The organism is Flintibacter hominis (assembly GCF_014287965.1).
Classification (GTDB): domain Bacteria; phylum Bacillota; class Clostridia; order Oscillospirales; family Oscillospiraceae; genus Lawsonibacter; species Lawsonibacter aceti.
In genome coordinates this window covers 55,815-169,589 of the sequence record NZ_JACOPO010000003.1, presented here as the reverse complement: position 1 = coordinate 169,589, position 113,775 = coordinate 55,815, and the positions used below count along the sequence as shown (strand labels likewise).

General features: G+C 56.6%; 114 protein-coding genes, 2 tRNA genes and 2 pseudogenes (2 of these 118 running past the window's edge). 14 read left to right on the top strand and 104 right to left on the bottom strand.

Features of this window, described 5'->3' with window-relative positions:
- Window positions 1-38 carry the final stretch of a MurR/RpiR family transcriptional regulator gene (locus H8S11_RS06045; RefSeq protein ID WP_147571714.1) on the top strand. 826 nt of this gene lie to the left of the window's left edge, so the window shows 38 of its 864 coding nt (coding positions 827-864); its start codon lies beyond the left edge, outside the window; its stop codon occupies window positions 36-38.
- An 87-nt stretch (window positions 39-125) separates the two neighbouring features.
- On the opposite strand, the gene H8S11_RS06040 is transcribed toward H8S11_RS06045, so the two are convergent.
- From H8S11_RS06040 to cmk, 35 genes are all read right to left on the bottom strand, one after another.
- Window positions 126-1,148, bottom strand: coding sequence for a zinc-dependent alcohol dehydrogenase (locus H8S11_RS06040; RefSeq protein WP_147572283.1), 1,023 nt, complete (start codon window positions 1,146-1,148; stop codon window positions 126-128).
- A gap of 18 nt (window positions 1,149-1,166) precedes the next feature.
- Window positions 1,167-2,096, bottom strand: coding sequence for a transketolase family protein (locus H8S11_RS06035; RefSeq protein ID WP_186852524.1), 930 nt, complete (start codon window positions 2,094-2,096; stop codon window positions 1,167-1,169).
- 1 nt (window position 2,097) lies between these two features.
- Window positions 2,098-2,928: a transketolase gene (locus H8S11_RS06030; RefSeq protein ID WP_186852523.1), complete on the bottom strand. Its 831-nt coding sequence runs from the start codon at window positions 2,926-2,928 to the stop codon at window positions 2,098-2,100.
- Window positions 2,929-3,086: 158 nt separating this feature from the next.
- Window positions 3,087-4,364, bottom strand: coding sequence for a TRAP transporter large permease (locus H8S11_RS06025; RefSeq protein WP_147572281.1), 1,278 nt, complete (start codon window positions 4,362-4,364; stop codon window positions 3,087-3,089).
- Between the two features lie 3 nt (window positions 4,365-4,367).
- Complete coding sequence (locus H8S11_RS06020) at window positions 4,368-4,838, bottom strand: TRAP transporter small permease (RefSeq protein WP_147572280.1); 471 nt, start codon at window positions 4,836-4,838, stop codon at window positions 4,368-4,370.
- Window positions 4,839-4,879: 41 nt separating this feature from the next.
- Window positions 4,880-5,935 (bottom strand): DctP family TRAP transporter solute-binding subunit, encoded by a 1,056-nt coding sequence (locus H8S11_RS06015; RefSeq protein WP_186852522.1) that lies wholly within the window; start codon window positions 5,933-5,935, stop codon window positions 4,880-4,882.
- 345 nt (window positions 5,936-6,280) lie between these two features.
- Window positions 6,281-7,015, bottom strand: coding sequence for a FadR/GntR family transcriptional regulator (locus H8S11_RS06010; protein WP_243200953.1), 735 nt, complete (start codon window positions 7,013-7,015; stop codon window positions 6,281-6,283).
- A gap of 264 nt (window positions 7,016-7,279) precedes the next feature.
- Window positions 7,280-8,758 carry a stage IV sporulation protein A gene (gene spoIVA, locus H8S11_RS06005; RefSeq protein ID WP_186852521.1) on the bottom strand — a complete coding sequence of 493 codons (1,479 nt, stop codon included), beginning with the start codon at window positions 8,756-8,758 and terminating at the stop codon, window positions 7,280-7,282.
- Window positions 8,759-8,928: 170 nt separating this feature from the next.
- On the bottom strand, window positions 8,929-10,458 hold the full coding sequence (locus H8S11_RS06000; RefSeq protein ID WP_147572278.1) for a DUF3794 and LysM peptidoglycan-binding domain-containing protein: 1,530 nt from the start codon (window positions 10,456-10,458) through the stop codon (window positions 8,929-8,931).
- Between the two features lie 342 nt (window positions 10,459-10,800).
- Window positions 10,801-11,685 carry a ribosome small subunit-dependent GTPase A gene (gene rsgA, locus H8S11_RS05995; protein ID WP_186852653.1) on the bottom strand — a complete coding sequence of 295 codons (885 nt, stop codon included), beginning with the start codon at window positions 11,683-11,685 and terminating at the stop codon, window positions 10,801-10,803.
- The gene (pknB, locus tag H8S11_RS05990) at window positions 11,685-13,691 is read right to left on the bottom strand and encodes a Stk1 family PASTA domain-containing Ser/Thr kinase (protein ID WP_147572276.1); all 2,007 of its coding nucleotides are present in this window, start codon (window positions 13,689-13,691) and stop codon (window positions 11,685-11,687) included. Before pknB ends, rsgA begins: the two co-directional genes overlap by 1 nt.
- A gap of 40 nt (window positions 13,692-13,731) precedes the next feature.
- Complete coding sequence (locus H8S11_RS05985; RefSeq protein WP_147572275.1) at window positions 13,732-14,445, bottom strand: Stp1/IreP family PP2C-type Ser/Thr phosphatase; 714 nt, start codon at window positions 14,443-14,445, stop codon at window positions 13,732-13,734.
- 46 nt (window positions 14,446-14,491) lie between these two features.
- Window positions 14,492-15,517 carry a dual-specificity RNA methyltransferase RlmN gene (gene rlmN, locus H8S11_RS05980; RefSeq protein WP_147572274.1) on the bottom strand — a complete coding sequence of 342 codons (1,026 nt, stop codon included), beginning with the start codon at window positions 15,515-15,517 and terminating at the stop codon, window positions 14,492-14,494.
- Entirely contained in the window at window positions 15,514-16,851 is a 1,338-nt protein-coding gene (gene rsmB / locus H8S11_RS05975) for a 16S rRNA (cytosine(967)-C(5))-methyltransferase RsmB (RefSeq protein WP_186852520.1), read from the bottom strand. Before rsmB ends, rlmN begins: the two co-directional genes overlap by 4 nt.
- Before the next feature lie 232 nt (window positions 16,852-17,083).
- On the bottom strand, window positions 17,084-18,007 hold the full coding sequence (gene fmt, locus H8S11_RS05970; protein ID WP_186852519.1) for a methionyl-tRNA formyltransferase: 924 nt from the start codon (window positions 18,005-18,007) through the stop codon (window positions 17,084-17,086).
- Window positions 18,004-18,507, bottom strand: coding sequence for a peptide deformylase (gene def / locus H8S11_RS05965; RefSeq protein ID WP_147572271.1), 504 nt, complete (start codon window positions 18,505-18,507; stop codon window positions 18,004-18,006). The genes fmt and def overlap by 4 nt, the downstream gene beginning before the upstream one ends.
- A 46-nt stretch (window positions 18,508-18,553) precedes the next feature.
- A complete protein-coding gene (gene priA, locus H8S11_RS05960) occupies window positions 18,554-21,019 on the bottom strand; it encodes a replication restart helicase PriA (RefSeq protein WP_186852518.1) in 2,466 nt (821 codons plus the stop codon).
- Between the two features lie 66 nt (window positions 21,020-21,085).
- Window positions 21,086-21,274: a DNA-directed RNA polymerase subunit omega gene (rpoZ, locus tag H8S11_RS05955; RefSeq protein ID WP_147572269.1), complete on the bottom strand. Its 189-nt coding sequence runs from the start codon at window positions 21,272-21,274 to the stop codon at window positions 21,086-21,088.
- Window positions 21,275-21,317: 43 nt separating this feature from the next.
- The gene (gmk, locus tag H8S11_RS05950) at window positions 21,318-21,923 is read right to left on the bottom strand and encodes a guanylate kinase (RefSeq protein WP_186852651.1); all 606 of its coding nucleotides are present in this window, start codon (window positions 21,921-21,923) and stop codon (window positions 21,318-21,320) included.
- Complete coding sequence (locus H8S11_RS05945; protein ID WP_147572267.1) at window positions 21,920-22,195, bottom strand: DUF370 domain-containing protein; 276 nt, start codon at window positions 22,193-22,195, stop codon at window positions 21,920-21,922. The genes gmk and H8S11_RS05945 overlap by 4 nt, the downstream gene beginning before the upstream one ends.
- 14 nt (window positions 22,196-22,209) lie before the next feature.
- Window positions 22,210-23,091, bottom strand: coding sequence for a YicC/YloC family endoribonuclease (locus H8S11_RS05940; protein ID WP_147572266.1), 882 nt, complete (start codon window positions 23,089-23,091; stop codon window positions 22,210-22,212).
- 32 nt (window positions 23,092-23,123) lie between these two features.
- The gene (locus H8S11_RS05935; protein WP_147572265.1) at window positions 23,124-23,654 is read right to left on the bottom strand and encodes a hypothetical protein; all 531 of its coding nucleotides are present in this window, start codon (window positions 23,652-23,654) and stop codon (window positions 23,124-23,126) included.
- Window positions 23,655-24,245: a J domain-containing protein gene (locus tag H8S11_RS14065; RefSeq protein ID WP_186852517.1), complete on the bottom strand. Its 591-nt coding sequence runs from the start codon at window positions 24,243-24,245 to the stop codon at window positions 23,655-23,657.
- On the bottom strand, window positions 24,245-25,108 hold the full coding sequence (locus H8S11_RS05925) for a DUF5685 family protein (protein WP_147572263.1): 864 nt from the start codon (window positions 25,106-25,108) through the stop codon (window positions 24,245-24,247). The genes H8S11_RS14065 and H8S11_RS05925 overlap by 1 nt, the downstream gene beginning before the upstream one ends.
- 15 nt (window positions 25,109-25,123) lie before the next feature.
- Window positions 25,124-25,546, bottom strand: coding sequence for a SoxR reducing system RseC family protein (locus tag H8S11_RS05920; RefSeq protein WP_147572262.1), 423 nt, complete (start codon window positions 25,544-25,546; stop codon window positions 25,124-25,126).
- A gap of 17 nt (window positions 25,547-25,563) precedes the next feature.
- Window positions 25,564-26,799, bottom strand: a complete 1,236-nt coding sequence (locus tag H8S11_RS05915; protein WP_147572261.1) for a CdaR family protein — start codon at window positions 26,797-26,799, stop codon at window positions 25,564-25,566.
- On the bottom strand, window positions 26,796-27,713 hold the full coding sequence (cdaA, locus tag H8S11_RS05910; RefSeq protein ID WP_147572260.1) for a diadenylate cyclase CdaA: 918 nt from the start codon (window positions 27,711-27,713) through the stop codon (window positions 26,796-26,798). Before cdaA ends, H8S11_RS05915 begins: the two co-directional genes overlap by 4 nt.
- 202 nt (window positions 27,714-27,915) lie before the next feature.
- Window positions 27,916-29,040, bottom strand: coding sequence for an aminotransferase class V-fold PLP-dependent enzyme (locus tag H8S11_RS05905; protein WP_147572259.1), 1,125 nt, complete (start codon window positions 29,038-29,040; stop codon window positions 27,916-27,918).
- Window positions 29,037-29,291, bottom strand: a complete 255-nt coding sequence (locus H8S11_RS05900) for a putative Se/S carrier protein (RefSeq protein ID WP_147572258.1) — start codon at window positions 29,289-29,291, stop codon at window positions 29,037-29,039. Before H8S11_RS05900 ends, H8S11_RS05905 begins: the two co-directional genes overlap by 4 nt.
- A 239-nt stretch (window positions 29,292-29,530) precedes the next feature.
- A complete protein-coding gene (gene ispF / locus H8S11_RS05895) occupies window positions 29,531-30,004 on the bottom strand; it encodes a 2-C-methyl-D-erythritol 2,4-cyclodiphosphate synthase (protein ID WP_147572307.1) in 474 nt (157 codons plus the stop codon).
- Window positions 30,005-30,006: 2 nt separating this feature from the next.
- A complete protein-coding gene (gene ispD, locus H8S11_RS05890) occupies window positions 30,007-30,744 on the bottom strand; it encodes a 2-C-methyl-D-erythritol 4-phosphate cytidylyltransferase (RefSeq protein ID WP_147572257.1) in 738 nt (245 codons plus the stop codon).
- Window positions 30,745-30,829: 85 nt separating this feature from the next.
- Window positions 30,830-31,306, bottom strand: a complete 477-nt coding sequence (locus tag H8S11_RS05885) for a CarD family transcriptional regulator (protein ID WP_147572256.1) — start codon at window positions 31,304-31,306, stop codon at window positions 30,830-30,832.
- A 178-nt stretch (window positions 31,307-31,484) separates the two neighbouring features.
- Window positions 31,485-33,446 carry a bifunctional 4-hydroxy-3-methylbut-2-enyl diphosphate reductase/30S ribosomal protein S1 gene (locus H8S11_RS05880; protein ID WP_186852516.1) on the bottom strand — a complete coding sequence of 654 codons (1,962 nt, stop codon included), beginning with the start codon at window positions 33,444-33,446 and terminating at the stop codon, window positions 31,485-31,487.
- Window positions 33,443-34,093, bottom strand: a complete 651-nt coding sequence (locus tag H8S11_RS05875) for a lysophospholipid acyltransferase family protein (RefSeq protein WP_240287764.1) — start codon at window positions 34,091-34,093, stop codon at window positions 33,443-33,445. The genes H8S11_RS05880 and H8S11_RS05875 overlap by 4 nt, the downstream gene beginning before the upstream one ends.
- Window positions 34,090-34,767 carry a (d)CMP kinase gene (gene cmk, locus H8S11_RS05870; RefSeq protein WP_186852515.1) on the bottom strand — a complete coding sequence of 226 codons (678 nt, stop codon included), beginning with the start codon at window positions 34,765-34,767 and terminating at the stop codon, window positions 34,090-34,092. Before cmk ends, H8S11_RS05875 begins: the two co-directional genes overlap by 4 nt.
- Before the next feature lie 119 nt (window positions 34,768-34,886).
- On the opposite strand from cmk, the gene H8S11_RS05865 reads away from it, so the two are divergent.
- Window positions 34,887-35,330 carry a GyrI-like domain-containing protein gene (locus H8S11_RS05865; RefSeq protein WP_186852514.1) on the top strand — a complete coding sequence of 148 codons (444 nt, stop codon included), beginning with the start codon at window positions 34,887-34,889 and terminating at the stop codon, window positions 35,328-35,330.
- Here the strand turns inward: H8S11_RS05865 and H8S11_RS05860 are convergent.
- The 18 genes from H8S11_RS05860 to ylqF all read right to left on the bottom strand — a co-directional run bounded on the left by H8S11_RS05860 (window position 35,314) and on the right by ylqF (window position 53,161).
- Window positions 35,314-36,579, bottom strand: a complete 1,266-nt coding sequence (locus H8S11_RS05860) for a BaiN/RdsA family NAD(P)/FAD-dependent oxidoreductase (RefSeq protein WP_186852513.1) — start codon at window positions 36,577-36,579, stop codon at window positions 35,314-35,316. The two genes, H8S11_RS05865 and H8S11_RS05860, sit on opposite strands and share 17 nt — an antisense overlap.
- Window positions 36,576-37,439, bottom strand: a complete 864-nt coding sequence (locus H8S11_RS05855) for a MurR/RpiR family transcriptional regulator (protein WP_147572251.1) — start codon at window positions 37,437-37,439, stop codon at window positions 36,576-36,578. Before H8S11_RS05855 ends, H8S11_RS05860 begins: the two co-directional genes overlap by 4 nt.
- 160 nt (window positions 37,440-37,599) lie before the next feature.
- Entirely contained in the window at window positions 37,600-38,325 is a 726-nt protein-coding gene (locus H8S11_RS05850; RefSeq protein ID WP_147572250.1) for a pseudouridine synthase, read from the bottom strand.
- 19 nt (window positions 38,326-38,344) lie between these two features.
- Window positions 38,345-39,469 (bottom strand): D-alanyl-D-alanine carboxypeptidase family protein, encoded by a 1,125-nt coding sequence (locus H8S11_RS05845; protein WP_147572249.1) that lies wholly within the window; start codon window positions 39,467-39,469, stop codon window positions 38,345-38,347.
- Window positions 39,470-39,555: 86 nt separating this feature from the next.
- On the bottom strand, window positions 39,556-39,978 hold the full coding sequence (locus H8S11_RS05840; RefSeq protein ID WP_147572248.1) for a GerW family sporulation protein: 423 nt from the start codon (window positions 39,976-39,978) through the stop codon (window positions 39,556-39,558).
- A 4-nt stretch (window positions 39,979-39,982) separates the two neighbouring features.
- The gene (locus H8S11_RS05835) at window positions 39,983-40,603 is read right to left on the bottom strand and encodes a DUF2953 domain-containing protein (protein WP_147572247.1); all 621 of its coding nucleotides are present in this window, start codon (window positions 40,601-40,603) and stop codon (window positions 39,983-39,985) included.
- The gene (gene scpB, locus H8S11_RS05830) at window positions 40,600-41,214 is read right to left on the bottom strand and encodes an SMC-Scp complex subunit ScpB (RefSeq protein WP_147572246.1); all 615 of its coding nucleotides are present in this window, start codon (window positions 41,212-41,214) and stop codon (window positions 40,600-40,602) included. Before scpB ends, H8S11_RS05835 begins: the two co-directional genes overlap by 4 nt.
- A gap of 15 nt (window positions 41,215-41,229) precedes the next feature.
- Window positions 41,230-42,030, bottom strand: a complete 801-nt coding sequence (locus H8S11_RS05825; RefSeq protein WP_147572245.1) for a segregation and condensation protein A — start codon at window positions 42,028-42,030, stop codon at window positions 41,230-41,232.
- 150 nt (window positions 42,031-42,180) lie between these two features.
- Window positions 42,181-42,777, bottom strand: coding sequence for a ribosome biogenesis GTP-binding protein YihA/YsxC (gene yihA, locus H8S11_RS05820; protein WP_186852512.1), 597 nt, complete (start codon window positions 42,775-42,777; stop codon window positions 42,181-42,183).
- Window positions 42,778-42,789: 12 nt separating this feature from the next.
- Window positions 42,790-45,210 (bottom strand): endopeptidase La, encoded by a 2,421-nt coding sequence (gene lon / locus H8S11_RS05815; protein ID WP_147572243.1) that lies wholly within the window; start codon window positions 45,208-45,210, stop codon window positions 42,790-42,792.
- 86 nt (window positions 45,211-45,296) lie between these two features.
- A complete protein-coding gene (clpX, locus tag H8S11_RS05810; protein WP_147572242.1) occupies window positions 45,297-46,610 on the bottom strand; it encodes an ATP-dependent Clp protease ATP-binding subunit ClpX in 1,314 nt (437 codons plus the stop codon).
- Window positions 46,611-46,669: 59 nt separating this feature from the next.
- Window positions 46,670-47,251: an ATP-dependent Clp endopeptidase proteolytic subunit ClpP gene (gene clpP, locus H8S11_RS05805; RefSeq protein WP_147572241.1), complete on the bottom strand. Its 582-nt coding sequence runs from the start codon at window positions 47,249-47,251 to the stop codon at window positions 46,670-46,672.
- Between the two features lie 209 nt (window positions 47,252-47,460).
- Window positions 47,461-48,855 (bottom strand): trigger factor, encoded by a 1,395-nt coding sequence (tig, locus tag H8S11_RS05800; protein WP_147572240.1) that lies wholly within the window; start codon window positions 48,853-48,855, stop codon window positions 47,461-47,463.
- Between the two features lie 134 nt (window positions 48,856-48,989).
- Complete coding sequence (locus tag H8S11_RS05795) at window positions 48,990-49,679, bottom strand: metallophosphoesterase (protein WP_186852511.1); 690 nt, start codon at window positions 49,677-49,679, stop codon at window positions 48,990-48,992.
- Window positions 49,680-49,683: 4 nt separating this feature from the next.
- Window positions 49,684-51,168, bottom strand: a complete 1,485-nt coding sequence (thrC, locus tag H8S11_RS05790) for a threonine synthase (RefSeq protein ID WP_186852649.1) — start codon at window positions 51,166-51,168, stop codon at window positions 49,684-49,686.
- Between the two features lie 140 nt (window positions 51,169-51,308).
- Window positions 51,309-51,656 (bottom strand): YraN family protein, encoded by a 348-nt coding sequence (locus H8S11_RS05785; protein WP_243200952.1) that lies wholly within the window; start codon window positions 51,654-51,656, stop codon window positions 51,309-51,311.
- 17 nt (window positions 51,657-51,673) lie between these two features.
- On the bottom strand, window positions 51,674-52,279 hold the full coding sequence (rnhB, locus tag H8S11_RS05780) for a ribonuclease HII (protein WP_186852509.1): 606 nt from the start codon (window positions 52,277-52,279) through the stop codon (window positions 51,674-51,676).
- Window positions 52,280-53,161, bottom strand: a complete 882-nt coding sequence (gene ylqF / locus H8S11_RS05775) for a ribosome biogenesis GTPase YlqF (protein ID WP_186852508.1) — start codon at window positions 53,159-53,161, stop codon at window positions 52,280-52,282. It abuts the gene before it with no gap.
- Between the two features lie 106 nt (window positions 53,162-53,267).
- Between ylqF and H8S11_RS05770 the strand changes: the two genes are divergently transcribed.
- Window positions 53,268-54,032, top strand: coding sequence for a TraX family protein (locus H8S11_RS05770; protein ID WP_186852507.1), 765 nt, complete (start codon window positions 53,268-53,270; stop codon window positions 54,030-54,032).
- A 37-nt stretch (window positions 54,033-54,069) separates the two neighbouring features.
- Here H8S11_RS05770 and rplS read toward each other — a convergent pair whose 3' ends face one another.
- The 6 genes from rplS to H8S11_RS05740 all read right to left on the bottom strand — a co-directional run bounded on the left by rplS (window position 54,070) and on the right by H8S11_RS05740 (window position 58,558).
- Window positions 54,070-54,411: a 50S ribosomal protein L19 gene (rplS, locus tag H8S11_RS05765; RefSeq protein WP_147572234.1), complete on the bottom strand. Its 342-nt coding sequence runs from the start codon at window positions 54,409-54,411 to the stop codon at window positions 54,070-54,072.
- Between the two features lie 153 nt (window positions 54,412-54,564).
- Complete coding sequence (locus H8S11_RS05760; RefSeq protein ID WP_186852506.1) at window positions 54,565-56,217, bottom strand: glucosyltransferase domain-containing protein; 1,653 nt, start codon at window positions 56,215-56,217, stop codon at window positions 54,565-54,567.
- Window positions 56,210-57,016 carry a Nif3-like dinuclear metal center hexameric protein gene (locus H8S11_RS05755; protein ID WP_340405676.1) on the bottom strand — a complete coding sequence of 269 codons (807 nt, stop codon included), beginning with the start codon at window positions 57,014-57,016 and terminating at the stop codon, window positions 56,210-56,212. Before H8S11_RS05755 ends, H8S11_RS05760 begins: the two co-directional genes overlap by 8 nt.
- Window positions 56,995-57,702, bottom strand: a complete 708-nt coding sequence (locus H8S11_RS05750; protein ID WP_147572232.1) for a tRNA (adenine(22)-N(1))-methyltransferase — start codon at window positions 57,700-57,702, stop codon at window positions 56,995-56,997. Before H8S11_RS05750 ends, H8S11_RS05755 begins: the two co-directional genes overlap by 22 nt.
- On the bottom strand, window positions 57,699-58,292 hold the full coding sequence (locus tag H8S11_RS05745; protein ID WP_186852505.1) for a flavodoxin family protein: 594 nt from the start codon (window positions 58,290-58,292) through the stop codon (window positions 57,699-57,701). Before H8S11_RS05745 ends, H8S11_RS05750 begins: the two co-directional genes overlap by 4 nt.
- A gap of 62 nt (window positions 58,293-58,354) precedes the next feature.
- Complete coding sequence (locus H8S11_RS05740) at window positions 58,355-58,558, bottom strand: DUF1858 domain-containing protein (protein ID WP_147572230.1); 204 nt, start codon at window positions 58,556-58,558, stop codon at window positions 58,355-58,357.
- A 300-nt stretch (window positions 58,559-58,858) separates the two neighbouring features.
- On the opposite strand from H8S11_RS05740, the gene H8S11_RS05735 reads away from it, so the two are divergent.
- Entirely contained in the window at window positions 58,859-59,602 is a 744-nt protein-coding gene (locus H8S11_RS05735) for a tRNA threonylcarbamoyladenosine dehydratase (protein ID WP_147572229.1), read from the top strand.
- 54 nt (window positions 59,603-59,656) lie between these two features.
- On the opposite strand, the gene H8S11_RS05730 is transcribed toward H8S11_RS05735, so the two are convergent.
- The 7 genes from H8S11_RS05730 to H8S11_RS05700 form a co-directional block, all read right to left on the bottom strand.
- A complete protein-coding gene (locus tag H8S11_RS05730) occupies window positions 59,657-60,079 on the bottom strand; it encodes a DUF3830 family protein (protein WP_147572228.1) in 423 nt (140 codons plus the stop codon).
- A gap of 66 nt (window positions 60,080-60,145) precedes the next feature.
- Complete coding sequence (tyrS, locus tag H8S11_RS05725) at window positions 60,146-61,366, bottom strand: tyrosine--tRNA ligase (RefSeq protein WP_147572227.1); 1,221 nt, start codon at window positions 61,364-61,366, stop codon at window positions 60,146-60,148.
- A 42-nt stretch (window positions 61,367-61,408) separates the two neighbouring features.
- Window positions 61,409-62,275 carry a DMT family transporter gene (locus H8S11_RS05720; RefSeq protein WP_186852504.1) on the bottom strand — a complete coding sequence of 289 codons (867 nt, stop codon included), beginning with the start codon at window positions 62,273-62,275 and terminating at the stop codon, window positions 61,409-61,411.
- A 306-nt stretch (window positions 62,276-62,581) separates the two neighbouring features.
- Entirely contained in the window at window positions 62,582-63,922 is a 1,341-nt protein-coding gene (locus H8S11_RS05715) for a hypothetical protein (protein WP_186852503.1), read from the bottom strand.
- Entirely contained in the window at window positions 63,915-65,195 is a 1,281-nt protein-coding gene (locus tag H8S11_RS05710) for a DUF58 domain-containing protein (RefSeq protein ID WP_186852502.1), read from the bottom strand. The genes H8S11_RS05715 and H8S11_RS05710 overlap by 8 nt, the downstream gene beginning before the upstream one ends.
- Window positions 65,185-66,144 (bottom strand): AAA family ATPase, encoded by a 960-nt coding sequence (locus H8S11_RS05705; protein WP_186852501.1) that lies wholly within the window; start codon window positions 66,142-66,144, stop codon window positions 65,185-65,187. The genes H8S11_RS05710 and H8S11_RS05705 overlap by 11 nt, the downstream gene beginning before the upstream one ends.
- Window positions 66,145-66,354: 210 nt before the next feature.
- On the bottom strand, window positions 66,355-67,527 hold the full coding sequence (locus H8S11_RS05700) for an NAD(P)-dependent malic enzyme (RefSeq protein WP_147572222.1): 1,173 nt from the start codon (window positions 67,525-67,527) through the stop codon (window positions 66,355-66,357).
- A gap of 243 nt (window positions 67,528-67,770) precedes the next feature.
- Here H8S11_RS05700 and H8S11_RS05695 point away from each other — a divergent pair, with 243 nt between their 5' ends.
- Window positions 67,771-69,198, top strand: coding sequence for a sodium-dependent transporter (locus H8S11_RS05695; protein ID WP_207721923.1), 1,428 nt, complete (start codon window positions 67,771-67,773; stop codon window positions 69,196-69,198).
- Between the two features lie 54 nt (window positions 69,199-69,252).
- Here the strand turns inward: H8S11_RS05695 and H8S11_RS05690 are convergent, their stop codons facing one another.
- From H8S11_RS05690 to H8S11_RS05555, 28 genes and pseudogenes are all read right to left on the bottom strand, one after another.
- Window positions 69,253-71,280 carry a complex I subunit 5 family protein gene (locus H8S11_RS05690; protein WP_186852500.1) on the bottom strand — a complete coding sequence of 676 codons (2,028 nt, stop codon included), beginning with the start codon at window positions 71,278-71,280 and terminating at the stop codon, window positions 69,253-69,255.
- A 50-nt stretch (window positions 71,281-71,330) separates the two neighbouring features.
- The gene (locus H8S11_RS05685) at window positions 71,331-72,794 is read right to left on the bottom strand and encodes a complex I subunit 5 family protein (protein ID WP_186852499.1); all 1,464 of its coding nucleotides are present in this window, start codon (window positions 72,792-72,794) and stop codon (window positions 71,331-71,333) included.
- Between the two features lie 36 nt (window positions 72,795-72,830).
- Window positions 72,831-74,309, bottom strand: coding sequence for a complex I subunit 5 family protein (locus H8S11_RS05680; RefSeq protein WP_243200951.1), 1,479 nt, complete (start codon window positions 74,307-74,309; stop codon window positions 72,831-72,833).
- 31 nt (window positions 74,310-74,340) lie between these two features.
- The gene (locus H8S11_RS05675) at window positions 74,341-75,840 is read right to left on the bottom strand and encodes a complex I subunit 5 family protein (RefSeq protein ID WP_436233172.1); all 1,500 of its coding nucleotides are present in this window, start codon (window positions 75,838-75,840) and stop codon (window positions 74,341-74,343) included.
- Window positions 75,841-75,868: 28 nt separating this feature from the next.
- The gene (locus tag H8S11_RS05670; protein ID WP_147572217.1) at window positions 75,869-76,243 is read right to left on the bottom strand and encodes a sodium:proton antiporter; all 375 of its coding nucleotides are present in this window, start codon (window positions 76,241-76,243) and stop codon (window positions 75,869-75,871) included.
- 3 nt (window positions 76,244-76,246) lie between these two features.
- On the bottom strand, window positions 76,247-77,269 hold the full coding sequence (gene mbhE / locus H8S11_RS05665) for a hydrogen gas-evolving membrane-bound hydrogenase subunit E (RefSeq protein ID WP_186852497.1): 1,023 nt from the start codon (window positions 77,267-77,269) through the stop codon (window positions 76,247-76,249).
- Window positions 77,259-77,516: a hydrogenase subunit MbhD domain-containing protein gene (locus H8S11_RS05660; protein ID WP_147572215.1), complete on the bottom strand. Its 258-nt coding sequence runs from the start codon at window positions 77,514-77,516 to the stop codon at window positions 77,259-77,261. The genes mbhE and H8S11_RS05660 overlap by 11 nt, the downstream gene beginning before the upstream one ends.
- On the bottom strand, window positions 77,513-77,842 hold the full coding sequence (locus tag H8S11_RS05655) for a cation:proton antiporter (protein WP_186852496.1): 330 nt from the start codon (window positions 77,840-77,842) through the stop codon (window positions 77,513-77,515). Before H8S11_RS05655 ends, H8S11_RS05660 begins: the two co-directional genes overlap by 4 nt.
- Window positions 77,839-78,141, bottom strand: a complete 303-nt coding sequence (locus tag H8S11_RS05650) for an MrpF/PhaF family protein (protein WP_147572213.1) — start codon at window positions 78,139-78,141, stop codon at window positions 77,839-77,841. The genes H8S11_RS05655 and H8S11_RS05650 overlap by 4 nt, the downstream gene beginning before the upstream one ends.
- On the bottom strand, window positions 78,134-78,631 hold the full coding sequence (locus H8S11_RS05645; protein WP_186852495.1) for a Na+/H+ antiporter subunit E: 498 nt from the start codon (window positions 78,629-78,631) through the stop codon (window positions 78,134-78,136). Before H8S11_RS05645 ends, H8S11_RS05650 begins: the two co-directional genes overlap by 8 nt.
- 180 nt (window positions 78,632-78,811) lie before the next feature.
- Window positions 78,812-80,251, bottom strand: a complete 1,440-nt coding sequence (locus H8S11_RS05640) for a four-carbon acid sugar kinase family protein (RefSeq protein WP_186852494.1) — start codon at window positions 80,249-80,251, stop codon at window positions 78,812-78,814.
- 65 nt (window positions 80,252-80,316) lie between these two features.
- Window positions 80,317-82,017, bottom strand: a complete 1,701-nt coding sequence (recN, locus tag H8S11_RS05635; RefSeq protein ID WP_186852493.1) for a DNA repair protein RecN — start codon at window positions 82,015-82,017, stop codon at window positions 80,317-80,319.
- A 30-nt stretch (window positions 82,018-82,047) separates the two neighbouring features.
- Window positions 82,048-82,500 carry an arginine repressor gene (locus H8S11_RS05630; protein ID WP_147572209.1) on the bottom strand — a complete coding sequence of 151 codons (453 nt, stop codon included), beginning with the start codon at window positions 82,498-82,500 and terminating at the stop codon, window positions 82,048-82,050.
- Window positions 82,497-83,369 (bottom strand): NAD(+)/NADH kinase, encoded by an 873-nt coding sequence (locus H8S11_RS05625; RefSeq protein WP_147572208.1) that lies wholly within the window; start codon window positions 83,367-83,369, stop codon window positions 82,497-82,499. The genes H8S11_RS05630 and H8S11_RS05625 overlap by 4 nt, the downstream gene beginning before the upstream one ends.
- The gene (locus tag H8S11_RS05620; protein WP_340405665.1) at window positions 83,366-84,178 is read right to left on the bottom strand and encodes a TlyA family RNA methyltransferase; all 813 of its coding nucleotides are present in this window, start codon (window positions 84,176-84,178) and stop codon (window positions 83,366-83,368) included. The genes H8S11_RS05625 and H8S11_RS05620 overlap by 4 nt, the downstream gene beginning before the upstream one ends.
- Window positions 84,168-86,024, bottom strand: a complete 1,857-nt coding sequence (gene dxs / locus H8S11_RS05615; RefSeq protein ID WP_186852492.1) for a 1-deoxy-D-xylulose-5-phosphate synthase — start codon at window positions 86,022-86,024, stop codon at window positions 84,168-84,170. Before dxs ends, H8S11_RS05620 begins: the two co-directional genes overlap by 11 nt.
- A 54-nt stretch (window positions 86,025-86,078) precedes the next feature.
- Entirely contained in the window at window positions 86,079-86,537 is a 459-nt protein-coding gene (locus tag H8S11_RS05610) for a divergent PAP2 family protein (RefSeq protein WP_186852491.1), read from the bottom strand.
- Window positions 86,538-86,565: 28 nt separating this feature from the next.
- A complete protein-coding gene (locus H8S11_RS05605; RefSeq protein ID WP_186852490.1) occupies window positions 86,566-87,462 on the bottom strand; it encodes a polyprenyl synthetase family protein in 897 nt (298 codons plus the stop codon).
- Between the two features lie 6 nt (window positions 87,463-87,468).
- A complete protein-coding gene (xseB, locus tag H8S11_RS05600; protein ID WP_340405663.1) occupies window positions 87,469-87,687 on the bottom strand; it encodes an exodeoxyribonuclease VII small subunit in 219 nt (72 codons plus the stop codon).
- Between the two features lie 4 nt (window positions 87,688-87,691).
- On the bottom strand, window positions 87,692-88,918 hold the full coding sequence (xseA, locus tag H8S11_RS05595) for an exodeoxyribonuclease VII large subunit (protein ID WP_186852489.1): 1,227 nt from the start codon (window positions 88,916-88,918) through the stop codon (window positions 87,692-87,694).
- Window positions 88,915-89,853 (bottom strand): Kae1-like domain-containing protein, encoded by a 939-nt coding sequence (locus H8S11_RS05590; protein ID WP_186852488.1) that lies wholly within the window; start codon window positions 89,851-89,853, stop codon window positions 88,915-88,917. The genes xseA and H8S11_RS05590 overlap by 4 nt, the downstream gene beginning before the upstream one ends.
- Window position 89,854: 1 nt before the next feature.
- Window positions 89,855-90,355, bottom strand: coding sequence for a transcription antitermination factor NusB (gene nusB / locus H8S11_RS05585; RefSeq protein WP_147572201.1), 501 nt, complete (start codon window positions 90,353-90,355; stop codon window positions 89,855-89,857).
- Window positions 90,356-90,520: 165 nt separating this feature from the next.
- Window positions 90,521-91,474 (bottom strand): cell wall hydrolase, encoded by a 954-nt coding sequence (locus H8S11_RS05580; protein ID WP_186852487.1) that lies wholly within the window; start codon window positions 91,472-91,474, stop codon window positions 90,521-90,523.
- A 368-nt stretch (window positions 91,475-91,842) separates the two neighbouring features.
- On the bottom strand, window positions 91,843-92,592 hold the full coding sequence (gene nagB / locus H8S11_RS05575) for a glucosamine-6-phosphate deaminase (protein ID WP_186852486.1): 750 nt from the start codon (window positions 92,590-92,592) through the stop codon (window positions 91,843-91,845).
- Window positions 92,593-92,962: 370 nt separating this feature from the next.
- A pseudogene (locus tag H8S11_RS05570) lies at window positions 92,963-93,193 on the bottom strand (transposase); the annotation flags it as partial.
- Between the two features lie 461 nt (window positions 93,194-93,654).
- Window positions 93,655-93,963: pseudogene (locus H8S11_RS05565) on the bottom strand (DNA cytosine methyltransferase); the annotation flags it as partial.
- A gap of 37 nt (window positions 93,964-94,000) precedes the next feature.
- A complete protein-coding gene (locus H8S11_RS05560; RefSeq protein ID WP_186852484.1) occupies window positions 94,001-94,936 on the bottom strand; it encodes a recombinase family protein in 936 nt (311 codons plus the stop codon).
- Between the two features lie 107 nt (window positions 94,937-95,043).
- Window positions 95,044-95,134, bottom strand: a tRNA-Ser gene (locus H8S11_RS05555).
- Window positions 95,135-95,376: 242 nt separating this feature from the next.
- On the opposite strand from H8S11_RS05555, the gene rsmA reads away from it, so the two are divergent.
- The 3 genes from rsmA to H8S11_RS05540 all read left to right on the top strand — a co-directional run bounded on the left by rsmA (window position 95,377) and on the right by H8S11_RS05540 (window position 98,752).
- Window positions 95,377-96,243: a 16S rRNA (adenine(1518)-N(6)/adenine(1519)-N(6))-dimethyltransferase RsmA gene (rsmA, locus tag H8S11_RS05550; RefSeq protein ID WP_186852483.1), complete on the top strand. Its 867-nt coding sequence runs from the start codon at window positions 95,377-95,379 to the stop codon at window positions 96,241-96,243.
- A 167-nt stretch (window positions 96,244-96,410) separates the two neighbouring features.
- Window positions 96,411-98,018, top strand: coding sequence for a phosphoenolpyruvate carboxykinase (ATP) (gene pckA, locus H8S11_RS05545; RefSeq protein WP_147571183.1), 1,608 nt, complete (start codon window positions 96,411-96,413; stop codon window positions 98,016-98,018).
- Between the two features lie 71 nt (window positions 98,019-98,089).
- Window positions 98,090-98,752, top strand: a complete 663-nt coding sequence (locus tag H8S11_RS05540) for a YoaK family protein (RefSeq protein ID WP_186852482.1) — start codon at window positions 98,090-98,092, stop codon at window positions 98,750-98,752.
- A 49-nt stretch (window positions 98,753-98,801) separates the two neighbouring features.
- Here the strand turns inward: H8S11_RS05540 and H8S11_RS05535 are convergent, their stop codons facing one another.
- Both H8S11_RS05535 and H8S11_RS05530 read right to left on the bottom strand, forming a co-directional pair.
- Window positions 98,802-100,061 carry an MATE family efflux transporter gene (locus H8S11_RS05535; RefSeq protein WP_366460774.1) on the bottom strand — a complete coding sequence of 420 codons (1,260 nt, stop codon included), beginning with the start codon at window positions 100,059-100,061 and terminating at the stop codon, window positions 98,802-98,804.
- A 65-nt stretch (window positions 100,062-100,126) separates the two neighbouring features.
- Window positions 100,127-100,609 (bottom strand): MarR family winged helix-turn-helix transcriptional regulator, encoded by a 483-nt coding sequence (locus tag H8S11_RS05530; RefSeq protein ID WP_186852480.1) that lies wholly within the window; start codon window positions 100,607-100,609, stop codon window positions 100,127-100,129.
- Window positions 100,610-100,767: 158 nt separating this feature from the next.
- Between H8S11_RS05530 and H8S11_RS05525 the strand changes: the two genes are divergently transcribed.
- From H8S11_RS05525 to H8S11_RS05500, 6 genes are all read left to right on the top strand, one after another.
- The gene (locus tag H8S11_RS05525; protein WP_186852479.1) at window positions 100,768-101,184 is read left to right on the top strand and encodes a cupin domain-containing protein; all 417 of its coding nucleotides are present in this window, start codon (window positions 100,768-100,770) and stop codon (window positions 101,182-101,184) included.
- Between the two features lie 39 nt (window positions 101,185-101,223).
- A complete protein-coding gene (locus tag H8S11_RS05520) occupies window positions 101,224-101,961 on the top strand; it encodes a carboxymuconolactone decarboxylase family protein (protein ID WP_186852478.1) in 738 nt (245 codons plus the stop codon).
- 35 nt (window positions 101,962-101,996) lie between these two features.
- Window positions 101,997-103,142 (top strand): aldo/keto reductase, encoded by a 1,146-nt coding sequence (locus tag H8S11_RS05515; RefSeq protein ID WP_147571189.1) that lies wholly within the window; start codon window positions 101,997-101,999, stop codon window positions 103,140-103,142.
- 13 nt (window positions 103,143-103,155) lie between these two features.
- Window positions 103,156-103,554, top strand: a complete 399-nt coding sequence (locus H8S11_RS05510; protein WP_147571190.1) for a MerR family transcriptional regulator — start codon at window positions 103,156-103,158, stop codon at window positions 103,552-103,554.
- A gap of 171 nt (window positions 103,555-103,725) precedes the next feature.
- Complete coding sequence (locus H8S11_RS05505; protein ID WP_147571191.1) at window positions 103,726-104,517, top strand: sulfite exporter TauE/SafE family protein; 792 nt, start codon at window positions 103,726-103,728, stop codon at window positions 104,515-104,517.
- A gap of 2 nt (window positions 104,518-104,519) precedes the next feature.
- Window positions 104,520-105,638 (top strand): radical SAM/SPASM domain-containing protein, encoded by a 1,119-nt coding sequence (locus tag H8S11_RS05500; protein ID WP_147571192.1) that lies wholly within the window; start codon window positions 104,520-104,522, stop codon window positions 105,636-105,638.
- A gap of 50 nt (window positions 105,639-105,688) precedes the next feature.
- On the opposite strand, the gene H8S11_RS05495 is transcribed toward H8S11_RS05500, so the two are convergent.
- From H8S11_RS05495 to H8S11_RS14340, 8 genes are all read right to left on the bottom strand, one after another.
- Window positions 105,689-106,792, bottom strand: coding sequence for a GntR family transcriptional regulator (locus H8S11_RS05495; protein ID WP_147571193.1), 1,104 nt, complete (start codon window positions 106,790-106,792; stop codon window positions 105,689-105,691).
- 13 nt (window positions 106,793-106,805) lie between these two features.
- Window positions 106,806-108,158: a sulfatase family protein gene (locus tag H8S11_RS05490; RefSeq protein WP_147571194.1), complete on the bottom strand. Its 1,353-nt coding sequence runs from the start codon at window positions 108,156-108,158 to the stop codon at window positions 106,806-106,808.
- A 1-nt stretch (window position 108,159) separates the two neighbouring features.
- Window positions 108,160-109,674, bottom strand: coding sequence for a tripartite tricarboxylate transporter permease (locus H8S11_RS05485; RefSeq protein ID WP_147571195.1), 1,515 nt, complete (start codon window positions 109,672-109,674; stop codon window positions 108,160-108,162).
- Window positions 109,675-109,693: 19 nt separating this feature from the next.
- Window positions 109,694-110,209, bottom strand: a complete 516-nt coding sequence (locus tag H8S11_RS05480; protein WP_186852477.1) for a tripartite tricarboxylate transporter TctB family protein — start codon at window positions 110,207-110,209, stop codon at window positions 109,694-109,696.
- Between the two features lie 96 nt (window positions 110,210-110,305).
- Window positions 110,306-111,346 (bottom strand): tripartite tricarboxylate transporter substrate-binding protein, encoded by a 1,041-nt coding sequence (locus H8S11_RS05475; protein WP_147571197.1) that lies wholly within the window; start codon window positions 111,344-111,346, stop codon window positions 110,306-110,308.
- A 719-nt stretch (window positions 111,347-112,065) separates the two neighbouring features.
- Window positions 112,066-112,142, bottom strand: a tRNA-Arg gene (locus H8S11_RS05470).
- Between the two features lie 214 nt (window positions 112,143-112,356).
- The gene (locus tag H8S11_RS05465; protein ID WP_147571198.1) at window positions 112,357-113,538 is read right to left on the bottom strand and encodes a sodium ion-translocating decarboxylase subunit beta; all 1,182 of its coding nucleotides are present in this window, start codon (window positions 113,536-113,538) and stop codon (window positions 112,357-112,359) included.
- Between the two features lie 15 nt (window positions 113,539-113,553).
- Window positions 113,554-113,775 carry the final stretch of an OadG family transporter subunit gene (locus H8S11_RS14340; RefSeq protein WP_147571199.1) on the bottom strand. Its footprint extends 438 nt past the window's final position, so 222 of the gene's 660 nt are visible here — the last part of the coding sequence; its start codon lies off the right edge, out of view; it ends in the stop codon at window positions 113,554-113,556.

The window sequence follows — 113,775 nt, the reverse complement described above, 5'->3', positions numbered from 1 at the left end:
CCGCTTTCATGGAGAAAAAAAGACTGCCAAATAGCTGACCCACCGCAGGATGCTACAAATATAATAAGGCGGCCGCCCCTGTGGGGCGGCCGCCTTATTATATTTGAATATTGACACGTTATTGCTCAGAAGTCTACAACAACCTTGACCACAGGTTCCGGTCGCTTATCGGCCCACTCCATGGCATCGTGGAACTCCTCGACAGGGAACCGCTTGGTGATAAAGCCATCTAACTTGATATCACCCTCATTGATTCCGTCAATAACTTCCTTAAAGTCATCAGCGGTGTACATATTGGAACCGCACAGCTTCAGCTCCTTGATCTGGATCAAGTCAAAGGGAGCCTGTACATTGGCCATAATGGCAATTTCAGAAATGATGCCACCGCGCTTCGTGATCTCAGCGGCCTGCTGCACACAGGGCGCATTTCCGAAGGCCAAGAAGGTCATGTCCACGCCATAGCCATCCGTTTCTTCCAAAACACGGTCCAAAACCGGGTCCTTCATCGAATTCAGCACCAAATCGGCGCCCATTTCCTTGGCCTTCTCCAGATTGAAGTCCACCACATCAATGGCGATGATCTTCTTCGGATTGAATCTCTTTGCACTGAGCAGAACACCCAGCCCAATGGTGCCACAACCAATGATGGCGATAACGCTATCCTCATTGACCTTATGCTCTCGGACTGCGTGCATACCAACAGCCAAAGGCTCAATCAGCGCGCCCTGGTCAAAGCTGACGTTCTCCCCCAGGGGGATCACGCATCCCTCAGGAGCTACAATATACTCACCGAAGGAGCCGCTCCAGTAATAAGCGCCCAATATTTTCTTATCCTGGCACAGATTATATTTACCGGCCTTACAGAGCTCACAGTGACCGCAACCGTACTGGGGCTCTGCGGTAACACGGTCGCCAACCTTAAACTTCGTGACGGCGCTGCCAACTTCACAGACCTCACCCGCAAACTCATGTCCGGAAACCAGGGGGGGAACACGCCAAGCGTGTTTTCCATGGTAAGCATGGACCTCGGACCCACAGATACCAGTCACCTTGACCTTAATTTTTACATCAGTAGGGTTGTTGATCTGCGGTTCTTCAGTCTCTTTAAAATAGGCGACTTCCGGCTTTTCGATAAAACCAGCTCTCATGACCACGCTACCCCTCTCTTACCAATTCTCAGCCTGGGCGACAATGTTCTCAACAGTGATGCCGTTGATTGCCAGCAGGCGCTCATAGGGGGCAGACTGGCCGAACTGATCCTGGATGCCGACGCGCTTGACCTGGCCCTTGCCCATCTCGGCCACGACCTCGCAGACAGCGCCGCCCAGGCCGTTGATGATGTTGTGGTCCTCCACGGTGATAATCTTACCGATGTCGTTGACACAAGCCTTGACCGCCTCTACGTCCAGAGGCTTGATGGTGTGCATATCCAGCACTCGGGCGGAGATTCCCTTGCCAGCCAGCACCTCGGCGGCCTCCAGAGCCAGACGGACGGTGTCGCCGTTGGCGATGATGGCCACATCCTTGCCGTCCTTCAGCAGGTTGGCCTTGCCAATCTCAAAGGTGGTGTTCTCGTCATAGATGACGGGGATCGCGTCACGGGTAAAGCGCAGGTAGCAGGGGCCATTCATCTCCGCCGCCGCGGCCACCAGCTTGCGGGCGGACCAGTAGTCAGCCGGCATAATGACCGTCATGTTGGGCAGGGTGCGCAGAACACCCATATCCTCGATACACTGATGGGAAGCGCCGTCATTGGCGGGGGTAACGCCGCCGTGAGAGCAGGCGATCTTCACATTCAGGTTGGGATAGCAGATCTCCTGACGGATCTGCTCGCACATACGCAGGGAGCCGAACACAGCATAGGTAACCACGAAGGGGATCTTGCCGCAGGTAGCCAAGCCGGCTGCCAGACCGGCTCCGTTCTGCTCCGCGATGCCCACGTTCACATGCTGCTCCGGATAGGCCTTAGCAAAAGCGGTGGTTTTGCAAGACTTTCCGATGTCTACGTCTACTACATAGATGTCCTTATTGTTCTTTCCGAGCTCAACCAGCTCGTCCCCCAGGCCATCGCGGGTAGCGATCAACTTTTTATCCATCTCAGATACCCTCCTCAAGCTCACGCATAGCCTGCTGATACTGCTCATCGTTGGGAGCCATACCGTGCCAAGCCAGTTGATTCTCCATGTAAGACACACCCTTGCCCTTTACGGTGTGGGCATTGATGAACTTAGGTCTTCCATCCTTGGCAGCATGGATCTTATCAAAGGTCTCCATGATTTGCTCCATATTGTGGCCATCGATTTCATAGGTGTCATAGCCGAAGGCGTCAAACTTCTTAGTCAGATCCAGCTGAGGCATAATTTCATCTGTGGTGCCATCGATCTGCAGGCCATTGTTGTCGATGATGACCACCAGATTGTCCAGATGATACCGGTAGGCAGCCATCACTGCCTCCCAAATCTGGCCCTCATCAGCCTCGCCGTCGCCTACGACAGCGTAGACCATGTAGTCTTTATGATCGCGCTTCCCAGCCAGAGCCATACCCACGGCGCAGGACAACCCCTGTCCAAGAGAGCCGGTAGAGATGTCGATGCCAGGACACTTGTTCATAGAGGGATGGCCCTGGAGCTTGGAACCCTCCTTCCGCAAGGTGTGCAGGTCTTCCTCTGGGAAGAAACCCAGCAGACCCAGCGCGGAATACTGGATGGGGCATACATGGCCCTTTGACAGCACAAAGCGGTCACGGTCTGCCCACCTTGGATTCTTGGGGTCCACATTCATTTCACGGAAGTAGAGACAGGCCACGATATCAGCGATGGACAGAGACCCTCCTGGATGACCAGACTGTGCCTCGTAGATCATGGTCACAGCAGTTTTCCGGAGCTGCTTGGCGTACTCTTTTAGCTCCTTTGCACTAATGTTTTTCATGACTTCACCTCATAAAATTATTTCATTTGAGCAGAACACCCAATGTCCTAACATGGGATGTTTTTTGGAAAAAAAATTTGTTTCTTCCCTGCCTCTCTCCCCTGCCGGCACACCCAATCGTGTACCGGCAGAGAAGCTTGGCAGATCAGAACAACGGTTTAACCCAACAAGTTGGGAAGCGTCATAGGAATGAAGGGCAGGTAAGTCGTCAGCAACAAGGCTATGATGGATGCCACCACAAAGGGCAACACCGACTTTGACATTCTCTTCAAGCTGATATCAGCGATACCGCAACCCACATACAAATTGACGCCCACAGGAGGAGTAACCAGGCCAATCGCCAGGTTCATGACCATGATACAGCCCAGGTGTACGCCGTCGATACCCAGAGCCTCAGCAACAGGGTACAGGATGGGGACGATAATATACATGGCGGAGTTTGCGTCGATGAAGCAGCCGGCAATCAGCAGGATGATGTTGACGATCAACAGGAAGATGTACTTATTGCCCGCGGAAACCTGGATCAGCAGGTTGCTCGCATCAGCAGCCACACCAGTCACGGTCAGCACCCAAGCGAAGAGGCTGGCTGTACCGACGATAAACATGACCACGGCGGTCTGAGATACAGAATCACGCAAGATGGGCATGATGTCCTTCAGGGAAAGAGTACGGTAGATAAATAGACCGACAATCAGGCCATACAGAGCGGAAACAGCAGCAGCCTCAGTAGGGGTGAAGATACCACCATAGATACCGCCCAAGATGATGACAGGCATCAACAGACCCCAGAAAGCCTCCTTAAAGGCTGCCCAGCGTTCTTTCCCATTGGCCTTCGGCAACAGGACCAACTCACGGCCCCGGCTGACAAACTGCATGGCGAACACAAGGAAAATACCCATCAGGATACCGGGGACGATACCGGAGGCGAACAGAGAGCCCACAGACTTGCCGGTAACGGAGCCGTAGATGACGAAGGTGATAGACGGCGGGATGATGATGCCGATGGCACCGGCGGTAGACATCAAGGCGGCAGAATCGCCCTTATCATAGCCAGCCTTCACCATAGCGGGAATCAGGATCATGCCCAGAGCAGCCACTGTGGCGGGGCCGGAGCCGGAGATGGCAGCAAAGAAGCAAGCCACGATGACGCAGACCAGAGCCATACCGCTCTTTCGATGGCCCACCAGGGTCCGGCAAAAATCGATCAGCCGGGCGGAGATCCCGCTCTTTTCCATGACGTTGCCGCCCAAGATAAAGAAGGGAATGGCCAGCAGTACAAACTTACCCGTAGAAGAGTAGAGGTTGCTGGGGATCATAGAGAAGGGCAGATTCTCAGCAATCAGAGCGGCCACGCTGGAGATTCCCAGTGAAAGTCCAATCGGCACATTGAGGAGCAGAAGGACAAAGAAGGAGCCGAACAGAATCAGTGAAACCATAGCTTACTTCTCCTCCTTCTTCACCAAATGGGTAATGAACAGCTGAATATAACGGATGACCAGCACGCCACCACTGATGGGTACAAACATGCCAAACATCCACTCAGGCCACTGCATACCAGCGGTAAGCTGACCCAAAACGTACTCCTGCTTGGCCATGAAGAAACCAAACCAGAGAATGAGGACACCAAAGATAATCCCCATCAAGTCGCCCAGCAGAGTGCAAAACTTCTGCCCTTTCGCTGGGAAAAAATCGGTCAGAACAGTCAAGCCAAGGTGCGCGCCACGCTTGGCGGCCACAGCGGCGCCGGTCAGGCTTAGGATGATAAGACCCAGACAGGTCAGCTCCTCAACAAAGGGCATAGAAGCCTTCAGCACATACCGGGCAACTACGTTGACACAGGTCAACAGCATCATGACGAGCAGGATGATCGCACAGATGTTGTCTTCCAACAGTGAGAAAAACTTTTTCATTTGTGGTCCCTGCCTCCTTAATTACTTAGAAAACTCTGGAATCACTCGATGCCAAAGGCAGCGCAAGCATCCGCACCGTAGATCTCCTTGTACTCGTCAATGACAGGCTGAACAACAGCGGTAAACTCAGCCACATCTTCGTCGGTGAACTCGTAGATCTCACAGCCGTTCTCCTCGGCAAACTTAGTCTTCAGGTCCGCCTCCTCGGCGATGAGGGTCTGGTTCATTTCCTTGCAGGCCTCCTCCACACACTCGCGGATCAAAGCCTGGGTATCAGCGTTCAGCTTGTTGAAATTGTTGGAATTGGCCATCCAAGTAAACGCCTCGTACACATGGTTGGAAATGGAGATGTACTTCTGGACCTCCTGGACGTTGCCGGAGTTGATGGTACCAAGGCTATTATCATGGCCGTCGATGGTGCCCTGCTGCAGAGCAGTAAAGACCTCACTCCAGCTCATGGCCTGGGGGCTAGCGCCAAAGGCGGTATAGAAAGCGGAGAAGAAGTCACCGCCGGGCACACGGATCTTCAGTCCCTTCAGGTCATCGGGATCCTGGATGGGATGCTTGCTATTGGTCATAGCTTTAAAGCCGTTGTGGACAGCGCCCAGATAAGTGATGCCTTTCTCAGCCAGAACAGAGCTCAGGAACTCACCGCCCTCGCCAAAGAAAGCGTCCTCCGCCTCCTGATAGTCGGCAAAAATCCAGGGCAGAGTGCTTACCATCATTCGGTTATCCAGGTTGGCGATGATGGAGGTGGAATGGATGTCGATATCCACAGTACCGTCGGCCAGCAGTTCCAGGCCCTTGCTCATATTGCCGCTGGCCAGCTGGTCATTGGGGAATACATCAACAGTGACCAGTCCGCCGGACTTCTCCTCAATCTTCTCGGCAAACAGCTTGGCAGTACGGGTGTCGTTGCCCAGGTCCGTACCGTTACAGCTCAAACGCAGGGTCACTTTATCATACTGAGCTCCAGAAGCGGTACCCCCATTGCTGCCAGTGCTATTTGTGTTTGTGTCATTGCCACTGCCGCATCCAGCCAGCAGGGACAGCGCCATGGCAGAAGCCATAGCCAAAGCTAAAATTTTCTTCTTCATGTGTTTCCCTCCAAAAAATGTGTTTCCCTTTCCTCATTCTTCCATCCGCTGAAGCGACCGCTTTTAGTAGATTTGACAGCAAACTTCCGAACATAGGATGTTACGACCATCATAATAGACTATCTTTTAGGGAAAGTCAATGTCCTTTTTTTCAACTCGGGCAACTTCGTTGAACTAACTAATTTTTAAATCTAAAGCTGTATAATTTCACCAAAGCAGGCTTTCTGAGTTAATTTCTGGACATTTTCGCTTTTTATTTCAATCTTTTCGGAATGTCAGACAAAAAAAGAGGCCCAGGCCAAAAGCCGGACCTCTTTCCTTTGGTACGAATCGAAACACTGTACCCTATTGATCCTTATAAACTCCACGCCAATAGAAGTAGCTGTCATTGATTGCCTGATACAATTCTTCCATATTTGTACCAGCCAACTTATCCAGCAGATTTTTGTGCGTATCGATCAGGTACTGCCTGTCCCCTTTCTGAATGACTGTTTCAATAGTCTTTAGTCGAGATGCCTTGGTCAGCTCCACGATATTACTATGTACAATCATGATGGCAGCGTTCTCGGTGGACCGGGCCAGCTCATCATGAAACTCGATATCGGCGTCGGCAATCTTCTGAAAATCCGGGGGATCCTCCATCAAATAGCCTCTTAGTTTCTCATACTTCTGGTAAAGCACCTTCCATTGTTCCTCTGAAATGCGCTTTTCCAGCAGCATCTGCATAATACCGTTCTCCACCACTTCACGCAGACCAATCAACTCATTAAAAGAGCTCCCACTGCGCAGAATGATGCTGTATACCATTGGATTGAGTACCTTGGGAGAAAACCCGTCACATACATAGGTCCCTTCGGCCCGTCGAATCGTCAATACGCCATAGGCGACTAAAATACGAACCGCTTCACGCACTGTATTTCGCCCGACGCCAAATTTCCGGACCAGTTCCGACTCCACTGGGATCTGGTCGCCAGGTTTTAACTCTCCACTGATAATCGCTTCGGTCAGTCTGGACACCACAATATCCACCATCGATTTACTTGCAATCGGCGCAAGATAGTTTTTGTCCAGCTCCTTCATATAATCACCCGCGTCTGCTTTAATAATTATATCCTTACGATACCCCATTCTATGATATAATTTCTTTTACATTATACCTTCAAATTTTTTATAATACAAGAGCTAATTCCGAAAGGATTTCGCTCAATCTATTTTGTGCTAAAAATTTTCTTTTCTGTTGTTTTAACTTGAAACACCCAGAAGCGGGTCTTTTGTCTCTTTTAGAAAAATCGCGCCTCTCCGGCAGATCTGCCGGGGAGGCGCGGGCTATATCCTTCATTCTCACTACAGGATGATGCAGATCAACCCTCCAGATCCCTCGTTGATGATACGCTGGAGGGTCTCCCTTAACTTGGTCCGGGCATCCTCAGGCATCCGTTTGATCTTGGAATTTAGATCCTCATTGACCAGCTCATGGAGAGACTTTCCAAAAATATTGGCCTCCCAGATCTTGCTGGAATCACCCTCATATTCCTGAAGGAGATAGTTAATCATATCCTCGCTCTGCTTCTCTCCCCCTACGATGGGCGAGACCTCTGTTTCAATATCTGCTCGGATCATATGAATGGAGGGGGCGCTGGCTTTTAGACGTACCCCGTATCGTCCTCCCTGCTTGACGATTTCAGGCTCCTCCAGCACGAGGGAGTCAATAGAGGGCACCACAATTCCGTATCCCGTCTGCTCCACCTGCTCTAAGGCGTCCGATACTTTGTCGTAGGCGCATTTCACCTTGGCCAGTTCTGTCAGCAGGGCCATCAAATCTCCGTCATCCCCTACCTGGAAGCCAGACTGCTGGGACAGTGTAGCGTAGAATAGGCTACGGGGCAAGTCCAGTGTGGCCGCGGACAGCCCTGTGCCCAAATCGATTGAGGTGATCCGCGCTCCACTTACCACTTCGCAGTTCTGGAATGAGGAGACGGCCTGCTCCACGTCCCGTATCCGGCGCAGTTCACTGGTCCCCTCCCGGATGGCGCTGTATAGCTCCGCTTTGATGGGATGCTCCTGGGGCAGGGCATCCACCCAAGGCGGAAGAAACAGGTCCAGCTCCTTAATGGGGAACTCATAGAGGACGCCCTTGAGTAGATCGTTGATCTCCTCTTGGCTCAGTTCCAGGCAGTTGACCGCTACACAGGTAACGTCGTACCGTTGCGCGATATCCGCCCGGATGGCCTGGGCGCGGTCAGATTCCGGATAGGCGGAGTTGAGCAGTACAACAAAGGGCTTGCCCAGCTCCTTCAGTTCGGAGATGACCCGTTCCTCAGGCTCTAAATAATCCTCCCGCTGGATGTCGGTGATCGTCCCATCTGTTGTGATTACGATGCCAATCGTGGAGTGCTCTGAAATCACTTTTCGGGTACCGATCTCCGCGGCCTCAGCCATAGGGATCTCATGGTCAAACCAAGGAGTGGTGACCATGCGCTCATTCTCCCCCTCTAGCTGGCCCACGGCCCCACTGACCATATAGCCTACGCAGTCGATCAGCCGGACCTGAAAGGCAGCTCCCCCCTCTACCTGGACAGAGACGGCCTCCTCGGGGACGAACTTTGGCTCGGCGGTCATGATGGTGCGGCCGGAGCCGCTCTGAGGCAACTCATCCCGTGCCCGTTCCCTCCGGTATACATTCTCGATATTGGGAATCACCAGAGTCTCCATGAACCGCTTGATAAAGGTGGATTTTCCTGTACGAACCGGCCCCACGACGCCGATGTAGATATCCCCTTCGGTCCGCAGGGCAATATCCTCGTAGATTTTGCGATCTTCCACTGCAATTCCTCCTTCGGCTCTTTGGTCAGCCGGTAGTTTCCATACAATCTATGAGGATAAGCTGTATAATATAACAGCAGGAAACCTCTTTTCCATAAAAACATAGAGAGGATGGCCGCAGAGCGCATCCATCCTCCCTATTCTCTATGTCCGGAGCACAAGCACTCCTTTCACCGGGTACTGGGAATCAACAGCATGATACCAGTGGGCAGTGTGCCCTCTTCCAACTCATTGGCCTGCAGTATCTCTTGGGTAGTTGTGCCGTAGGCCTTGGCAATATCCCAGATATCCTCTCCGGGGGCAGCCAGCCTCAGCACCACAGAGGGTCTAACGCCGCTGCTGCACCGTGCCTCCCCAAGTCTGGCGCCACGAACCACAGGCACAGAGATGCACTCCGTAGTCAGGCAGTGGAATTCGACGGTAAACCGTACCTCCACGCCGCCGGCGGAGGGGGTGGCAAATACTTCGCCTGAGGTGGAACAGCGGCAGCTGCACCGACTGCCCTCGGAACAGTTCAGGCGGCACTGGACTGGAATAGTCCGGCGGACACACTGGACCATCTCATTTTCATCCAGGTACATGACAGTGATCCAAGCCTCGGCGGTCAGGACTAACTCTTTCCCCTCCCTGCTCTGGATCACCTGGCCCAGAGCCAGGCGGCTGTCTACCACGCTTCGTACCATCTCACCTGTCTCCAGCAGCTCCCGGACGGCCTGGGGACGGATCGACTGCTCCCCCAGCTGGAACAGCTGCTGATTGTCCCGGTCCGCCTCCAACTGCCAGCTGGTGCTGTATAGGTCTTGGAGCAAGGTTACCGGACGGTGGCAGCGCACCTCAGCCTGGGCCAGCAGCTCCAGCGTCACCTCCAAGCTGCGGCTGTCCTCACTGCTGGGACCGCACCGGAAGTCTGTAATCTCCACCAGGACCTGGCAATCTCCCTCTTCTCCAGCACCTGTTACCTCCAAAATCTGAGAGAAAGGCATGGACTCGTGGTTAGTGGTCAATCCGCCGCCCGCCTCCAGAAGGAGCAGCTCCAGCTCAACCACCCCTTTCAGAATCAGTTTGGTTCCTATGAGCTTGTTTTCTGAGCATACAGCACTGGCCCGGCTGGCCAGAAGTTGAGGGATCTCTCCTTGGTTTCCCTGAAGTCTGATCTGTTCAGTAAATGTAAAGGGTTTTTCCTGGACAGATGAAATCTGATAATTTTCTCCCTGATACTGGCGCTGGCACAGTGTATTGTCTTCAGTATCAGACGCGCCGCTACAGATAGGGATTTCTGTTGGCTGGAGTGCTGTCACATCTACCGCTAGATCCACCCGGAGCAGCACCTTCCTGGGGTTTAGTGCTCTCGCTTCAGCGCAGCGCAGGCGAGGACTGGCCTCTACATATCCCTGGTCCGTGAGCCCTGGGGCCTCGGCCTGACAGGTAAATGGAAGTCCCACCTCCATACGGCGCAGCCCGGCAGAACCCTCAGGCTGGTACAGAATGACAGCCCGGACCATGCCGGTTACTACCGCCATACCCTCTTTGGCTGCCTTAGAGCTGAGTGTAGCCTGACCGCACACATCCACGATCCGCAGAATATCCGGACAGGCGTCCGGAACAATGGACTCCAGCGTTTCCTCCTGGCAGAGCGTCACCTCAGTCAGTGTTTCATAACATACGATCGTATCCCGTTCAAATTCCAGTTCCATGGTCATTGTCCTCTCCTTATCATGGTGTCAGGCCGGCGGAACGCGGCCCCGGCTTTGTGACACCATATGAGAGAACGGCAGAATGTATGACTGCTTTTTCCCCTCTCAGGACTTATCGCACCCCGAAGATCCTGCGCAGCAGTCCCCGCAGGCATTTGGGGGAACGCACCACTACGATACCCATGAACACGCCTCCCCTCCCCTAAATTGACCGTCTCCGGCTGTTACCATTATATGGCGGAAGGGCTGGTCCGTGTCACTGATCCTCCTCTTTTCTCTCCATCTCCTCCACTTTGGGATTTAGAAATAGGAAAGGAGCGGATGACGAAATCGTCATCCGCTCCTTTCCTATCCGCGCTCCCAATCTGGAATCGCTTTGGCCTGTTCATACAGGCGTACATAGCTCTGATGCCGAGTTGGTTCAATCTCTCCCTCTTTCAGAGCCGCCAAAACGGCGCAGCCCTTCTCCTTCACATGAGCGCAGTCTTGAAACCGGCATCGTCCCAGGTAGGGCGCAAAGTCTGGAAAGGCATACTGCAACTCCTCTTTGCGGGCCAGCTCCATGCGGTCCACATCGAAGGAAGAGAACCCCGGCGTATCCGCTGCCAAGGCGCTACACGACAGGCGGTACAGCTCCACATGGCGGGTGGTATGCCGGCCCCGGCCCAGCTTTTGGCTCACATCCCCGGTGGAAAGGGCAATTCCAGGGTCCAGCGCGTTCAATACGCTTGATTTCCCTACCCCCGAATTTCCTGTAAAGGCAGATACCTTTCCGGTGATTAGACTGCGAAGCTCCTCCAGTCCCTCCCCGGTTTCCGCGCTGATGCGAAGGGTTGGAAAGCCAGCCCTGTGATAGATTCCAGCCAGTTTCTGGCCATCTGCAAGGTCGCATTTATTGATGCAGATGATACACTGGCAGTTCCTGCTCTGGGCGATGGCGGCCACCCGGTCGATAAGGAAAGGGTCTGTAACCGGTACAGCTTCCGAAGCGATGATAACCAGTTGGTCGATGTTGGCTACCGCAGGACGGAAAAACTCATTTCTCCTAGGCAGGATCTCATCCAGCGTGCCCGGGCTGCCATCTAAGGATGGGGTAAACCGTACCCGGTCCCCCACCAGAGGCGTCATCTTAATATGGCGAAGCCTGCCCCGTCCCCGACAGGTATAGACGCTCGCTCCGTCATCCACATAATAGAAGCCGCTGAGGGCCTTCATGATCGTACCTTCCGCCATCATCCTTCAAAACTTTCTGTCCAGCTGTTCTGTAGGACGCCATCTACATAGAGGGACATATTCTTGCTTTCTCCCGCTTTGGCCGTCACCGATACTTCAACCAGCATTTCCATTGTGGTGTCTATATCGTCGGAAAAAACGACCTCTCCGTCCGCCAGGATCTGAATAAACGCTACTCCACCAGTTTCCGGCAGAGGGACGCTCAACGTCTTGGTGACATCCTTAGCCTGGGTGCTGGGGTCCGGTCCCTGGCTGACCTGAAGACTGACAACGCTTCCAGCCTCGACCTCTTTATACGCCTCAGGATACTGCCACACTACCTGCCCCGCCTGAGCGGTATCGCTGTACACAGGGGTGACAGTCCCCACCTTCAGCCCAAGGGCGGTAATATCTTCTTCCGCCTTTTCCTGGGTTAAGCCTACCAGGCTGGGCATGGAAAAGGTCTCCGTAGCTGGCCCCAGGCTGACTACCATATGGACCTCCGTTCCCAGGGGAACCGGATTATTTTCCAGCGGCGTGAATGATATGACATGGTTGTAGGCAATCGTATCGTCATGCTCATAGGTGGGGGTGGCCACCTTCAGCCCCATCTCTGTGACCGCTAGATAGGCTTTGGAATACTCCATATTTTTTAGGTCAAGCATATTCACTGTTTCCGGTCCGCCACTGACAGTCACGGTGATAGGTGTCACCTCATCCTGGACCTTGGAGTCCGCTGCCGGGTCCTGGTGGAGGATTACACCTGCGTCGGTGTCCTCGTCGGTCTTTGTTTCTCCCAGGACCACCGTAAAATGCTCACCCAGTATGGACGGGTCCGTCATCACTTCCTCATAACTCTTACCAATCAAATTTGGTACATCATAGCTGATCTGCGGTGTAAACAGGCCGGACAGGAAGGTGTTGTAGAGGAAATAGACAACCACGCCGATAAAAGCCAGTATAGCTACCACAGCCCCCACCACCGGCCAAGGGAAGCCTCCCTGCGGCCCATCCTCGTCCTCCTCCTGGCGGCGAGGGTGGTGGTCCTCTCTGTGGCCGCCGGAATGGCGCCGCTCTGGTCTTGCCTCCCGGCTCCGATGTGAGGCCGATACCGCATGGATCTGAGTCTTGTCTCTGTCTTCCTCTTCAGGGGATGCGACGGAAAATTCGTTGAGATTATACTCAAAATTAATGGTAGGATTCTTCCGAAACTCCTCCAGATCCGCCAGCATTTCATCCGCATTGAGGTATCGGTTGTCTGGATTGGGGGCCATCGCTTTCATAGTGATGGCCTCCAGTGCCTCAGGGATTGATGGATCGATCTCTCTGGGAGACAGAGGGATCGAGTTGATATGCTGAATGGCCACCGAAACCGGGGTATCCCCTTCAAATGGAAGCCGTCCGGTAATCATTTCATAGAGCACCACACCGGCGGAGTACAGATCGGAGCGTGCGTCAATAAAGCTACCCCTGGCCTGCTCCGGAGAGATATAGTGGACAGAGCCCAGCGCCTCCTGGGTCAAAGTGCTGTGGCCCCCGGAGGCCACCCGCGCGATGCCGAAGTCGGCCACCTTTACGCTCCCGTCCCGGAGCACCATCACATTGTGGGGCTTGATGTCCCGATGGATAATGCCCCGGCTGTGGGCGTGGCCCAGCGCCTTGGTAATTTGTGTGATGAAGTGGAGGGCCTCACGCCAGTTCAGCTTGTTCCCCTTCTTCTGCATATATTGCTTCAGGGTAATCCCGTCGATCAGTTCCATGACGATATACTCCAGCTGGGAGGAGCGGCTCACGTCATAGACAGCCACGATATTTGGGTGGGACAGCATGGCTACAGCCTGGGACTCGTCGTGGAAGCGGCGGCGGAACTCGGCGTCCTGGGCCAGATCCTCCCGCAAAATCTTGATAGCCACCAGCCGGTTCAGGCGGTGGCACCGTGCCTTATACACCCTGGCCATGCCGCCGGAGCCGATAAGCTCCAGTATCTCATATCGGTTGTCGAGTAATTTACCTATGTATTGATCCATGGTAACATCCTCCCTATCTTCTTGTTCATAACCGGGGCCGTCAGCAGCGGATCAGGACCGCTGTCACGTTGTCCGGCGCGCCCCGGTGAAGGGCGATGTCCAGCAGACGCTGGGGACAGCTTTCGCTGTCACCGCCGTGGATCACCTCGTAGAGCATCTCCTGCTCTGTGACCAGATTGCTCAACCCATCGCTGCACAGCAGGAGAAAATCACCCTGGGCCAGCGGCTGGCGAAAGCAGTCCGCCAACAGCACAGGCTCGGCGCCCAGGGCCCGGGTAATCAAATTTTTATGCGGATGAGTCCTGGCCTGTTCTCTCGTCAGCTCTCCCCGCTCCACCAGGTCCTCGACCAGAGAGTGGTCCCTGGTGATCAGCACGATGCCGTCCCCATTGATATGATAGGCCCGGCTGTCCCCCTCGTTAAGGATGACCGCCTCCCCCGCTCCGGCCAGAGCAGCCACCAGTGTGGTGCCCATCCCAGTGCAATCCTCATCTGTGGCTGCCTTTTGGAATATCTCTTGGTTGGCCTGGGAGGCCGCCCGCTGCATCCGCTCCTGGTCATCGCCACTCTCCCGTAGAAAGCGGTCCATAAACAGGTCCACAGCCATAGCGCTGGCCACATTGCCTGCTCTGGCGCCTCCCATTCCATCACAGACCAGAGCGATCACCCGTCCGTCATCCATTGTCCGGGCAGAAAACGCATCTTGATTTTGTTGCCGAACCACACCCCGATGGGTGATCCCCCATACTTCCATGGAATGTAACCTCACTTCTTAGCGGTACACCACCGGCACCGCTTCGTCAATTTTCCTCTCTCATGGCCTTTCTCCGCAGTTGGCCGCAGGAGGCGTCGATATCTCCCCCCAGCTTGCGCCGGACGGTGACGGTAACCCCCTGGCTCTCCAGCCGCTTCTGGAAAGCCGCCACTCGCCTGCTTGGTTTCAGAGGACTCTCCTCCACGTCGTTGAGAGGAATTAGATTCACATGACCGGGTGTTCCCTTCAGCAGGCTGGCCAGCCGGTCGGCCTGTTGGTCAGAGTCGTTAACTCCGTCGATCATGGCGTACTCATAGGAGATCCGCCGTCCGGTGGTCTGGAAATACCGGCGACAGCAATCCATCAGCCTTTCCACCCCTATGCCCCGATTTACTGGCATGATTTTCGACCGCGTCTCGTCATCGGGCGCGTGGAGGGAAACGGATAGTGTTAATTGTAACCCACGCTGGGCCAATTTGTCAATTTTGTCTACCAAGCCGCAGGTGGACAGAGAGATATGCCGCATCCCAATGTTCAATCCGTCGGGATGGTTGACCAGGGTGAGGAACTTCATCACCGTGTCATAGTTATCCAATGGCTCCCCGATGCCCATCAGAACGATGTTGGAGATTGGCTCACCGCTGTCTATCTGGGTAAACAGGACCTGGTCCACCATCTCCGCCGGAGTCAGATCCCGGACCTTTCCAGCCAGGGTAGAGGCACAAAAGGCACACCCCATGCGGCAGCCCACCTGACAGGAGATACATACCGTATTCCCATGCTTGTACCGCATCAAAACTGTTTCAATACAGTTGCCATCGGCCAGCTCCCAGAGGTATTTGATCGTCCCATCCAGGGCGGAAACCTGCTTCCGGGCCACCTTGGGCTTGGACAGAAAGCACTGCTCCTCCAGCTTTTGACGAAGGGGCTTGGACAGGTCGCTCATCTCCCCAAAGGAGGTGGCCCCCCGGTAGAACCAACGAAAGACCTGCTTTCCCCGAAAGGCGGGCTCTCCCTGCTCTTGGAGCCAAGCGGTCAGCTCCTCCAGTGTCATGGATTTTAGGTCGATCAAAGGGAATCCTCCCCCTTCCGAAGCTTGCAAATAAAGAATCCGTCGGTGTCGTGGCGATGTGGCCACAGGGTTATCATCCCCTCCGGGGCCGCTCCTACTGGGTCAGGCAGTACAAAGGGCTCCTTTTGGAAGGAGCTGTCCCTTGTTAAAAAGGTCCCAATGACCTCCTCGTTCTCCCGACGGAGAAGCGTGCAGGTAGAGTAGAGCAGCGTCCCGCCGGGCCGTACATACCGGGCCGCATTGGACAGGATGGCCAGCTGGATCTCTGGAAGTCCCTCCAAAGGCGCCGGGTCCTTGTAGCGGATATCCGGCTTTTTACGGATGACACCCAGCCCGGAGCAGGGGGCGTCTACCAGTACCAGGTCAAAGGCACGCTCCCACTCCGGGTGAAATACTTTGCCGTCGGCGGTCTGTGGAGTAATGATGTCCAGACCCAACCGGTCCGCGCCGGCCTGGATGAGTTTCTTTTTATGGGGATGAAGGTCGCAGGAAATGACCTGGCCACAATTTTCCATCGCAATCGCCGCAGCGAAGGACTTTCCTCCGGGGGCGGCACAGCAGTCCAGCACCCTCATGCCGGAGATGGGGCCTGCGGCGAGGACGGCCAGCCGGGACGCTGGGTCCTGCACATAGAACAGACCCTTTTGAAAGGCATCAAGCTCCTCCAGATTACCCGTCCGGGCCAAAAGCAGACAGTCGTTCAGCCATAGGTGGAGTCGTGCCTCCACCCCCGCCTCCTCCAGCTTATCCTGCAGCTCCTGGGCCGTAATCTTTGTTGTGTTCACCATAACGGACATAGGTGGCTGGCTATTATTTGCTGCAAGCAGCTTGGATGTTTCCCCTGTCCCGATGGCCAAGAGAAATTCCTTTACCATCCACTCCGGATGGGAATACAAAATAGACAGATAAGAGGTGGGGTCCCGCTGAGGTACCGTGGGAAGATCGTCCAGACTTCGGACCAACGCCCTCAAAATACCATTTACCATCCCCGCCGCCCTTGGGTTTTTACAGTGCCGTTTGGCCAGCTCCACCGAGCTGTTTACCGCCGCGCTCTGGGGAATCTTATCCAGAAAGAGAAGCTGGTATGCCCCCAAGCGCAGGGCCTGTACCACCTTTTCCTCCATCCTCTTCAGGGGAATATTGGAAAACCGGGACAGATAAAAGTCCAGCAGCATCTGATTTTGAAGCACGCCAAAGCACAGTTGGGTGGCAAGGGCCGCATCCCGTCTGTCCGCTCCGTGTTGAGCTAGTTGTTTCTTCAACACACCATCCGACCAGCCCCCTTGCTTGTAGCAGGCATACAGCGCCTGCAACGATACCTCGCGTGCGTCCATGCTTCTCACCGGCCTTTCTTCTTTTTTTCTTGAAAGAAAAAGGAGGGGAAAACTTGAGAAAAACTTCGTTTTCTCTCACTTTCTTACCATTTCTCTCAGCGTTAACAACAGAATGCCAATCAGGTCCTCCTATCATAGCAGCCGGGATGACTATAAAATACAGGCAAGTCTCCCTATAAATTGGCAAATGCCATGATAAATGACCGCTCCCATGGCGTTTCTCCTTTTTCGATCACAGGTGAATGGGATGGCCAGCCAAATAGGAGGCGGCGGACATACGCTTGCCGCCAGGAGCCTGCAGCTCCAGGATACGGAGGAGCCTTCCGTCCCCACAGGCCACATCGATGCCTTCCTTCCCCGCGGCGACCACTGTACCAGGCTGTTTGTCCGTCCCCTGGTCCAGAAGGGTGGACTTGAACACTTTGACTGGCTCCGCAGAAAAGATGTCCGTGGAGGTGGCGGGCCATGGCACCAGCCCTCTGATCTGGTTATGGATGTCCCACCCGCTCCTGCTCCAGTCGATGGGAGAGAACTCTCGGGACAGCATAGGAGCCAGCGTAGCCTGGCTGTGGTCCTGAGGGATCCGCCGGGCGGTCCCGGCAGCCAGCTCCGCCACAGTTTGGACCAGCAGCCGCCCACCCAGGTCAGCCAGCCGGTCGTGGACGTTCTCCACCGTTTCCTCCGGGTCGATATGGGTTGTCTCCTGGGCGATGATATCCCCGGCGTCCAGCTCCTCGGCCATATACATAATGGTCACACCTGTCTCCTTTTCCCCACGGATCACTGCCCAGTTGATGGGGGCAGCCCCCCGGTATTTGGGCAGCAGAGAGGAATGGACATTGATGCAGCCCATTGGAGGCAGAGCCAGGATATCGTCAGGTAGGATACGGCCATAGGCGGCCACCACCACCAGCTCCGGTGCCAGCTCCCTGAGCTGGGCTAATACTGTGCCATCCCGAAGCTTGGTAGGCTGGTAGACCGGGATCCCATGAGCTGCGGCGCAGGACTTGACCGGTGTAGGCTGAAGCTTGTTCTGGTGCCGCCCAACCGGCTTGTCCGGCTGGCTGAACACCCCGCACACCTCATGTCCCGCGGAGATCAGCCCCTCTAGGGAGGGAACAGCAAAGTCTGGAGTGCCCATAAACACGATCCTCATCCCCGCTCCTCCTGCTCCTCTTCCGACATCATCTGGTCCAGATCCTCGTTAGTATAGAGCTTGTCCGTCAGTTCCGTGTACAGATGGCCGTCCAGATGGCTCAACTCGTGACAGAAACAGCGGGCGGTGAGTTCCTGTCCCTCCACCTCAAACCAGTTTCCATCCCGGTCCTGGGCCTTTACTTTAACCCAAGCCGGCCGCTTCACATAGCCCCACAGTCCAGGGACAGACAGGCAGCCCTCCAGTCCGTCCTGTTCGCCCTTCTGGTCAACGATTTCAGGGTTGACCAGCTCCAGCATCTCTCCATCATCATTCACCACGATGACCGCACGGCGCAGGATGCCCACCTGAGGAGCGGCCAGCCCAAGGCCGTTGGCCTTTGCCAGCGTCTCCTTCAAGTCGTCCAGCAGCTCCCACAGCTTCTGGTCAAATTTGGTGACGGGATGGCACATCTTATTCAGGGCCGGATCGCCCTTGGTTAGGATCGTACGAATCGCCATGTTATTTTCTCCTTTTATTCTTCTGTCGGGGCCTCAAAGCCCAAGTCTAACTCTGATAGGGATCCCAATCTCCATACACGGACACCCCCCGGTTGTCCTTATCCTGATGGACGGACCGGATGAGATGAGCAATCAATCTACGGACTTCTCTGGTACAGGGGCCAGTCAAAGTCAGGCGATAACGGTAGCGGTTATTCACCTTCGCCACCGCAGCCGGAGCCGGACCCAGCACCTGCCAACCGCCCGGAGCGTATCGCTTCAGCTCCTGGTCAAGCGCCTGCCGCAGTCGGTCGCAGCACCGCAGGACAGCCATCTCATCCACACTGGAGGCGGTGAGTACGATGATATCCTGAAAAGGCGGGTAGCCCCGCAGCCGACGCAGCAGGATCTCGGACTGGTAGAAACTGTCATAATCCTGGCTTGCGGCACATCGGATCACATCGTTTTCCGGGGTAAAGGTCTGGATGACCGCTCGCCCCTGTTTGTCCCCCCGCCCTGCGCGGCCTACGACCTGGGTCAGCAGGGAGAAGGTGCGTTCCCCAGCCCGGAAGTCGTCCACATACAGGGACAAATCGGGAGCGATGACCCCAACCAAAGTCACATTTTCAAAGTCCAGACCTTTGGCTACCATCTGAGTCCCCACTAAAATGGGAATCCGTTCCTTCTGAAAGCGGTCCAGCAGCTCCTCATGGGGGTGGGCCGCTGAAACTGTATCCGTATCCATCCGCAGGACCTGCGTGCCTGGAAACAGCGTCTCCAGCTCCTCCTGGACTCGCTGGGTCCCCACCCCGATAAAGTTCAGCAGTCCTCCGCAGGAGGGACACACCGGGGGCAGGGGCTGGGACCAGCCGCAGTGATGGCACATGAGCCGGCCGTTGGCCGAGTGATAGGTCAGCTTCACTGAGCACCGGGGGCACTCAGGCACCTGCCCGCACTCTCCGCAGGAGACCATTCGGCTGGCTCCCCGGCGGTTGAGGAACAAAATCGACTGCTCGCCCCGCGCTAGATTTTCTTCCAGCTCCCGCCGGAGCACGGAGCTGATGGCGGAGGCGTTGCCTTGACGCAGCTCCTGCTTCATATCGGCCAGGATAACCTGTGGAAGCGGGTGCTGGTTATAGCGGTTCTTCAGCTGGAACAGGTGGTATGTCCCCTCCTGCCCATGGTACATGCTCTCCACAGAAGGAGTAGCGGAGCCCAGCACCAGCAGAGCCCCATGCTGGACACAGCGGTATTTCGCAATATCTCGGGCGTGGTACCGTGGAACATTTTCTGATTTATAGCTGGCCTCCTGCTCCTCATCCAGGATGATGACGCCGATGTTGTCCAGAGGGGCAAAGACAGCGGACCGGGTGCCAATGACCACGGTAGCTGTTCCTTCACGTACCCGCTTCCACTCGTCATACCGCTCCCCCGCCCGAAGTGAGCTGTGAAGGACGGCTATCTGATCCCCAAAGTGAGAAGTGAATATTCTTAGCAGCTGCGGTGTCAGAACGATCTCCGGCACCAGGACTAGCGCTGTTTTCCCCTGCTTTCTGGTTTCCTGGATCAGTCGGATATAGATCTGTGTCTTGCCGCTGCCTGTCACACCATAGAGCAGCGCGGCAGCCGGCTGACCGCTCCGGCGCAGCTGGTCAAGCCCCTCAAACGCCTCCTGCTGTTCCCGGTTGAGCACCAGGGGCTGGGCCGGCTCCACCTGGATGGCAGGCAGGCGGCGGAACACCTCCCGCTCCTCCAAGGTCAATATTCCACTTTTTTCTAGGGATTTTATGGTAGGCATAGAAGCCCCGGTGAAATAACACAACTCTTTGACCGAAGCCGCACCCAGTGTACACAGCAGTTCGGTTACGGAGTATCGAAGGGGAGCCGTCTTTCGCTTGGGCGTGACCATCGCCATAGCGTCCTCCGTGGGGACCGCCAACACCGCCAGCTTCTCCCGCTTATCCCCTACGCCCCGGCGTGTACTTGTTTCCAGCCGCGCCGCGCCTCTCTCCACCAAAAGATGGATCGCCGGATTGGGATCCTTGGGGCCGAAGGCCATACGGATCTGTTCCATATCTCCCCTTCCGCCCCAGTCATACAGCAGGTCCAAGAGCTGTACCGCCAGGGCCGCCCCCTCCGCCGTCTGATAGGCCGCTTCCTTGTCTCCCTGGACCACTACCTGATCCCGGAGTGAGAAATAGAGCCCTGCCGGCAGCATGGCTTTGACGCAGTCATACATCGTACAGAAACAGCGTTCCCGCATCCAAAGGGCCAGTTGGATCCCTTTATGGTCCAGCACCGGCGCATCATCTAACTTAGATTGGATGGCTTTTAGAGAGGGGCCACCCTCCCCCTCCTCACGGATGGAGAGGACAATGCCGTCCGTCCCCCGGTTTCCGCTTCCAAAAGGGACGAGCACCCGCATACCAGGCACCAGTTCCTTCTCCAACTCCTTGGGGATCCAGTAGTCATAGGGCTTATCAATAGCGTAGACGGCCCTGGAAACAGCGACTTTTGCGATTTTCCGTCCCACGGTCCGACCACCCCCTATCACAAGGAAAGCAAGCGCAAGGTTCCCCTTCGCCTGCTTTCTCTCCCTTTACTCCTGGTCCAATTTTCCTTCCGCCACCTCCCGGATGGCAATGCTGACCGGCTTGTCGTCCAGCGGCACACCAGCCGTCTCCGCCTCGCTGGCGATCTTGCGGGCCCGGCAGGCCACAACGTTTACCAGCTCATAGCGGCTGGGCACCTTCTTCAGTAAATCCTTCATAGCGGGATAGAGCATCATGATAAAAACCCCTTTTCAACCATAATCGTTAAAACTTTTTCGCTCAGATAAACTGGGAGAGCATACCGCTCCGGTTCTCCACCCGGCATTGGGCGGCGGTCAGGATGGACTCGATTTCATAAACCGCATTTGACACCTTGTCGTTGATCACCAGGTAGTCATAATTCGGTATCTCCCGAAATTCGATCCGAGCCTTTTCCAGGCGCCCGGAGATAACCTCCTCACTGTCGGTATTCCGGCCGTGGAGACGTCGGGAAAGCTCCTCAAAGGAGGGCGGAATGATAAAGATGGACAGTGCGTCTGGGCACTGGTCCTTTACCTTGGCCGCTCCCTGAACCTCGATATCTAGCAGCACATCAATACCGGCCGCCAGCTTCTCCCGTATTACCTTGAGTGAGGTCCCATAGTAGTTATTCACATACTCGGCATATTCCAGCAGCTCCTGGGCGGCGATCATCCGCTCAAACTCAGCCCGGTCTACAAAGTTATAATTGACCCCATCTTGCTCCCCCACACGGGGTTGACGGGTGGTGTAGGACACAGAGAAATAGATGTCAGGGCGCTGTCCCAATAGTTCAGCGATCACCGTGCTCTTACCCACACCAGAGGGCCCGGAGAGGACGATCAGTTGCCCCTTTTCTTTCTTTATGGCCATGTGGCCCCCTCCTCTTCCTGTCTGTCCGCCTTTTCTCCGTCCAGCCGGCTGGCCACAACATCGGGCGAAAGAGCGGACAAAATCAGATGGTCATTGTCCATTACCAGCACGGAGCAGGTCTTACGCCCATAGGTGGCGTCAATGAGTACGCCCCGCTCTCTGGCCTCCTGGATCATGCGTTTGATTGGGGCTGATTCCGGCGCGATGACCGCCAGCAGCCGCTGGGCGGAAATCAGGCTGCCAAATCCGATATTGATCAGCTTCACAGCGCCGTTCCTCCTTATTCGATATTCTGGACCTGCTCCCGAATCTTTTCAATCTCCGCCTTGATATCGACCACCTGACGGGCGATGTCAATATCGCTGCATTTAGATCCGATGGTATTGGCCTCCCGGTTGAACTCCTGAATCAAGAAATCCAGCTTCCGTCCAATCGCTCCACCCTTGTCCAGCATCTCCCGGAGCTGTTCGATGTGGCTGCGCAGCCGCACAGTTTCTTCGTCCACGGCCACCTTGTCCGCAAAGATCGCGGCTTCTGTCAGGATGCGCGCCGGATCGAGCTGGGTGTTGGACAGCACCTCGTTCATCCTACTCTCCAGCCTGGTCCGATACTCGGAAACGGTCTGAGGGGAACGCGCCTCCACCACCCCCACCTTCTCCTCGATCAAGGCGGCACGGGCCAGAATATCCTCCCTAAGCCGTCCCCCCTCTCGGGTGCGCATCTGGTCAAAATCAGCCAAGGCCCGGTCCAGGACCGCGCATATGTCTTTTGCCATCTGCTCTACATCCTCTTCCGCCTTTTGGGCCAACAGCACCTCAGGAAAACGCGAGAGTGTCTCAGGGGTAATATGATAGGAGCCCGCACCGCAAAACTCTGCCAGCTCTCTCAGAGCAGCGGCGTATTGGGCGGCCAGGGGCCTGTTTACCGACACCTGTATATCGTCGGCGCCCGTGCTGTCCATCGTGACAAATACGTCTACCTTTCCCCGCGAAATGGCGCTCTGCACCCGTGTCTTGATGGCATCCTCAGAAAACAGATACAGCCTTGGAATGCGGACATTACAGTCCAGATAGCGGTTATTGACGGAGCGCAGCTCCACTGTGATTGTGCAGCCGTTGACCGTCTCCTCCGCCCGGCCGTAACCGGTCATGCTCTTGACCAAATCAGGTCACTCTCCTTGATATGGATTATAGCTCAACGCCTGCCTCCCCGACTCAGACGATGTCCCAGCAAACCGATGAGCCTGGATAGGCCGATGTCGTAACAGATAAATACCAGGTTTCCCCCAGCAAAAAAGATAGCGATTCCCTCCTCCAGCCACTGGGGCGGGTCAGGGAGAAGCAATCCCTGAAATAAAAACCAGCACAGGATCAAAGCAGCATTAAAGAAAATCAGCTTCAGGAGCCACTCTACCGCTCCACGGCGCAATCCCTCGATGCGGCTCTTTACCACCGGATAGAGGCCCAGAAACACCAGATAGAGCAAAGGTATCCCCTTATTTGGCAGCAGGACCAGTCCCAGCAAGGAACCTGCTGCCCAGCACATATAGCCAGCCGCGCGGCCAGCATACAATGTCGCAGTCACTGGAAACAGGCCAGCCACAGCTGTAAGACCCAGCCAGCCCGAAGGTACGATACAGGCCAGCCATAAAATGACCAGGCTCCCCGCCCCCAGCATACCGCCCAGAGCAATTCTGACGCTCTGTTCACGATCCCGACGTGACATTTAGCAGTGTCCTCCCCCACACAGACAGTTCAGACACAGCATTGAGGTACAACAGTCCATCCCGTCTACTGTATTGGTATAGCCATAGGGGCGATAACCCACATTGCCACGTTGCATGATAGACAGAGCCTGGCGGTATTCCATATTGTTGGGCTCCATCTGGACCGCCATGGAATAGTTCTGCATGGCCTCATCCAGCCATCCCTTGCGGTAGGCGATGCTGCCGGAGAGGAAATACCACTCCCCGTTTTTCTGGGGCACCTCCAATAAAAGGCGTTCCGCGGTCTGGAGATCACCGGCGTTAATCAGATTGCGGATCTGGGCAAAGGTGGGGTTTGCGGAGCCGCCATAAGACCTCTGCTGGCTATAACTCCCGGAGGACTGCTGATAGCCGCCACCACCGGCACGGCTCTTGGTGATGGCGTCATAGGCCTCGTTGATCTCCTTCATCTTCTCTTCCGCCAGATCTGCCAGAGGGTTGTTTTGATAGTTGTCGGGGTGGTATTTTCGTGCCAGCTCACGGTAAGCTTTCTTAATCTCCTCATCGCTGGCATTCTGGTCCACACCTAAGACGCTATACGGATCTCTCATCAGTTGTTACTCCAAATCTTTTGTTTTTTTATCTCTCGCCAGCTGCCATCAAAGACAGCCCGCTGCACCATAGGCAGCCCCAGGTACAGGATATTCTCTAAAATCGGGGTTCGGCAGCCAAACTCCCCTAATTGGAGAGCAGCGCCCATCAGCCCCAGGGAATGGTCCAAGGTACGCCTTAAGTTTTCATCATCCCCCTGGGGACCAAATCGGGCTATCACCGGGTTATACCGCCCGGCTGCCCGGTCCTCCTCCATGTCGTCCCTCGCGTCCACCAAATAGATCCATCGCCCAAGCTGATAGAGCAGTTGGGATAACACCCGGTCCTGTTTTCCCTCTTTCGCTGCCGCTCCCTGGAGCAGCCGGGCAAAGGTATCGGCCGCCTGGTCCATCGAAGGACAACTCGCCCGCTCCAGCTGTTCCAATTCCACCAGGCTGTCCTGGACTTGCTGGTCAAAGGCAGGACAGCGAACCGCAGCCTTCCGGTAAGATGGACGCAGCAGAAGGGAAAGTCCTCTCGCGGGCATGGCTTTCCAAAAGCCCTCGTCCTTGATCGAATCCCGCAGCTTCCACCATGCCAGGATGACACTCTCATCCGCCGCCAACTCCAGCGCCTCGCTGTCAGGACACATGGGCTTTTTGACCAGAGGATTGGCGTGGCACCGCCCCTGACAGGGAGTAAAACGCTCCTCCGGCTCCCACAGCAGAAGAGCCAGAAAGGTGAAATCAAAGTTCAGGAACATAGGGGCCAGCAGCCCATAGCGCCGGCGCAAGCAACGGCACAAGCCGCAGTAGGTTGCCCGGTACAGGTCAAACTCCCTGCATTTCATCTCCGGGCGGCAGGGCCTTACATATCCAAACACTGCACGTTTCCGTCTTTAATGGAGCAGCTTCAAAACAGCAAATTCAGGGGCCTTGCTGCGGAGGATCGCCCGGTTAATCAGCCACGCGGGAACAAAGCCGAGTACCAGTCCCAGCAACGCGGTCCCCAGAGCGGCAATATCGCCCAGATGCAGAAGGGATTGGCCCAGCATATAACCCGCACCTAACCCAACGCAGGGCAGCAGGAACACCACCACGGAGGTGCTGATGTTGTGCCCAGACGTGGGTTCAACCTCCACCACATCGCCGGGCTTGGTCCCAATGGGATCGCTGGCCAACGCCAGGATCTCCTGCGTGGGTTTTTGGGTACAGCCAGCACAGGCTCCATCGCAGTGAAGTCCGCACTCCATCTGCCGCAGGAGGGAGACCTGGACCACTCCCTCACCTATCCGCTGTTTTACGATTGCGTTCTGAACCATGGTATTTTGCCTCCAAATTAGCTCCGACTCACATTGACTACAATGGAATAATCCCCGATGACCCCTACGCTCCCGCCGGCATCCAGATAGACTCGGGCGGTGACCGGGATCAGCCCAGTGGTGGTCACCTCCGACACGTCCGCTACGATCCGGATCTGGCTGGCATCGATCTTTTCCAGATCCTCCGTTCTACCCCGGATAGTCACTGTACGGTTTTGCGTGACCGCCTCGGCCGTATATCCATCCGGCGGCTGGCTTACCGTAATGTTGCCCACCTCGAAGGTAGCAGTTGACAAGCCATCTACCTTAACAGTCACTTTAGCCGAGGTAATCCCACTGACATTCTCTAATCCAGGGTCCAGTGTGATGGGGAAGGTATACTCTTTCGTCCCCACGACCTTGGATAGATCGACACTGCCCAGAGATATCTCCTCCAGACCCTCTATATCTGTTTCAGGTCCGGTCACGGTAATGATATCCGGCTCGATTTCGATAACCGCGTCATCCGCTGTGGCTCCGCCGCCAGGAATCACATTGACCGTCAGGCCCACATCCTTCTGCACCACCACAGGAACCACCACATAGGCGGAGTCCGCGCTGAGGGTGACATCCAGATCAGTCAGCGGATTCCCTTCCCGGTCCAGCAGGGTGAGAGGAAGATCTCCGGCAAAGCGCTCGTCCAAATTTTCATCCTCAAGGATGGCAACCACCTTGGCGACCTGGCTGACCTGCTCTACCGAGCCGCTGACGGTCACACTTTCCGGACTCACAGCTGCGGTGCCCATCTGATAGTTCTCCGCCACCTGCCCTTTCAGTTGAAACTCTACGTCAAAAGAGCTTGTATAGAGTTTATCCACTGTTACGATAATGGTCGCCGGGTCCTGCTCCTGCAAGGTCACATCAGACACATTGACATTGGCGGGATAGCTGGGCTTGTAGCTTAACTCATTCTCCCCCTCCACACAGCGGGAAACATCCAGAGGGATATAGAGATTTGAACGGTTCTTCAGCAGGTTGGCCGCCACGCTGGTGGGCGCCTCAATCCGTAAGTTCACAGTTTCAGTGGACAGACCAGCCACGGTCAGCCCCTGGCTGGTCAATACATTGGTCCCAGTCAGCTCTACCCGCACATTATGGATGGTATAAGGCTGAGTGGGGTCCACCTCCGCCCGCACATAAAACCAAAAGAGCACCGCCAGCAGGACGGACAGCAGGACATATACCCATTTGCTCTCTCTCAGTCGTCCCATCATGAGCGGTCACCCTCTTTCCTGTTTCCGCCAAAGAGCTGGCTCAACAGAGGGAACTGGCTGCTCTTCTCCTCCTCCTTGCTCTCGCTCAACAGCTCGTTCCGCAGCAGCCGCTCTAAGGTCTCCGGCGCCAGATGCCGCTTGAGCATGCCTCCCACGGCCGCGGAGATGGAGCCCGTTTCCTCCGACACGATAACTACCACCGCATCCGAATGCTCGCTCATCCCGATCCCTGCCCGGTGGCGCATCCCCAGGTCGCGGCTCAGGTTCACATTGCCGGACAGGGGCAGCATACAGCCAGCGCCCACGATACGGCCCTCCCGAACAATGACAGCACCGTCATGCAGAGGCGCTTTATTCCAAAAGATGTTCTTCAGCAGTTCGCTGGATACACCGCAGTCCAGAGCCGTCCCTGTCTTAATGACATCGTCCAGGAGATTCTTGCGCTCAAAGACCATCAGAGCCCCAACCTTATCTCTGGAAAGGTCGGCATAGGCCTCGGTTGTCTGGGTAATAGCGGTTTCGATCTCCATAGGCGTGGCCCTGCTGCTGGAAAAATTCAGTCCCAGGCGGCTGCTCCCCATCCGCTCCAAAAAGCGGCGTATCTCGGGCTGGAAAAGGACAACTAGGACCAGAACGCCCCACTCTACTACCTTGTTCAGCATGAAACTGGTGGCCGTCAGTGGGAGCTCCGAGGAGATCCACATGGCTACCAGCAGGATCAGGATTCCTCGTAAGACCCGTCCGGAGCTGCTTTTCCGGAGCATCCAGAGCAGTTTGTATATGATCAGAGAGAGGATGGCAATATCCAGCAGATCAAAAAGACGTATGGTGCTGATAATCGGAAGCTCATTTTGGAGCAGACTCGTGATATCCTGAAACACATGGATCACCTCTCTCAACGGCTGTCTTCGCATACCCGGCCGCAATTTTCCTATTTTGTTATTATACGATATTCCCGCCCGGTTGGCAACACGAAAGGGGGCGTTCCCGGAGAAAAATTCATGAATTTTCTTTTAATTTTCTTTGTTACTTTTTTACCCGTTTTTCCGGCGAAAAAAACGCTTCAAAACGGAGCTCATTCGCCTGAGTCCCACTTCAAAGCGTTTTTTTCATGATTCAACGTCTGACCATATCTCCAATTGCCCGCAGAAAGCGGTCAATTTCCATCTCGGTGTTAAAGGCAGATACACTGGCACGGACGGTCCCTGTTTCCAGAGTGCCAGCGGTGCGGTGTGCCTCCGGGGCACAGTGCAGGCCGGCTCTGAGCGCAAATCCTCGGTCCCCCAGTGCCTCACCTACGTCCTCACAGTCCCTTCCCTTAATTCGAAAGGAGAGCACACCGGACTGCGCCTTGGGCATAGACGCCTGGAACACCTCCACACCCGGCAATCTGGACAGCCCGTTACCCATCCGCTGGATCAGCCGGCTCTCATGTCCCGCAATCCACCGTATGTCCCGGCGGCGCAAAAAACGCAGGCCCTCCAGCAGGCCGGCCACACCGGCAATGTTGTGGGTCCCCGCCTCCAGGCGGTCAGGCAGGAACTGGGGCATGGACTGCTTCAAGGATTCACTTCCTGTCCCGCCCTCTAGAATCGGAGTCGGGTCACGGTTGCAGAGCAGCAGGCCGGTGCCCTGTGGGCCGTAGAGCCCCTTATGGCCCGGCATCGCTACAAAGGCGGCGCCCAGTTCCTGGATATCCAGCGGCAGGACGCCTGCGGACTGTGAGGCGTCAACAATCAGAGGCACTTCCCGCTGCCGGCACAGCTCCGCGATCTCCTGGATTGGGAGGATAAAACCGAATACATTGGATACATGGGTACATATAGCCGCGTCCGCCCCCTGGTCCAGACACCGGCGGAAGGAGTCTATCATTCCCTGCCTGTCAAAGAGAGGCGATCGGGCCACCAAAATTTCCACCTCCGGAATCGCGTGGAGCGGCCGGGTGACCGCGTTGTGCTCATAGCCGGAAATCACCACTCTGTCCCCAGGATGGACCAGGGTTTTTATGGCGATATTGAGTCCATGGGTAGCGTTAAACGTAAAAACCACCTGATCGACGCTGGTCACATGAAAGAGGGCAGCCGCCTCCTCCCGACAGGCGAAGGCAGTATCGGCGGCAGCCATAGCCGGCCGATGTCCTCCCCGTCCAGGGCTGGCCAAGTGGTCAATGGCGTGTGCGGTGGCGCGAGCCACAGAGGGCGGCTTCTGCAGGGTGGTGGCCGCGCTGTCCAGATAGATCACAGCTCCACCTCCTGATAGCTGCCGTCCCCGGCGGTGATATAGATACGCTTTGGCTCAAGATTCGTCCGCTGGAGGACCCGGAGGGCGTCAGGCAGACTGCGTTGGGATATCTTGACCGAGTGGCTGCACCCCTCCCCCGCCACGCTCTTTGGCGAGCGGAGAATCCGCGCCGTGATGCCCGCCCGCTCCAGGGCGGCGGCTGTCCGCTGTGCGTAGGTCAGAGAGCGGCATACAATGAGATAATAGAGCATGACTTGGTTCCTTTCTCGGGACAGTCTGTCGGCCGCCCCTCGGAAATAGCTGGGAGGGGAGCCTGCGTTCCCCTCTCATCTCCATTGTATGCTCTTTTTCAGGCGGTGACACCGCAGACTTGCTTTCTCTTTACAATGGTCAAACAGCCCATATCTCCATTTTCGCCATTCGCCAGGCGAAAATGGCCCCCCCTGATACTTGCCGGAGTCGAACTATTTGCAGCGTTCATGCTTGCCGTTCAACCTTTCCAAATCAGCACTACTGCGTGCGCCGCCATCCCCTCACCGGAGCCAGTAAAGCCGAGACCTTCTTCCGTGGTAGCCTTTAGATTGACCTGCTCCGGGGACACTCCCATAGCTCTGGCCAGCCGCTCCCGCATCTGCGGAATATGGGGCGCCAGCTTAGGCCGTTGAGCCAGGATGGTGGCGTCTATATTCCCCACCTTCCAGCCCCGGTGATCCAGCAGGGCGGTCACTCTCTCCAGCAGTTTTATGCTGTCCGCCCCGGCGTAGGCGGAGTCTGTATCGGGAAAATGTGTGCCGATGTCCCCAAGTCCTGCCGCTCCCAGAAGCGCGTCCATCACCGCGTGGGTCAGTACGTCCGCGTCTGAGTGCCCCAGCAATCCCTTTTCCCAGGATATCTCTACCCCGCCCAGGATGAGCCTGCGCCCCTCTACCAGCCGGTGGACATCGTATCCGTGCCCGACCCGCATCTTCATAGCTCTCCCCTCACTCTCGCTTCCAGGATAGCCTCCCCCAATATTAGGTCAAAGGGGGTGGTGATCTTAATATTTTCCTTGCTTCCAGTGGTCAGGGACACCTTCATCCCCAGCCGCTCTACCGCCCCACATTCGTCTGTCAGGCTTTCCCCGTCAACCGCCGCCTTCTCCACCGCGGCCCGGATCAGCCCGGCTTCAAAGACTTGGGGCGTCTGAACCGTCCAAAGCTCTGAGCGGTCTACGGTTTCCTCTATCAGTCCCTCTCTAGCTCTCTTTACTGTATCTGTGACCGGTATAGCGGGGGCGGCTGCTCCCGTTTCCGCCGCCCGCTCCACCACCTCCTCCAGCACCTGCTGGGGGGCCAGTGGGCGGGCGCCGTCGTGGATTGCGATAAGGTCCGCATCCGGACGCACCTCCCTGAGCCCAGCCAGCACGGAGTCGGTCCTCTCTCTGCCCCCTACCACCACTTTGGACACTTTATCCAGTTGGAAGTCTTTGCAGATCCGGCTGACTTCGACCAGCAGGTCCTCTCTCGTGACCACCACGATCTCATCAAACCGGGGACAGTCCTGAAAGGAATAGATCGTGTGCACCAGGACGGGCAGTTCCCCCAAAGGAGCCAATACCTTGTCTATCCCCTCCATCCTACGGGCGGAGCCCGCCGCCACAATCACAGCGGAACAGATCGGGGGATGAGCCTTCTTCTTCGCTAATTTTCGCAATACTTCCAGCATCTTAGGGACCTCCTACACAAAAAAGGAGCCGGTGGGCTCCTTTTCAGGTCAGCTTTTATCAATCACTATGTCTGGGCAGGACAAACTATGCCAGCGCCGTATCCAACTGCTCCTCCACTGTCTCGTAGCTTAGACTCTTGGAGAGCACGATCTCGGAGATCAGCATCTGCCGAGCCGAGTGAAGCATTTTCCGCTCCCCAGTGGACAGCCCCCTCGAGTGGTCCCTGGCCGTGAGCCCCTTGATGACCCAAGCGACCTGAAAGAGATCACCGCTTTTCAGGCGCTCCATATTCTCTCGGTAACGGCGGTTCCAATTTGAGGTCATCTCCGCCTGGATGGAAGGAATCGCCGCCATAACCTGATCGGCCTGATTCGCGTCTACTACTGGTCGGACGCCGATATCCTCGCTATGTTCTGTGGGGATCATAACCACCATGGACCGATTGGGGAGCTTCATCATGTAATAATCTCGCTCTACACCGTCAATTTTTCTCTGGACGATACTCTCTAAAACGCCTGCTCCGTACATTGGGTGGACGACTTTATCCCCAATCTGGTACAACTTTTACACCTCCATACCGATCATGACCCCGTCCTTGCCTCTATTTTCACACTAATTATAGCAATTTAAACGGCTTTACGCAAGCAAAACCCCTAATGATTTTAAAATTTTGTCATTTTTTACATCATATAGGAAACGGCCCTTGGTCAAAAAGACCAGGGCCGTTTTTAAATCAAAATTACTCCTCGGTTTCGGCAGGAGCTTCTTCGGCGCTATCTTCCTCCACAGCGGGCTCCAGCAGGGCACGGATGGAGAGGGAGATCTTCTTGTTCTCCATGTCCACATCGGTGATCTTCACGTCCACCTTATCGCCCTCAGCCAGTACGTCGCCGGGCTTCTCGATGCGGTGGTCTGCGATCTGGGAGATGTGGATCAGTCCGTCCACACCGGGAACTACCTCGGCAAAGGCACCGAAGGTCATCAGCTTGACGATGCGCACATTAGCGGTGTCCCCCACCTGGTAGGTAGAAGTAAATACGGTCCAGGGATCCTGGCTGTGGTCCTTCATGCCCAAGGAGATCTTCTTCTTCTCCTTGTCGGCGGAGATGACGTACACCTCTACAGTATCGCCCACCTTTACTACCTCAGAGGGGTGCTTAATGCGGCTCCAAGACAGCTCGGAGATGTGGACCATGCCGTCCACGCCGCCAATATCTACAAAGGCGCCGTAGGAAGTCAGGGACTTCACCGTGCCGGTATAGCGCTTGCCGTCCTCGATCTCGGCCCACACCTTCTCCGCGGCGGCAGCCCGCTCGGCGCGCTGCACCTTGCTGATGGAGCCCACTACACGGCGGCGGGCCCGGTTGACCTCTGTAATGACCAGACGGACCTTGTGCTTCAGCAGTTCAGCCATGGGAGTCTCCCGCGGCAGGCCCGTCTGGGAGGCGGGCACAAAGACGCGGATGCCCTTGACGGAAACAACCACACCGCCCTTGTTGTCCTCAGTCACAAAGCCCTCAACCACTGTCTCGTTCTCGCTGGCGGCCTCGATCTCCTCCCAGCCCTTGACCATATCCAGGCGCTTCTTGGACAGCTTGACCTGGCAGTCCCGGTCGCTGACCTGCATCACATAGGCTTCGATTTCGTCGCCTACCTTCACCAGGTCCTCAGGCTTGACGGTGGGGTCGTCGCTCAACTCAGCCAAGGGGATATAGCCGGGATACTTAAAGCCCAAGTCGACTTGGATCTCAGTGGGGGTAATAGAATCCACTATGCCCGTGACCTTATCTCCATTATTTATAGGCTTGATCGACTCCTCCAGCATCTCCGCAAAGGATTGCTCGATCTCCATGATTTCTTCGCTCATTTTGTCATAGACCTCCTTTATTATCCACGCGGGCGTGGACGCGCCCGCCGTGATGCCGACCATATCCGCCTGGGGCAGCCCGGTAAGATCCAGCTCCTCCGCGCTCTCAATCAGCTGAACGCGGGGACAAACCTCCCGGCAAAGCTCCGCAAGCCGCTTCGTATTGGAGCTTTGACTGTCGCCTATGACCACCATCATGCTGCATTTTTCAGCCAGCTGACGGGCCTCTTCCTGGCGTTTGGACGTCGCTCCACATATTGTATCAAAAAATTCTGCGTTTGTACACTCTTTTTTTGCTTTTTTCACGCAGTCGTCCCAAATTTTCCTGGTAGATGTGGTTTGCGATACCAAAGTGATAGGCAGGTTTCGCCGGTCCGGAGCCTCTAACAGCCATTTTTCCAATGCCTCTGCCCCCGATACCACAACTGGTTCCCGACACCAGCCAGCGATAGCCGTCACTTCCGGATGGTCAGGAGTCCCTACGATTACGGGCCTTCTCCCTTGCTCCTCCGCCTGGCGCACGATCTCATGGATTCGGGTCACATTGGGGCAGGTGGCATCCAAGATCTGGGCGCCCCGACTCTCCAGCGTTTTGTAAACCGCGCGGCTCTCGCCGTGGGAGCGGATAATGACCGACGCGCCATCCGGCACCTCCTCCGGTGTTTTCACCGAACGAAGGCCCTGCTCCGCCAACCGGCCGATCACCGCCTGGTTATGGATAATGGAGCCCAGCATAACGCAGGGCGTGCCCTGTGCGGCAGCCTGCTCCGCAAGCTCCACGGCCCGCCGTACACCATAGCAGAAGCCAGCACTCCTGGCCAATTCCAGCTTCATCCGATCCCCTCCCCCAGGGCCTGCACCCGGTTCATCACTTCCTGGGCAATCGACTGGAGCTCCTCCGCCGTAGGTTTACGGCCCTCATACTTGGGATAATAGGGCTGTCCGATGACCACAGTATTCGGTCGGAACAGCCGCTTCTTCCGCTGTATGTACACCGGCAGCAGGGGGACACCGGCTCGGGTTGCGAAGAGGGCGGCACCCGTCTTGACCGACACGTTTTCCCCTTCGTGAACTCTGGTCCCTTCCGGGAACATCAGCAGCTTATCCCCGCCCTTTAAGAATTTCAAGGCTGTCTTCACTGCCTTCATATCATTGTTTCCCCGGTCCACCCCAAAGACGCCGGCCTTGGACAATATCCAGCCGACAAATGGGACACGCATGATCTGTATCTTGGCCATGGCCCGCATGGGACATTTATGTCCAAAAGCAAAGACGACATAAAAAGGGTCCCCCGCGGTGGTATGATTGGGACAGATGACTGCCGGGCCCTTCGGAATATTCTCCCGTCCAACCGCCCGGATTGGGCGGAAGAGGTTAAAGAAGGGCCAGATGACAGCGTATAAAAAGGAAAAGTATCTGTCTAGGCTTTTGCGCTGGAGCTCATTCTTTTCCTGGGGTTCTTTCACCGATTCTTCGCTCACAGATGAATCTTCTCCTTTATCAAGGAAAGCATGGCCGCCAAACTCTCCTCTAAATTCAGCCGGGTGGTGTCCAGAAGGACTGCGTCCTCCGCCTGGCGCAACGGTGCAATCGGGCGATTCCGGTCCTGTTCATCCCGCTGGACAATATCTCGCAGGACAGTTTCAAAATCAGTCTTTTGCCCCCGCCCTTCCAGCTCCAAGAGACGGCGGCGGGCACGGGACTCCGGTGCCGCAGTGAGAAATATTTTCACATCTGCCTGAGGCAGCACGACGGTTCCGATATCCCGGCCGTCCATGACCACATTGTGCTCACGGGCCTGAGTGCGCTGAAATTCCAACAGGAAGTCCCGCACTGCCGGGATAGCGGATACCTTAGAAGCCAGTCCGGAGATCTGATGTTCCCGGATCGCTTTGGACACATCCTCGCCCTCCAGAAACATCTGCTGCTCCCCGTCTGGGCCATAGTCCATAGAAATATCCAGCCCCTTCAGCAGAGGAATCACCTGGCTCTCTTCGGTCGGGTCCGCCCCCGCCCGGAGGACCTTCAGGGCCACCGTGCGGTAGATGGCCCCGGTATCTACATATAAAAAGCCCAGCTCCCTGGCCGTCTTTCGGGCCAGGGTGCTCTTACCGGCCCCGGCAGGGCCGTCGATAGCAATGCTGACACACTTCATACAACCGCTCCAAACACTTTTTGGTTTCCATAGAACAAATTAAAAAAGTTCTTGAAATTCCTTTTAATTCGGGATACTATACCTAAATCACCGTAATCTTATTGCAATATGGAGGTCCTATGATACAGGAGAGATTTGAGAACATTACCCTGGCATATCAAAGGAGCATCGGCCCATACGGCCAGCACAACAGGCATTTTATGGAGAACTTTAAGCAAACCTTAGACCGGGAGCAGCTATTGGACGACCAGTCTGTCATTTTTGGCATCGCCCTGGACGATCCCACCCGTGTGGCGGCAGAAAAGCTCCGATATGATCTGGGTCTGGTCCTCCGCCGGGGACAGTCCACCAGTCTGGAAACAAGGACCTTGGAGGACGGCCTCTATGCCGTCTTTGAAGTGCCCCACACAGAGGCCGACATTCTCTCCTTCTGGAAAGACCTGCCTGTCCTGACCCAGGGCCTACCGGCCGACTGGAGGCGCCCCATCATCGAGCGGTACGCCGCCCCCATGATCGCCCGACACCTGTGCGAGATGTGCGTCCCCCTTATCCGGCCCCTATAAACTCCACTGCCCCTTTCCCCGCCGCTCGGCCGGTAGCCCATGCGATCTGGAGGTTGAAGCCGCCGGTATAGGCGTCCACATCCAGCAGCTCCCCGGCAAAAAACAGGCCAGGCACCTTTTTGGACTGCATGGTCTTTGGGTCTACTTCGCCCACCTTGATACCGCCGGAGGTGATGATGGCCTCCTCAATAGGCCGTGGTCCGGACACGGGTACTGTAAAATGTTTCAGCGCTTCCAACAGGCGGCGGCGCTCCTCACGGGTCACATTGTGGGCCTTTTTGTCCCCTGGGATGCCGGCACGCGCCAGCAGGACAGGAATCATCGCCTTTGGGACCAGGCTACCTAATAAATTGCCCATATCTCTGTTGGCGTTTTCCCCCAGCTCCCGCAGCAGGCGGGCATCCAAAACGGACTCATCCAGTGCTGGCTTTAAGTCGATGGAGCAGACATACTTAACTCTCTCAAAATCCCGCATATGAGCACTGGCTGACAGCACCAGCGGACCGGACAGGCCAAAGTGGGTGAACAAAAGCTCACCCTGCTCACGGTATACTATCTTACCCTTTTGTCCCCGGACCGTCAACTGAACATTTTTTAGAGTCAGTCCCTGCATCTGCCCACAGCAGGAGTCTGGGGACACCAGCGGAACCAGCGAGGGACACGGCTCCACAATGGTGTGGCCCAATGCCTCCGCCATCCGATACCCGTCCCCAGTGGAGCCAGTGGCGGGATAGGAAACGCCTCCCGTAGCAAGGATGACCGCTTTACAGCCAAACCCAGTCCTGCCCTTATCTTTTCTCACTTCCACGGCGCGCACCGAGCCATCCTGAATACTGATTTCAGAAGCTCGCTCATGGATCACCGGAACCTTCAGCCGTTTTAACTCCTGGAATAAGGCGTCGATGATATCCGAAGCCCTATCCGACCGCGGGAATACCCGATTCCCACGCTCCACCTTCAGCTCCACGCCCAGTCCGGTAAAAAATTCCTCTACATTGGCGGGTGTGGTGCGGCTTATAGAGCTGTATAGAAAACGTCCATTCCTGGTCGTGGCGGCTAGTGCCTCCTCCGGCGTACAGTGATTGGTCACATTACACCGGCCCTTGCCAGTGATATACAGTTTCCGGCCCACTTTGGGGTTGCGCTCCAACAGGCAGACCTCTGCCCCCAGACGGGCGGCGGTGATGGCCGCCATCATACCCGCGGCCCCACCGCCCACCACAATCAGATCATAATGGGTACCGCTCACTCCTGCACCTTCTCATAGACGCCGTACTCCTCCCAGATTTTCTCCAGGTCCTCAAAGGTATTGGCCAGGTCGTCATTTTTCTTCCGGCTCACCGCCACCAGCAGGGCGTTAATCAGTGAGAGGGGCGCCACCAGAGAATCGACAAAGGAGGCCATATCACTACGCGCCTTCAGTGTGTAGGTGGAGATGGGCGACAGGGGGGATACCTCGCTGTCTGTAATGGCGATGGTAGTTGCCCCCCGGCTCCGTGCAAAGTTCATCGCCTGAACCGTGCGGCTGGAATACCGGGGAAAGCTGACGCCGATAACCACATCCCCCTCCCCCACTCGTAGGAGGCTCTCAAAGACCTCGCTGGCTGTAGTGGCGGATACCTTGACTACATTATCGAAAATCAAATTGAAATAGAAGGACATGAAGGTTGCCATGGCCGCGCAGGACCGGACACCGATGATGTAGAGCTTCCGGGCAGACACGATGGCGTCAACAGCCTTCTCAAAGCTGTCCCTGTCCAGCTCCTCCAGGGTAAGACGTATCTTCTCGATGTCAGATTGCAGAACCATAGACAGCAAATCCTGGTCGCCCAGCCGATCATTGGTCACCTCAATCCGCTGAACGGATGTCAGCCGGTTACGGATCATCTTTTGCAGCGACCGCTGCATATCCGGGTATCCATCATAGCCCAACTCAGCAGCAAACCGGACCACGGTAGACTCACTCACATTCACCTTCTTGCCCAGCTTGCTGGCTGTCATAAAGGCAGCCTTATCATAGGACTCCAGGATAAAGCTAGCGATCCGCTTCTGTCCCTTGGAAAAGGTATGCATATTCTCCTGTATCAGGGCCAAAATGTCACGATTCATATGGTTCTCATCTCCCGTTTATGTAGAAACCCCTCTGATACTATACGTCAGTCAAAGCGTACACGCCTTTCATGGATTATCATACCCGTTTTCCTGCAAAAATGCAAGCGCTTTTTGCAAGAAATTCATTTTTTCTTGCAAAAAGCGCCGAGCAGCTTGTTCAATTATCTGTAGTTTCTTCTCCCGTCAGCAGGAGCACCTCCTGCTCCGTCAGCCTACGCCATGTTCCGGGGGCCAGTGTCCTGTCCAGGTGCAGCGCCCCCTCCCGAATCCGCTTCAGCCGCAGCACATTGAGTCCTGCCTGGGCACACATCCGGCGCACCTGCCGGTTTTTCCCCTGGTGGATGACGACAGACATCTGGGACACCCCTCCGCTGGTCCGCCCCCGCCGAACTTGGGCGGGAGCCAGCTTCTCCCCGTCCAACACCATTGGGCCGGACAGAATGGGCAGGGCTTTCTCTACATTTCCAGTCACCCAGACCAGATATTCTTTTTCCACCTCGTGGCTGGGATGGAGGAGCCTGTGGGTGATCTCCCCGTTATCGGTCAGAAGGAGCAGCCCTTCCGAATCCAGGTCTAGCCGGCCGATGGGCCACACTCGTGCGCCGCAACCGGACACCAGATCCGCCACGGTCTTTCTCCCCTGCTCGTCAGAGAGGGTGGACACATAGCCGCGGGGCTTATTGAGCATCAGGTAGGTCCGTGCTCCCCCGGGGCGCAGCCTTTTGCCATCCACCAGCACCTGATCCCGGTCCAGGTCCGCTCGATCCCCCAGATGGGCTTTCTCTCCATTCACTGTGACCCGTCCAGAGGAAATCCACTCCTCCGCCGTTCTCCGGGAAGCCAGTCCGCAGGAGGATATCAGCTTTTGCAGTCGTTCTTCCATGGTCCGCCTTTCTCTTTCTCTATCTCTCCGAAAGCTGGGCCAACCGGTCCGACAGCCTGTCCCACAGCCCGCGGACCGATACGCTGTCCCGCGGGATATCGGCGCCGGCTACCAGGGGGATATCCGCCACTTCTTCCCCCTTCAAGCGGAACACCACCCTGCCCAAAGGGGCCCCCCTCTCCACCGGAGCGGTCAGAAGTTCCTGGTCCAGCAGAATATCATACTGGAGCTTCTCCCCCTCTGCCAAGGCCACAGAACAATCCTCGGCCGCTGATATGGGACACACTGGGATCAGACTGTCCGCCACCGGGAGCTGACAGACCTGTTCCCCCGCACGTGTCAGTTCCTTCGCACGATAGTGAGAGAAACCCCAGTCAAAGAGACGGGTGTGGTCCGCCCAGTCGTTGGGGTCACTGAGAGTGACGCAGATCAGCGCAGTCCCTTCCCTTCTGGCCGCTGACACCAATGTGCGCCCTGCCTTCTCGGTATATCCTGTCTTCAGTCCAATACAGCCCTCATACTGCCACAACAGCTTATTGTGGTTAGTAAATGTTCTGGTCCCTATGGTGATGGATTTGGTGGACACTATCTGCGCCAAGGTATCATTCTTCAGGCAGGCTTGGGCCAGCAGCGCCATATCATAGGCAGAGGAGTAATGCCCCTCCGCGTTGAGCCCATTGGGATTGGCGAAATGGGTATCTGCCATCCCCAGCTCCTGAGCCTTCTGATTCATCCGGTCCACAAACCGCTCCACCGTACCGCCGCAGTATCCGGCTACCGCCAGAGCGGCATCGTTTCCAGAGCGTAGGAGCATCCCGTAGAGCAGCGCCTCCAGACTTACCCGCTCCCCCGCCCGCAGGTAGATGGAGGAGCCCTCAGCCCCGGCCCACTCCCCGGAGATGGTCACTTCTTCTTCCAGCACATGGCCTGATTCCAGGGCCACCAGGGCGGTCATCAGCTTGGTGATGCTGGCGATAAGACGCGGCTCATGGGCGTTCTGCTCATATAGCACCCGCCCGCTCTCTCCATCCATCAGGACTACCGAGGCGGCGGAGGTACCAGGCGCTCCGGAGGCCGCCGCGGCCGCGGCAGGTGCAACAGCCGCTGTCAGCACCGCCAGACACAAACTCATGATCCGTTTCATATCGGTCACCTTCTTCAAAAACATAGGTGACCATAGTATGGCAGTCTAACTTTTTTCGTTGCCCGGAAATTTTTGCGAATTTGGCTTTATTCGGCAAAATCCGCCCGCTCCGTCTCCTGTGCCTTTTTTTCCTGCTGCTTTTCAATAAAGTCCGTTACCTTGTCCACTACCTCGGGCACCGCTTCAATGACCCGGTCCACCGTAGTGGCGGGAGGAGGTGCCACAGGCAGCAGCTTCACGGAGCCTCCCCGGAGGATCAGAAAGGCCACCGGCTCCAGTTTAGCACTGGCTCCGCTGCCCCCACCGAAGGCCGGATCGCTGGCTGGCTGCTTTTTGGTAGAAAACTCGGTCCCGCCGCCCGCTATCCCAAAGGACAGCCTAGACACGGGGATCAGGGTAACTCCATCTGCTTGAATAGGGGTGCCAATGATTGTGTTGGCGTCCGCCATGGCCCTCACGTGCTCCATGGTGACGCTCATCAGTTCACTTAGATGGTCCTTTTTTTCCATACCCTCAGGCCGCCTTTCTCACATTCTGCTCTTTTTGTTCCCCACGCGCCGCCATGACAGCCCGCAGAGCTTTTATCCCAAAATACACCGCCAGCCGGCATATCTGCCCCAGCTTCAGGGACAAGGAGGCCCTTCCCCGCAGACTGACGGCAGGAGCCTCCAGATCCAGCCTGACCCTAGCCCGGCCATCTACTATATGGAACCCCTCTACCAGGGGATACCACAGGGCGCCCAGGGCCCCGTTTGCCCATCCATAGGCCATTGCCGCGTCCGCAGGGTCCTGACCGCCTATGGTCAATTCCAAATCCAGGATATCTATTTTCAGCTTCTTCTGAAACTGTCCCGCCGCCTCCAGTGCGATGGGGAGCAGCCTTTTGGCATACTCCAGCCCCCCGCCCTTCACGCGGACAGGTTTTTCTTCTGTCAGGTCCGTTCCCATCTTTTTTCCCCGGACAGGCTTTTCCTTCTTTTTCCGCTTCCAAGGGAGCACTCTGATTCGGACAACCCCTGTTCGCAGCCAGAGGAACAGCCCCTCCTGCTGATAGGACACGACACAGCCCACCCGGACCTGTCCCAGCAGGAGCAGGGCCAGCAGGACGGCGGCCACCGTGAACAGGAGCTTCATGGCCCGTCCTCCGCCGGCAGCCCGGCCCCCTGCTCCTCCTCCGCCCTAAGCCTGGCTACCGCCGCCTCCAGCTCCAGGGTCATCTGACTCCCCTCCTGGGAGGAGTCGGGGAGCTCAGGCAGCTCCTCCAGGCTGGACAACCCAAAGGAACGCAGGAAGTTCTTGGTGGTCCGAAACAGGAGCGGCCGTCCGGGGACAGCCAGGCGGCCCGCCTCCTCAATCAGCTCCCGCTCCAGCAGCAGCCCCACCGTATAGGAGCTGTCTACCCCCCTCACCTGATCTACATAAGCACGGGTCACCGGCTGATAATAGGCGATGATCGCCAGTACCTCCAGGGCGGGCTGCGACAGGCGGGCCGGCTTGCGGCTCTCCAGCGTCTTTCTGATATAGGGGGCGAACTCCGGCGCGGAGCACAGCTGATAGCTGGTATCCAGCTTGATCAGCCGTATTCCCCGCCGCTCATAGCTGTACTGGTCCATCAGCCGCTGGGCCACAGCGTCCAGGGTGGGCCTGTCCACCTCAAGCCCCAGGCACAGCCGCTCCACAGCCACCGGCTCTCCTGAGGCAAAGAGGACACCCTCCAGAGCGGATTCCAATTCCTTCAGTTCCACAGAGCTATCCTCCTCTTAGTAGCTGTCGGCGGTAAACTCCGCCGGCGTCTCCCCCTCCGCCTGGGTGCAGGTGACAGTACAGTCCGACTCGGTACCCGCCAACCTGACCCGGCGCGCTTTGCACAGTTCCAGCACTGCCAGGAAAGTAGCCACCACTTCGGAGCGGCTCCGGTTCCCCTTGAACAGGGCCCGAAAGCGGGTAACGCCGAACTGGAGCAACCGCCGGACGATCTCTCCCGCTTTGTCTGTCACGGGGTAGGGCTCCCGGCCCACGATGCCTTGGAAGGCGGAAACAGGAGGCGGGAGTTTGTTGTCTGTCCGGGACAATACAGCGGTCATAGCCTTCCAAATATCCTCCCTGTCATGGACATAGCGATAGGTCCTGTCCGGCTGGACCGGCTCCGGCACTTTGGTCAGATAGTCCCGCCCATAGTGGAACCTGGTATCCAGCACAGGGATGACTTCCTTAATCTTCAAAAAATTTTCATTTCTCTGATGGGCCTCTAGTGTAGCGATGAGCTGCTCCACCTCGCTGAGTGCCTCTTCATCGTGGATGGACAGGAGCATCCGAGTCTTGATATAGATCAGATGAGAGGCCATTGTGATAAACTCACTGGCCACCTCCAGGTCCAATTCTTTCCGCTTGTTCATCCATTCCAGATACTGGTCCAGGATCAGCGATATCTGAATGTCCTTGATCTCCATCTTATTCTTGCTCAAAAGATGGAGAATCAGGTCCAGCGGGCCCACGAAGTCCTCCATATTTTCTTCCTTGGCCTTCACCACCCCTTCCAGGTGGTAGATGGGTGCTTCCATGGGCTCACCTCTTTTGGGAAAATTGTGTCAGAATATTATACCAGCTATGGAGCCAAAACACAAGGCGTGAACAGCGGTTTCCCAATATAGAGAATAAAGTCTCTCCTGTACAAAGATCCCCGGTATGCCGCAGGGCATACCGGGGATCCTTCAGTTCACTCCGGCGCCGGACAGGATAGCCGACAGCAGTTCCTCCCTGCCGGTCCCCTTCTCAGCCGAAAAGGGGATAACGATGGTCTCCTCGTCCAGCTCCAGGGTTTCCCGGATCCTCTGGAGGTTGGGACCGATCTCGCTCTTTTTCAGCTTATCCAGTTTGTTGGCCACCACTACCATGGGCCGGCCTGTGTCACGGAACCATTGGGCCATGGTACAGTCATCGGCGGTGGGGTTATGCCGGGAGTCTACAATCATCACCCCCAGGGTCATCAGCTCCGGATGGGCGAAGTAGGACTCCATCAGCCGCGCCCACCGGTCTCGTTCACTCTTGGACACCTTGGCGTAGCCATATCCTGGCAGGTCCACCAGGTAGAAGCCCCCATCAATCAAAAAGTAATTAATGTGGATGGTCTTGCCCGGGGCGGCACCCACCCGTGCAAAATTCTTTCGGCCCAACAGCCGGTTGATGACCGAGGACTTACCCACATTAGAACGGCCGGCGAAGGCCACCTGAGGCAGCCCGTCGGTCCGGAAGTCCCTTGCGGAAGCGGCGGACAGGATAAATTCCGCCTTTTGCAGGTTGACAGGCATCCTATCCCCTCCTCACTGGCGCAGCCGGGGACCAGGGGCTCTCTTTGCAGTCCCCAGGACTGGAGCGGACGGCTCCCTCTGCTCCTCCGCGGAGGGCAGCGGGTGTGAGAGGGCTGCCGACAGCACCTGGTCTGCCCGCTCTACCAGGATAAACTGGAGAGCCTTCCGTACCGTCTGGTCGATCTCCTCTAAGTCCTTGCCGTTGTCCGCCGGCAGGATGACCGTTTTGATGCCGTTTCGGAAGGCGGCCATCGTTTTCTCCTTCAAACCTCCGATGGGCAGGACACGGCCGCGGAGGGTGACCTCTCCGGTCATGGCGATGCCACGGCGCACCGGGCAGCCAGTCAGGGCGGACACCATGGCGGTAGTGATGGCGATGCCGGCAGAGGGCCCGTCCTTGGGGACGGCTCCCTCCGGGAAGTGGACGTGGATATCCTTCTCCTTATAAAAATCGGCGGGGATCCCCAGCCGGTCTGACTGGCTGCGGATAAAGCTGAGTGCGGCGTAAGCACTCTCCTTCATCACATCTCCCAGATTTCCGGTGAGCTCTACCTTTCCGGCCCCTGGGACCACATTCACCTCCACCTCCAGCAGCTCGCCGCCCACAGAGGTCCAGGCCAGGCCATTGACCACGCCTATCCGCTCTTCCAGGGCCTGCCGCTCGGGGTAGTAGCGGGGTACTCCCAGATACTCCTTGAGATCTTTTTCTGTAATGTGAATCGACTTTACGCCATCTGAAACCACTCTCATTGCGGTTTTGCGGCAGATGGCAGCCAGCATTCGCTCCAGCACCCGAACTCCCGATTCCCGGGTATAGGCTGAGATGATCTCCCGCAGGGCGCTGTCGGATACCTTCAGCTGGCTCTTTTCCAGGCCGTGGCGCTTCATCTCCTTCGGAAGCAGATACTTTTTCCCGATCTGAACCTTCTCCTCGTCGGTGTAGCTGGACAGCTCGATGACCTCCATCCGGTCCAGCAGAGGTCGGGGAATGGTATCCAGAGTATTCGCGGTGGTAATAAACAGGACTTGAGACAGGTCAAAGGGGACCTCCAGGAAGTTATCTCGGAAGGTGGCATTCTGTTCTCCGTCCAACACCTCCAGAAGTGCGGAGGAGGGGTCACCCCGGTGGTCCCGGCCCAGCTTGTCGATCTCGTCCAACAGGATCAGCGGATTGCAGCTGCCCGCCTGCTGGATTGCGGTGATGATGCGGCCCGGCATGGCTCCCACATAGGTCTTGCGGTGCCCCCGAATCTCCGCCTCATCGCTGACGCCGCCCAGGGAGAGACGGGCCAGCTTCCGGTTCATAGCCTTTGCCATAGACATGGCGATGGAGGTCTTGCCCACTCCGGGCGGGCCCACCAGGCAGAGTACCTGTCCTTTCAACGCCGGGGCCAGCTGCTTGACTGCCACAAATTCCAGGATGCGCTCCTTCACCTTATCCAGGCCGTAGTGCTCCTGGTCCAGCACCCGGCGGACAGCCGGGACGCTGATCTTCTCCTTGGTGTATTTTCCCCAAGGCAGCTCCAAACATACGTCCAGATAGCTGCGCAGAACGGTGGCCTCCGAGGATCCGAAGGGCTGCTTGGTCAGCCGGTTCAACTCCTTGGTCAACTTCTCCCGCACCTCATCAGGCAGGGCGGCCTTGGCGATCTTCTGACGGTACTCCTCGAACTCGTCGGCCCCATCACCCTCTCCAAGCTCGTTCTGGATGGCCTTCATCTGCTCCCTGAGGTAGTAATCCCGCTGCTGGTCGGACATCTGCTCTCTGGCTTTGCTCTGTATCTCGTTGTCCAGAGCCAGTATCTCCACCTCCCGGTCCAGCAGCCGATGCAGCTTCTCCAGGCGGCGCAGGGGCCGCCGCTCCTCCAGGATGGTCTGCTTGTCGCTGTTTCGCATGGGGATGTTTTGGGCGATATAGTCAGAGATATAGCCTGGATCCTGGCTGGCCAATACATGGATCAGCAGGTCTGGAGATACCTTAGGGGCCAGCTCCGTATACCGCTGAAAGAGCTCGTAGGTGGAGCGCATTAGGGCTTCGGTCCGGGCGCTTGTTCCAGTCCGCTCCTCCTCTGGCAGTTCCAGTATCTCCCCCTCCAGATAGGGCTCGGTCCGCAGGAGGCGGAGCAGCTTGCCTCTGGCCTGCCCCTCTACCATAACCCGGACATTGTCTCCTGGCATACGGAGGATCTGGCGTACATTGGAGATGGTTCCTACCACGTACAGGTCGCGCTGGTCCGGCACCTCCACGGAGATATCCTTTTGGGCCACCAGAAACACAGGGCTGCCGGTCGTCATAGCAGTTTCCAAGGATTTGATGGAGATATCCCTGGCCACATCAAAATGGATCAGCACGTTGGGGAAAATGGTCAGCCCCCGCAGAGCGATAACCGGCATAGTGCTGGTGTGGAGGATATCCTTCTGTGTGGTCGTCATGTGGTCACTTCCTCTCTGGTCGATATAGCGAAATGCCCCGGGGCCCGCCGATCCGGGGGCTCCGCGGGGCATTCAAGATTTCTCTTTTATCCGGCGTTGGTGCCGGGGACACCGCCGCGCTCGGCCTTAAGCGCCGCTTTCCCCAGACGGGGACGGCGGCAGCGTTCCGGGTCATAGGTCAATTCAGCCGGAGCACCATCCTGCACGGTAGCGGCGGTAATGGTTACCTTCACGATAGTGGGGTCAGAGGGCACATCGTACATAACCTTGGTCATGATCTCCTCCAGCACCGCGCGGAGGCCGCGAGCACCGATGCCCCGCTTTACTGCCACGTCGGCCACCGCCTCCAGGGCCTCCCGGCTGAAGTCCAGCTCCACCTGGTCGTATTCCAATAGCTTCTGGTACTGCTTGACCAGGGCATTTTTGGGCTCCGTCAAGATTTGGACCATCTGGTCCCGGTCCAGAGACTGAAGGGTAGTGATGACAGGCAGGCGGCCTACCAACTCCGGGATGATTCCGAATTTCAGCAGGTCGTGGGGCTGGACCTCGGCCATCAACTGGCCCACGTTGCGCTCCTTCCTGCTCTGGATCTCCGCCCCAAAGCCAAGGGTTCGCTTATCCAGGCGGTTCTCAATGATCTTGTCGATGCCGTCAAAGGCGCCACCGCAGATAAAGAGAATGTTCTTGGTATCAATCTGGATAAACTCCTGGTGGGGATGTTTCCGTCCGCCTTGTGGGGGGACATTAGCCACGGTACCCTCCAGAATCTTCAGCAGGGCCTGCTGCACCCCTTCGCCGGACACGTCCCTGGTAATAGACGTATTCTCGCTTTTGCGGGCGATCTTATCCATCTCGTCGATGTAGATGATGCCCCGCTCCGCCAGCTCGATGTCGTAGTCGGCCGCCTGGACCAGACGCAGCAGGATGTTCTCCACATCGTCACCCACATAGCCCGCCTCAGTCAGTGTGGTGGCGTCAGCGATGGCAAATGGGACCTTCAGCACTCGAGCCAGTGTCTGGGCAAACAGAGTCTTCCCGCAGCCGGTGGGACCCATGAGCAGAATATTGCTCTTTTGAAGCTCCACATCCTCCGCCCCGCCGAAGTAGATGCGTTTATAATGGTTATACACGGCCACAGAGAGGGCCACTTTGGCCTTCTCCTGTCCAATAATATACTGGTCCAGAACAGCGTGTATTTCCTTTGGGGTGGGGATTACATCGGGGATATCGCTGTCTAAGGCATCCTGGATGGGGTCGTTGTCCTCGTCCAGAATCCCCATACACAGTTGGACACACTCGTTGCAGATATAGGCCCCAGGCCCGGCGATGATCCGGCGGACCTGGTCCTGATGCTTTCCGCAGAAGGAACAGCGGATGCTTTTTTCATCATTTCGCGCCATTGGTACACCTCATAAACTCTATGGTGGGAAATCGGGGCTGACCCTGAGCGTTCTCCAGGTCAGCGCTTATCGATGACCTTATCGATCAGGCCATACTCCATGGCCTCCTGAGCGGTCATAAAGTTGTCCCGCTCACAGTCCGCGGTGACCACTTCAATGGGTTTGCCGGTATTCTCCGCCAGAATGCGGTTCATCCGGCTCTTGACTACCTCCAGCCGCTTCAGGTGGATGGCCATATCGGTGATCTGGCCTTGGGTCCCGGCGGAGGGCTGGTGGATCATGATCTCAGCGTTAGGCAGAGCCAGCCGCTTACCCTTGGCTCCAGCAGCCAGCAGGAAGGCGCCCATAGAGGCTGCCAGCCCCACGCAGATGGTGGACACATCGCACTTGATATACTGCATGGTGTCATAGATGGCCATTCCGGCGGTAACAGAGCCACCGGGGCTGTTGATATAGAACTGGATATCCTTATCCGGATCCTGGGCCTCCAGATACAGCAGTTGAGCCACCACCAGGGAGGCTGTGGTGTCATTGACCTCCTCTGACAGCATGATAATACGGTCGTTGAGCAGGCGGGAGAAGATGTCATAGGACCGCTCGCCGCGGTTGGTCTGCTCTACTACATAAGGAACTAAACTCATAATAACATACTCCTTCTTTTGGGACGGTGATACCAGAGTATACCCGTCCAGCCGGAAAATGATTCCTCCGGCCCACCAGAGAAAAAGGGACGATCTCAGGAGCGGGCGGTGTGCCGCCCTGCTCCATGGCCTCACCGGCGCCTTGTTACTCCACGTCTGCAAAAATATGGACACGCCCGGAGCGGTTCCCCACCCCGGACGTGACAGCATCACTCAGCCTTGGGCTCCTCGGTCTTCTTTTTGCGGGCGCGCTTAGGCTTCTCCTCGGCAGGGGCTTCCTCAGCAGCTGCCTCGGCGGCCTCCGTCTTCTTGGCAGCAGCCTTCTTCTTGGCCTTTCCAGCCTTGGCCTCAGCAATGACCAGACTGCTGGCCTTCTTCAGCCGCAGGTCCTTTTTCAGGTCCTCGGCGGGAACCGCTGCCTTCACCTGCTCAACCTTCAGGCCGTACTGTTCAGCCAGACGGCTGAACTCAGCCTCCAGCTCCTCCTCAGTGACCTCCAGCTTCTCGGCGTCGGCCACGGCGGTAAGGGCCAGCTCAGTCTGCACCTGCTTCAGGGCGGCGGGACGTGCGGAGGTGCGCAGCATCTCCGGGCTCATCCCCATCATCTTCATATAATCGTCCATGGAGATGCCCTGACCCTGGAGGCGCATGGCGTAGTCGTCCATCAGGCGGTCCACCTGGACCTCCACCATGCCGTCCGGGATCTCGCACTCCATATCCTCCACCAGCTGATCCATCACGGCGTTCTCAAAGTCAGCCTGAGCCTGCTGCTGGCGGCGCTGGGTGACCTTCTCCTTCAGGTCGGCCCGGAAGGCCTCCAGCGTTTCAAACTCGGACACATCCTTGGCAAACTCATCATCAACGGCGGGGGCCTGGGACTCCTTGACCTCGTTGACCTTCACATGGAATACCACAGCCTTGCCGGCCAGATCCGCGTGGTAGTCCTCCGGGAAGGTGATATCCAGGTCCTTCTCCTCGCCGGCCTTCATGCCGATAATCTGCTCCTCAAAGCCGGGAACAAAGGCGCCGGAGCCCAGCTTCAGGTCGTAGTTCTCGCCCTTGCCTCCCTCAAAGGGGGTGCCGTTGTCAAAGCCCTCAAAGTCGATGACGGCAGTGTCGCCCTTCTTGGCCTTGCGCTTGACGCTGACCAGGCGGGTCGCCCGCTCGACAAAGGGCTTCATCTCCTCGTCGACGTCCTTCTCGGTAATCTTGGGCTCCTCCTTAGGGGCAGTGATGCCCTTGTAAGTACCCAGCTTGACCTCGGGTCGGACAGAAACCAGAGCCTTGAAGGTAAAGCCCTCCTTACCCACCTCAACGATCTCCATCTTTGGATAGCCTACATCGTCCAGCCCCTGTTCCTTGACAGCCTCCTCATAAGCGGAGGGGTAGACGTCGTTGATAGCATCCTCATAGAATACGCCAGCGCCGTACATCCCCTCGATGATCTTGCGGGGGGCCTTGCCCTTGCGGAAGCCGGGGACGGAGATAGAGCCGCGGCTCTTTAAATAGGCCTTCTGAACGGCGGCCTCGAACTGGGCGGCGTCGATCTGGATGGTCAGCTCGACGGTGCTTTTCTCTTTCTTCTCAACACTGGTGACCTTCATTTGTTTACTTCCTCCTGTGGGCGCATCTCCATCCCAAAGGGGGAAAGAACAGCGCCTTTTTACTTTCGCCACGATATTTTACCAGATATCTCTCTGTTTGACCAGAGGATTTTTAAGAATTTTCCATGAATTTTTCAATCTTCCACCAACTTTTCCGGTCGAAACCCCAAATAATCCGCCGAAACCAGGTGGTACTCAATGCCGCCATGCTTTCCAGAGGCCGCCAGACGGTGGCTTCCGCCGTGGAGGTGGCCATAGTAGCAGCGGGTAACGCCATACCGCTCCATCAGGTCGATGATCTCCTGGCAGCGATAACCCTGATAGAGAGGGGGGTAGTGGAGAAAGCAGAATTTTTCCTTCTCCCCCCCGGCCTTCAGGGACGCCTCCAGCCGAATCAGCTCCCGGTTGAAAATCTTGGTGCCGTGCCCCTCCCTGTCCTCCTCATAAAACCATCCCCTGGTCCCGCACAGGGCGATGTCCCCATAGAAATGGCAGTTATTGTGGAGCAGATGGAAGGTGGTAAATCCATTTTCCTGGAAGAACCGCTCCATTTTGGCGGCGGTATTCCACCAGTAGTCGTGATTGCCCTTCATCAGCAGTTTCTTCCCAGGCAGGGCGTTTAGAAAAGCGAAGTCCTCCCTCGCCTCCTCCAATCCCATGGCCCAGGATAGGTCGCCGCACAAGACCACCGTGTCCTCCGGGCGGATCTGGGAGAAGCCCTCTTTCAACTTATCCACATACCCCGTCCAGCCCCCGCCAAAAACATCCATAGGCTTTCCGCTGGAGAGGGATAAATGGGTATCTCCAATGGCATACAGGGCCATGGGCTCACACCAGCATGGACAGCACCGCGTCCACCATATTCTCTTTCTCCACCGTCCTCGTAAAGCGAATTTCCTTGTTACGCAGAGAGGACAACGGAGCGGGAGCGGGCAGTCCGGTCTTGGCGGACAACTGGTCCAGAGCGTCCAGCCCCTGTGCCACTTCCGTCACCCCCAGGGCTCCCAGCACATTGTCGCAGAACTTGAAGGGACTGGCGGTGGACACCACCACACAGGGGGTATCATCTCCGCTCTCCTTCCGATACTGGTCCAGGGCAGAGAAGGCCACGGCGGTGTGTGGATCGATGAGATAATCGTGCTGACGGTACACCTCACCAATGACACGCTGCGTTTCCCGGTCATCACAGCAGTAACCTTGGAAGAGCTTCTGCAGCCGCTCCAGAATGGGCTTGCGAACCTCATACCGGCCGCTGGCGTTCAACTGCTCCATATATTGCTTGACCTCCTGGGTGTCCTGGGTCAGAGCAAACAGGAGACGCTCCAGGTTACTGGAAATCAGGATGTCCATGGAGGGGGACATAGTATTGTGGAATGGGCGCTTGCGGTCGTACACGCCGGTACGGATGAAGTCAGTCAGGACGTTGTTGCTGTTGGAGGCGCAAATCAGTTTGCCGATGGGCACTCCCATCTCTCTGGCATAGTAGGCGGCCAAGATATTGCCAAAATTGCCGGTAGGCACGCAGACATTGATGGTCTGGCCCGGAGCAATCTTCTCATCCCGCAGCAGGTCGCAGTAGGCGGAGATGTAGTAGACGATCTGGGGCAGAACACGGCCCCAGTTGATGGAGTTGGCGGAGGAGAAGAAAAATCCCCGGTCCGCTAGAGTTCTGCGCAGTTCCCCATCGGAAAACAGCCGCTTGACGCCGCTCTGAGCGTCATCAAAGTTGCCTCGCACCGCGGTCACCCCCACGTTATTCCCCTCCTGGGTGACCATCTGGAGTTCCTGTACCTGGGACACGCCGTCCCTTGGATAGAACACCATGATGCGGGTATGGGGTACATCCTTAAAGCCCTCCAGGGCTCCCTTGCCTGTATCGCCGGAGGTGGCCACCAGGATGCAGACAGTCTTTTCCTCCTCCCTCTTGGTCAAAGAGGCAGTGAGCAGGTGGGGCAGCATCTGGAGCGCCATATCTTTGAAGGCACAGGTAGGGCCATGCCACAGCTCCAGGCAGTGGGTATTCCCATCCAGAGAGCGCACAGGGGCGACTGCCGGGGTGTCAAACTTCTCCGGGCCATAGGCGGCCGCCGCGAAGTCGGTCAGCTCCTTAACGGAGAACTCCTCCAGAAACTGCTTCATGATGTAAACCGCCCGGTGCTGGTAGGACATGGACTTTAAGTCCTCCAGGGCTTTACCGGGCAGCTTGGGGATGTAGAAGGGGGTCATCAGGCCCCCGTCTGGAGCCAACCCCTGGATAATGGCCTGGGAGGCCATATAAGAGGTACTTACATCTCTTGTGCTGACATATTGCATCTTGATCATTCCCATCTTGATTCACAAAGTCAAAAACGGTATTACCTGCCATCCGACAGGACCACTGTGCTCTATTATGACAGTTTCCCGGTCCCAGGTCAAGTTCTGAGGAAAGAAAAACCGAGAGAAATGTGGATGGCCTAAAAGGCGTTTTCCACTCTAGAAATCTGGGGGCGGCACGTTTCCGTCCCCCGAGGGGCATAGATCTCCACCACATCAAAACGGGGCTGCAGCTGTGTGGGGTTTTCGGCTAGGTAGAGCTGGGCGGCCAGACGCAGCTTCTCCTGCTTCCGGCTATCCACAAAGGCACCGGCACGAGCAAAGCTGCCACTCTTGCGCAGCTTTACCTCCACAAAACACAGGAAGTTCCCCTCCCGCGCGATCAGGTCTATCTCCCCTTGGCGGCATCTCCAGCCAGCGGCCAGGATCCGGCAGCCACGTTCCCGCAGCCATTGAGCCGCCAAGGCCTCCCCCCATCGGCCCAGCAATCTGCTCTCCTGTCCGCTCATAGGCTTTTCAAAAATGTGCGGCGGTGGATCGGACTGGGGCCATACCGCCGCAGCAGCTCATAGTGCAGCTTAGTACCATAGCCCTTGTGCTGGTCAAATCTGTATTGGGGATACCGCTCCGCCATCTCCAGCATGAAGCGGTCCCGGCTCACCTTGGCCAGCACAGAGGCGGCGGCGACAGAGGCCGACAGGCTGTCCCCCTTCACGATACAGCGGTGGGGCACGGTGATGGAGGAGGTCCGCCCCCTGTCCCGGTTGCCGTCGATCAATGCAAAGTCAGGGTGGACAGGCAGTCCATCGATGGCAAGCTGCATAGCCCTCATTCGGGCGCTTAGGATATCCGTAGCGTCGATCTCGGCGGCATCCACCCAGGCGACCGCGCAGGCCAGAGCCTGCTCCTGAATAAAGGGAAACAGGGACTCCCGCTTCTTTGCCGTCAATTTTTTTGAGTCGTCTAGCCCAGGGACATCCAGACCCAAAGGCAGGATAACGGCGGCGGCGTACACCGGCCCGGCCAGCGGTCCGGCCCCCGCCTCATCGCAGCCACAAACCAGCCCGTATCCAGCCGCCAGCGCCTCTCTCTCATAGGTATAGCGGTCCATTCACATTTCCCTTTCCGGCGCTTCCAGTGTGAAGCGTCCCAGCTTGCCAGCCCTGTATTCATCCAGAAGGACACGAGCCATCCGCTCGGTATCCAGTTCCCCCCCGGAAATCCGCATCCCCCGCTTCTGTGCGCAGGTCTCCAGCAGTCGGTAGCCATAGGCCACGTCATTTTCCTCCCCATCCCGCGGGGGCAGAGCGGCCAGCTTATAGCCGGCCATCAGGGCGTCGGGATAGCGGTGAGCCAGCAGGGTCATCAGATGACAGCCCAGGGTCTCCACATCCATGATATCGTCCTTCACCGCTCCAGTAAAGGCCAGATGGAGCCCGGTCTGTTCGTCGTCAAATTTGGGCCATAGGATCCCCGGAGTATCCAGAAGGTCCAGGGACTGATCCACATTAACCCACTGCTTGCCTCGGGTGACTCCAGGCCGATCACCCGCCTTGGCTGACTTTTTTTTCGCTACCTTGTTGATAAAGGTAGACTTGCCCACGTTGGGTACTCCGACCACCATAGCCCGGACTGGGCGACCCACTTGGCCCTTCTCCCGCCACTTGGCGATCTGCTCCTTCAGCGCCCCTTGCACGACCGCAGAAAACTGGTTGACGCCCCGGCCGGACTTGGCGTCTGTTTCCAGTACGCTGTGCCCCTCTCCTTTGAAGCAAGCGGTCCACAGCCCAGTCATGGACGGGTCAGCCTGGTCCGCCCGGTTCAGGACAATCAGCCTGGGCTTCCCGGCGCAGATGGCGTCAATGTCCGGGTTTCGGCTGGACACCGGGATGCGGGCGTCGGTTATCTCTACCACAATATCAACATACTTCAGGTCAGCCTCGATCTGCCGACGGGTCTTGGTCATGTGACCAGGATACCATTGAATATTCATATGGGACACCTCCCAAAATTTCAGAAATTTGAAAGAAAGACAACCAAAAATTTGTAAGATTTCCATGTTATTCTCTTCCTCGAAACATATTCTGGAGGAAGATAATATGAGCTTTTTTACTCTTAAACTCGTGGCCCTGCTGTCTATGCTGTTCGACCATGTAACCAGTGTCTGGCCAGTATCCTGGTTTGTCTGGGACCTCTTTTTTCCCCACGCCACAGAAACGCCCCATATCGCGCTGGCTATACAGTCCCTTACGGATTATATCGGCCGCATCGCAGCCCCAGTGTTTCTGTTTTTTATTGCCAATGGCTACCGATACACCCATAGCGTCAAGCAGTATGCTCTGCGGCTGTTGGTCTTTGCCTGTTTGTCCGAGTGGCCTTATTACCTCTTATTTGGGATGCATGGGAACATCATATTCACACTTTTTTGGGGCCTAATCACCCTGTGGCTCTTTGAGCATGGTAATCGACTGCATCCTTGGCTGGGATGGACCTTGGCGGCGGCCGTCATTCTGATAGCGGAGGTCCTGGCGCTGGCGGAGGGAAAGGGCCGGTACCTCATCTTGATCCTTGCCTTTTATCTGACTGACCACTGGAGCGTAAGTCGAAAATTCCTGCTGTTCCTCTTTCTTCTGCCCGTGACCCGTTACGCTCTGACTTGGGATCTCCTCTCCCAAGCCGCCGCCGGTACATTGACCTGGCGCTGGATACACCTATGGGCGGTCAACACCATCGGTCCTCTCCTTGGAGTAGCTCTCACCTTCCGCTACAATGGCAAAAAAGGCCTCACCTTTCCGGTGGGTAAATATCTGTGGTATTTCTTCTACCCCGCCCACCTGCTAATTTTAGCGCTGATGGCCGGATAGAAAAAAGGAGCGGCACAAACCGCTCCTTTTTTGTGGATCACAGGGCCTCTTTGATCTTCGCAGCCTTGCCCACGCGGTTGCGCAGGTAGTACAGCTTGGCGCGGCGGACCTTACCGTGGCGGACCACCTCAATCTTCTCGACAGAGGGGGCGTGGACAGGAAATACCTTCTCCACGCCGACGCCATAAGAGATACGGCGGACGGTAAAGCTCTCCTCGATGCCGCCGTGCTTCTTGGCGATGACGGTACCCTCGAACACCTGGATACGCTCACGGTTGCCCTCCTTGACCTTCAGGTGGACACGGACAGTGTCGCCGATGGCCACGACGGGGGGTTCAGCCTTCTTGTACTTCTCGGTAAAAGCCTGCATTAGATCCATATTACATTTCCTCCTGTTATATAGGCGTTCATGCCGGCTTTTCTGGCGCACACACGATTAGAGCACCGCCGCAGAGGACCACCCGTTTTCAGACTAAGGAATCATATCACAATTTTCAGTGGATTGCAAGGACTTTTTCCCCTTTTTTACAAATCAGGACAGCTGTTCCGGCCGGAAAAAGTATCCGACACCGTCCTCCTCCCGCACCACACCCAGAAGCCGCCCCTCCTGGTCATAGATTGAGCACTCCGTCTCTCCCTCTTTCTCCAGCACCGCCGGTATCAGCTCCGCCCCGTCAAAGTAATAGAGGTGGTCAAAGGTATCCGGCCGGTTGGAGGCCGCGTTCCACTGGCGGTACATGGGATCGGTGGGCAGAGGTGTGACATTCCAGGAGCGCGAACCGTCCAGACTGGTCATCAGGCCCTGAAAGGCCCAGGCGCTCTCGGTGCAGCCATGGATGTGCTCATGATAATAATAGGTCTGGTTTGACAGATATGTAGGCTCTACCGCCAAGATGCCGACCCGGCCGTTGTCCTCCGGCTCCAGATCCTGTTGCAGGGCCTGGACGGTCATCTGGCCAATATACTGGTCTGTTTCCCAGGTCTGGCGATAATCGTGGATATCAGCGGCCCCAGCCCAGCAGAATATCAGCGCGGCCAGGGTAGCCAGCACCGCCGGCCCCTGCTTGCGGCCGGGGAGCCTGAACCAGAGGGCCATTACCGCGGTATCGCACACCAGAGCCAGCCCAGCAAAGGAGGTGACGGCTCCACGGAATGAGAACCAGGGATTTGCCAGCACAAAAAAGATACTGATGGGCGCCAGGAAGAGAAGTACCCCTGCCACAATCGCAAGCCAGGGGGACAGTGTTCCCCGCCCCGCCTCCTTCTTTGGAAAGAGGCGCCAGCACAGCACAGCTAACGCCGCCGTGAGGAACGCCCAGAACAGCAGCTGTCCGGAGAGGATCCACTGGAAAACGCGGGCCAGTCCCTGAAACAGCGTGGCCCCCATCCCTTCCACAAAGACAGACCGCATCTGGTCCAACACCTCTGGCAAAAAGGTATCCCACCAGTAAGGGGTGTTGACCGTGACCATTTCCGTCCGTCCGCTGTACACCCCATCGGAGGCCAGCAGCGCAGTCATCTCCAGGTAAAGCTTCATGGCGGGCAGGCCCCACAGGGACAGGAGCGCCCGCTTCCACCTCCTCCAGTCCCGGATTATCTCTAAAATAGCCATGCCTACGATAAGAGCTACGGAAAAAACACCGGATTGCTCGTAAAACCCATAGGGCAGTAACTGGAGGAAAAGGAAAGGCAACGCCCAATACCAACGTCCCGTGTCCATCCACCGCAAAAAGGCCTCCGCCGCCAGTACCGCCATCAGCAGGCCGCACACCACCCGAGTGGACGCGGACATCCAATAGGTCCCCTCCACACCCAAGGGCAGAAGGGTCATTACCACCAGAAAAAGAGGACCAATAGAAAAGTACCGGCTCAACTGCCGTTTGAGCAGTACGGCGCTCACAGCCAGCGCAAGGGAGATCATCGCTACACCCAGGATCATATAGTCGTACATAGAGCCCCAGATAAAGTAGTCCGCCAACCCCGCCAGCGGTCGTGAGGCCAGGAGCCCCATCGATGTCTGGAGCTCCCAAAAGCTTTCAGACAGAGCGTAGTTGTGGTACTGGATGTAGTCGTCCAGCTGGGGCCAGTACTGGACGCCAAAAGCACAGGCCCTGGCCATCAGGAGAAGGAAGATCGCCAGCACTTCTTTCCCCATCTCATGGCGAGCGGACCGCATGTCAGACATTCCCATAGACCTCCCTGTGTCCGCTGGACAGCCGGACCTCCATGTGTGGGAACCGCTTCTCTAGGAACTGGACCAGTTGGGGACAGACCACCTGCTCCGTGGCGTAGTGGCCCGCGTCCATCAGATTGATCCCCAGAGCCTTCGCCTCTAAAAACACATCATATTTTACATCGGCGGTCACAAAAGTGTCGCACCCCGCAGCTAGGACTTCTGACAGCATGGACCCGCAGGAGCCTCCGCCCACCGCCACCTTATTCACCGGCACTCCACCATCCACATAGCGGACTGACGCGGCACCCAGTCGTTCCTTTACAAAAGCGGCGTACTGGCACGCATCCAGCCCCTCCTGATGGGCCCGGCCCACCCTGCCGATCCCGTAAGGACGACCCTGACAGTCTGTTCCGTCCTGGTGGAGCATCGCTGTGTCCACCAACGCCAGCCTGTGGGCCAGCACGTCGTTGACTCCCCCCTGGGCCGCGTCCAAATTGGTGTGGGCGCAGATGGCGGCGATACCTAGCTCTGCCAGCCGAAGCAGGGTCCGTCCCAACGGTGAGGCGTCCGTAATCGTTTTTACCGGATGGAAGATGACTGGATGGTGGGACACGACCAACTGTGCGCCCCATAGCCCGGACTCCTCCACCACTTGTTCCGTGATGTCCAGCGCTACAAGGACACGGCTCACTGGCCGCTCCCCCCTGCCCACCAAAAAGCCGGCGTTGTCAAAGTCCATCTGTGTTTCAAAGGGCGCCCAGCTGTCCAGGGCCCGGTAGACCTCCATCACATCTGCCACTCTTGCCACTCCCTTTTCATCTCCAGCAGTCCCGTCCGGACCCGCTCCAGTTCTACACGCCGGTGGGCCGCCCGGTCCTCCCTGGCCTGTCCCATCCCAGACAGGGCCCTCTCTACCCGCTTCAGCCACTGGTCCAGCCACTTCCCCCGCAAGGGATGGGGGCTGTTCCTCCCCACCCAGCGTTCAGCGTCAGTCATGGGACCCATCTCGCCCGCCCTGACTGCCATAGCTGTATAAAGTGTATCTCCTTCACAGGAAAGCTCCTCCGCCTCAATCCGGTAGCCGTGGGTCCCCAGCCACCCCCTCAGGTCCGCCATAGACGACATGGGCTGAAGGACCAATAGGGTCCCCATGTCCCGTGTCCAGGGAGCAGCGGCCAGGATGGCGGCAATCGTTTCTCCCCCCATCCCCGCGATGGCTACGGCGTCCGCCTCTCTCGGCGAGATTTCCGCCAGACCGTCACACAGGCAGAACTTGACTTTTCCCTCCAAGCCGAATTCCTCTACGGTAGCTCTGGCCCGATTCAAGGGACCGGGTCGCAGGTCAGCGGCGATGGCCCCTCTGATCTTTCCCTCCAGCAGAAGAACGGCGGGCAGGTAGGCGTGGTCTGTGCCCACGTCAACCAGAACGACATCTCTGGGGAGCAAATCAGCCACCATCCGCAGCCGCGGTGTCAATTGAATCGTTCTGCTCATACTTCCTCCATCCGGATGGATAAGTAGATGGCCTGGGCAAAGTCTCGGACTCCAGACTCCTTTTCCTCATCCATGAAAGGCACAGATTTCCCCAGGTCCCGGCGGCAGAACATCCCCAGATACTCCGCCTTCCCGTGCTTGCACCAGCGGCGCAGGCCCTCCTCCCAGAGGTCGGCCCCCCGATCCGGCCGGTATCCGCAGGTAACGATGGAGGCCACCCGTTTGCCGTTCAGCAGGGCTGCCCCTTTCGTCCTACCATAGTTCTTATTGCCCGCGTAGATGGCCCGGTCCAACAGAGCCTTCATAGGCGCGGTGCAGAAAAAGGCATAGACAGGGGTCGCCAGCACGATCACGTCGCAGTCCTCCATCTCCTGAAATATCTGGGCAAAATCGTCCTTCTGAACACAGCCCAGACTGTCAGGTACATCCTGGCAGGCCATACAGCCCAGGCAGGGCCCTACCTTTTTATCATACAGGTGGATACACTGGGTCTGTATGCCCAGGAAACGGCACTCCTCCAGAAAGGGCGCCAGCAAAGCAGCGGTGTTGCCCTGGGACCTGGGGCTACCCATCAATATGGTAAATTTCATCTCTGTTCCCCCTGACCAGAAAAAAACGGGGACGGAATCGCTCCGCCCCCGCTTTTCAAACTTTACTCACCGGCGGCGATCATCTCGTTGACCTTCGCCAGCAGAGCATCACAGTCCACCCCGTGGACCATGCAGGCCTGCTCCACGGTCTCTCCACGGGAGGAGGGGCAGCCCAGACAGTGCATTCCAATGCCCAGGAACAGGGGGGCGGTCTGGGGGGCGATGGTCAAAATATCACCGATGATGGTGTCTTTTGTAATGGTCATAGCAGGATTCCTCCATTTTCTGAGATAGGAGTATTATACCCCATCTTCTCCCCTTTTTCAATGGAAAATCGGAAAAAAGTCCTTTCCTTTGATGGTATGGCAGATACCCCTTCCTTGCCTGTCTATCCTATCTTTCCATACTGTTCGAGAATCCTGTTTAGCGCCGCTGTTTTCTCGCCAATCCTATTTTGTAAAATTACCAGTGTCTTCTCCCTTTCCATGACCCAATGGATATGGTAAAATAAAAATAAAATATCCGCGCCTCTCCATATGGAGGAGCGCGGGGCAAGGAGCGACACCATGTCCGATCCATTTATCCGTACCCGCCTACTCATCGGCGAGGAACCGCTCGACCGGCTGGCCGCCGCCCGGGTCGCCGTCTTTGGCGTGGGCGGCGTGGGCGGTTTCTGTGTAGAGGCGCTTGCACGGGCAGGCGTTGGAGCTTTACACCTATATGATGACGATACCGTGTCGGAGAGCAATCTCAACCGGCAGATCGCCGCCCTTCGGTCCACCATTGGTCAGCCAAAGGTGGAGGTCATGGCCCGGCGGGTACTGGACATCAACCCCGGCTGCCAGGTCAAGGCCGTCCCTATGTTCTATCTGCCTCAGAACGCCCATCAGGTAGACCTGTCCCAGTACGACTATGTGGCCGACTGTATCGATACTGTGGCCGCCAAGCTGGAACTGATTGCACGGTGTACGGCGCTAGGCATCCCCATCATCAGCGCCATGGGTTCGGGAAATAAACTGGACCCCACCGCCTTTGAAGTGACGGATATCTCCAAAACCCAGGGCTGTCCCCTGGCCCGCGTCATGCGTAAAGAGCTCCGTCGGCGGGGTATCCTCCATCTGAAGGTGGTCTACTCCAGAGAGGAGCCCCTCTCCCCCGCCCAGCTTATCGAGGCAGAGGCTCCCGCCGGTGAGGGTACCCGCCCCGGCTCCTCCGCTCGACGGGCCACCCCCGGCTCCATCTCCTTTGTTCCCGCCGCCGCTGGGCTGGTATTGGCCGGGGCGGTTATACGGGATCTTGGCGGCTTCTAAGCATAAAAACGGCGTGGGAAATATCCCCACGCCGCTTTTCGTTTCTGCTGTCAATCAGTCCTCGGCCAGCTCGATACGGATGTTCTGCGCTCCCTCGTACAGGGTCTTCCTCCCCAGTTCATAAAGCTGGTCCAGCCCTTCGGTAATCGTTAGAACATGGTTCCCCGCCAACTGTCCCACCTTGCTGGCAAAGGACACGCCGCCATAGGCCAGGATCATCTCCATCTCGCTGATGCCCCCTGGATAGATGAGCAATTCCCCCTTGCTGGGGTAGCTGGTGTGGTTCTCAAAGTCCAGCCCCTCCCACCGGGTGTCGCCCATGGGAATCCACATCCCCTCTCCACTCCAGCGGACATGGATCAGCCTGTCCTCGATGGGAAGCATCTTCTTAAAAATGGCACAGGTCCTGGGGGCCTTTTCTTCTTCCAACCGCGCGAAAAATTGATAGTCACCGCAGGTCAACATTACCTTGGTCATATCCGCCGCTCCTTTTCTGGCCTTTTCCCAAAAACGTCTGTCGAGCCCCTGTCCGGCCGTGCAACTTTACAGAGACACCTTGTGGAACACTTTTTTCCCCTTGCGGACCATTAGGCCGTCGGAGAGCTGCTGGGCGGTATAAGCCGTATTGACATCCGCCACCTTTTCGTCATTGACAGTGACGCCGCCCTGCTCCACCAGGCGGCGGGCCTCCTTCTTGGAGGGGGCCAGCTTACACCTGACCATCAGGTCTAAAATCCCGATAGAACCGTCGGTCAAGTCAGCCTCGGTTAGTGCGGTGGAGGGCACATTACTCATATCTCCCCCGCCTACGAACAGGGCCTTGGCGGCCTCCTGGGCCTTTTGGGCCTCCTCCTCTCCGTGGACCAGCTTGGTCAGCTCGAAGGCGAGGATCTCCTTGGCGGTATTCAGCTGGCTTCCCTCCCACTTGTCCATCTCATCGATCTGCTCTATGGGCAGGAAGGTGAGCATACGAAGGCACTTGAGCACATCCCCGTCGCCCACGTTGCGCCAGTACTGGTAGAACTCGTACGGGCTGGTCTTGTTGGGGTCCAGCCACACGGCGCCCTTGGCGGTCTTGCCCATCTTCTTGCCCTCAGAATTGAGCAGCAGAGTGATGGTCATGGCGTGGGCGTCCTTCCCCAGCTTGCGGCGGATCAACTCGGTGCCGCCCAGCATGTTGGACCACTGGTCGTCGCCGCCGAACTGCATATTACAGCCATAGTTCTGGAACAGGTAATAGAAGTCATAGGACTGCATAATCATGTAGTTAAATTCCAGGAAGCTCAGTCCCTTCTCCATCCGCTGCTCGTAGCACTTGGCCCGAAGCATATTGTTGACGGAGAAGCAGGCACCCACATCCCGCAGCAGGTCGATATAATTCAGCTTCAGCAGCCAGTCGGCGTTGTTCACCATCTGGGCTTTGCCCTCGCCGAACTCGATGAACCGCTCCATCTGCTTCTTGAAGCAGTCGCAGTTGTGCTGGATGGTCTCAGGGGTCATCATGTTCCGCATATCCGTGCGTCCGGAGGGATCCCCGATATATCCGGTACCGCCGCCGATGAGGGCAATCGGCCGGTTCCCTGCCATTTGGAGGCGCTTCATCAGGCACAGGGCCATGAAGTGGCCCACATGGAGGGAGTCCGCGGTGGGGTCAAAGCCGATATAAAAGACAGCCTTCCCCTCGTCGATCATTTTGGAGATCTCCTCCTCATTAGTCACCTGGGCGATGAGGCCTCTGGCCTTCAGTTCTTCATAACAGGTCATATCTATACTTCCTTTCCTTTCTTTTCTCCATGGCTGTTATCTTCATTTTGTTGGGATATTGGAATGCTGTGCTTTCGCGCCCAGCTTGAGCTTGAGTACATTATAGGCCACCACCCCGCCGATGACGATGGCCGCTCCCACCATGGCATAGGCTCCGATGGCCTCTTTATAAAAAATCGCCACCAAAATAGGGTTGAGCACCGGCTCGATGCCGGAGATCAGGCTGGCCGTCACCGGCGGGGTGGTCTTCAGGCCAATGCACAGGAGCACATAGGCGACCCCTACCTGGAAGGCCCCCAGAATGACCAGGCTGAAAACCGCTGTGGCAGTAAATTCCGTTTCATGCGCCAAAAAGGGAAGCCCTGTCACGGCGGACAGCACATCTCCCCAGAATACGGAGGAGATGGCGTCGCTGTCCGGCATATCGTTCATCAGAAACACTCCGGCGTAGCTCACGCCGGACAGCAGGGCCAGAACATTGCCCAGCCCTCCCCCCATCTCCAGGCTGTCCAGAAAGAAAAAGAGGATGCCACCCAGCACCACCGCACAGGCTGCCAGGTCCAGCTTTTGGGGCTTTTTCCGAAAAAAAAGGGCGGAGAACAAGATGACGAAAATGGGCACTGTGAATTGAAGCACAATGGCGTTGGCGGCGGTTGTCAGCTTGTTGGCCAGAGAAAACAGGGCGTTGGTCCCAAACACGGACAGGGCCCCCAGTGCCACCCATCGGTTCAGGCGCAGAGGGTGCTTGGTCCACAGCAGATAGGCCCCGATGACTACCAGGGCGATTGCGGTCCGTCCGCCATTGATAGACATTCCGTTCCAGGGGATGACCTTGATGCAAAGCCCGCCAATGCTGTAAAGGGCGGCTGAGATGGCTACGAACAGTGTTCCCCTTTGGCTGGCTGTCATGCGTAGGCTCCTCTCTGCTCTGATATGAGGAAAGCCCTCTGTCCAAATTGGACAGAGGGCATGAAAATGCGGTACCACCTCTGGTATGCTTTCACCTCGCGGCGGAAGCCTCTCGGAGTACATGACTCCAGCGCTGTAACGGGCGCTCTCCGGCCTGTCCCCTACTAGGCCGTTCTCGGCGGTTCAGGCGGCTGCTCCGAGGGGTATTCACAAAAGCTTCCTCTCCCCCGTTGCACCGATCCGGGGGCTCTCTGGGCAGGAATTGCCTCTGCTACTCTTCCTCATCTCCGCAGTGTGCCAAATGTATCACAGTTTTGTCCCTTTGTCAACACCGGGTTTTCTCAGCCTTCGGACAGAAGACCAGCTATCCCGCAGGAACTGTCCCCGTACAGCCCGCCCGATCCGGCGGCGGATCAGCCCAGCCTGGGCCACAGTGTCGCTCCGGCCGGCAGGGCTGTAAAGGGCTGTCTCTACCGCAGGAATCAGTCCATCCAGGGCCGCGGCCAACTCCAGGTCCTCCCCTGCGCTTCGGCGCAGACGGAGCAAGAATTCCCGTGGCGTTTCCCCAGTCCGCTTACGCCAGGGGCTGAGTCGGCAGCGGCGGACCAGGCCGTAAAACATCCCCACAGGGGTGTCCCGGTGACGTGTCAGGAACAGATGCAGACGAATCCGGGTTCTCCAGCTCTCTAGCAGCCGCTTCAGCCCACTCCACAGGGAGATACGGCGGCGCTGAGGCGCCTTTGCAGCCTTCGGCACCTTCCTCCCACCAATTTTCAGCCGTCCCATCAGCCTTAACAGCCACGCCAGGAAAAGGAGGAGCGCCACCGCCGCCAGCACCAGAAGGATGATGGTCAACACAGGGTTGGCTTCCGCCTGAACAAGCTCCTCCTCCGGCAACTGGATCTGTGCATAGGGCTCCTCCAAATCCCCGGCGGCCATCTCCGGCAGCAGAGAAGACAAAAACAGAAGCAGCCGCCACAGCAGAGCCAATACTCCCTTTGCCATGGTAACCAGCCCATTCCACAGCATCACGATCCCCTCTCCGGCCGGGGCTGCCGCCACTCCTACCAGCAAAACCATCAGTCCAAAAATGCCCACAAAGGCAATCCCCAAGAGAGCCCAGCCCTTGATTATGATTGGGCCATACATCCGCCTGGCCGCTACGCCCAAGCAGGCGGCGGCAAAGCCGGCCGCTCCAGGCAGTACCCATAGGATACCGCTCCCCATGATCGAGGTGTAACCCATCAGGAGGACCAGCATTACGGCGCTTGTATCCAGACTCAGTATCATTTCGTGGAGTGTAGGTGCGTGGAGACTTCGGTATCCCCCCTTCATGGTTATCCAGAGACAGAATCCCGCGGCAAATACCAGCAGCAGCATCTCCTTCTGCTCTCCCAGCAGAAGAATAGACAGGAAAAAAAGGGCTCCCACCGCTGTATTCAGCAACACCAGTCTCCTCATAGTCTGTGGCCTGCTCAAAAACAGCTTGTTCAACAGATAAACAGCAGGAGAGTAGACCAGCATCGACAGCGGATAGTATCCATTAGGTGTTCTGGTGGACAGGGTCATCAAATAGAAAAAGGTGCACAGGTTGGCCGCCAGAGTGAACTGGAGCACCAGCGATGAGAAGGTCCGCCGCTCATCCATGGACAGGTCCCTCCCTCAGGCTGGACAGACAGACCAGCTCAAATTCTCCAAACGGCTCCGGCTCCCGGTAGGTCAGCACCGAGGTACATTCCTCTCCCAGCCGGCGCAGCAGTCCCCGGTCCCCCAGGCATGCCGTATCATAGGCGATGTAATAGAAGCGGCCCACCTTCTGGGCGCTCTCGTAGATGGGGCCCTGGTCAAAGACCGGCTGCTGGAGGATAAACTCCCCCCCGTCCTCTTTGCGCACCCGCGCACAGGGCTCGTAGGCGGCCAGGGCGCAGAGCAGCTCCTCCACATGGCTGACAGCAAACAGATTGACCGCCCTGCCGCTGAGACCCCGGCAGAGGCTCAGGCCGCATTGAACCTGGTAGTCAGCCAGCAGGACGAATTCAGAGGCCAGGATACTCAAAGTTTCCTCCAACTCTTCCCAATGGGGGACGTTCCCTCCAAAGCTCTCCCCGTCCAGGAGGAAGTGGACATTTTTGGGCAAAATATCCTCATACACATTGACGGACAAAGGCAGCCCCCGTGCGGCCAGACGCCAGTTGATATGCTTCAGGGAGTCGGTGGTCATGTAGTTCCGGGTGGAGCGGATCACCGTCAGGTCCTCCACGACGCCCCTGGTCCCGGTATCCGCGTTCCACAAGTTGCGCAGGAACAGGTCCGGGACCACCCGGACCAGCCTTGGGTAGACAAAAAACTGCCGTGCGTCCTCTTTGGGAATGAGGCACTCTACCTGACTTAGTCCAAAACCGTCCCCCGTCCTCAGTCGCCACCCTTGTGTGGAATAGACGCCCCGGCGCTCCGCCGTCCACCTGGAGGAGAAGCGCAGCCGCTCATACCAGAGAAACATGGTCAGCCGCTTCTCTCCCACCAGTTGGGTGGAAGCCCCCTCTTCCTCCAGGGCGGTCATCTCCCAATCGTCGGGCTTGCGGCTGTTCTCCGGCTTTAGGCAGAGGTTTCTGGACAGAGGAAAAAATACCTCCAGCCATACCACAGGCAGAAACTTGTTGTTGCATACCTCGATATCAAAGGTCGTCTCTTCCCCAGGGAACAAGCCGCCGCTCCGATTGGTCACCTGGATGGACACCTTTCGTGCGGAGGCGAAAGCCCATATCCGGGAAACTGCCGCAAGAAGGAACAGGAACATGAGGACACTGGCCAGGGCACTCTGTCCAAAAAAGGCGGCCAGCACACACAGCAGAGCCGATGTCGCTATAACCGGGATAGACACCAGAAGGCTAGAGCGGCTGAATACCAGCTTATTTTTCATGGGCGACTGCTTCCAGCTCTGGCGCTCCCTGGAGCCGTTCCAGCACATCGTCCAAGATGGCGGACACAGATACGCCGGAGAATCGGGCCCCGCTGTCCAGGATCAGGCGGTGCTCCAGCACTGGGGCGGCCAGTGTCTTTACGTCGTCCGGCGTCACGAAATCCCGGCCCTCCATGGCGGCCCAGACCTTTGCCGCCCGGTAGAGCCCCCGGGTGGCCCTGGGGCTTGCCCCCATCTTCAGTTGGGGATGGCTTCGGGTGGCGGCGGCCAGCGCCACGATGTAATCGGCCACCGCGTCGGACAGGTGTACCTGGCTGATCTGCCGCTGGGCCTCCACCAGCTCCTGGGCATTGGTGACCGGCCGCACCTGGTCAAAGGGAATCTCGTCCCCCAAATTACGGAGCATCCGCCGTTCCTCCTTCGGAGTTGGGTAACCCATGCTGATGCGGATAAGGAAGCGGTCCATCTGGGCCGCAGGGAGCCGGAAGGTACTCTCCGACTCCACCGGGTTCTGAGTAGCCAGCACCAGGAAAGGGGCGGGCAGAGGGAACTGCTCGCCGTCGATGGAGATCTGCCGCTCCTCCATGGCTTCCAGCAGGGCGGACTGAGTGCGGGGAATGGCACGGTTGATCTCGTCTGCCAGCAGGAGATTGGTCATTACCGGCCCCTGGCGCAGCTCAAAATCCCCGGTTTTTTGATTGTATATCCGCATACCGATGATATCGCTGGGCAGCAGATCCGGGACAAACTGGATTCGTCCAGACTGACAGCCCAAGGCGATGGAGATGGTCTTAACCAGGGTGGTCTTTCCCACGCCGGGCAGATCATCCAGCAGGATATGTCCATTGGCCAGAATCGACATCACGATCAGTCTGATCCGGTCCGATTTTCCTACGATGATCTTTTCTGTTTCTTCCTGGATGTTCTGTGACAGCTTGCGGATATCCATAGCTCTGCTCCTTTTATATCAATACGCCTCTTCGGGGTGCTCCGGGCACCTGCCTCGCGCAGCAGGTCAATAGTATGTATTATAATAGTATTATTATATCGACTGCCTCCCGCAAAATCAAGGCCCAGCGGCCCCTCCGTCCATTCACCTTTGGATATGGAAAAGGAGAGCGGCCCGCCATTTTCAGCGGACCGCCCTCCCTATTCTGGTTCAGATGCGGGCTACCCCGGTGCGGCGGGCCGCCTCCGCTACCGCCTCTGCCACCGCCGGCACCACTCTGGGGTCAAAGGGTTTCGGGATGATATAGTCCTCCGAGAGCTCTTCCTCGGAAATCAAGCCGGCCAGGGCCTGGGCCGCAGCCATCTTCATCTCCTCATTGATATCTCTGGCCCGCACGTCAAAGGCACCCCGGAACACACCGGGGAAGGCCAGTACATTGTTGATCTGGTTTGGAAAATCGCTTCGTCCGGTAGACACCACACGGGCGCCTCCCAACCGTGCGTCATCCGGGAATATCTCCGGTGTAGGGTTGGCACAGGCAAAGACGATGGCGTCCCGCTCCATCGTCCGAACCATGTCCGGAGTTACAAGGCCGGGGGCAGATACGCCGATAAACACATCAGCGCCCACCAGCAGGTCCGCCAAATTCCCCCGTCGTCCCTCAAGATTGGTCACCTTGGCAATCTCCTGCTGGGCCCAGTTCAGCTGAGGGCAGCCCTGGTAGATGGCCCCGAATTTGTCGCACAGCGTGATATCCCGGTAGCCGGCCAGAAGGAGCAGCCTCGTAATGGAGATGGCCGCCGAGCCGGCGCCGGAAAAGACGACGCGCACCTCCTCCTTGTTCTTCCCCACTACCTTCAGGGCGTTGGTCAGTCCGGCCAAGGCGATGATGGCGGTGCCGTGCTGGTCGTCGTGAAAGACCGGGATATCACACTTCTCCTTCAGCTTCCGTTCGATCTCAAAGCATCGGGGCGCGGCAATGTCTTCCAGATTGATGCCCCCAAAGGAGCCGGAGATGTTATACACCGTCTGGACAAATTCATCTACGTCCTGAGTCTTGACACATAGGGGAAAGGCGTCTATCCCGCCAAAGGTCTTGAACAGGACACATTTGCCCTCCATGACGGGCATTCCGGCCTCCGGACCAATATCTCCTAACCCCAGAACCGCCGAACCATCGGTGATGACGGCGCACAGGTTGTGACGCCTGGTCAATTCATAGCTCCTGTCAATATTGTCACGGATGGCTAGGCACGGTTGAGCCACACCGGGCGTATAGGCCAGGGACAGAGACTCCTGGTCATTAGCGGGTACAGTAGCCACTACCTCTATTTTTCCCCCCCACTGCTGGTGGAGGCGGAGGCTCTCCTTCGCGTAGTCCATAGTGTTCTCTCTCCTTCTCTCATGCGGCTGGAATGTGGACAGCCGTCTCTGTTTTTATTATATATCAGCTATCAAAAAAGGCAACAGGGAACAGTCGATTTTTCCGTCTCCTTCTAACGCTTCCCATCCCTATAAAAATGCAATTCTACATTGACACGTCTTTCATATTCTGTTACAATGTTTTTTAACATTCTATTTCAGGATGTGTTGTAAGGGATATTTATAGAGAATGGGAGGATCATTATGGAACATCACAGAGGACAATGGGGCAGTAACATCGGGTTTTTGATGGCTACGGTAGGCGCTGCTGTCGGACTGGGCAACATCTGGGGGTTTCCCTATAAGATGGGTGCCAGCGGCGGCTTTCCCTTCCTGATCATCTACATCGCCCTTGCTGTCCTGGTAGGCTTTCCCATCATGCTAACCGAGCTGGCAATCGGCCGGAAGAGCGGCAAAAGCGTCCTGGTAAGTTATCAAAATGTAGCTGGAGGCATGGGCACCTTCTTGGGGTTCCTAGCCATCATCTCTCCCCTGCTGATCCTAAGCTTCTACACCGTTCTAGGCGCCTATTGTATCCAATATGTGTGCCTCAACTTTGCCGAGTTGATTGGGGTATTTTCCCTGTCCAGCATCTCCGGCGCACAGTCTTTTACCGATATGCTCAGTAACCAGCCCTTGGCCATCGGTTCTACTGTGTTCTTCATCGCTATCTGTTACCTCATCATCCGCGGCGGCATTAAAGATGGTATTGAAAAGTTCAACAAAATCGGTATGCCTGCCTTGGCGATTATGCTGCTCATCGTCATCATTCGGGCTGTAACACTTCCCGGAGCTTTCGAGGGATTGAAGTTCATGTTTTCCCCCAACTGGGAGCCCTTCTCCTCTGTTCAGGGCTTCCTGAAGGTACTTTCCACCGCTGGCGGCCAGATGTTCTTCTCCTTATCCCTAGCTATGGGTATCACCGTCACTTACGGTTCTTACCTGAGCAAAAAGGAGAGCCTTGTAAAAAACTCCCTTATTATTATCATCTCTGATACCTGTGTGGCCATTATGGCTGGTCTTGCGGTTCTCCCCGCCGCTTTCGCTCTGGGCGGTGAGGGTGCTGAACTGAGCGGTCCCAAACTGCTGTTCATCACCATGCAGGACGTCTTTAACTCTATGGGCGCCTTTGGCCCCATCTTTGGTATTCTCTTCTTCCTGTTTGTCACCCTGGCGGCTATCACCTCCGCCATCGCCCTAGTCGAGGTGCTGGTCACCTTCGTCATTGACCATCAGGTAGCCAAGGGTAGGTCGCCCAAGCGCAGCAGAATCGTAGCGATCGCCTGTCTCATCGTGCTAGCGGAGGCTGTTCTGGTAGCCGCCGATGGGCTTGGCTCCAATGGACTCTGGATTCCCTTCCAGGATACTGGTATGACCCTGGGCGGCACCTGGCTCGACTTTATGGACTTTATTTCTGAGGGCGTGGCCATGCCTCTGGGGGCCTTGGTCATGTCTATCTTGGTGGGCTGGGTCATTGGCCCCAAGGTCATCCGCAACGAGGTCAGTTTAGAAGGAAATACCATGGGGGACGGTCTGTATTCCTTCTTCAGCATCTGTATCCGCTTTGTGGCCCCTGTGGCTATGGCCTTCATCCTGTATGGCCAGGTCACCACCTTTATTTCTCCCGCATGATTTCAGTCAAATAAAGATAGCGTCCTGTATCCAGATTGGGTACAGGACGCTTTTTTATCTGTGCAAGAAAATGAATAGAATCGAGAACACCAGGCCAAGTCCGGTCAGGATCAGGCCAAAGGCCAGCGAACGCATGACTCCATTCCCCCGCTGGGGCTGGTCGTCGTACAGGCCGAAGCTAGAGTCATCCACTACCTGTTCCAGGCTGGGCCGTGGTGTATATTCCTGCCCCGTAAGGGCGCTCACCAGCCGGCTCCGTCGGTCGATCAGCCATCGGCTCCATCTTAGGAACAAGGCAGGCAGTCCCCGGAACAAAAGCCGGAAGCCCACCCGGTCCACAAAGGCAGCCGCCAGCAGCAGTACCTGGGTGGAAAATTTCAGGAGCGGTCGGTACAGCCCGTACTCCAGATTGAGCCATCCTGGAATAGGGTCTCGGTAGTACCTTCTCCCGCTCTCTCCTTTGGGCATCAGCAGGGTACGCACCACCAGGAGGTAGACCACCAGGCCGATGGTCAGTGAGATCGCCGCCCCCTTCAGATTGACCACAGAGAAGTAATCTACCGCGTGAGACGGCACCGCTCCCTGGAAAAAGGAGCGGCCAAAGGCAGCGATCCTATCCATAAAACGGCCGGGAAGGAGGCCCAGGAGGAGCATCACCCCCACATATGTCAGCAGAACAGCCGCGGAGGCCGGAGCGATATAGCCGCCATGGCGGCGCCATTTTTTATCCAGTACCTCCTGGGGCAGCCGGTTTCTCTCCACAAAGATGCAGAGAAACAGCTTCAGCATATAGGCCAAGGTCAGCCCACCCGCAAAAAGAAACAGCCACTCCAGCGCCGTATAGGCCCAGGCCCGCTCTCCTGACAGATGGATATATTCCACGATGCTCTCGTGGAGCAGTGTTTTGCTCACATAGCCGTTGAGCAGGGGCAGCCCCGCCAGACTGAGCATGGGGATCCCCATGATAAGGGCCAACATGGGCTTATTTCGGCCAAAGCCCCGTATATCGTTCAGGTCAAAGGAATGGGTAGACAGATGGATGACGCCTGCAGCCGGGAAGAGCGCCAGCTTGATTAGCGAATGGTTGACGATATGGAGGACCGTCCCGTCCACCGCCAGGGCGTTATGGCTGCCCAGCAGACACTGCATCGCCAGCCCCACCAAAATAAAACCGATCTGGGAAACTGAGGAGCAGGCCAGTGTCCTTTTGAGGTCCACGGAGCAGAGGGCCAGCACAGCCCCCAAAACCATGGTGACGGCCCCGATGACTGCCAGCATGGCGCCCCAGCTTCCGTCATGGAGAAACAGGGTTGTGGACAGCACAGCTACCCCGTAAATCCCTGTCTTTGTGATAACACCGGACAGGACCGCCGAGGCGGGGGCAGGTGCAGCCGGATGGGCGGTGGGCAGCCAGATGTGAAGCGGAAACGCCCCCGCCTTGGCGCCAAAGCCCACTAGGGTCAGCAGGCCGCCCACCCAGAGCAGGGTACGGTCAGAAGCCTGTGCCGCCGCCTGTGCCAGCTGGTCAATTTGAAGGGTACCCAGTTGGAAGTGCAGGAGAAATAACCCTGACAAGGTAACCAGACCGCCGATGACAGCTACCGCTAAATAGGTGCCTCCGGCTCGCAGGGCCTCCTCCTCCTCTGTCTGGACCACCGACACATAAGAGGTAAAGGACATGACCTCAAAAAATAGGAAGGTAGTGTACAAGTCAGCAGATAAAAATACGCCCATGGCAGCCCCTAATGTGACCAGCCAAAACAGATAGTAGCGGTTCCGCCTTTTGATGTGGGCAAAATACTCATCAGACAGGATGGTCGCCGCCAACCACCCCGTAGCAGTCAGCATGGCCATAAGCGAGTGGAACCCACCGGAAGCAAAGGAGATGCCGAGCCCACAAAAGCCGTCCAACCGGACCGCGGTGTCCTCTCCCATGGCCATTGACAGCACCAGCAGAAGCTCCAGCGCGGCGGCAGACTGGACAAAGATATCCCTCGCCTTTTTCCAGACTAGACCGACCAGATAGCTGACCGGCCCGCACACAATAGGCATTGCGACCAGCAGCAGCAGAATCCGTCCCACAGGTTCCTCTCCCCCTCTCCAAAATAATGCATGCCCCTATCTATGCTCGGTCATAAGAACAGCAGCCGGCTGATGCCCAGATATACCTCCTGGGCCATCAGCCCAAGAATGACCGAGGCAAGAGCCAGTACGACCAAGGGAATGGTCATCCTCACGCCAGGGTCCCGCCTGGCCTGCCTTGGAATACGCACCGAGATAGCTCGGTGCTGTCTGGGGAAAAAGGCCAGCATGACGATCTGCATCAGGTACAGGGCGGTCAGGATCGCCGAGGCGATAAGGGCGGCGCCACCCAAATATCCCAGCGGGGTACCCAGAGCCACACTGGAAGTTGCCAGCAGCCATTTGCTTGTAAAGCCGGCCAGTGGAGGCACTCCCATCAGCCCCAGCGCTGTGACGGTAAAAGTGCTGAAAACCACCGGCATCAGCGGGCCACACCCTTCAATATCCGGGACGAAGTCCCGGTGCATCTTATAGTGGACCGCACCCACCCCAAAAAAGAGCGTGATCTTTAGAACCGCATGAAACACCATATGGGTCATGCCGGCTACCAAGCCAGCCGTAGACAGGGTCATCACGCCCAGCAGCACATAGGACAGGTTGCTGATGGTGGACCAGGCCAACCTCCGCTTCAAATGTTTGGTCTGGAGCGCCTTGGACGAGCCGAAGACGATGGTAAAGAGAATCGCCGCCAGCACCAGGTCCTGCGCCCATGTACCCCGCAGGATATCCGGGCCAAAGCCATACCAGGTCAGCCGGACTACCGCGAACACCCCCGCCTTGACCACAGCTACCGCATGGAGGAGGGCGGTCACCGGTGTGGGGGCCACTGAGGCCCGCAGGAGCCACTTGTGTCCTGGGAATACCGCCGCCTTCACCCCAAATCCAAAAAAGCCCAGCACATAGGCCACCAGCAGGGTGTCGAGGCTGGTCCCCTCTGAGATTAGAGTGCCTCCCAGGCGGAACATCCCGCTGCCGTATTGGAGGAGAAAGACCATGGCGATAAAGCCCAGGGCGGCACCGCTCATGGAATACACCAGATAGACTCGTCCGGCGTACCGCGCCTTGCCGTCCATACCGTGCATGACCAGGGGAAGGGTAACCAGGGTGAGCAGCTCATAAAAGAAATACATGGTCAGGATATTTGCCGAGAAGGCGACGCCCAACGTCACTCCAAAGGCAGCCAGATAGAAGGAAAAAAAACGGTCCTCTCCCCCCTCCCTGCTCATATATTCCAGGGCATACAGGCAAGCCAGCGGCCACAGCAGAGACACCATTGTGCCAAAGACACAGCCCAGTCCGTCCACCTGGAACGCAACAGACAGCCGCTCCCCCAGATGGACCAGGACCACGGCCTCCGCCCCCTTCATCTCCGAGATGGCAGTCAGGGACAGGACGGCGGTCATGCAGGATACGAACAACACATAGTGCTGCCGTCCCCGCCGGCCCCTTGGCTTCCAAATGGGCAGCATCCCGCCGCTCAGGATAGGAAACAACACTGCTAGCATGATCCACATAAGGAAACACCCCCTTTCCTCACAAGGTCTGAAGGCTCAACCAAAAAGCGGAGCCAGGATATCCTCCACCGCGGGAGAGAGAAGGCCGGGATACATCCCTAAAATCACCACAGACGCGGTGAGGAAGCAGAGGGTGATCCACATGAGCCAGGTATCCTGCTGTTTGACGATCTGGCTCCGGTCAAAGCCCTTGCCGGGGAAAAAGGCCGAGGTAATGATGGGAAGCAGATAGCAGGCGGTAAGCAGAGCGGAGAGCATCAGAACCCCGATGCCCACATAGGACACCGGCCCCAGACCGGCCTCCAGCGCCCCACGGGCCAGCATCCACTTGGCCACGAAGCCCCCTGTGGGCGGAATCCCGATCAGGGAGAGAGAGGCCAGCGCAAAGCACCACATAGTGATGCCATACACCGTGCCCACACCGCGCATCTGAGAAACCTGGGTCAGGTGTGTTTTATAGATGATGGCGCCTGTGGCCATGAACAGGGCATTCTTTCCAATGGCGTGGAACACCACCTGGAAGAGCGCGCCTTCCAATGCGGCAGGGGTCAGCAGCATCAGGCCGAAAATCACATAGGACACTTGGCTGACCGTTGAGTAGGCCAGCCTTTTTTTCAGTGTGTCCTCCCGCAGGGCCAGGGTGGAGCCCATGAGCACCGTGACCAGAGACAGGATCAGCACCGTTCTCTGCACCCAAGTTCCGCTGAGAAAATCCCATCCATATAGATAGTAAACCACCCGGATTATGGCAAAGACGCCCATCTTAGTGATAAGGCCGGACAGGACCGCGGAGGCGGGGGCAGGTGCTACCGGGTGGGCGATGGGCAGCCATGCGTGGAGCGGGAACATTCCCGCCTTACAGCCAAACCCCACTGCCATGACCAGGAATACGCACAGGAGCCACTGGCGGTCCCCAGTGGCTAAGGAGCTGTTCAACACGCCGCCTGGTGTAAACAGGTCTGTGGTACAGTAACCCTGGAGCACGAAAAGTCCCAGCAGCCCAAGCCCTGCCCCGGCCACAGAAAAGGCCAAGTAGCGATAGGCGGCCTCAAATGCCTTCTTGGTGCCGATGTGCAGGACCAGAGGGACGGAACACAACGTCATCAGCTCATAAAACAGGTAGAGCGTGACTAAGTTGCCCGCAAAGCAAATGCCCATCAGAGCGCCCAGCGTCATGAGGTAAAATCCAAAAAACCGCTCCCGGTGGCCCTCATGATTCATATACTCATAGGCGAAAAAGGCCACTGCGAACCAGATGATACAGATCAAGGCGGCAAAAAAACGCCCCAGAGCGTCCCCCTGCAGGACGATGCGGAGCCCTGGGGCTAAATGCAGCATGGTATAGGGTGGTGTATCATAAATGGCCGCAGGCAAGACCAGAAGGATCTGAAGGATCAGGATGGTGGAAACGACGGTACGTCGCGCCCCAAGGGTATGGATGCGGGCCGCCATCAGGCCGCCGAATATGGGAAACAGCACAGGCAGCACCAGCCAGTTTCCATACAGCATTTCCATCCTGTCACCTTCTTTCTCTTCAAATGGTCAATCAAAACAGCGCGAGTCCTGTATGGATCAGAGCAAGGATCGGTCCTACCCCCACGCCCAGCACCAGGTTGAACGCCACGAAGCAGAGGGTAGCCCAGCGGTGGGCCGATGCCTCTTTTGCGGACAGGAAAGTACCTCTTTCCCCGTCCCTCCTGCCCCAGATGACCAAAATAGCGGGGATATAATACATGGCGTTGAGGACGGAGCTGACAGCCAGGCTGAACAGAGTCGGCATCGTCTGCCACTCTCCCGCCAGTGCCGCCACAGCCAGACTATATTTGGATGAGAAGCCGGCCAGCAGCGGTAGGCCGCACAGAGACAGGCCGCCCACGGTAAACCCGATGCCGGCCACTGGAGCCCGCCAGGCCATACCCCGCAGGTCACTCCAGTAGTGTCCTCCCTCCCCGGCCCGTATCAGGGCCCCGGCACCCACAAATATCATGGGCTTTGTAAAGGCGTGGGTCAGCAGTTGGAAGCAGGCCGCGGCGGTCCCCGCCCGGCTGCCCAGCCCCAGGGCAAGAAAGATATAGGATATCTGGGCCGAGGAGGAGTAGGCGATCATTCTCTTTACCTCCTCCTGCCGCAAAGCAGCCACAGAAGCGAACAGCATACCAGCTACGCCCAAAAGGAAAAGCAGGTCATGGAGGTACATTTCAATCAGTACACTGCTGCCAAACACTCGCAGGATCAGCTTTATAATCAATACAATGTAACCCTTCAGCACCAGTCCAGACAAAATGGCGCTGGAGGCGGTCGTCGCACTGGCGTGCGCGTCGGGCAGCCAGGCGTGAAAGGGAAACTGAGCACTTTTAATCGCCAGCCCCAGAGTCATCAGCAGTGCCGAAGCTGTCAGTGGAATCGCATATCTGCCGGTTTGGGCCAACTGTGCTACCGCCCGCCCCAAGTCCTCCATCAGCAGATGTCCGGTGACGCTATACAGCATGGAAATGCCCAGCAGGATCAAGCCGGAACCCAGGCAGCTGAACACCAGATACCGGATGGCCGCCACCACAGAGCGGCCGCTCTCCTTCGCTACCACAGCGATACAGGCGGTGACCGCTGCGATCTCCACAAAGACATAGGCGGTGAAGAGGTCATTGGTATAAACCATGGCCAGCAGAGCCGCATAGAGAAGTTGCATCAACAGGCAATACTGCCCCTGGCGCTCCTCCCGAATGTCCCGGCGGATGTCCTCTGCGCCACCAGTAAGAGAGAGAAACATCACCAAGCTGAAGGCCAGGGCCAGCAATGCCTCCAGAGGACCAGCCCGCAGTTCGTTTCCCCAAGGGGCCGGAAAATGTCCCATCATAAAGGTGAAGCTGTCCCCACTCCACAGGTGGGCCAGCAGAGCCGCCGACAGGGCTGCCACCACGGCCTGGACCACCCGGATCATCCGAAGTGCCTGCTCTCCATTTTTCAGGAACGGAACTGACACCGCACTGAGCAGGGCTAGAAAAATGCTGAAGAAAGGAACGTTATATGTAAAGGGCAAAAGCTTCACCTCCATTCTGTCTCTGATTTATATCTCCCTAATTATGATGTTCTTCTTTGGAACGCATCAGAATGACATCCAGATTCAGGCTGTGATACCTCTTGTACAGCCGACAGGTCAGGGCCAGAAACAGTGCCGTCGTACTCACCGCCACCACGATACCAGTCAGCACCAACCCTCCCGGTACCGGATTGATCCGTACAGCCCGCTCCATCCCCTCCTCCAAAATGGGGGCGCTTCCTCCCTCCACATAGCCCATGGCCGCCAAGAAAAGGAATACTGAGGTATCCATAAGATTGAGTCCGATAATCTTTTTGATTAAATTGGGATGGAGAAATAGCGTGGTGATCCCTATGGCAAATAAGAGGATCGCCGCTATGTAAAACCGCTGCTGTAAAATCAATTCCGCCAAGGCTTACCCCTCCTTTTGTGAAAACAGGGTAAAAAAGGTGTACATCGTACAGGCCACGATGATGCCTACACAGATATTCAGGGGCAGGATGAATCCGGCGCTGAAAATGGCGCCCGGCGTCCCCTTGGGCACCTCCCACCCCAAGTGATTGGCCCCGGTAAAGAAGGAATATCCTTTCATCAGGCCATAGGCTAACAGGCAGGTAACCGTCACCGCCGTGATGCGTCTGGGCGGGAGCAGGCGTTCCATCTCTTCACTCCCCAGGATCATGGAGCAGAGGATCAATCCGCACCCAAGCACAGTCCCTCCGGAAAAGCCTCCGCCGGGACTTAGGTGGCCATTGAGGACCACATAGACGCCAAACATCATCACCGCCGGCAGGATGAGCCGCCCCATCTGAGCCAGTACCGAATCACAAGGCGCAGTCTGGCCGTCCTCCTTCCCAGTCTTACGCAGCAGCAGGACCACACTCATAGCAGCCGCAAAGAGGACCGTAGACTCACCAAAAGTGTCAAATGCCCGGTAATCCAGTATCATTCCGGCTACGGCATTGACCGCGCCTGTTTCTTCCACGCCTTTTTCCAGATATCGCTGAGATACCTCGTTGATCGCCGGGGCTTCCGGGTCCCCAAACCGCGGCATGGAAAGAGCTACCAGCAACAGGGTAAGCATCAGCACCATGGTCACACATACGGACAGAATACGGTAGACACGCACCAACTTTTTCAGTGTGCCTGGCCGGTACCCCCTCTTTCGACCACCCGCTCTGACCGCTCTCTGTTCCACGACGGCATGATGGCCTGGTACCGCAGGCTGAGGGATCCCTTTTGCCGCTCGCTCCCGCATCCGCATCAGCCGGTAGGCACCGAAATCCATGGGCTCGTGGGAGTCAATATATTCTAGATACTCCACGAACTCTGCCCGCTCCGGGTCCTCGGCCTCCTCCGACCCCTGATCCGCTTCTTCCCCCTCTGCCCAGTGGAGAAACCGCTCAAAGCGGCTTTCTTCAGTATGGTCACTCCTCATCCTTGTCCACCCCTTTCAGGGCATTCACCCTTCTCAGGGCCAGGAAGAACAGCAGACTTGTGACACCCGCCCCCACAGCGGCCTCTGTAATGGCCAGGTCGGGGGATTCCAGCAGAAACCACAGGATGGCCATGACCGAGGAATAGGACATAAAGATGATGACCGAGGCCATAAGTCTCTTGGTCATCACTGCGGCCACGGCGCAGAACACCAAGAACAGCAGCAGAATGATCTCCAGTACGATCACAATTCCCGCTCCCCCTCTCCGGTCAGCTGATCTGGTTCGATATCCCGGCCGGTAATCAGTTCCATTCTGGCAATCAGGTGGGAAGAAATGGGATTGGTGGCCCAGAGGACCACCAGCGTTGCAGCCAGCTTAATCCCATGCCCGTTCCAGCCACACAGAAGGATCAGTCCCCCCAGGATTAGCAGCACACCCAGGGTGTCGGTCACCGCTCCCGCGTGGATACGCTCCAAGGCATCCCGGAAGCGGAACAGCCCCAGAATGGAGATGGCTATCACCAGGGTTCCCAGAAGAATCAGCCCCAGGGCAGCTATGGTACGGATAGTCATTTCTTTCCCTCCTTCCGGTTTCGGTGGCGTTCCACGGTAACGCGGCTTAAAACAGCCACCGCCAGCAGATTAAGTAGTCCGTAGAGGATAGCCACATCCACCAAGTATGCCTTTCCCAGCAGATAGGACAAAATACAGATCACAAAGATGACCAACGTGCATATCTCATTGAGGGCTATCACCCGGTCCGTATACCTGGGCCCGCGGATAGCCCGAATCAGGCATAGCAGAATACCCAGCGCCAGCAGGCACAGTACAGCAGTCAGAACTGCCCGCAGCATCGGCGTACACTCAGCCATGGCGCTCCTCCTCCAGCTTTTTCAGTTTCTCCGCAAAGGCAGATTCCTTTAGTCCTGCTCCAAACTCAGGGTCCAGGGCGTAGACACACAGCATATCCGGCCCCATGGACACCGTCACTGTCCCGGGCGTTAAGGTGATAGAATTCGCCAGGGCCAACTTGGCCAGGTCACCCTTTGTCCCAGGCTGAAACCAGATCAATTTTGCCGGAGCTTGTTTCTTCCCAGGGGTCAGGATACGGCCGATGACCTGGATGTTGGACAGCAAAATCTGGCCCATCAGCCACATCAGATAACAAAATACCTCAGGGAGTCTGCGCAGAACGCGCAGTTCTCCCTGAGGCGAAATATGGAGCACCCGATGGGCAAAACAAGTCAGCGCCGCAGAAACTGCCGCACCAACCAATATGATCTCAACGGTCACCTTTCCGTTCAGCAGCAGCCAAAACAGGAACAGCAGCACAAATACCAAACGGTCTTCTCTCCCTCTCATCCCCAGTTCGTTTTCCAAAGAGCCAGCACCCACACTCTCCCTGCGGGCTGTCTTAAATAGTATAACAGATTTGTTTCAAAAACGGAAGAGAAAATATGTCTTGTCCCCATAAATTCCTTTTTTAATTCAAAAAGAAATCGGGCCGCCTATTTCAGCGGCCCGACTGGGCACCTGCGTCTTTTAGACCAGTTCGTGGACGATATCCCGCAGTGTTGTCACCTCTCCTACATTTCCTGGGAAAATAATATAGGACATACCGGGGAATCTGCTCTCCTCTCCAGTCTTCCAAACCGGAACTCCAGGGGCGGCCTGCCCCAGCACCAACGCCTTTTTGACGCCCAGTGCCTGGATACCCACATCGCTGGAGGTGATGCCCCCCTTGGCCACGATAAAGGACGGCCTTTCTCTCAAATCGGACACTACCCCAGTAAGGGCCCGCGAGATACGCACACTCAGCTCCAAATTGGCGTCGGCGCTCTCTTGACTGACCCGGAGGACCTGGCGGCTGGTATAGACTACAGCGGTCCGTCCTGCCCGTATCACCTGCTGGGCCCTGGCCGACACTCTCGCCCGCTCCTCCTCCAGACCACCCGGCTGGAGGGCACTCTCCGCCTGGAAACAGATCTCCTCCAGGCCATCCACACCATCCAGAAGGCATTCCAGCTGCTGGCTCGTCTTTTTCACATGGGAGCCCACCACCACCAGGCCTCCATTCGGGTTATCCCGGTCACGCAGCTCCGCCCGGCCCAGGAGTGGACGATGTTCTACACCGCCCATTACCCGGACCAGTCCGGCGGCACAGCGGTAAAGAAACTGCTTTCCCTGATTCAAGGCCGCCATCAGAGCGGTGACAAAAACCTCTACGTCCAGGTCATCCGCGGCGTTGACCACCACCTTCTGAAACCCGGACACGCCCATCAGCTTCCTGGTGATACCCGGATAATCCAGGTCCCGGAGCTCCTCCAGGGAGATGGATACCATCTCCTCCGCCCGGTATCTGCCCCCGGTTCTCTCCTGGCACCAGTCTTTCAGGTCGGAGGAGGTGTAGGCAAAGGTGGTATCCTTGGCAAATTCCGTCATGCCGGCGGGCACCAGTTGTTCTCCCATCTTCACATAGTGGACATCTCCAATGGTGAGCCGGCCCCCTTCCTGGAAATAGGGCATGATGATCTCGCCGTCATAACAGGTCTCCAGCTCTCTCTCCAGGGTCTGCCGCAATGTCTCCGTTTCCAAGGGATAATGGCCCCGCAGCGTGGAGTCTCCCCGGCTGATTAGGACAAAGGGCTGCCCCGCCTCTCTGGCCGCCCAGGCCAGATTCTTCCCGATCTCCTGGTGGGCGCGCTCTGTTTCTTCCGCGGTAAAGCCCCTGGAGTTGGTCAGAACAAAGAACATGGGCTGTTCCGACCGCAGGCCCTGGAGCAGTGTTTCCCGCTCCCAGTCTGTATAGACATACAGGCCGTGAACCGTCTGGACGCCGGTGGGATCGTCGTCCAGCACCACCATCTTCCGCCGGCACCCTTCTAAGGCCCTCTTTAGCTCCTGGTGGACCTGCTCCTTTGCGGGCAGAGGCCACTGCCGCGCCAGGTCCGCGGGCTCAACTGCGACTTTTCTCTCACTCATATCTATAATATCCTCCTATTTACCTGCTAAAACTTGTGGGAGTCCACTTCAAATCCCGCGCTCCTTTACAGGGCTTCTCGGAGGACATTCCGGTACTTTTCTCCCTCAGCAAGCAGTTGCTCCGCACTCTGGCGCAGCAGGTCTGTCACCGAAGATCCCCCGATCAGACGGGCCAGCTCCTCTCCTCTTCCCGCCCGGTCCAATCGTTCCACATGGGTATACGTCCGGCCATCCTGCTCACCCTTTTGGACAGAGAAATGGGTGTCTGCCATTGCCGCAATCTGGGGCAAGTGGGTGACGCACAGCACCTGCTTTCGTCTGGCTACCTGGGCCATCTTTTCCGCTACCTTTTGGGCCGCCCGCCCGGAAACTCCGGTGTCCACCTCGTCAAAGACCAGACTGCCCACTCCGTCATCCTCCGCCAACACGTTTTTCAGTGCCAGCATGATACGGGCCAGTTCACCACCAGAGGCCACCTTCTGAATCGGCTTCAGCGCCTCTCCCGCGTTGGCGGACATCAGGAACTGAACCTGGTCCAGCCCTGTGGGTCCCATCCCGTCCTCCTCCTGCTGCCCCAGAAATTGAGCCTGGAACTGCACTTTCGGCATATCCAGCTGGCGCAGCTCCTCCTGCACCCGCTGCTGCAGGGACAGGGCCGCCTCTTTTCTGGCATGGGACAGGCGCTCTCCCTTCTCCCTGGCCTGTGCCCGGACCTGGGACAGCTCCTTCTGGAGTCGTGCAATGGTGTCGTCCGCATCTTGGATCTGGTCCAGCTCCTGGCGGCTCCGCTCCAAATAGTCCAACATATCAGCCACTGTGGAGCCATATTTCTTTTTCAGCCGGTAAAGGATGTCCAGCCGACTCTCCAGTCGGTCCAGCTCCTCCGGAGAAAAGTCAAGCTCCCTGCCCTGGTCCCGCAGGCTCTCCAAGGCGTCCTCCGCCGCGGCCCGCAGGGTGGACACCTGGTCCGCCAACGCCCCAATCTGTGGGCTGAGACGGGCCACGCCCCGCAGCTCCCCCTCGGCGTCAGCAATTAGGGCACAGGCCCCTTGGCTATCCTCATCGCCCCCCAGCGCATATTCTGCCGCCTGGAGCGCATCCATCAGCTTGCCGGCACTGCGCATCAAGGTCTTTCGAGCGTCCAGCTCCTCATCCTCACCCGGCTTCAGCCCGGCCCGCTCCAGCTCCTGAATCTGATAAGTCAGCGTGTCCACCCTCCGGCTCCGCTCCGCCTCGTCCATCTCCAGCGAAGCGATCTGCCGCCTTTTCTCACTCATGGCCTGATAGCTACTCTGATAGTCTTCCAAAAGGTCCCCGGTCCTGCCGAAGCAGTCCAAATAGTCCAGGTGGCTATCCGGGTCCAGAAGCTGCTGCCCGTCGTGCTGCCCATGAATATTCAGCAGCTGCCGCCCCAGCTCCCGGAGCTGGGCTACGGTCAAAGGCCGTCCGTCTACCCGGCATACATTCCGGCCGTCCCCCTGAATCTCCCGTTGGAGCAGCAGTTCCTCCCCCTGTGGTGGAAAGCCGTTATCCTCCAGCCATCTGAGCTTGGGGAGGCCAGTAAAAACGGCTGTGACCAGCGCCGACCTGGCCCCGGTGCGGATGAGTTCGCGGCTGGTCCGCTCTCCCAGAACAGCGCCAATTGCGTCGATGACGATGGATTTTCCCGCGCCGGTCTCGCCGGTAAGCACATTGAAGCCGCCATCAAATCGGATATCCGCCGACTCAATGATAGCGATATTCTCAATATGGAGCAGAGAAAGCATGGTATACCCCCTTTCTGTCCACAAATCAAATTACTTCAGCAGCTTGTGAACCTCGCTGTTAAAGGACTGGGCGGCAGCACTGTCGCGCATGATCAAAATGCCTGTGTCATCCCCTGCCAGACTGCCGACGATTCCAGGAATCTCCATATTGTCCAGAGCGGAACAGGCAGCTGAGGCCAGTCCCGGCATCGTCTTGACCACTACGATATTCTGGGCCACATCCACCGAGATGACCCCTTCTTTGAAAATATTGCGCAGCCTGGTGTCAGAAGTAACAGCGCCCTTCCGCTCGCTAGGGGCGTAGCGGTACGCACCTTTTCCGGTCAAAACCTTGACCAGCCGAAGTTCCTTGATGTCCCTGGAGATCGTGGCCTGGGTGGCCGAGATGCCTCGGGACTTCAGCTCCTCCAGCATCTGCTCCTGTGTCTCTATATCCACCGACTGTACGATATTTAATATTTCAGCCTGACGCAAATTTTTCACTTTGTGAATCCTCCCAGCTTCTGGTTAATGACCTGATAAAAGCTCCGGCCAGCCAGTTGGACCAGCTTGGTGCAGTGGGTAGACCGCCGGACTTCCACTCTGTCGCTGCCTGATAGTCGGATTGCTTTGCCTCCATCCACTGACAGGTACAAATGCTTGCGGGTTCCCCGGGGCAGGGTAACGCTCACCGTCCGTTCCGGAGAGAGTACCATCGCACGGGCAGCCAGTTGGTGGGCACACACCGGAGTGATGATGATGCTTCGAGAGGTAGGTTCTACAATGGGGCCTCCGGCGGACATGGAGTAAGCCGTAGACCCCGTTGGGGTGGCCACGATGACGCCGTCCCCCATGATGCTGCTCACCTGGACCTGGTCGGCCCACACCTCCACCTCCGCCACCCGCGCCATGGAGCCCTTGAACACCACAGCGTCGTTCAGCGCCAAGTCCTGGCTGATAATTTTTCCCCCCCGCACTACCTGGACATCCAGCATCATCCGCTCCTCGATAGAAAAGTTTCCCTGGGCCAGCGGAGCCAGCAGAGGGAGCTCGGACCGCTCCAGTTCCGCCATAAAGCCCACGCTGCCCATATTGACCCCCAGAATCGGCACATCGTGAAGCGTGGCGTCCCTGGCCGCATGGAGGATGGTACCGTCTCCTCCGAAGCAGATCAGAAGATCCGCACTGGGCAGCTCCCGCTCCAGAGAGGACAGTGTCAACTGGCGCGGCACATCGACCCGGTCCCCCTTCTTCGGGACGAAGGGCAGGCAGAGCGCCGTCTGGGCACCAGATCGTTCCAAAATGCGCTGTGCCTCCAGCGCGGCCTTCAGACCCCGGTCCCGGTATGGATTTGAGCTGAGGATAACTTTCATTCCCGCCCCTCCTTCCACACGTTGTGAGATCGCTGGACCAGCTCCCACAGGTCCCCCCCATAGGGCACGCCGGCCCCGGCACGCAGATGACCCAGGTACTCGATGTTTCCCTCCGGACCCTTTATAGGCGAAAAGGTAATGTCCTTTACAGTGAAATCCGCATTTTCCGCGTGAATCAAAAACTGGCTCAATACCTCCAGATGGACCTCCGGGTCCCGAACCACGCCTTTCTTCCCAACCTTGTCCTTCCCTGCCTCAAACTGGGGCTTCACCAGGCAGACGCCCTCTCCGCCTGGAGCCATCAGGGGCCGTAGAGCGGGCAGAATCAGATTCAGGGAAATAAAAGACACATCGACTGAGAAAAAATCCAAAGGCTGAGGGATCTGCTCCACTGTCAGGTATCGGGCATTGGTGCGCTCCATGCAGACGACCTTTGGATGAGTCCTGAGCCGCCAGTCCAGCTGGTTATAGCCCACATCCACCGCGAATACCTTAGCCGCCCCGTTTTGGAGCATACAATCGGTAAATCCTCCTGTGGAAGCGCCGATATCAGCACAGACTGCCCCCTCCAGACAAATCGGCCAGCAGGCCATGGCCTTTTCCAGCTTCAGACCGCCCCGGCTCACATAGGGCATCGTCTTGCCCCGGACCTCGATGCGGGCACTCTCACCCACAGGCGCTCCAGCCTTGTCCACCTTCTGTCCATCTACATAGACCTGTCCGGCCATGATGACCGCCTGGGCCTTCTGACGGCTCTCCGCTAACCCCTGCTCTGTCATGGCTACATCCAGTCGCTTTTTATTTGACACAGCCCAGCACCTCCATGGCCCGTCGGGCAATTCCAGGCCCGTCCAAATTCAGATCCCACTTCAGCAGCCGGACTGCCCCGTGGGGCACAAATTCCTGTCCGCAGTCGATCCGATATATCCTGGCCGGGATCTGCTTCTCCTCCAGCGCCGCGGCCAAACGCTGTCCCACGCTGCCACTGGCCACGCAGTCCTCGGCTACCAGCAGGGCTCCAGTCTGACGGACGCAGTCGGCTACAAGCTCAGTCGGGAGAGGGGTAATCTGGTTCAGCTTGACCACCTGGGCCTCGATTCCCTCTTTGGACAGAAGGTCAGCCGCCTCCAGCAGATCGTTAATCTGGATGCCGTAGCCCGCCAGGGTAAGATCTCTCCCCTCCCTTAGCAGTACAGCAGGCCCGCTGCCTGAACTGCCCGTATACATCCCCTCGCCGCCACGTGGATAACGGACAGCTACCGGCCCCTTGATTTCCAGCACGGCCCGCTCCAGCATCTCCTCCAGCTCCTGGAAGCTGGAGGGCGCAAAGACTGTCATCCCCGGGACGCTATCCAGATAGGCCACATCAAAGACGCCATGGTGGGTCTCCCCGTCCTCTCCCACCAGTCCGGCCCGATCCACGCCCAGCACCACATGGAGGTGGTCAATGGCCACATCGTGGATCAGCATATCGTAGGACCGCTGGAGAAAGGTGGAGTACACTCCAAACACGGGTATCGCACCCTCCTTGGCCATTCCGGCTGCCATGGAAACGGCGCAGCCTTCGGCGATCCCAACGTCAAAGAACCGGTCCGGGAAGGCCCTGGCAAATTCCCCCAGGCCGGTGCCCCCCATCATAGCGGCTGTCAGGCCGCATATCTCCGGGTGCTCCCGTCCCATTTGAGTGAGTTTTCTGCCGAACACAGCAGAGAAATTGTCGCCGCCCACCTTTTTCATCAGGCCGGTCATGGGATCAAAGGGCCCAACTCCATGGAAGGCGTCCGGATTCTCCTCAGCGGGCAGATACCCCTTTCCCTTGACGGTCCTCACATGGAGCAGGACCGGCTCATTCAGTTCCCTGGCATATTGAAGAATCCTGGTCAGCTTTGGCAGGTCATGCCCGTCTACCGGACCAAGATAGGTAAATCCCATATTCTCAAACATACTGCACGGCAGAAGGCTCTGCTTCAGCGCCTTCTTGACCCGGTGGGTAAATTGGTATATCCGCTGCCCCACCCAGGTCTTCCCCATGATGCGGCGGTAGTGTTTCTTAAAGGTCAGGTACTGGGGCTTTAACCGCTGTTGAGCCAGATGCTCCGCCACCCCGCCTACGTTGGCGGTAATGGACATCCCATTGTCGTTGAGGATGACCAGCAGCTGCTGGCCGCACTCCCCAGCGTTGGACAGCCCCTCGTAGGCCAATCCGCCTGTCAGGGCCCCGTCACCGATCAGAGCCAGTACCTTATAGTCCTCCTTCATCGCTGTTCTGGCCCGAGCCATACCCAGTGCCACCGCCACCGAGTTGGAGGCATGGCCGGCGATAAAGGCGTCGTGGCCGCTCTCCCCCGGCTTTGGAAAGCCAGCAATACCGCCGTACTGGCGCAGAGTGGACATCGCCTCCCTCCGGCCGGTAATCATCTTGTGAGGATAGCACTGGTGCCCCACGTCGAATACCAGCCGGTCCCGGGCGGTATCAAATACCCGATGGATGGCCACTGTCAGCTCCACCGCACCCAGGTTGGAGGCCAGATGCCCTCCTGTCTTGGATACCTCCTCCACCAATTCCTGGCGCAGTTGAGCACAGAGGGCCTCTCCCTCCCTGTCTGTCAGATCCGCCAACAGCGGTCTGTGCGGACCGTTTTGTTCTCTGTTCAATCCTATGCGACTCCTTCGCTCCCGCGTCCCGGATCTTGTAGACCGGGGCGGCGCTTATTTCCAAAGCAGGGTCAGAAGCCCCACCGAGATACCCAGCAGGGCACCCATCAACACCTGGAACGGCGTGTGCCCCAGTGCCTCCTTCAGCCGGCGGCCCTTCAGGTCAGGAGGGAGGTCCTCCAGGCTGCCGAGCAGCTGGTTGAGTGCCTTGGCCTGCTCGCCAGTGGACCAGCGCACATTGAAAGCGTCATACATCACCACTGCCGCCAGGCCAGCGGCCAGAGCGAACAATGGACTATGCCAGCCGTAGGCGATGCCCATAGACACCGCCAGCGCGCACACAAAGGCCGAATGGGAGCTTGGCATCCCACCGCTGCTAATAAGCGCGCTCAGGCTGGATTTACGCCGGATAGCCAGATCGGTCAACACCTTGATCATCTGGGCAGCGAACCAAGCTGTAATGGCCAGATCCAACATCAAATTCCCAGTGAGGAAGCCCTGATAATGCTCCATGCCTGTCCCCCCTGCTCTTAAATCGCCCTTAGTTGCTTCTCTGGGCCAGATGATCCGCCAACCAGCACAGACAGCCGATGCTGCCGCGCCATCCGCCCCGCTCCAAAGCCTCTTTCGCCAAGCGGGTATGCTCTACCACCTGCTCCCGGCAGCCCTCCACCCCCAGCAGTGTCACATAGGTGGTCTTGCCGTTGGCGCTGTCCGATCCCACCGGCTTACCCAGCTCCTCTGTGGTGGAGGTGGCATCCAGCACATCGTCCCGGATCTGGAAGGCCAGCCCCAGATGGGTGGCATACTCCCTGGCCGCGTCAATACAGCTGTCATCTACCTCTCTATGGCCGGAGCAGGCCAGAACCCCCATGACACAGGCGGCCCGCAGCAGGGCGCCGGTCTTTTTGTCATGGATGGCCGTCAAGTCCTCCAAACTGTGGGGCTGTCCATCCCCAATGGTATCCCAGTACTGGCCGCCGCACATCCCCTGCACGCCTGCCGCCTCGGCCAGCACACCGGCGGCCAGGGCAGGAGCTGCCGCTCCCTCACCTGACCAGGGCCCCTTCGCAAACAGCACAGTACGGAAGGCAGCCGCCTGAAGGGCATCCCCGGCCAAGGTGGCTACACACTCGCCAAATACCTTATGGCAGGTGGGCTTCCCCCGCCGCAGGTCATCGTTGTCCATACAGGGCAGGTCATCGTGGATGAGGGAATAGGTATGGAGCATCTCTACCCCGCAACCAAACTCCAATCCCTCCTCCAGCTCACCGCCGGCTGCCTGACAGAACAGCATGGTCAGGATAGGGCGGATCCGCTTTCCTCCGGCCATGAGGCTATATCGCATGGCCTTTTCCAACCCCTCCCCCTGGAAGCAGGAGGCAAGGTATTCTTCTGTTAGGGCATAGGCCCGGTCCATCTGCTGCTGGTAGTTCATTTTCCCTTACTCCTCCCGTGCGAAAGGCCGCTCCTGTGGCTGTCCGTCCTCACCCGCAATCAGCAGGCTCACCTTCTGCTCCGCCTTGTCCAACTGGGCAGTACACTCCCGCAGCAGTTTAGCTCCCTCTTCAAAGAGGGCCATCGCCTGCTCCAGCGGAGCCTCTCCCCGCTCAAGGAGGGCTACAATCTCCTCCAGCCGAGCCATAGAAGCCTCAAAATCCAATTTCTTATTTCCTGCCATCGGGCACACCTATCCTTTCTTCTACACGGCATTCCAAGCTGCCGTCCGACAGACGCAGGGAGAGCCTGTCACCCGGAGCGGCTCCTTGCGCCGAGGTCAGCACATGGCCATCCTCTCTTTGCGCGATGGCGTATCCACGCCCCAAAACCTTCAGAGGACTCATTGCGTCCAGAGAGGCCGCCAACCTGGCCGCACGCTCCCTCTGTCCGGAAACATTCCTCTCCAGTCCGTGAATCAGACGGCTGCTCTGGTAGTCCAGCAGCAGCCGCTTGTCCCGGAAATAGGAGGCGGGGTCGGTCATAGTCCTGCTCTGAGCCAGGCGGTCCAGCCGCTGCCGGTATCGGGCTAGGCGGTGGAGCAGTCCTCCCTCCAGCCGCTCTTTCCCTCCCATCAGGGTGGAATAGATCTCATTTTGATCGGGTACCGCCAATTCAGCGGCGTTGGAAGGGGTGGCGGCTCTCAAATCGGCCACGAAGTCGGCAATGGTCACATCCGGCTCATGTCCCACGGCAGAAATCACCGGGATCTCCGACTGATAGATAGTCCGGGCCACGATCTCCTCATTGAAGGCCCACAAGTCCTCCATAGAGCCGCCGCCTCGGCCCGTGATAATCAGGTCCGCCACCCGCTTCCAGTTGGCCCACTGGATGGCGGCGGCGATCTCCTCGGCCGCGCCCTCGCCCTGGACACGGACCGGCAGTACCTTCACCTGGGCCATAGGCCAGCGGGTACCCAGGATTCGGAGCATATCCCGGACCGCCGCCCCGGCTGGCGAAGTCACCAGCGCGATGACCTTTGGAAATTTGGGGATTGGCCTCTTATGCTCCTGGTCAAACAGCCCCTCCCGCAGCAGGCGCTCCTTTAACTGTTCAAAGGCCATGGCCAGGTCCCCCGCCCCATCAGGCGTCAGGCGGACACAATACATCTGGTACTGGCCGTCCCGAGGGAATACGGTGATACGGCCAGCGGCAACCACCTGCATCCCGTTCTCCGGCCGGAAGCGAAGAGACTGGGCGTCGCCGCGGAACATAACACAGCGCAGGGCGCCCTCACTGTCCTTCAGGGTGAAGTAGTGGTGTCCCGAAGGATACATCTTGTAGTTGGACAGTTCTCCCCGGACCAGAAGCGAGGACAGGAGCCGGTCCCGGTCCATAAGGTTTTTCAGATATCCGCCTACCTGGCTGGGGGTCAGGACGGTACGCTCTCCCGTCATACCTGTCCCCCCTCTCTCCAAGCCCGCCAGGTAAGGATCGCTGTCCCCATAGCGTTGTCTGTGGCAAACTGGGGCTGGGCAAAGATGGCCTGACAGAACTCTGTGAGCACATGGCGCAAATGGCGGTTGGAGGCCACACCGCCGGAGCACAGGACAGGCAGTCCGGGATACTGGTCCTGGGCTGCTACTGTGGCCCGGTGAACCACATCACACACAGTATTCAGCGCGAACCGGGCGATGTCGGCCGGTTTCTCCCCCCGCTCCAGCAGCTTTTTCACCTGATTTTCCATTCCGGACAGGGAGAAGTGGAGACCGTCCAGCTTCACCCGGTAGCCCGGACCGGCATCCGTTTGTCTGTATAATTCGTCCAGTGCCTTCCCTGCCGGGAAGTTCAGGCCCAGCAGCACACCAGTACGGTCGATCAGTTGTCCAGCAGAGATATCGGTGGTACCGCCGATGATCTCCCCTTTGACCGAGCAGCCCTGCGGCTCCACCCGCAGCAGCTCCGTAGTTCCGCCCGACAGGTGCCAAGCCAGAAAAGGGCCATCCAGCAGATCCAGCCGTCCGGCGGACCAGGCGGCGGCAGCCAGATGCCCCTGTTGATGGGAATGGGCAAAAAATGGGACGCCCAGAGTGTGGGCTAAACCCCTCCCCTGAGAACTCCCAGCCAGAAAGCATGGCATATAGGAGCCCTCCGCCTCTCTAGGGCGGGTGCTGGCTCCTACCGCGGCAATCCCATCTAACAGGCCCTGCCGCTCCAACTGCTCAAACAGTCCAGGCAGCTCCCGCACATGTTGGAACAGGGCGTCACTCTGCCTCAGGCCAAGCTCCCCCGGTCTGACTTCCAGCAGCTTGCTCCTGTTGCAGCCAGTCTGACCGTCAAACACAGCCACTGAGGTGGTATAATTGCTGGTATCCAGCGCAAGGACCGCCATTTCAGTCCTCCGCCTTGTCGTCCGCTCTGGCCGCTTTTTCCGGCTTTGGCGGGGTGTCGGCAAACTCTGCCCGGACAAACGAGCCTAAGATCCCATTGATAAAGGCTACCACGTCCTGAGACTCATAGCTCTTGGCAATCTCCACCGCCTCATTAATGGCAGCGGCGTTGGGAATCTCCTCCATATACAGGACCTCATACATAGCGGTACGCATAATAGCTGCCGCCATACGGGGGATACGGGAAAAGGACCAGCCCACGGCATAGCGGCTGATATAGTCGTCCAGCTCCGGACCATGGGCAAAGACCCCCCGGACCAGGTCCCGTATGTACTGGGCCTGCTTCTCATTGGGGAACTGGGAATACAGGGGCATATCCTCCGCCAGCTCCTGAAATCTCTCCTGGGTCAGTTGGGTGTCGAGGACCTCATCCGCACTCAAATTTCCAAATCCCAGAGAAAATATCATCTGTACCGCGATTTCGCGGGCGTTGCTTCTCGTCATCGTTTTGTATCCTCCCACAGGCCGTAATGTGGCCATAATAAGGTAGCTATATTATATACATGAATATACAAAAAAGGAAGCCCCAATTTTGTCTGTTCAGCATCTGCCTATGGTGCCCGCCATTTCCTTGGAACAAATAAAAAAGACGGCCCGCAGGCCGTCTTCTCAGTCATAAAATTTGTGGCCGCCTATCACGGCGATGCAGTTGCGGTTTCGAGAGGCCCAGCTACCCACGCTAGAATCAAAATACAGGGCTCCTCTGGTCTCCTCCACCACCCCGCCATCCAGCACCAGTTTGGCAGCGATGACACTGGATTCATTTGGGGTACGCTTGGCCAGGCTTCCGGATTGATAGGTAGAAAACTGGTTTTTCTGTGCCAGCACCCCTTCGATGGTGTTGGGATAGATAGGACTGGCCACTCGGTTGAGCACCACATTTCCCACAGCCATCTGGCCCTCCAGAGGCTGGTTGCCACTCTCGGCATAGATCAGGCGTGAGAGCCAGAACAGATCGTTCTGATCATAGTAGCTTTCGCCGGACTGGATCGCCCCACTGCCCCGTGTAACAGTCACGGTCCCGGTAGCACTGTCCCAGCCCACCTTGGCGTCAAAGGCCTCGGCCACCGCCCAGAGCGGGACCGTGAGCCGGCCCTCCACCACCTGTGCGGACTCTGGCAGATAGAGATAACGGCCATTGGCCACCATATACAGTTGACCGACCTTGGCGGTCACATTCAAATTGGCGGTAGTCACAGTGGCCACACCGGTCCCGCTATCCCACTGGACCTGAGCCGTGTCATCTAGAGCCTTAGCCATACCAGCCAGAGACACATAGGTGATACCGTCCTTCTGCATCCGGGCCACGTCGCTAGGCGCTGGCACTCCGTCAATCAGGAGCTTACTATCTGTATTCTCGGCCAACTCGATCAGGCTGGCCCCGGCGGCCCCGTGGACCGCCTCATCACTTACCTTATCAGTTTCAAGCGTTACACCACTATTGGTGGGAACGCTCCCCTCCTCTGCCACGATGGTCACAGTCTGCTCTGGAACAGAGCTGGCACCCATCAGGAGGAGCAAGGCAAAGGCGCACAGCGTCACGGAAAACAGCTTGCGTATCATTGTCTTCACTCCTTTCGATACGGTTTTGTCATAATTATGACAACCAAAAGCAACCGCTTGTTACTTTTGTTACCATATTGTAACCAATTCAAAGGAGCGGCGCAAGGGCAAAATTGCCCAGACTTCCAGCTTCAATCTTGTGTATTTTGTCTGTATTGTTTAGTAATATCGCGGTTTTTTATCCTTTTTTACATTTTTATACCAGCTTCTGCTTTTTCGTCCAACTTCTTCATCTGGAAAAAGCTCGGGCCGCCCAGAGGGCGGTCCGAGCCAGTTAGACTAGATATCAGGTTGAAGGCGCTGGCATCCTCTCTTATCACTGGTGTGGCAGACAGTACAAGTAATAAGGGAAGGAAACATCCCGTCCCTCACTTCAGCTCTGTCTTCTCCAGGTCCAGCTTGCTTAAAGCTCCCCTGTCCCCTACCAGCACTACATTAGGATGCAGTTGGAGCACCGAGGCCGGGACCTGAGGCACCACAGGCCCCTGGAAGGCAGCCCGCACAATATCCGCCTTGGCGGCTCCATTGACCACCAGCAGGATGCTCCTGGCGTTCATAATGGTGCCGATACCCATGGTGAGGGCCTGCCGGGGCACATCGGCTTCGCTGGCAAAAAATCGCTTATTCGCCTCGATTGTACTGGCGGCGAGGTCTACCAGGTGGGTCCCCACGGGATAGCAGTCCGCGGGCTCATTAAAGCCAATATGCCCATTATGGCCCAGGCCCAGCAGTTGAAGGTCAATCCCCCCCAGCGCCCGGATCATATGGTCATATCCGGCCCCCTCTTTCTCAGGGTCCCCGGCCAGCCCGTTGGGTACATGGGTATTCTCCGCCTTAATGTCCACATGGTCGAACAGGTTTTTCTGCATAAAATAGCGGTAGCTCTGGTCGTGCTCCGGGGCCAGGCCATAATACTCATCCAGGTTGGCCGTCTTTACCTCGGCAAAGGACAACTCCCCATCCTGATACCACCGTACCAGTTGCTCATAGGCACCGACCGGCGTGGACCCGGTGGCCAGACCCAGGACACAGTCCGGCTTTAGCTGGATCTGGGCGGCTATTATACTGGCCGCCTTGCGGCTCATAGACGAATAGTCGGCGCACTGATAAATCCTCATAAATAACTCCTCCATTTCAAATGGGCTGCTCCAAGCCCCATATATCATCTGTCCTCTTTAGGGCAGATAGGACCTTATCTCACAGCAGTTTTATCATACCATTACCATCGCTGTTTTTCAATCCATATCAATCGAAAAAACAGCGTTCTCACAGGTTAGCAGACCGGCTGATTTTCGGGCAGGAAATAAAAATTGTCCCCATTTAAAGCAAGGAGTAGCAACGTGAGCGGGCGGATGACGTCTTTTTTACCCTAGGCATAATGCACATAACCACCAGCTTCGATGGTGGTTGTCACTATGCAGGCATAGCCCTCTGTTCCTCGCGGACGCGTGCAACGCGTAATACGGTCTGCCATCTGCGTGAGGACTGTTACTTGCCGCCCGTAAACGGGCTGCTACATGGGATTCTCAGTTGCTCTCCCATCCCGTCCTCTTTTAGCTGATTCTTCATGTACTCTGCAATTCGGCTCTCATTTTTCCCTACTGTATCCACATAGTACCATCCTCTGCACCAAAATTCTCGGTTCCGGTACTTGTATTTCAACTCGCCGAATTGCTCATACAGCATTGTGCTGCTCTTCTCTTTCAGATACTCCATAAATACGATACGCCAAACTTTACAAAGGGCGAAAACAGACCGTGAAACGGGCTGCCAACAACAAACGGCGGTATGCTCCCGAGGGCAGCATACCGCCTGTTTTGTTGTCCGGAGTTTCCAAAGGGGCTTGCCCCTTGGCACACGACTCTTCTTGCAAAGTGTAGTGTGTTATACGCTCTGTCGGCGTTGCCGTGAAAATGCCGTTGCCGCCGGGGAGGGCAAAGGCGTTTGAAGCGGCAGGAAAACAGGGCTGTGATTACGTGGCGTGAAGCTGCAAGCGCAGGACTGGTTTTATCAGCAGACAGGGCGTAATATGGAAGCTCTCGTCCCTCGTCTACTATCTGTCAATTATATATCGTACATCCGGAAAAGCGACGTAAGATTTGTATTACACTAAATATCCTCTCTCTAATCCAAATTTAATGCCGCCTTCCCAGTCAGATGTCAAGTGGTTCCTTACAGTTTCAAATAGATGTTGGAGTTTTTAGTAAAGATGTATTCTGACCTTCGCATGTGTGAGTAGGCAAAGGAAATGGTTGGTTCAACTTAGATTTGCTGGCTACTACCACCAATCTTTTTCTTATTTGAGGAACTCCAAATGAAGTTGCTTCCAAAATGTCATAGTCAACATGATATCCAATCATTTCTAGCTCTGATACAATTATATCAATAACCTTGTCACCATTTTCGGTTTTTGCTTTAAGCAGATTTGGCACATTTTCTATTACAATACATTTCGGAGAAAATAATTTACCAAAACGTATCATTTCTGTAAAAAGAGAATCGCTGACCTACCGAATCGGTACTCTGTCAAAGTATTTGTTCCATTTGGACTATATGTTTCCTTTGGCCTTCCATTTTCTGTACCCGATCAAAAGTCTCCTGGTCAATGATAGCCTCATGAGCATCCTCTACCAGGTACATATCCAACTGCCCATCGTTTTTGACTTGCTTTCCGGTCAGGAAATCCGGCGTATAGCTTTTCTGCATCAGCACCTGCCCGATGTACTTCTCGTTACTCAACATCCGATCGATGGTGGAGGTGCTCCACTCCCTCTTCCCTGTCACGGTTTTGATCCCGTGTTCTTCCAGGTAGCGTTTGATCTTCCGTACACCGTTCCCCTGCACATAGAGATCAAATATCTTCCGTACGATCTCCGCCTCCTCCGGGACCACCCGCAATATACCGTCTGGTCCTTTTGTATAGCCAAGAAATTGAGAATGGTTCAGTATAGTTTTCCCGCTTTTCATCCGCTGACGCAAACCGAACTTGATATTGTCGCTTTTGTTCTGGCTCTCTGCTTGATTAAACGTGGTATACAGATCAACGACACTGTCCGGAGATGTCAGTGTATGGATCCCGCCCAGTTCAATATACACTCCAATACCCATTTGCTTCAATCTCCTGATCGTAGTCATGGTTTCTTTTGCATCTCTTCCGAAGCGGCTCAGAGATTTCACAAGGATCAAATTGATTTTTCCTTTTCTACAATCTCTCAGCATCTTTTGGTATCCGGGCCGATTCTTCGCGTGGAGCCCGGAGGCATTGTCCGCATACACAGCGACAAACCTCCAAAAGGGATTTCTCTTGATGTATCGTGTAAAGTACTCAATTTGCTTTTCCAAACTTTGCTGTTGTTCTTCGTAAGGGGTGCTGACCCGACAATAAGCAGCGACTCTTAATTGCTGACTCCAGATAGAACCGTTCTCTTTCTCCTGTGGAATCTCAATCACATAGCCAGACATAGCAAAACCTCCATGATACCACTGACCAGCAGTATATCACGGAGGTTTTACAATAGAAAAAGCTACATTTCAGTCTTACTCCCAAGACTAAAATGTAGCTTTTAACTTGGCGGAGTAGGAGGGATTCGAACCCTCGAGCCGTGTTAGCGGCTACACGATTTCCAGTCGTGCTCGTTATGACCACTTCGATACTACTCCATAGCTGAAAGGGAAATCTACTACATTCCCTGCTGTCGACAGTCACAACGACAGCGTATTGTATTATACCAGTTTTTTTCGTTCCGTCAACCCCTTTTCGAAAATTTTTCTCGTTTTTTCTCGGATAGAGCTCCAGATCAAAAAACGTCTCTATTCCAAGCCCCTGTGCCTCTTGACTATGGCTCTCTTTCCTTTTATATTTTTATTGGAATTCAGAATATCGATCCAGGAAGGAGCACATCATGAATCTGTGCGACATCGACCAGATCAAAGCCCTGCTGGCCCGGCACGGCTTCCGTTTTTCCAAATCCATGGGACAAAATTTTTTGATCCAGCCGTGGGTACCGCGGGATATCGCCTGTTCTTCTGGCGCCGGCTCCGGTAAAGGGGTGCTGGAAATCGGTCCAGGCATCGGCCCTCTCACCCGGGAGTTGTCCCTGCTGGCCGACCAGGTGGTTTCCGTGGAGTTGGACCGCTCCCTTCTCCCTATCCTGACAGAAACTCTGGGGGACAGGGACAATGTGGAGATTGTCTCCGGTGATATCCTGAAGCTGGACATTCCGTCCCTGGTCCGGGAGCGATTCCAGGGGCTGGAGCCCATCGCCTGTGCCAACCTGCCCTATAACATTACCACTCCTGCCATCACCGCCCTTCTGGATGCGGGCTGCTTCTCCTCGATCACTATCATGATTCAGCGGGAGGTGGCTCGGCGCATCTGTGCCACTCCGGGCAGTGGAGATTACGGCGCCTTTTCCGTCTATTGTCAGTATCACGCCGAGACGGAACTGCTTTTTGATGTCCCCCCGGACTGTTTCCTCCCCGCACCCAAGGTGACCTCCTCCGTCCTCCGTCTCACTCCCAAGGATCCGCCCGATGAGGTGGATGACCCGGACCACTTCTTCCGCGTGGTAAAGGCCGCCTTTGCCCAGCGGAGAAAAACCCTGCTAAATGGGTTAAGCGGCACCTTCCGTTCTAATTTTTCCAAAGAACAGCTATTAAGCGCCATCTTAAGCTGCGATCTCCCCGCTGATGTCCGGGGAGAACGGCTGTCCATTCCCCAGTTCGCAGCCCTGTCAAAGGCCCTAAGGCAGCGGGATATCAGGCCTTAGCTCGGGCAAGGGCTCCTTTATTTTCCAAAAAGCAATAAGACCTATAACTAAATTGTCGTCACCAATAACATTGACTTTATTCCTTTCAGCGTGTATGATTATATCGATTTTAAGCTATTCCCTGCCGCCCTGTGCAGGAAGATCATTTCAGAAAAGAGGTCACAAACATGGCAACTATTGATCTGAGCAAATATGGCATCACCGGCACCACTGAGATCCTCCACAATCCCTCCTATGAAACCTTATTCGAGGAAGAGATGAAGCCCGGGCTGGAGGGCTATGACGTGGGCCAGTTGACTGAGCTGGACGCCGTTAACGTCATGACTGGCATCTACACTGGCCGCTCCCCCAAGGACAAGTTCATCGTCATGGACGATGTTTCCAGGGATACCGTGTGGTGGACCTCTGACGAGTTCAAGAACGACAACAAGCCCGCCTCCAAGGAGGCCTGGGACGAGTGCAAGCGTCTGGCCATCCAGCAGCTGTCCAACAAGAAGCTGTATGTCATGGACGTGTTCTGCGGTACCAACCACGACTCCCGCATGGCCATCCGCTTCATCATGGAGGTAGCCTGGCAGGCCCATTTTGTTAAAAACATGTTCATCGCCCCCACCGCTGAGGAGCTGGAGAACTTTGAGCCTGATTTTATCTCCTATAACGCCGCTAAGGCCAAGGTGGAGAACTATAAGGAGCTGGGTCTGAACTCTGAGACTGCCGCCATTTTCAACCTCACTGAGCGCGAGCAGGTCATCCTGAACACCTGGTACGGCGGCGAGATGAAGAAGGGCATGTTCTCCATGATGAACTATTACCTGCCCCTCAACGGCATGGCCTCCATGCACTGCTCCGCCAATACCGACATGAACGGCGAAAATACCGCCCTGTTCTTCGGCCTGTCCGGCACTGGCAAGACTACTCTGTCCACCGATCCCAAGCGCCTGCTCATCGGCGATGACGAGCACGGCTGGGACGACGAAGGTGTGTTCAACTTCGAGGGCGGCTGCTACGCCAAGGTCATCAATCTGGACAAGGACGCCGAGCCTGACATCTACAATGCCATCAAGCGCAACGCCCTGTTGGAGAACGTCACCGTTGACAAGGACGGCAAAATCGACTTTGCGGATAAGTCCGTCACCGAAAATACCCGCGTGTCCTACCCCATCGACCACATTGAGAAGATCGTGCGTCCCAAGTCCAAGGGCCCCGACGCCAAGAACGTCATCTTCCTGTCCGCCGACGCCTTCGGTGTGCTGCCCCCCGTGTCCATCCTGACCCCGGAGCAGACCCAGTATTACTTCCTGTCCGGCTTCACCTCCAAGCTGGCCGGCACAGAGCGGGGCATCACCGAACCCACTCCCACCTTCTCCGCCTGCTTCGGCCAGGCCTTCCTGGAGCTTCACCCCACCAAGTACGGTGAGGAGCTGGTGAAGAAAATGAAGAAGTCCGGCGCCAAGGCCTACCTGGTCAACACTGGCTGGAATGGCACTGGCAAGCGTATCTCCATCAAGGACACCCGCGGTATCATCGACGCCATTTTGGACGGCTCTATTCTGAAGGCCGATACCAAGACCATCCCCTATTTCAACTTCGAGGTGCCCACCTCCCTGCCTGGCGTGGACCCCGCTATTCTGGATCCCCGGGACACCTATTCCGATCCCAGCGAGTGGGAGACCAAGGCCAAGGATCTGGCTTCCCGCTTCGTGAAGAACTTCACCAAATACACCACCAACGAGGCCGGCAAGGCCCTGGTAGCCGCCGGCCCTAAGGCCGAGTAAGCACTCCGCGGACTAAAATCGCGCCCCTGTCTAGGGGCGCGATTTTCCTGCTCTAGAGAAGGGAGTCAACGATGAAGCACCTTCAACCCTCTGAATCCCTTGCCAATGGTCTACTATTGGCCTTTGCCGGTGGAATGATGGACGCCTACACCTACTTGTGCCGGGGGCAGGTCTTTGCCAACGCGGAAACAGGCAATCTGGTACTGCTGGGCATTCAGCTGGCACAGCGTAATTGGGGACGCGCCCTCTACTATCTCTGGCCTATCATGTCCTTTGCACTGGGCGTCCTGCTGACCGAGTGGCTCCGCTCTCACTTCACTCCCCTGCCCGGCCTTCCCCACTGGCGGCAGTTGGTGCTGGTTGTGGAGTGCGGCGGGCTGCTTCTGGTCTCCCTTTTGCCTGTGGGACCGCTGGATTGGCTGGCCAACGTGATTGTCTCCTTTGTCAGCGCCATGCAGATCGAGAGCTTCCGCAAATTTGAGGGCAACCCATTTTCCACCACCATGTGCACTGGAAACTTGCGCAGCGGCACAGAGAAGTTGTATCGCTGCCTGTTCCTTCGAGAGGAACGGGCAGGCCGTGGAGCCCAGGATTATTACTCTGTCATCCTCCTCTTTGTGTTGGGCGCTCTTGTGGGTGGCCTGTGCGCCGACCTGTTGGCTGGACGCTCGATCCTGTTGGCCTGTCTCCCCCTGTCCCTCGCCTTTCTGCTGATGCTCCGCGAACCACAGTAATAATCAAAAGAGGTGTGGATATCTTTTGGTATCCACACCTCTTTTTTATTCAATACCCATAGCTCTTTCGCTTTGCCAGCAACAGGGTCACGGAGATGACCGCTCCTATGCCTTCCGCCGCCACAACAGCGCTCCAGATACCGTCGATACCGAAGATCAATGGCATCACCAATACCATACCTCCCCGTAGGAGGAAGGACCGCATAAAGGAGATAAACGCGGAGACCGCTCCGTTGCACAGGGCTGTGAAAAAGGCGGAGGCGTAGATATTCAGCCCGCAGAAAATATAACACAGCGCAAACAGACGGAATCCATGCACTGTCATCTTATACAGCTCCGCATCGAAGCCCACAAAGGCGGCGGCAAGGGGCGCACTGGCCAGCTCAGACACTGCCACCATCGCAGCCGACGTGATTCCAATCATCATTAGATTCCTTCGGCAGATTCCCTTCAGCTCTACGGAATCTCCGGCGCCAAAGTGGTAACTCACGACGGGGGCACAGCCAATGGAGTATCCCAGAAAAACAGCAATAAATATGAAATCCACATACATCATCACGGAGTAAGCGGCCACTCCCATCTCCCCTACCAGGCGCATAAGCTGGATATTATAGAGAATCCCTACTACCGATGCAGATATATTGCTCATCAGCTCAGAGGATCCGTTAATGCAAGCATCCCACAGAGCTTTAGGATAGAGGGCGGTAGGGACCAGGCGGAGCTCCTTCTCTCCACCCCTCAGGAAACAGGCAACGGGGAGCAGCCCACCTACACAGTATCCCAGCACGGTGGCAAGCCCCGCTCCGGCTATCCCCATATCAAACAGCGCAATAAATACATAGTCCAACACGATGTTGGTCAGCCCGGAGGCTATTGAGAACATCAGGCCCACATGGGGTTTCTCCGCTACTACAAGAAAACTCTGAAAGCTAGTCTGGAGCATAAAGGGTACACTGCCCGCCAGCAGGATGCGGCCATAAATGACGCAGTCCCCGATCAAAAGGTCGCTGGCCCCGGCCAGCCGTGAGATTGGCTCCACCAATATCACGCACACAACTGAGAGGGCCGCCCCCAATATAGCCACACAGAGGATAAACATAGAAAAGTAGCGGTCGGCCAGCTCCTTTTTCTTCTCCCCAAGCGTCCTGGCCACAATGGCGCTGCCACCCGTTCCCAGCATGAAGCCAAAGGCCCCAATAATCATCGCCACTGGAAAGATGATATTAACCGCCGACAGGGCCAAATCCCCCACCAAATTGGCAACGAATAGACCGTCCACCACACTGTAAAGAGATGTGAATACCATCATCACTACGGAAGGGAATGTAAAGCGCAGCAACTTTCCATATGTGAAATGATCCGATAATTTGATCTTCATCTTTGCCATATCCCCTCTGGGCCTTCCCGTTTAAAAAGGGGGCGTGCGGCTTCCCACAGGGCGTCCAGGTAATGCCGCTCGGCTTGGATTCTGGACAGGCGCTCTCCAGCTCCCAAGTCCAGGAATGCCTTTTCCTCAAAGGCAACTACTTGGTCTACACTTTCCTGTGAAAACGCCTCTCCCTTTTCTGTTAAGCAGATCTCCTTGTTGCGCTTATCCTCTGACGAGCTTCTCAGCTTAAGCAAGCCCCGCTCCTCCAGACTTCTCACCCCGGAATGTATGGTCTGCTTGCTTAAAAACAGCGCACCCCACAGATCAGTGGCAGACAGGGGCCGTCCCTCCTCACGCAATGTATAGAGGATCCAGAACGCGCTGTCCGACAGCCCGAAGTGTTTAGCCAAGGCGTGATAAAACTCGTTACATTCCTTATACATACGATTGAGCTCTCGATTGAATTGGCTAAACGTCAACTCTTTCATAGTTCCCTCCAAAGGTCCGAATTCAGACTTTTTTAGTATAGTCTGAATTCAGACTATTGTCAATCTCTTTTTTAGGATATTTTAAAAAAACGCTTGACTTGGAGTATACTCCAGTGTATACAGTAGGAGCAATCAAACTACACTGTGAGGTCTGCCAAATGAAACATGGTTTGTCTAATTCTGTAATCTTCGCACGCGGAGAGGAAAACACCGACTTTGCCCAGTATTTTGTTGGACGAAGCTATCTGAACATACTGTCTCTCCAAGGCGTAGTCATCGGCAACGTCACCTTTGAACCAGGCTGCCGCAATAACTGGCACATCCACCAAGCTTCCCAGAGTGGTGGTCAGATCCTGCTATGTACCGGAGGCCGGGGCTGGTATCAGGAGTGGGGCCAGGAACCCAGAGAACTCCATGCTGGTGATGTGGTCCATATCCCCGCAGGCGTCAAGCACTGGCATGGCGCAGCCAAAAACAGTTTGTTCGTCCACCTGGCGGTAGAAGTTCCTGGACAGGATACCTACAATCAGTGGTTGGAGCCGGTGGATCAGAGCCAGTATGACCTGCTGCCCTGACAATCAGTTCTTCATGGCAATACAAGGAGGAGATCACCTATGCCGCTGTCTGAAACCGCCCAAAAAAATTATACTCGGATGTTTGGAGATTTTCCGCCTCCCCTGGCTGACTCCGACCCAGAATTTACCCGTCTGTTTCTGGATTTTGCGCTGGATGAGGTACCAAGCCAGACAAAGCTAGACGACCGGACCCACTTTTTGACTGTTCTGGCTGCCCTCATGGGGTGCCAGGGACTAGACTGTTTTCAGGCCATGGCCCCTGCCGCTCTTCGTTCCGGCCTCTCTCCAGTGGAACTGAAAGAACTAGTCTACCAGGGAACCGCCTATCTGGGTCTGGGGCGGGTGCTCCCTTTTTTGAAGGCCGTCAATGAGGCTCTCACCGCTGCCGGTGTCCCTCTGCCCCTGGAGGAGCAGGGCACCACTGATCCCGACAGCCGTCTGGAAGCAGGCAATCAGGCCCAAGTGGATATTTTTGGGACACATATGCGTGGCTTTCAAAATAGCGGGCCCCAGGAAAGCCGCCACATCAACCGCTGGCTGGCCGGCAACTGCTTTGGCGATTATTATACCCGCGGCGGGCTGGATTACCGGGACCGAGAGCTTATCACCTTCTGCTTTCTGGCCGCCCAAGGTGGCTGTGAACCTCAGCTCACTAGCCACGCCGCCGCTAATCTGCGGCTGGGAAATGATAAGCCCCTTCTAATCCGGGTGATCTCCCAATGTCTGCCCTATATTGGCTATCCTAGGAGTCTCAACGCCCTTACCTGCATTGATTAGGCAGCTACAAAATAAAAGAACAGGAGAACTACAACATGAAATACCGCATACTGGGCCGCACTGGCCTTCGGGTCAGTGAGATTGGCATGGGCTGCGAGGGGCTGGTAGACAAGCCCTATACAACCGTGAAGGAATTTATTGACCAGATGGAGGAGAGCGGCATCAACTGCATCGACCTCTACTCCCCTGACCCGGATATGAGGTCTAACCTGGGTCGCGCCCTCCGGGGGCGCCGCAACAAGTTTGTCCTTCAGGCCCACCTGTGCACCATCTGGAAGAACGGTCAATACAAGCGGACCAGGAACATCGACGAGGTGCGCGAGAGCTTTGAGGATCAGCTCCACCGCCTGGAAACGGACCATGTGGAGATCGGCATGGTCCACTATGTGGATTCTCTCTCTGACTGGGAGGCGGTCCAGTCTGGGCCGGTCATGGCCTATGCCCAGCAGCTGAAGGCGGCGGGCCGCATCGGCTGCATCGGTCTGTCCAGCCACAACCCCCAAGTAGCCCAGGCGGCAGTGGGCAGCGGTCTTATCGACGTGCTCATGTTCAGTGTCAATCCCTGCTACGATCTGCAGCCCGCCAGCGAGGATGTAGAGGAGTTGTGGGCGGAGAAAAACTATGAAAAAGACCTAGTCAACATGGACCCACAGCGCCAGGCCCTCTATGAGAGCTGCCAGAGGCAGGGAGTGGGCATCACCGTGATGAAGGCTTTTGGGGGCGGCGACCTGCTCAGTCAGTATTCCCCTGCCGGAAAGGCTCTTACCCCCTTTCAGTGCCTCCACTATGCCCTGACCCGCCCCGGTGTGGCCTCAGTCATGTCAGGGGCCCGAACTCTGGAGGAACTGCGTGTTTGTTTGGACTATGAGCAGGCCAGCGAAGAGGAAAAGGACTATGCCGCCGCCTTTGCCTCCCTGCCTAAGATCAGTTGGAAGGGACACTGTATGTACTGCGGTCACTGCGCTCCCTGCCCTAAGGGGATTGACGTGGCCTCCGTCACCAAGTTTTTCAATCTTGCCAAGGCGCAGGGCCAGATTCCGGAAACGGTGCGGGAGCATTATATGGGCCTCCCCAGCCACGCTGGGGCGTGTATCGCCTGCGGCGCCTGTGAGAATCGCTGTCCCTTTGGCGTCCCTATCATCCGAAATATGGCGGACGCCGCCGCTCTGTTTGGACTGTAAGGAGGACTGTTCCATGACCATTGCCGAAGTGAGCAGACAATATGGTATCTCTGCCGATACCCTGCGGTACTACGAGCGTATCGGACTCATTCCTCCGGTCCCCCGGAACAAGGGCGGCATCCGTGACTATGACCAGGAGTCCTGCGGCTGGATCGAGCTGATGAAGTGTATGCGTTCGGCCGGGGTACAGATCGAGGCTCTTATCAAGTATGTGGACCTATTTCAGCAGGGAGACGCCACTCTGGATGCCCGAAAGGCTCTGCTGATGGACCAGCGGGATCGGCTGGTGGCCCGCATGGCGGATATGCAGGCCTCGCTGGACCGGCTGAATGACAAAATCCAGCGTTATGAGCAGGGGCTGATGTCCCAGGAGCGCCTGCTCCAGCGACTCCATACGGAGCGCCAGATGTAAAACTGTCCATAAAAGGCGCCCGGCTTATTGACCGGGTGCCTTCCCCTGTATTTTATTAATCGCCCTCCGGCCTCCCACGGAATTCTTTTGTCCATTTCCTCTGGAATATGCTATAATGAGAGCAAAGCACGTTCTCTTCTGGAGATGGAAGCGGACCGGGAGGTAATTTCTATGCAGTACATACTATATTTTTTGATCGCCATCGGCGCTACCACAGTGGGCTCCCTCACGGGGATGGGAGGCGGAGTTATCATCAAGCCGCTGATGGATGTGATGCACCACTTCGATGTGGAGACCATCGGTGTCTTGTCCTCCATCACGGTCTTCTCCATGTCCGCTGTTTCCATTGGAAAGCAGATGCTGGCCAAGGTACAGATTCCCTTTCAAATTGCCATTCCCCTCTCTCTTGGTTCTGTGGTGGGCGGCTACATCGGACAGTGGATGTTGAGCGCCATCGTATCCGGCGTTCAGGCCCAGGGCTTGGTCACCGTAGTCCAGAACGGACTGCTGGCCGTCCTCATCCTGTGTGTCTACCTCTATATGAAGCATAAGGCGAATATCCGGGGGCTCCAGCTCTCCGGGGTCCCGGTATCCCTGGCGGCCGGCTGCTTTCTCGGCATCTGTTCCTCTTTTCTAGGGATCGGCGGCGGCCCGATCAACGTAGCCCTTATCATCTACCTATACTCTGTCAGCACGAAAATGGCCACTGTCTGCTCTCTGATGACCATTCTTTTTGCCCAGATCTCCAAGCTGGTCACGGTGGCCCTTTCTACCGGGTTTCTGGTATATGACCTGTCTGTCGCTCCGGTCATGGTGGTGGGCGCCATCGCCGGCGGCTTTCTCGGCGCCAGCTTGAGCAAGCGGTTCTCCGAGGCGGGAGTCGAGCGGGCCTTCAACTGCGTTCAGCTCCTGGTGCTGGCCATTGCCCTGTTCAATATCGCCCGCAACCTGATTGGGGGGTGAGCATGGGAAATCTCACTTTCTTAGTCAAGCCCGCCTCCAGCCTGTGCGGGATGCGATGCCGCTACTGCTTTTATGAGGACATTTCTGCCCTTCGGTCCGTCAAGAGCATGGGCGTTATGTCACTGGAAACCGCGCACCGGCTCCTGGAGTCTGGCATACAGGCGGCAGGTCCTCATGGCTCCCTCCAAATCACCTTCCAGGGCGGCGAACCCACGCTGGCTGGTCTGGACTTTTTCCAAAGTTTTATCGCTTTGGAGCGGGAGCTCTGCCCTTCTACAATCCAAATCAGCCACTCCATCCAGACCAACGGAATGGCGCTGGATGGAGACTGGGTCCGGTTTTTTCAGGAAAATCGGTTTCTGGTAGGCCTGTCTCTGGATGGAAGCCGGGAGATCCACGACCGCTTCCGGGTGGACGCCCAGGGCCGGGGAAGCTGGGACCGGGCGACCCGTTCCCTGGCCCTTTTGGACAAGGCCGGTGTGGAAACCAACCTTCTGTGCGTCATTACAGGTCCTCTGGCCCGCAGCGCCCAAAAGGTGTATCATTCTCTGAACAAGCTGGGCAGCCATGCCCTTCAGTTCATCCCCTGCCTGGACCCCCTGGAGGGGGAACGTGGGTGTATGCCCTGGTCTCTGACCCCCCAGCGGTACAGTCAGTTTCTTCGAGACCTGTTTGACTGCTGGTATCTGGATTTGCAGCGAGGCCACTATGTGAGCATCCGTCTCTTTGACGACTATCTCCGCATCCTGGCCGGGATGCCCCCCAGCACCTGTGCCTCCTCTGGTGCTTGCGGAAGCTACTTGGTCGTGGAGGGGGACGGCGGCCTCTATCCCTGCGACTTCTTTGTGCTGGACCAGTGGTATCTGGGCAATATCCACCAAATGTCTGTAGAAGAGGCCGTCCAGAGTCCGAGAGCCCTGGCCTTTCTGGATGAGGGCCGCCGCCGGCCCCGAGACTGCCTTGGCTGTCCCCACCTCTCCCTCTGCCGGGGCGGGTGTCCCCGGGATTGGACTGGACTTGGACTGGACAGAGCAAACTACTACTGCCCTGCCTTCCACGCCTTCCTGGACTACGCCCTCCCCCGGCTTCGGCAGGCCGCGGGAGCCATTCTATCTAAATAAACAAAAAAGCCCTGAGCGGTCCTGTCTGGACTGCTCAGGGCTTTTTTGTTTCAAAGTTCCCGAATGGAGGTGCCGATGTAGATTTTGGGTTTCATCACATAGGTATAATTTTTGTCGTCACAGTCCCGGCGCTCAATCATGGTCATCAGGCGGGTAGCCACCAGTTGGCCCACCTTCCTACCCTGATGGACAGAGCAGGTGATCCCCTCTGCTTCCCAGTCATTCCCAGAGTAGTCAAAGCAGACCAAGGAACAGTCCTCAGGAACCCGCCTTCCCTGCTCCTCCAACACCTGGCGCACCAGGCGGTAGATCATATAGTTGCAGCATACCACCGCAGTATACTTGGGCAGGCTCCGCAGAAAGCGGTCAATGGAGCGGGCAAAACGGGGATCGTGGGCCTCGTTAGACACGCACCACTTGATATAGTCGTCCTGGTAATCCACCCCCCGCTTGATCAGGGCGGCGGTGGTTCCCTGGAATTTCTCAATGCTCTGATAGTTGTCATAGACGAAAATACCCGCAATCTGCCGGTGTCCCGCCTGTACCAAAAGCCCAATCAGCCGGTCAGCGCACTCCATGTCGTTGACGATGACCCGGGGATAGTGCAGATTTTTATAATAGTTGTTATAGAAGATGACCGGGATGCGCCGGCGATAAATTTCCTGATAGCAGTCCAGATTTGGGTTGAGCAGACTGGCCTTTACACCGTCGATAATAAAGCCATCAAAATGCTGGTGCACCACTGTCTGTAAGCAGCGCCGTTCCGTGGAAAACTTGTTGTCTGTAAAGAACACCCGCAGATCCACCCGGTCAGCGGGGAGCACGCTCTTTACCCCTTCCAGCAGACCGGAATTGGCGTTGGAATCCTGCCCCTGAAGGATCAGTCCAATCTTTTGGGCGGTGGATCCCACATCCAGTTCTCTTGACAGGGCGGCCTCCTTATTGATGTAAGTACCACTGCCCTTTACCCGGCGGATCAGTCCCTCCTGGTCCATACGGGCCAGGGCGGACCTGGCCGTCTCCCGGCTGATGTCCAGCCGGCGGCACAGGGCGTTCTCCGAGGGAAGCTTCAAATTGCCGGAAAACTTGTTTTCATCAATATAGGCCAGCAACCAGCGGTAGACCTGCTCCGACTTTTTATCGGCGCCTGCCAAGGAAATTCCCTCCTCAGTCAACAATGGCCGGCCGGGTCCCCTCCGCCCGCTCGATCCAGTCCGCCAGGCGGGCACGCATATCCTCCTTCACCTGGGCATAGGAGGGATCGGCTACCACGTTGTTCAACTGCCAGGGATCGACCTTCAGATCATAGAGGAAGTCGTCCGCGTAGAGGTCAGAGGCTGCCGCCTCGCCGCCGTTGACACCGGGGGCATAGACAGAGTAGAGATAATTGGCCGTACGGACGCAGCGGCCCACCCGGCTCTCCGAAATCTGGGCGAACACCTGGTTAGGTCTATTATCGTCCTTTTTCTCCACTACGTCAAGGAGGTTCTCTCCGATCATCTCATCGCCCACGTCTACACCAGCTAGGGCCAGAATGGTCTTGGGCAGGCTTTCGGTGGACACCAGCTCCTCCACCGCTACACCGCCCTTGAAGGGGCCGCCGGCGATGACCAGGGGCACATGGAGGGCGCCGTCATGGCAGGATCGCTTGTAGTCATCGTAGCCGTTGAGATGGCCGTCGGTGTTTCGGGTTTTGAAGTGGGAGCCGTGGTCGGAGGCAAAGATGATGACGGTATTATCGTACAGCCCCTCCTTTTTCAGCCGCTCCACCAGCCGTCCCAGGTTCTCGTCCAGGCTGGCGCACTGGCCCAGGTAGTCAGGGTACTCCTCCGCGGCGTTGCCTTTGAGCACCTCCAGATCGTGGGGCAGGACGAAGTTCCTGTACTTCTCCTTGGAGCCCTCGGGTCCCTCGTAGTGCTTGCGGTCATTCTGGTGGTGGGGCTCGATTTGGGAGATGGTCATAAAGAAGGGCTTTTTCCGGTCATAGGTGTCAAAGAACTCCAGCGCCATGTTGTTGATGCAGTCGGCCCGGTAGCCCTTGAAGTCGACACGGTTGTTGTTCTCGTCGAACACATAGCCGTCATAGCCGTGGGAGGTAAACTCCAACACGTCGGCGGCCCTCCAGTATCCGGTATATCCACCCCGAAGCTCCTTGGGAATGGCAGTGATGGTGTGGTCAATCGTGGGGGGCTTCTCCAGCTCGCCGTCACTGGCCAGGTGCCACTTGCCGATGTAGGCGGTCTCATATCCCGCCTCCTCGATGTAGTTTGCCAGAGTCTTGACGCCAGCGGGCAGCATGATGTTGTTGCGGAAGCAGCCCGTCTCGGTGGGATATTTTCCGGTCTGGAACAGGGCGCGGCAGGGGCCGCACACCGGCTGGGGGGAAAAGGCGTTATCAAACTTCACGCCTTCCTGGGCCAGTTTGTCCAGATTGGGGGTGATGTCCAGAGGCTGGCCGAAACAGCCGCAGGTATCCCAGCGCTGCTGGTCGGTGAAGTAAAAGATAATATTATTGGGCATATCAATTGTCCTCCTTCTGGACGGCGGCCTTGGCAGCCTTGGCCTCTTTCAGCTTGCCGCGAATGATGGCGGCCAGCGCCACGACGATCAGCGCCAGGAATATCTTGCAGTAGATACTCTGGAAGAAAATGCTGGGGCTGCCGTCGGAGATGAGCAGGGCACGGCGGAAGTTGGTCTCGGTCATGCTGCCCAGCACCAGGCCCAGCAGGATGGGCACGGGAGGCAGGTCCAGCTTGCGAAGGACCCAGGCCAGCACGCCGAAGATGAGGGCCACGCCCACGTCAAAGTAGTTTTCGTTAACGGAGTAGGCGCCGGCAAAGCAGAAGATCACAATGATGGGGGTAAGAATCTCCTGGGGGATGGAGACCACTTTTGCAAACAGGGTGGTAAGGAACTTGCCCTGGAGCAGCATAAAGAGGTTGACCAGGATGAGTCCCAGCATGATGGCATACATGATATCGCCATCTGTAGTGAACAGAGAAAGGCCGGGGTTCAGGCCGTTGATCATCAAGGCGGAAAGCATGATGGCCACCGTGCCATCGCCTGGGATGCCCAGGGTGAGCAGGGGGATCAGAGTTGCGCCGGTAACGGCGTTGTTGGCCGATTCGGCGGCGGCGATGCCCTCCACGGAGCCGTGGCCGAACTCCTCTGGATGCCTGGACAGGTTCTTGGCAGTGTTGTAGCTGAACCAGGACGCCTCGGAGGCGCCGGTGCCGGGGATGATGCCTACCATCACCCCGATGATAGAGGACATGATCACCGGGCGGGCCATGCGTTTATACTCCTCCCTGGTGATCTTGCCGTCGTCCTTGATCTTGGTGGTGTCCAGATTTAGGCTGCCCAGCCGCTTTTCCGCCTTGGCCAGGATCTCCACCAGGGCGAACAGGCCGATCAGGCAGATGGCCAGATCCAGCCCGAGATACAGCCGGGAGATGCCGAAGGTGAAGCGGTCATAGCTGGTCATGGGGTCCGTGCCCACGCAGGAGATGAGCAGGCCCAAGCAGGCGGAAATCAGGCCCCGGATGATACTCTTGCCGGAGACACCCGCGATGATGGTCAGGCCAAAGACACAGACCATAAAATACTCCGCAGTGCCCAGCTGGGCAGCCACCTTGGCCACCTGGGGCCCCAGGAACAGCAGCATCAGGGCGGAGAACACGCCGCCAAAGGTAGAGGCGTACAGGGCAATCTTCAGGGCCGCCTTGGTCCGCCCCTGCTCAGACAGAGGATGGCCGTCCAGCATGGTGGCCGCGGCGTGTGGCGTACCCGGCGTATTGATCAGGATGGCGGATACGCTGCCACCATAACCGCCGGCGCAGTAGATGCCCAGCAGGAACATCATGCCCGGGATGGCGGTCATGGTATAGGTGACGGGCAGGAACAGGATGACGCACAGGATCACGCTGAGTCCGGGAATAGCGGCAAAGACCGATCCGACGAACACGCCGATATTGATCCACAGGATATTTTCCAGCGTGAAAAGAAGGCCGGTAGCGGGAACGATATATTGCATCATAAAACGTTCAGCCTCCTTCTTAAAATTCCACATTCAGGACGAAACGGAAGCACGCCCAAATGACCACAGCCAAGGTGATGGTGATCACATAATAAGAGGGCTTTTTGCAGCGGAAATAGACCAAAAAGCCCAGACAGCAGAACACAGCGCCCACCACAAACAAGTCGGTGAAGCGGCACAGCAGATAGGTGATAACCAGAATGGTCAGGATAGCCAATGCTTTCAGCTCGGTCTGGAGGTTGATCACCTTCCAGTTGAGGGGCTGCTTGGTAAAGAGCTTATACAGCTCCTTGACGATCAGCATCCCGCAGCAAATCATCATCACGACCATCAGCAGGGTGGGGAAGGCGCGGCCATTCACTACGTCCTTGTCCGACACGATCACCTGCTGGGGCATAACGAACAGGATTGCCAGCGCAAAGAGAAAAAAGAGAATTCCCACCGTCAAGTCCACAGGGATGCGGATCTCTTTTTCACAGAGCTTTTCTCCCCATGCGTCCAGACGGGCATGGAATCGATTGATCCAGTTTTTCATCCGAATAAAAACCTCCTCAGTCTGCACACACATAAAACCGGGGAATGGGTGGGATATTTCCCCATCCCATTCCCCAGTTATTGTGGTTGGTCAGGATCAGCCGGCAACGATATCCTTGTACTCGTTGACGATGTTCTTTACATTCTCCACATGGGCGTCCACATCCTCCTGGGACATGGGGTCAACCTCCAGCAGCATAGTATCCTGCAGCCAGGCGGCAACTTCCTCATCGGCCAGGATCTTGCCATACAGCTCCTTCAGAGCAGCTACAGTGGCCTCGTCCGTACCAGCACGGGCCATGATGAAGCAGCGGTTGCGGAAGTAGGGATAGCCCTTCTCACCGACGCCCTCCACGCCCGCGAAGGGTCCATGCTCCAGAGCCTTCTCATCAAAGGCGCAGGGGATGGTCACGCCGCCCTGCTGATAGGTCTCCAGAATTTGGGACTGGTGGGAGACGGCAAACTGGGTCTCGCCCTTGGCCACAGCCTGAGCGGCCTCGGCGGCGGACTGATAGGGAGTCAGCTTCAGCTTGTCACCGGCGCCCATCTTTCCGAACAGGGCTGCGGCCAGGAATGCCTCAGAGCTGGTGGCGCCGTTGACAGCCACACTGATCTCATTGCCGGCGGCTACATAGGCCTCCAGGTCGGCGATGGTCTTGATATTCAAATCAGCGGAGGCGGAGAGCACAAAGATGGAGGAGTAGAGGTTTTCCACATAGGCAAAGTCCTCAGCGGTAAACTTCATTTTGGCAGGATCGATGATGGAGGTAATAGACAGCAGGCCCTCGCCCACAAATACCAGCTCTGGATCATTGGCCTTGGTGTCCATGACCCAGGTATTGACAGTGGCGGCGTCGCCCTTAATTGCCTCGGCGACCAGAGTGATTGCGTCGGAATACTCAGTGGACTTAGAGGCGGCCTTCTGGCTCACCATAGCCGCTACGCCGGAGGGGGCCCAGGGGCAGGTCACCTTCCAGCTGGACTTCTTGACAGTAGTGGAGGGGGTGCTGGTGCTTGTACTAGAATTGCTAGAGCTTCCGTCATTGGTTCCGGTGTTTTTTCCGCTGTCGCCGCAGCCAGCCAGCAGGCCAACGGCCATTGCGAGAGCAAGAGATAAGCTAAGTAAACGCTTTTTCATGATTCATTCTCCTTTTTCATAAATTTTCCAGAATTTGGTTGTGTGACTACCACACTAGTTATCCTCAATATATCATGGTGGTTTTTCTCAATCAACAGATTTAGAATAAATTTTTACAAAGTTGTATGGGAATAACCTTTTTTTAGAAATGCTGTATTGTTTTTGTTAAATATTTGTGTGTTTTATACAATTTTTATGGCCCATTTTTGACAGACTCACTCAGTGGCTGATAAGAAGTTTTATATTCAACAGATCTATTTCATATAAACTCTTTTGAATGAAAACCAAACAATTAATTGAAAGAAACCGCACTCTTTATAGTTTAAGAAAGCAAAATCTTAATCTAGTGTGTGGTTCGAATGCTAAATGCAAAAAAGATAACTTACTCAGATTGGCTCAACCTATTTCTGAGTATTTAATGCTCCAAAAGTACAAACCGCCCTTCCGGCGGAAACACAGAAAAACCTAAGAAGTAGTCCATACAATAGTTGAATAAAATTTTTAGATGCAATAAAAAAGACGCCGAAGCAAGACTTACTTACTTCGACGTAAAAAATAGTTAAAATTGATATTGCTGCTCAATAAAATAAGAGCGCCACAAATCGGCGGCCCTAAAGCACCTCAACAACCAAGAGTTCTATCTGAAGATGAGAAGCAACTATTTAGGTGCGCTTTGACTTTAAAAAAGTCGGAGCAAGCCATTATAGCTTGCTCCGACGTGGTACGGCTGAAGGGATTCGAACCCCCGACCTACTGGTTCGTAGCCAGTCACTCTATCCAACTGAGCTACAGCCGCATACCGCAAAGAGGATTTCCTCTTGACAGCTTGGTTATTATAGCACAGTCAGATTTAAAATGCAACCATTTTATTCAAATTTTTTGACTAATTTCTTTTTTTCTTTACACTCATAATTTTTTCTTCCAAATTACCTTGGCCTTCGGAATTATTTTTAAAATAAAGCGGCCCCACGGCGTTTGCCGTGGGGCCGCCCTGCTTATCAAACAGAGGATCAGCCACCGAATACCTTGATCATAAAGCCAGCAGCGCAAGCGGAGCCGATAACACCGGCCACGTTGGGGCCCATAGCGTGCATGAGCAGGAAGTTCGTGGGATTCTCCTTCTGGCCGACGACCTGGGAAACACGGGCGGCCATAGGCACCGCAGATACACCAGCGGAGCCAATCAAGGGGTTGACTTTACCGCCAGTCAGGACATACATCAAGTCTCCCAGCAACAGACCGCCAGCGGTAGACAGCAGGAAGGCAGTCAAGCCCAGAGCAACGATACCCAGAGTCTGGGGAGTCAGGAACTGATCAGCAGTGGCTTTAAAGCCCACAGACAGTCCCAGAGGAATGGTCACGATGTTGATCAGAGCATTCTGAGCAGTATCGGACAGGCGCTCGGTGACGCCGCACTCACGGAACAAGTTACCCAGCATCAGCATACCGATCAGAGGAGCTGTATCGGGGATCAACAGCACCACGAAGATGGTTACAGCGATGGGGAAGATAATCTTCTCCGTCTTGGAAACCACACGAAGCTGGCTCATCTTGACCTGACGCATCTTCTTGGTGGTCATCAGCTTCATCAGCGGAGGCTGGATCAGAGGTATCAGAGCCATGTAGGAATAAGCCGCAATGGCAATCGCCGGCAGTAGATTCACAGACAGCTTCGATGCCGTCAGAATGGCCGTCGGGCCATCAGCACCGCCGATCACGCCGATAGCGGCCGCGTCAGCGGGAGTAAAGCTGATCAGGCCGTTGGTAATGGGACCCAGAGCCAAAGCCATCAGGAAGGCCGCAAAGATACCCAACTGGGCGGCGGCGCCCAGCATCAGAGATACGGGGTTGGCCAGCAGAGGGCCAAAATCCGTCATAGCGCCAATACCCATAAAGATAATGGATGGGTATATGGCGTATTGGACGCCCTGATAGAGCACCCACATAAAGCCCACCGTTCCGCTGTGGGTGGCGGCATCATAGACGGGCTCGTTGAACAGCCCGGTGACCGGCAGGTTAGCCAGCAGCATACCAAAGGCGATGGGAACCAGCAACAAAGGCTCGAAGCCCTTGCCAATGCCCATATATAGCAGGACACAGGCAATAAACAGCATGAGCGCGGTTTTCCAATCCAGAGCGGCAAAGCCAGAACCCTGCATGATCTTAGTCAAAACTTCCGTTACAAAATTCATACTTTACCCCTCCTTTCAACCGATGGTGACCAACAGGTCATCGGTATTGACAGCGGTACCCACCACAGCGGAAACGGACTTGACGGTGCCGTCCGCAGGGGCGGAAACTTCGATTTCCATCTTCATGGCCTCCAGAACCACCAGGACATCGCCTGCCTTTACGGACTGGCCTACGGAGCACTCTACCTTAAAGATGTTGCCGGGCATAGGGCTCTTGACCGCTGTCTCACCAGCCGC

What these genes read in the sequence shown, in the direction of transcription:
- H8S11_RS06040 (WP_147572283.1), bottom strand. Translation starts at nt 1,148, where the DNA reads ATGAGAGCTGGTTTTATCGAAAAGCCGGAAGTCGCCTATTTTAAAGAG.
- H8S11_RS06035 (WP_186852524.1), bottom strand. Translation starts at nt 2,096, where the DNA reads ATGGATAAAAAGTTGATCGCTACCCGCGATGGCCTGGGGGACGAGCTG.
- H8S11_RS06030 (WP_186852523.1), bottom strand. Translation starts at nt 2,928, where the DNA reads ATGAAAAACATTAGTGCAAAGGAGCTAAAAGAGTACGCCAAGCAGCTC.
- H8S11_RS06025 (WP_147572281.1), bottom strand. Translation starts at nt 4,364, where the DNA reads ATGGTTTCACTGATTCTGTTCGGCTCCTTCTTTGTCCTTCTGCTCCTC.
- H8S11_RS06020 (WP_147572280.1), bottom strand. Translation starts at nt 4,838, where the DNA reads ATGAAAAAGTTTTTCTCACTGTTGGAAGACAACATCTGTGCGATCATC.
- H8S11_RS06015 (WP_186852522.1), bottom strand. Translation starts at nt 5,935, where the DNA reads ATGAAGAAGAAAATTTTAGCTTTGGCTATGGCTTCTGCCATGGCGCTG.
- H8S11_RS06010 (WP_243200953.1), bottom strand. Translation starts at nt 7,015, where the DNA reads ATGAAGGAGCTGGACAAAAACTATCTTGCGCCGATTGCAAGTAAATCG.
- H8S11_RS06000 (WP_147572278.1), bottom strand. Translation starts at nt 10,458, where the DNA reads ATGACCATGGAACTGGAATTTGAACGGGATACGATCGTATGTTATGAA.
- rsgA (WP_186852653.1), bottom strand. Translation starts at nt 11,685, where the DNA reads ATGGCGGAAGGTACGATCATGAAGGCCCTCAGCGGCTTCTATTATGTG.
- pknB (WP_147572276.1), bottom strand. Translation starts at nt 13,691, where the DNA reads ATGGATCAATACATAGGTAAATTACTCGACAACCGATATGAGATACTG.
- H8S11_RS05985 (WP_147572275.1), bottom strand. Translation starts at nt 14,445, where the DNA reads ATGGAAGTATGGGGGATCACCCATCGGGGTGTGGTTCGGCAACAAAAT.
- rsmB (WP_186852520.1), bottom strand. Translation starts at nt 16,851, where the DNA reads ATGGACGCACGCGAGGTATCGTTGCAGGCGCTGTATGCCTGCTACAAG.
- fmt (WP_186852519.1), bottom strand. Translation starts at nt 18,007, where the DNA reads ATGAGGATCGTGTTTATGGGCACTCCAGACTTTGCTGTTCCCTCCCTA.
- def (WP_147572271.1), bottom strand. Translation starts at nt 18,507, where the DNA reads ATGGCGATTCGTACGATCCTAACCAAGGGCGATCCGGCCCTGAATAAG.
- rpoZ (WP_147572269.1), bottom strand. Translation starts at nt 21,274, where the DNA reads ATGATGCTCTATCCCGCTATGAAGGATTTACTGAAGAAGGTGCCCAGC.
- H8S11_RS05935 (WP_147572265.1), bottom strand. Translation starts at nt 23,654, where the DNA reads ATGTCACGTCGGGATCGTGAACAGAGCGTCAGAATTGCTCTGGGCGGT.
- H8S11_RS14065 (WP_186852517.1), bottom strand. Translation starts at nt 24,245, where the DNA reads ATGAGAGATCCGTATAGCGTCTTAGGTGTGGACCAGAATGCCAGCGAT.
- H8S11_RS05920 (WP_147572262.1), bottom strand. Translation starts at nt 25,546, where the DNA reads ATGGTTCAGAACGCAATCGTAAAACAGCGGATAGGTGAGGGAGTGGTC.
- H8S11_RS05915 (WP_147572261.1), bottom strand. Translation starts at nt 26,799, where the DNA reads ATGATGGGACGACTGAGAGAGAGCAAATGGGTATATGTCCTGCTGTCC.
- cdaA (WP_147572260.1), bottom strand. Translation starts at nt 27,713, where the DNA reads ATGCGAAGACAGCCGTTGAGAGAGGTGATCCATGTGTTTCAGGATATC.
- H8S11_RS05900 (WP_147572258.1), bottom strand. Translation starts at nt 29,291, where the DNA reads ATGCTCTATTATCTCATTGTATGCCGCTCTCTGACCTACGCACAGCGG.
- ispF (WP_147572307.1), bottom strand. Translation starts at nt 30,004, where the DNA reads ATGCGGGTCGGGCACGGATACGATGTCCACCGGCTGGTAGAGGGGCGC.
- ispD (WP_147572257.1), bottom strand. Translation starts at nt 30,744, where the DNA reads ATGCTGGAAGTATTGCGAAAATTAGCGAAGAAGAAGGCTCATCCCCCG.
- H8S11_RS05880 (WP_186852516.1), bottom strand. Translation starts at nt 33,446, where the DNA reads ATGAAGCTGGAATTGGCCAGGAGTGCTGGCTTCTGCTATGGTGTACGG.
- cmk (WP_186852515.1), bottom strand. Translation starts at nt 34,767, where the DNA reads ATGAAGTGTGTCAGCATTGCTATCGACGGCCCTGCCGGGGCCGGTAAG.
- H8S11_RS05865 (WP_186852514.1), top strand. Translation starts at nt 34,887, where the DNA reads ATGATACAGGAGAGATTTGAGAACATTACCCTGGCATATCAAAGGAGC.
- H8S11_RS05855 (WP_147572251.1), bottom strand. Translation starts at nt 37,439, where the DNA reads ATGAATCGTGACATTTTGGCCCTGATACAGGAGAATATGCATACCTTT.
- H8S11_RS05850 (WP_147572250.1), bottom strand. Translation starts at nt 38,325, where the DNA reads ATGGAAGAACGACTGCAAAAGCTGATATCCTCCTGCGGACTGGCTTCC.
- H8S11_RS05845 (WP_147572249.1), bottom strand. Translation starts at nt 39,469, where the DNA reads ATGAAACGGATCATGAGTTTGTGTCTGGCGGTGCTGACAGCGGCTGTT.
- H8S11_RS05840 (WP_147572248.1), bottom strand. Translation starts at nt 39,978, where the DNA reads ATGGAAAAAAAGGACCATCTAAGTGAACTGATGAGCGTCACCATGGAG.
- H8S11_RS05835 (WP_147572247.1), bottom strand. Translation starts at nt 40,603, where the DNA reads ATGAAGCTCCTGTTCACGGTGGCCGCCGTCCTGCTGGCCCTGCTCCTG.
- H8S11_RS05825 (WP_147572245.1), bottom strand. Translation starts at nt 42,030, where the DNA reads ATGGAAGCACCCATCTACCACCTGGAAGGGGTGGTGAAGGCCAAGGAA.
- yihA (WP_186852512.1), bottom strand. Translation starts at nt 42,777, where the DNA reads ATGCCTGTCAACCTGCAAAAGGCGGAATTTATCCTGTCCGCCGCTTCC.
- lon (WP_147572243.1), bottom strand. Translation starts at nt 45,210, where the DNA reads ATGACGACCACACAGAAGGATATCCTCCACACCAGCACTATGCCGGTT.
- clpX (WP_147572242.1), bottom strand. Translation starts at nt 46,610, where the DNA reads ATGGCGCGAAATGATGAAAAAAGCATCCGCTGTTCCTTCTGCGGAAAG.
- clpP (WP_147572241.1), bottom strand. Translation starts at nt 47,251, where the DNA reads ATGAGTTTAGTTCCTTATGTAGTAGAGCAGACCAACCGCGGCGAGCGG.
- tig (WP_147572240.1), bottom strand. Translation starts at nt 48,855, where the DNA reads ATGAAGGTCACCAGTGTTGAGAAGAAAGAGAAAAGCACCGTCGAGCTG.
- H8S11_RS05795 (WP_186852511.1), bottom strand. Translation starts at nt 49,679, where the DNA reads ATGGCCCTGTATGCCATTGGAGATACCCATTTATCCCTCTCCAGCGGA.
- thrC (WP_186852649.1), bottom strand. Translation starts at nt 51,168, where the DNA reads ATGCAATATGTCAGCACAAGAGATGTAAGTACCTCTTATATGGCCTCC.
- rnhB (WP_186852509.1), bottom strand. Translation starts at nt 52,279, where the DNA reads ATGGACCGCTATACCTATGAGAGAGAGGCGCTGGCGGCTGGATACGGG.
- ylqF (WP_186852508.1), bottom strand. Translation starts at nt 53,161, where the DNA reads ATGAATATTCAATGGTATCCTGGTCACATGACCAAGACCCGTCGGCAG.
- H8S11_RS05770 (WP_186852507.1), top strand. Translation starts at nt 53,268, where the DNA reads ATGAGCTTTTTTACTCTTAAACTCGTGGCCCTGCTGTCTATGCTGTTC.
- rplS (WP_147572234.1), bottom strand. Translation starts at nt 54,411, where the DNA reads ATGGATCTAATGCAGGCTTTTACCGAGAAGTACAAGAAGGCTGAACCC.
- H8S11_RS05760 (WP_186852506.1), bottom strand. Translation starts at nt 56,217, where the DNA reads ATGTCTGACATGCGGTCCGCTCGCCATGAGATGGGGAAAGAAGTGCTG.
- H8S11_RS05750 (WP_147572232.1), bottom strand. Translation starts at nt 57,702, where the DNA reads ATGAGCAGAACGATTCAATTGACACCGCGGCTGCGGATGGTGGCTGAT.
- H8S11_RS05745 (WP_186852505.1), bottom strand. Translation starts at nt 58,292, where the DNA reads ATGAAATTTACCATATTGATGGGTAGCCCCAGGTCCCAGGGCAACACC.
- H8S11_RS05740 (WP_147572230.1), bottom strand. Translation starts at nt 58,558, where the DNA reads ATGACCATTACAAAAGACACCATCATCGGTGATATTTTGACCATCGCC.
- H8S11_RS05735 (WP_147572229.1), top strand. Translation starts at nt 58,859, where the DNA reads ATGTCCGATCCATTTATCCGTACCCGCCTACTCATCGGCGAGGAACCG.
- H8S11_RS05730 (WP_147572228.1), bottom strand. Translation starts at nt 60,079, where the DNA reads ATGACCAAGGTAATGTTGACCTGCGGTGACTATCAATTTTTCGCGCGG.
- tyrS (WP_147572227.1), bottom strand. Translation starts at nt 61,366, where the DNA reads ATGACCTGTTATGAAGAACTGAAGGCCAGAGGCCTCATCGCCCAGGTG.
- H8S11_RS05720 (WP_186852504.1), bottom strand. Translation starts at nt 62,275, where the DNA reads ATGACAGCCAGCCAAAGGGGAACACTGTTCGTAGCCATCTCAGCCGCC.
- H8S11_RS05715 (WP_186852503.1), bottom strand. Translation starts at nt 63,922, where the DNA reads ATGGATGAGCGGCGGACCTTCTCATCGCTGGTGCTCCAGTTCACTCTG.
- H8S11_RS05710 (WP_186852502.1), bottom strand. Translation starts at nt 65,195, where the DNA reads ATGAAAAATAAGCTGGTATTCAGCCGCTCTAGCCTTCTGGTGTCTATC.
- H8S11_RS05705 (WP_186852501.1), bottom strand. Translation starts at nt 66,144, where the DNA reads ATGGATATCCGCAAGCTGTCACAGAACATCCAGGAAGAAACAGAAAAG.
- H8S11_RS05700 (WP_147572222.1), bottom strand. Translation starts at nt 67,527, where the DNA reads ATGGACTACGCGAAGGAGAGCCTCCGCCTCCACCAGCAGTGGGGGGGA.
- H8S11_RS05695 (WP_207721923.1), top strand. Translation starts at nt 67,771, where the DNA reads ATGGAACATCACAGAGGACAATGGGGCAGTAACATCGGGTTTTTGATG.
- H8S11_RS05685 (WP_186852499.1), bottom strand. Translation starts at nt 72,794, where the DNA reads ATGTGGATCATGCTAGCAGTGTTGTTTCCTATCCTGAGCGGCGGGATG.
- H8S11_RS05680 (WP_243200951.1), bottom strand. Translation starts at nt 74,309, where the DNA reads ATGGAAATGCTGTATGGAAACTGGCTGGTGCTGCCTGTGCTGTTTCCC.
- mbhE (WP_186852497.1), bottom strand. Translation starts at nt 77,269, where the DNA reads ATGAGGAGTGACCATACTGAAGAAAGCCGCTTTGAGCGGTTTCTCCAC.
- H8S11_RS05655 (WP_186852496.1), bottom strand. Translation starts at nt 77,842, where the DNA reads ATGACTATCCGTACCATAGCTGCCCTGGGGCTGATTCTTCTGGGAACC.
- H8S11_RS05650 (WP_147572213.1), bottom strand. Translation starts at nt 78,141, where the DNA reads ATGGCTGAGTGTACGCCGATGCTGCGGGCAGTTCTGACTGCTGTACTG.
- H8S11_RS05645 (WP_186852495.1), bottom strand. Translation starts at nt 78,631, where the DNA reads ATGAGAGGGAGAGAAGACCGTTTGGTATTTGTGCTGCTGTTCCTGTTT.
- H8S11_RS05640 (WP_186852494.1), bottom strand. Translation starts at nt 80,251, where the DNA reads ATGAGTGAGAGAAAAGTCGCAGTTGAGCCCGCGGACCTGGCGCGGCAG.
- recN (WP_186852493.1), bottom strand. Translation starts at nt 82,017, where the DNA reads ATGCTTTCTCTGCTCCATATTGAGAATATCGCTATCATTGAGTCGGCG.
- H8S11_RS05625 (WP_147572208.1), bottom strand. Translation starts at nt 83,369, where the DNA reads ATGAAAGTTATCCTCAGCTCAAATCCATACCGGGACCGGGGTCTGAAG.
- H8S11_RS05610 (WP_186852491.1), bottom strand. Translation starts at nt 86,537, where the DNA reads ATGGAGCATTATCAGGGCTTCCTCACTGGGAATTTGATGTTGGATCTG.
- H8S11_RS05605 (WP_186852490.1), bottom strand. Translation starts at nt 87,462, where the DNA reads ATGAACTACCAGCAGCAGATGGACCGGGCCTATGCCCTAACAGAAGAA.
- xseA (WP_186852489.1), bottom strand. Translation starts at nt 88,918, where the DNA reads ATGACGGGAGAGCGTACCGTCCTGACCCCCAGCCAGGTAGGCGGATAT.
- H8S11_RS05590 (WP_186852488.1), bottom strand. Translation starts at nt 89,853, where the DNA reads ATGGCGGTCCTTGCGCTGGATACCAGCAATTATACCACCTCAGTGGCT.
- nusB (WP_147572201.1), bottom strand. Translation starts at nt 90,355, where the DNA reads ATGACGAGAAGCAACGCCCGCGAAATCGCGGTACAGATGATATTTTCT.
- H8S11_RS05580 (WP_186852487.1), bottom strand. Translation starts at nt 91,474, where the DNA reads ATGATACGCAAGCTGTTTTCCGTGACGCTGTGCGCCTTTGCCTTGCTC.
- nagB (WP_186852486.1), bottom strand. Translation starts at nt 92,592, where the DNA reads ATGAGGATTTATCAGTGCGCCGACTATTCGTCTATGAGCCGCAAGGCG.
- H8S11_RS05560 (WP_186852484.1), bottom strand. Translation starts at nt 94,936, where the DNA reads ATGTCTGGCTATGTGATTGAGATTCCACAGGAGAAAGAGAACGGTTCT.
- rsmA (WP_186852483.1), top strand. Translation starts at nt 95,377, where the DNA reads ATGAATCTGTGCGACATCGACCAGATCAAAGCCCTGCTGGCCCGGCAC.
- pckA (WP_147571183.1), top strand. Translation starts at nt 96,411, where the DNA reads ATGGCAACTATTGATCTGAGCAAATATGGCATCACCGGCACCACTGAG.
- H8S11_RS05540 (WP_186852482.1), top strand. Translation starts at nt 98,090, where the DNA reads ATGAAGCACCTTCAACCCTCTGAATCCCTTGCCAATGGTCTACTATTG.
- H8S11_RS05535 (WP_366460774.1), bottom strand. Translation starts at nt 100,061, where the DNA reads ATGATGGTATTCACATCTCTTTACAGTGTGGTGGACGGTCTATTCGTT.
- H8S11_RS05530 (WP_186852480.1), bottom strand. Translation starts at nt 100,609, where the DNA reads ATGAAAGAGTTGACGTTTAGCCAATTCAATCGAGAGCTCAATCGTATG.
- H8S11_RS05525 (WP_186852479.1), top strand. Translation starts at nt 100,768, where the DNA reads ATGAAACATGGTTTGTCTAATTCTGTAATCTTCGCACGCGGAGAGGAA.
- H8S11_RS05520 (WP_186852478.1), top strand. Translation starts at nt 101,224, where the DNA reads ATGCCGCTGTCTGAAACCGCCCAAAAAAATTATACTCGGATGTTTGGA.
- H8S11_RS05515 (WP_147571189.1), top strand. Translation starts at nt 101,997, where the DNA reads ATGAAATACCGCATACTGGGCCGCACTGGCCTTCGGGTCAGTGAGATT.
- H8S11_RS05510 (WP_147571190.1), top strand. Translation starts at nt 103,156, where the DNA reads ATGACCATTGCCGAAGTGAGCAGACAATATGGTATCTCTGCCGATACC.
- H8S11_RS05505 (WP_147571191.1), top strand. Translation starts at nt 103,726, where the DNA reads ATGCAGTACATACTATATTTTTTGATCGCCATCGGCGCTACCACAGTG.
- H8S11_RS05500 (WP_147571192.1), top strand. Translation starts at nt 104,520, where the DNA reads ATGGGAAATCTCACTTTCTTAGTCAAGCCCGCCTCCAGCCTGTGCGGG.
- H8S11_RS05490 (WP_147571194.1), bottom strand. Translation starts at nt 108,158, where the DNA reads ATGCCCAATAATATTATCTTTTACTTCACCGACCAGCAGCGCTGGGAT.
- H8S11_RS05485 (WP_147571195.1), bottom strand. Translation starts at nt 109,674, where the DNA reads ATGATGCAATATATCGTTCCCGCTACCGGCCTTCTTTTCACGCTGGAA.
- H8S11_RS05480 (WP_186852477.1), bottom strand. Translation starts at nt 110,209, where the DNA reads ATGAAAAACTGGATCAATCGATTCCATGCCCGTCTGGACGCATGGGGA.
- H8S11_RS05475 (WP_147571197.1), bottom strand. Translation starts at nt 111,346, where the DNA reads ATGAAAAAGCGTTTACTTAGCTTATCTCTTGCTCTCGCAATGGCCGTT.
- H8S11_RS05465 (WP_147571198.1), bottom strand. Translation starts at nt 113,538, where the DNA reads ATGAATTTTGTAACGGAAGTTTTGACTAAGATCATGCAGGGTTCTGGC.